Here is a 115343-nt window from a genome sequence, read left to right as displayed (position 1 = left end):
CATCGTTCTTCGTCAGCGAGGGTGCCGGATTCGTGTCGGGGCAGGTCGTCTACGTCGCCGGCGGACCGAAGGACTGATCGATGAAGGCGTGGCGCGTACACGAATTGGGTCAGCCGAGGGACGTCCTGACGTTCGAGGACGTCCCCGACCTCGAACCGAAGCCTGGGGAGTTGCTGGTCAAGGTGCTCTCCGCGGCCGCCAACTTCCCGGATGTGCTGCTCTGCCGCGGTGAGTACCAGATCAAGCCGCCGCTTCCGTTCACTCCCGGTGTTGAGCTGTGCGGAGAGGTGGTGGGGCTGGGCGAGGGCGTCACCGGGTTCTCCGTCGGCGACCGCGTGATCGGCATGCCGAGCCTCCCGCACGGCGGGTTCGCCGAGTTGGCGATCATGTCGTCGGCCACCGCGTTTCCCGCCCCGGAAGCCCTGGATGATGCGGAAGCGTCCGCGCTGTCGATCGGGTATCAGACGGGATGGTTTGCGCTGCATCGCAGGACGCAGCTCCAGCCCGGTGAGACCCTGCTCGTGCACGCGGCCGCCGGTGGTGTGGGCAGTGCGGCCGTCCAATTGGGCAAGGCGGCAGGCGCCAAGGTCGTCGGCGTCGTCGGCGGGCCCGAGAAGGCCGACTACACACGGGATCTCGGTGCCGATCTGGTGATCGACCGGCACAGTGAGGACTTCGTCCAGGCCGTCAAGGACTTCACCGGCGGCCGCGGCGCAGACGTCGTGTTCGATCCGGTGGGCGGCGATTCGTACACGAAGTCGACCAAGTGCATCGCGTTCGAGGGTCGCATCATCGTGATCGGATTCGCGAGTGGCACCATTCCGTCACCGGGGTTGAATCACGCTCTGATCAAGAACTACTCGATCATCGGGCTGCACTGGGGGCTGTACAACGCCTACAATCCCGCCGCGATACGGGAGTGTCACGACGAGCTGACGAGGATGACGGCGGCCGGGGAGATCAAGCCGATGATCAGCGAGCGGCTCGGGCTCACCGACGTGGCGGATGGCATCGCCCGCCTCGGTGAGGGGACGACGGTGGGACGGCTGGCCTTCCTGCCCGGACGCTAGCCGCGGCTGCGCTTCGCGTACAGCTCCTCGAGGTTGTGCCGCAGGGTCGCCTCGGTGTTCTTGACGGCGGTTTCGATGAACGGCTCGACGATGAGCCCGAGGGCCTTGCCGGTGAGACCGCTGGGGAGCTTGTACGCGAAGTCCACGCTGATCTCGGTCTTGTCGTCACCCTGCGCGGTGAATTCCCACGTGGAGGAGTTGGCGGCGCCGTCGAGCGAGGCCAGGGTGATGATGCGGTCCAACTCCCATTCGGTGACCTCGAGACGGGACCGCAGGGTGCTCGGTCCGATGTGGATGGCCGCGTCGAAGGTGGAATCGAGTCCCTGGTCGAATTCCCCGATCGGGCGGAACTCCGAGACGCCGAACATCCAGTCGGGGACTGTCCGGTAATCGTCGATGTAGGCGAATGCGACATGGAGGGGTACGGCGGCGATCGCGGAGTGACGGACGTGGATCATCGGGTGGTCCCTGGCTCTCTGTCGGAGAAGGCTGTCGATCTGGGCGACCTCGTTCGACTCTAGTCAACTCCCGCGACCGCAGCAGGGCGGCGGCGGGTACCTGTTCTACCGTAGGACTCATGACGGTTGAGGGCACCCAGCGCGGCAGTTCCTGGCGTGAGTACACCGACCAGGGGCTGCCGAAGGTTCTGGCCGCGGCGCTGGAGGCGTTCGTCGAGAAGGGGTACGACGGGGCGTCGATCCGGGAGATCGCGTCACGCGCGGGGCTCTCCGTCCCCGGTCTCTACCACCATTACCCCTCCAAGCAGGCGCTGCTGGTGGGGCTGACCAACGTGGTGATGCGTGATCTGCTCGATCGCAGCCGCGCGGCGGTGGCCGAGGCGGGGCCGACGCCCGGCGAGCGGTTCGACGCGGTCATCGAGTGTCTGCTGCGGTTCCACATGTACCGCCGCGAGCAGGCCTTCGTTGCGTCCCGCGAGACGCGGAGCATGGAGCCGGAAAGCCGGCAGGCGTACATCGCGCTGCGGGACGAGCAGCAGGAGATGCTGGACGATATCGTCCGCGACGGGGTAGCGGCCGGTCTGTTCCGGACACCGTTCCCGGAGGATGCGAGCCGCGCCGTGGTGACGATGTGCGTCGCGGTGTCCACCTGGTACCGGGAGGACGGGCCGCTGTCGCCCGACGAACTGGTGGAGCGGTACCTGGCGATCGCGAGGAGCACCGTCGGTTCGGCCGACTGAGGCTTGACCCGGTTCGGAACCTGTGGGATCGTCGGGGACGACTCCGACCGAGCGAGTGATCGGTCGGTGCCGGAGTCGACGTACTGACTGGAGGTAGTTGTGGCGATCGATCTGTCCTATGCACCCGAGGTGACCGCCCTCGTCGAGAAGACCGAGGCGTTCATCCGCGATGTCGTGTTGCCCGTCGAGGACGAGCACGGCGGCGACATCACGGCGGCCGGCGGCGACACCCTACGTGTGGAGTTGCAGAAGGCGGCGAAGGACGCGGGCGTCTTCGCGCCGCATGCGCCCGTCGAGTACGGCGGACACGGGCTGAACATGACCGACCGCGCCCCCGTCTTCGAGGCGGCGGGCTACTCGCTGTTCGGCCCGACCGCGCTGAACATCGGGGCACCCGACGAGGGCAACGTCCACATGCTCGCGCATATCGCGAGCGCCGAGCAGAAGGACCGGTTCCTGGCACCGCTGGCGCAGGGCGACGTGCGGTCGGCGTTCGCCATGACCGAACCCTCGCCCGGGGCGGGCTCCGACCCGTCGGCGCTGACCACCCGCGCCGAGAAGGTGCCCGGCGGCTGGAAGATCAACGGCCACAAATACTTCATCACCGGAGCCGATGGCGCCGGATTCTTCATCATCTTCGCCCGCACGTCCGGTGTGCCCGGCGACCGCGGTGGTGCCACCATGTTCCTCACACCGGCCGACGCCGAGGGGCTGACGGTGGGGCGCCACATCGACACCCTCGACCGCGCCATGATCGGCGGGCACTGCGAGGTGTTCTTCGAGGACCTGTTCGTTCCCGACAGCGGGGTTCTCGGTGAGGTCGACCAGGGATTCGCCTACGCCCAGGTCCGTCTCGGTCCCGCCCGGATGACCCACGTCATGCGCTGGCTCGGCGCCGCGCGCCGCGGTCACGACGTCGCCGTCGCGCACGTCGCGAAACGCGAGGGCTTCGGGAGCAAGCTGGGTGACCTCGGCATGATCCAGAAGATGATCGCGGACAACGAGATCGACATCGCCGCCACCCGGGCGCTGTTGACGCGGGCGTGCTGGGAACTCGACCAGGGCGGGCACGCGAGCAATTCGACGTCCATCGCGAAGACCTACGCCGCGGAGGCGATCTTCCGGATCGTCGACAACGCGGTGCAGATGTGCGGCGGTCTCGGGGTGTCCGGAGATCTGCCCCTCGCCCGGCTGTCCCGTGAGGTCCGGCCGTTCCGGGTGTACGACGGCCCCTCGGAGGTTCACCGCTGGGCGATCGCCAAGCGCGTCGTCGGTGCCGCGAAGAAGGCCGCCCGGGAGGCGGGCGCATGAGCGAACATCGCGGGCTCGATCTCGTTGCACTGCAGAAGTTCCTGTCGGACTCGAACGTCCCCGTCGAGGGTGAGTTACGGGCCGACCTGATCGCGGGAGGAAAGTCCAACCTCACCTACGCGATCTTCGATGACTCCTCGCGGTGGGTGCTGCGAAGGCCGCCCACCGCGGGGCTCACACCCTCGGCGCACGACGTGGCCCGCGAGTTCCGCATCACCTCCGCGCTGCAGGGGACCGACGTCCCGGTCGCCGCCACCGTCGCGCTGTGCGAGGACGACAGCGTGATGGGCGCGCCGTTCACCGTGGTGGAACACGTGACCGGTCAGGTGATCCGCACCAAATCGGACCTCGAGGCGCTGTCCGACGACGACGTCGAGTCGTGCACCGACGAGCTGGTGCGCGTGCTCGGTGCGTTGCACAACGTCGACTATGCGGCCGTCGGGCTGGGTGAACTCGGCCGCCCGGACGGGTACGTGTCCCGGCAGGTCAAGCTGTGGGCGAGTCAGTGGGGCCGGGTGAAGACGGAGGATTCCGCGGACGTCGACCGCCTGTACGCCGCCCTGGTCGAATCGATTCCGGCGCAGTCGGAGTCGTCGATCGTGCACGGCGACTACCGCATCGACAACACCATCCTCGCGTCCGGTGACGTGAGCACGGTTGCGGCGGTGGTGGACTGGGAACTGTCGACGCTGGGTGACCCGCTCACCGACGTCGCGCTGATGTGCGTCTACCGGCATCCCGCGCTCGACCTCGTGCTCGGTGAGCCTGCTGCCTGGACGAGCCCGCGGCTGCCGTCGGCCGACGACCTCGCGCAGCGGTACAGCGTGGCATCGGGCCGCGAACTCGTCGACTGGAACTTCTACCTGGCGCTCGCGAACTTCAAGCTCGCGGTCATCGCCGAGGGCATCAACCACCGCTACCGGGTCGGCGCCACCGTCGGAGACGGCTTCGACAAGGCAGGCGCCGCGGTGCCCGAATTCATCACGGCGGGCCTGCGCGCCCTGAAAGGACATTCCGAGTGAGCCGCACCGCACTGATCACCGGCGCCTCGCGTGGCATCGGGCTCGGCATCGCCACCCGTCTCGCCGAACAGGGGTACGGGCTGACGATCACCGCACGCGACCGTGAACGGCTCGACTCGGTGGCCGCCGACCTGCGGGCCGCCGGGGCGAAAGACGTGGTCGTGGCCGCGGGCGATCTCGCCGACGAGGAGTCCGCGGGACGGGTCGTCGAGGCGCACGCCGACGCGTTCGGCTCGCTGAACGCACTGGTGCTCAACGCCGGTGTCGGAACCGCCGGCGCCATCGGCGAATTTCCGTTGCGCCGATTCGACAAGAGCCTGGGAGTCAATCTGCGGGCGCCCTTCAGCCTCTTGCAGCAGTCGCTGCCGCTGCTCCGGGCCGGTGCCGCGGAGAACCCGGGACGCGGGGCCAAGGTCATCGCGCTGGCGTCGATCACCGGCGTCTATGCGGAAGCCGGACTCGCCGTCTACGGGGCGACCAAGGCCGCGCTGATCTCCCTCACCGAGACGCTGAACGTGGAGGAATCGGGCAACGGAGTCTCCGCGACCGCGCTCGCCCCCGCGTACGTCGACACCGACATGTCCGCGTGGATCCACGAGACCATCCCGCCCGAGGCGATGATCGAGGTGAACGACATCGTCGAACTCGTCGACGCGCTGCTGCGGCTGTCGTCGCGGGCGGTGGTCCCGAAGCTCGTGGTCGGGCGCGCCGGCACGGACGGGTACCGCGCCTAGTCCTCGTCTTCCTGGGCCTCGCCGCGTTTGCGGAAGAACTTGAAACCCGGGACGCCCTGGATCGCCTGGCGTACCCCCTGGACTTCCTCGAGGAGCTGGTGGATCTCGGGGGAGACGGTATCGAGGGTCGCCAGGATCGGCAGGAGCCCCTCCATGCGCATGGTCAGCTCGGGGAGATGATTCACCAACCCGATCGCCGCGCGGAGTTCCTCCTCGGTGAGGTCGTCGACGAACCGCTGCGCCAACGGGGCGGCCTTCTTCGCGAGCGGCTCGTAGAGGTCGAGCAGGGTCTGTGCGGACGCGGACGTGCCCGCGGCGGTCGCGACCACGGTGGCCGCGGAGTCCGACACGGCGGTGGCCCTCGCGACCGCGATCTCCGCGCCGTCGCTGATCACGTCGATGCGTGCGATCAGCACCTCGACCTGGTCCAGCAGGAGGCCGATTCGGCCGGGGAGTGAGACGAGTAGGTCAGCGGTGTCCACCGACCAGCGGGCGATCCCGGTGACGGTGCGAACCAGGTCGCGGGGGCCGAGGTGTACGAGAGCCATCGGCCCATCCTGCCCGATGCTCTCCCGCACCTCACGTTTCGGTCGTGGCAGACGTCTACCTTTCAGAGGCCCGCACACCTGGAAGGATTGGCACCGTGAACGCCGACCGCGCAGCACACACTGTCATCGATTCGCCGATCGGCCCCTTGACGCTGGTGAGCGTCGACGGGGTGCTGAGCGGCATCTACATGGCCGAACACCGGCATCAGCCCGATCCCGCGACGTTCGGCGTGCGCGACCCGGCGGGATTCGACGAGGCCACCACCCAGCTCGCCGAATACTTCGACGGTCGACGCACCGAGTTCACCGTTCCCCTGGCCGCACGGGGCACCCCGTTCCAGCAGCGGGTGTGGGGCGCCCTCCGCACCATCCCCTACGGCGAGACATGGACGTACGGTCAGCTGGCCGACTCCCTCGGCACCCCCACCGCGGTTCGTGCGGTGGCCGCCGCGAACGGCAGAAATCCGATCAGCATCATCGTGCCGTGCCACCGCGTCATCGGGAGCAACGGCAACCTGACCGGATACGCGGGTGGGCTCGACCGCAAACGATTCCTGCTCGAACGTGAGGCGGAACGGGCGGGACTCCGGCTGAGCTCATGACCCTGAAGCCGTTCGAAGACGTCGTGGCCGAGCACGGCTCGACGGTCCTGCGGGTCTGCCAGGCCGTGGTCGGTCCGGTGGACGCCGAGGACGCCTGGTCGGAGACGTTCATCGCCGCGATGCGTGCCTACCCCGATCTGAGTCCGGACAGCAACGTGGAGGCGTGGCTGGTGACGATCGCGCACCGCAAAGCGCTCGACCACATCCGTGCGCGCGACCGGCGGCCCGTCCCCACCGAGGAACTGCCGGAGCAGACCACCGACCGCGGACTTCCCGGCTCCGACGATCCGGAGTTGTGGAAGGCGGTCGGCGCCCTGCCGGTGAAGCAGCGGGCCGCGGTGGCGTACCACTATCTGGCCGGGCTGCCGTACAGCGAGATCGCGGTGATCCTGGGCAACTCCCCGGCCGCGTCGCGGCGGGCGGCCGCGGACGGCGTTGCGGCGCTACGCAAGACCCTCTCGATCTCTGTGAGTGGAGACTTCACATGAACATGCCCGACATCGTCTACTCCCTGTACCCGTTGGACTCAGCGGTCGAGCAGAAACTGCGTGAGCGGCTCGCCGTGGTCGCGGCGGAGGCAGGACTCCTCGACGTCGCGTACCGGACGCTCGACACCCCGGTCGGTTCGCTGCTGCTCGCCGCCACCGATCGCGGGCTGGTGCGGGTCGCGTTCCCCAGTCAGGATCACGACGCCGTGCTGCAGACTCTCGCCGAGCAGATCAGTCCTCGAATCCTGCGGGCACCGGCCCGGCTCGACCGGGTGGCCCGCGAGATCGACGAGTACTTCCTCGGTAAGCGCACCAGCTTCGACGTTCCGCTGGACTTCCGGCTGTCCAAGGGTTTTCGGCTCGACGTGCTGCATCATCTGCCCGACATCCGCTACGGGCACACCGCCAGTTACGCGGCGGTCGCGGCGGCGGCGGGCAGTCCGAAGGCGGTGCGCGCGGTCGGCACGGCGTGCGCGCTCAATCCGCTCCCGGTCGTGGTTCCCTGTCATCGGGTGGTCCGCAGCGACGGCAGCATGGGCCAGTACGCCGGCGGGCCGGAGGCCAAGTCGATTCTGCTGACATTGGAGGCAGCTGCATGACCACTCTGACGCAACGCGTGGACGATCTGGACTGGCAGGGTCTGCGCGCCGAGAGCGATGCCGCGGGATGCGCGCAATCGGAGCGGATCCTGACCGCCGAGGAGTGCCGGCAGATCGCGGACATGTACGAGGAGCCGGACCGGTTCCGGTCCACCGTCGACATGGCCCGGCACCGATTCGGCTCGGGGCAGTACCGGTACTTCGACTATCCGCTACCGGAGGTCGTGGCCGAACTCCGCGCGGCCTTCTACCCGAAACTGCTTCCCGTGGCCCGGGACTGGGCGGCCAAGCTGAGGCAGCCCTCGCCGTGGCCGGACACCCTCGACGAGTGGCTGGACCGGTGCCATGAGGCCGGTCAGAAGCGGGCGACACCGATCCTGCTCAGCTACGGCGCACACGACTGGAACGCCCTGCACCGCGATCTCTACGGCGAACTGGTGTTTCCGTTGCAGGTGGTGATCGGTCTCGACCGGCCGGGGGTGGACCACGAGGGCGGGGAGTTCATGCTCGTCGAGCAGCGGCCCCGGGCGCAGTCCCGGGGCACCGTGACGACGCTGCAACAGGGGCACGCGCTGATCTTCACCACCCGGGACCGACCCGTGCGCTCGACCCGCGGTTGGTCGACGGGACCGGTGCGGCACGGCGTCAGCACCATCCGGCGGGGCAGGCGCCGGACCCTCGGCCTGGTTCTGCACGACGCGGAGTGACCGTGAAAGTGCTGTTGCCCTACCGTGGTCCGTTCACCCACGCACCGCTGTGGGGTGCTCTGCGTGCGCACACCGTGGCCGGGCTCGAGCGGCACGATCCCGACGGAACCCACACCCGGGTGGTGAACGGCCCGCACGGTCCGGCGCTGGTGTCGGTGGTCGTGCGGCCCGCCGACGAGCACGTCGAGGCGCACCTGGCCCCGGCGCATCCCGACGACGTCGAACCGTTGGTCGCGGTGATCCGGCGATGGCTCGACCTCGACGCCGATCCGCTGCCGATCGACGCCGCATTGAGCCGCCACAGGAAGCTGGCGCCGCTGGTGGCGCTGCGCCCGGGTCTGCGGCGCCTCGGAAGCGTCGACGGCTTCGAGACGGCGGTGCTCACCGTTCTCGGACAACAGGTGTCGCTCGCGGCGGCCCGGACGTTCGGTGGCCGACTGGTGTCGGCATACGGCCTGCTCGTGCACGACGGATTCTTCGCGTTCCCCGCACCGGAGACGCTGGCGGCGCTCACGCCCGAGGAGTTGCGCGCGACCGTCGGTCTCACCGGCGCCCGGGCGAAGACGGTGCACGCGCTGGCCGCGGCGGCAGCCGACGGTCTACGGCTCGGCGGGGACACCGACCCGGCGGACTTCCGGTCCGGTCTGATGGCGCTACCGGGTATCGGCCCGTGGACGGCGGACTACCTGACGGTGCGGGTGCTGGGCGACCCCGATGCGTTCACCCCCGACGACCTCGTCCTCAAACGCGCGCTGGGTGTCACGACGGGCAGGCAGGCAGCCGTTCTCGCCGAGAAGTGGCGGCCGTGGCGGGCATACGCCCTGTTCCACCTGTGGACGGACGAGGCGTATTAGTCCCGCTCAGTCCTTCGCCTTCGCGAGGGACGACGGCCACCAGATCTTCTTACCGATGTCGTGGGAGAGCGCCGGGACGAGGATGCTGCGCACGATGATGGTGTCGAGCAGCACACCGAACGCGACGGCGAACCCGACCTCGGCGAGGAACACCAACGGCAGCACACCCAGCACCGCGAAGGTCGCCGCGAGCACCACCCCGGCCGAGGTGATGACACCACCGGTCACCGCCAGTCCGCGCAGCACACCGGATTTGGTGCCGTGTTCCTCGGTTTCCTCGCGGACCCGGGTCATCAGGAAGATGTTGTAGTCGATACCGAGCGCCACGAGGAACACGAATGCGAACAGGGGGAATGCCGGATCCGCGTTGGCGAAATGGAAGACGTGGGTGAAGAAGAGTCCACACACCCCGAGGGTGGCCGCGAACGACAGCACCACGGTGGCGATGAGGATGATGGGAGTCAGCAGGGCGCGGAGCAGGAGCGACAGCACGACGAAGATGACGACGAGAACGATCGGGATGATCAGGTTCCGGTCGTGCACCGACGCGGTCTGCACGTCGAGAGTCGTTGCGGTGCTGCCGCCGACGAGCGCATCGGCACCGGGCACCGCGTGCGCCGCGTCGCGCAGTCGTTTCACCGTCTCGAGGGCTTCCGGGGAATCGTACGAGTCGGCGAGGGTCACGTTGACGACCATCCGCCCGTCGATCGGTGCGGCCGTGAGGAAGTCGGGTGCACACCCCTGCCCGGCCGCCGAGGCCACCGCGGCCGGGTTCGACTTGATCAGTGCCGACAACTTCTCGACATCGACCTGCGGGCACACTGCGCCGGGATCCTTCGACACCCCGTCCACCCCGCTCACGGCCGCGATGACCGCGTCCGTCTGGTCTGCGTTGGTGACGATGACGGCGGGCGCACCGGCACCCGGGTCGAATTTCGAGTCGTACAACTCCTGACCGACGACGGCGTCGGGTTGGTTGGTGAAGTTCTCCGACGACGACAACCCGTCCGTCTTCAGGCTGCCGATGCCGACCAGGAACAGCACGGCCAGCAACACCGTCGTACCGATCCACAGGGGGCGGTCCTTGCTGCCGACCTGGGCGGCGATCCTGCCCCACAGACCGTGCGTGGTGAGGTCTGCGGCCTCGTCCACCTTCGGCTTCCGCGGCCAGAACACCCACCTGCCCGCGGCGGACAGTGCCACGGGCAGAAACGTCATCATCACCAGGTAGGTGCACGCGATGCCGATCGCGGCGACCGGCCCGAGACTCTTGTTGGAGTTCAATTCGGAGAACGTCAGGCACAGCAGACCGAGGATGACGGTGACCGCCGACGCCGTGATGGCGGGCGCGGATTCCTTCCACGCCTTCGTCATGGCGTCGAAGCGGCTGGGATAGAAGTGCAGTTCTTCCCGATACCGGGAGATCAGGAGAAGCGCGTAGTCGGTGCCCGCCCCGATCACGAGGACGAACAGGATGCCCTGACTCTGGCCGGTGAGGGTGAGCACGTCGGCCTTGGCGAGGAAATAGATCACCATCGACGCGAGGCCGAGCGCGAGCAGGGCGGAGAAGAGCGGGAAGAACCACAGCACCGGGGATCGATACACGACGAGCAGGATCAGGATCACCACGAGCAGTGCGGCGCCGAGCAGGGCGCCGTCGAGTCCGGCGAACGCGTCGATGAACGCCACCAGGAGGCCACCGGGGCCCGCCGGGAGGACCTCGAGTCCGGCGGCCGCATTCTTCGCGGCGGTGAGGACGTTCTCCTCGGTGGCGGCGAGCACGTCGCCCGCGACGGCCGTGCCGTCCTCCTTCGCGACGAGCGGAACGTAGATCGACGCCGTCGTGCCGTCCTCGGAGAACTGGGTCTGGGCAATCCCTTCGGCGTCGACTCCGTCGACCGTCGCGATGGCGCCACGGGCCTGGGCGATCGACGCCTTGTCCTGCTCGGTGAGCGGGGCGTCGCTGTGGAACAGCACGAAACCGGGGATCGTCTCGACGGTGAGGAACTTGGCCGATTCGTTGGTGACGATCGTCGATTCGGCGGAACTCGACAGGTAGGCGGCGTTGTCGTTCTTCTGGACCTCGGTGAGCTTGCCCTGGAAGGAGCCCCCGAACCCGCCGGCGAAGAAGGCGACGATCGCGATGGCCACGATGGTGAACGCGGGCCAGCGGAATCGGCGCGGCGTCTCGCCGCTGGTGCTCGAGTCCGTCGAATCCAACTTCGTCATGGGTTCTCCTTCGCCGCCCCCTCAGCAATGCGTCCCAGTACACCACGCCGGGCACACCGGCGACACCGGAAAATGGCGGGCGTCAGGTCACGTCGGACGTTTCGGCGTAGCAGTCCCGCACCGCGACATCCATCGGAAACCGCACCCGTGTCGCACCGAACAGGAGCCGGGTGGCCACGTCGACCGCACCGAGGACGTGCCGCGTCGCCGATTCGGGGTTCCGGGTGTGGACCATGACCTCGTCGTGCTGGAAGAAGACGAGTTCGCTGTCCGGATCGTCGGCGAGCCGTCGCCGCAGGTCGGCCAGCACACACAGAGCCCACTCCGATGCCGTGGCCTGCACCACGAAGTTTCGGGTGAACCGGCCGCGGGAACGCGCATCGCCGTGCGACCAGAAGTCGGGTGACGGCGGTGGGCACGCCCGCCCGAGCCACGAGTGCACCACCTCGCCGCGTTCGCCTGCGCGGGCCGCTCTCTCCACGAATTCGACGGCGACGGGAAAACGAGTGCGCAGCAGCGTGAGCAGGGACCGGGCCTCACCCGCCGTCGCCCCGTACAGCACCCCGAGGATCGCGACCTTGGCCTTGCCCCGGTCACCGTCGAACGTCTCCGCCGCGACCGGTGCGTACAGGTCGTCGGAGCCCGCGGCGGCCACCATGCGAGCATCACCCGACATCGCGGCCAGGATGCGGGGCTCGAGCTGGCCGGCGTCGGCGATGACGAGCGTGTGACCGGGGTCGGCGATCACACTCGACCGCAGCGGTTTCGGAATCTGCAGCGCGCCGCCGCCGCGGCTCGCCCAGCGACCCGAGACCACGCCACCGGGAACGTAGACGGGCCGGAACCGGTCGTCGCGGACCCAACTGTCGAGCCACTGCCAGCCGTTGGTGCTGAACAGCTTGGACAGATCCCGGTGGTGCAGGAGCAGCGGCACCGCAGGGTGGTCGACGTCGCGGAGCAGGTGCTTGCGGGTGGACGCGAGTTCGATGCCTTCGCGGCGGAAGGCGTCGACGACCTCGACGTGGGACGCCGGGTTGATGCGACGACCGAACGCCGTCCCGATCCCCGCGGCCACGTCCTGGATGCGCTGCGGCAGGTCGTACCCGGCAGGCCGCGGTCCGAGCGCCGCCTCGAGGAAGGCGCGGTGCGCGTCGGCGGAGAACGGCAGACCGTCGTAGCTCATCTCCGCGGCGGCGAGTGCCCCCGCGGACTCGGCGGCCACGAGCAGGTCGAGCCGTGCGTCGTCACCGATCGTCTTCCGCTGCTCCGCGAAGTCGGTCACTACCCGCGCCGGATCCGTGGTGGGTGCGGTGTCGAACAGGCCGGGGCGTTCGTCGACGGGTTCGTCCGGCGGCGGCGCCGGAACGCCGTCGCGCATGCTGAGGACGGCGTGGGTGAGCGCGAGATCGTGGCAGCGGCGCACCCGTACCCCGGCCCGCAGCAGTGCGGGGTAGACGGCGGCGGTACTCGTCCAGACCCAGCGGGGGTGTTCGGCGGCCTCGACGTCGCGGACCGCGACCACGACGTCGGGGTGACGGCGTGGCGACTCGACCGGAACTCCCGCGGGATCGGTGCGGATCGTCGTCGCGCCGCCGTCGGCGTCGGGAACCATCACCACTCTCACCGGCCCAGTCTGCTCCGCGCCACCGACAGTCGATAATCCGCCGTCGGACGAGGGCAAACCCGCAGGTCGGCACTACACTGAACGCAGACGCTTCCTCGCCGGAAGGAGGGGCATCCGATGGCAACCATCGAAGAGTTCGAGCAGACGGTGACCGACAAGGTGATCGCCGGACTGCACGACAAATTCGCAGACTACGAGCGCCGCGGCGTCGGACTCGCCGAACTCGGCGACCCCGATCGGTTCGTCGAACGGATGCTGGCGGCGATGCCCGCCCCGCATCCCTGGTACGAACAGTTCGGCGCGGCCTGGTCGACCGCGCCCGCGTGATTCACGCCCCGGCGGCGTCGACCGGTTCGGGTTCGCTCAGCGCCTTATGGCGGCGATGCAGACCCTTGCGGTCGTAGAACCGGGTGATCACCGCGCCGAAGACGAGGCCGATGAGGAGGCCGGCGAGGGTCATCCACACCGCGTGGATGAGCCCTGCGTCGCCGGAGGCGCCGAAGAACATGATGGCGCGCACCCCGATGTAGATCTGGTGCATCGGTTCGAACTCGCCGAGCCAGGTGTACAGCCGCGGCGCCGCCTCGAGCGGGATGGTCCCGCCCGACGAGGGCAGCGCCAGGACGACGAAGACCATCAGGTTGATGAGCAGGCCCAGGTTGCCGAACGCGGCCATCACGGACATCGCCGTGATCCCGACCGCGGCGATCGCGAAGGCGCCGTATTCCCACAGGGCGAGTGGGTCGGTGATCGGCAGCCCGAGGGCGGAACTGATCCACAGGTACAGACCCGACACGATCATCGCCAGCAGCACCATCACCGCCCATTTGATCAGCAGGGTGTGGAACCGGGAGATCGGGACCGCCTCGTTGTGGAGGTACAACGGCCCGACCTCGGTGGGGGTGAATCCGAGCATGCCGTCGATCAGGGTGCTCGCGATGGTCGCACCGGTGAAACCGGCCAGCACGATCAGCAGCGCGTAATAGAACGCCGCCAGACCGAAACCGGTGCCGTCGGGCAGCGGGTTGTGGGCCACGACCCGGACGTCGATGGGCTCGTCGAGCACGAGCCGGCTGGCCCCCGACAGCTGGAGGTCGGGTGCCGTCGCCTGGAGTTGCTGCGTGACCTGGGTGGTGAGTTGTTCGCCCATCGTCTGGTTGGCCTTGTCCATCGCCATCTCACCGATGTTCTGGACGAGGTTCGCGCTGATCGTGCCGGCCCGCGGGTTCGTGTAGATCGTGATCACGGGACGCTCGACGTCCCCGGGAATCACGCTCGCCTGGGCGAGGATGAAGGTGCGCTTCGTGAAGTCGCTCGGAATGACGATGGCGCCGTAGATCTCGCCGTTGTCCAGTGCGGACTGGGCCTGAGCGATCCCGATCTGCCGAAGTTCGACCTTGTTCGGATCGACGCCCTCGACGAGGCCGGCGGCGATCTGGTCGCCGAAGTTCTGCTGCTGCGGCGGGTTCGAATTGGGCATGGTGTCGCCCTCGTCCTGATTGACGAGGGCGATCGGGAAGTGGTTGAGGTGCTTGGGGGGATTGAGCATTCCCCCCATGTACAGCGCGGCGAGCAGGGACATGACGACGGAGACGAGGAGCAGGGGAGCTATCCAGAACCGTGGTGTCCGGAGCACGCTCATCTTGCCTGCATCGCCGGTTTCGTGAGCCATGTCCCCTCGCATCCTTTCCGGGCCGACCCTCGGATCGACCAGCCGGATCAAGCGTAGGCGGTGGGGCCGCTCATCGCGCCGCGGTGACCTCGAACCAGGCGTCGAGTGTCGGTTCACCGACGAGGTCCACGAGATCGACCTGCACGCCGTCCGCCCGCCACCGCTCGACCAGCGCCATGACCCGCACCGAGTCCATGCCCTCGTCGAGGAGGTTGGCGGTGTCGTCGATGTCGGCGACGGGGACGTCGAGCACGTCGGCGACGTCGGCGCGGATCCGGTCGCGGGTCGGAACGGTGCTGCGGTCGGAACTCACTGTCGTCCTCCTGTGTGCCGTCGAACCGCGGCCCGTTGAGCCGGTTCGGCGACATGGGGTAGGTTGCTGGGTTAGTGAAGCCTAAGCATAGTTGCTCTCCTCGCGAACGGCGAAACGGAGAGCTGTTGCAACCGAACGTGAATGGATGACGATGGCTGGATTATCGAGATACGCAATCGACTTGACGCCGCTGCGGACGAGTCGCGAGTTCCGATACATCTTCATAGCCCGCACGATCTCCATCTTCGGTCTGGGTCTGCTCCTGGTGGCCGTGCCGCTGCAGGTGTACGACATGACGAATTCCACACTGGCAGTGGGCGCGGCGAGCATCGTCGTCGGCTCCTCGGTGTTCATCGGCACCCTGTTCGGCGGCGTGATAGCCGACCGGTACGACCGCAGGCCGGTCATCTCGCTCGCCCGCGCGGCAGCGGGCGTGGCGTTCGCGATCCTCGCGGTCAACGCGTTTCTCCCCGCACCCCAGCTGTGGATCATCTACCTGTGCGGCGTGATCGAGGGCCTGGCCGGCGGGATCTCCGCGACCGCACTGATGGCGGTGATTCCGTCGCTGCTGCCCAAGGACAAGATGGCCGCCGCCGGTGCCCTGATGACGGTCATGGCCGATCTCGGCACGGTCGCGTCACCCGCCATCGGTGGTGTGATCATCGCGGCGACATCCGTGGGCACCAACTACGTTCTGGCCGCGGTGTCCTCGGGCATCACCGCGTACTGCATCGCCAGACTGCCGTCGCTGCCGCCGCCGGTCAAGAACACCGAGAGCCCGCTGCGGTCGATCGCCAGCGGTTTCACCTACGCCGCCAAGGACTCCGTGGTCGGCGGAACGCTGCTGGTCGGGTTCTGCGCCATGATGCTCACCGGCTGGAACGTCCTGCTGCCCGCGTACGCAAGTCAGGTGCTCCATGCCGGACCGGCGGCCACCGGGCTGCTCTACAGCGCGCCCGCCGTCGGCGCCCTCACCGGATCGCTCACCAGCGGCTGGACGGGGACCGCGCGGCGCGGGGGCCTGATCGTGTTCCTCGCGGCCATGATCGCGTCGGCCGGACTGATCGGCGTCGGCGCTGTCCCGATGATCGCGGTCACGTTCCTCGGTCTCGCTGCCCACGGGTTCGGGCGGGTGCTCGGCGACATCCTCCGGTATGCGGTCATCCAGACCGAGACCCCCGAGGAATACCGCGGACGCGTCGCCGGTGTGTGGGGCGCCCAGATCTCCACGGGTTCGGCCGCCGGCGCACTCGTCGCCGGCGCCGTCGGTGCCGCGGTGGGACCTCGGGAGGCGTTCCTGCTCTACGGGGCGGGCGGCATCGTGGTGCTGGCCGTCCTCGCGCTGACGTTGAAGGGCTTGCGCACCTACAGCAGTGCCGCTGCCGAGGAGGACGACCTCTCGGCAGCGGCACCGTGACGCTGTCAGCGGAAAACTAGCTGGCCTGAGCGTTGTTCGCGGCCTGCGACAGCTGCGGGAGCAGCTTGTCCAGCAGCCACGGCACGCTGAGCACGTTCGGCGAGCTCGACGCGAACACCAGCGGCGGATCGGTCAGACCCACGTAGGAGTTTTCGCGCACGGCCTTCATCCCGGCGAACAGCGGGTTCGACTGGACCTCGTTCTGCAGCTCGGGTGACAGGTACCAGGCGAGCAGGACGTCCGGGTTGTACGTCGGCAGCAGTTCGAGGCTGACCGGGGCCGCGAACTTGGTCTGGTCGCTGCTCTCGCGCAACTGCTGGGCGAGCGGATCGACGGTGAAACCGAGGCTCGCGAGCATCTTCAGGCGAGGATCGGTGTCGAAGTAGAAGTTGTACGATCCCGCTTCGGTGCCGCTACCGAAAGCCACCGTCTTCCCGGCGAACTCGGGGTGCTGCGACTTCGTCTGCCCGAGGGTGTCCTGCGTCTGCGTGACCAGGGCCTCGGCCTGAGCCGACCGGCCGAGGGCCTTGCCGACGGTGGTGATCTGGTCTTCCCAGCTGGTCGCCCAGCGACGCTCCGGGTACGCCACGGTGGGGGCGATGGCCGACAGCTTGTCGAACTGTTCCTGGTTGACGCCCGAGTGCACGGCCAGGATCACGTCGGGGTCGAGTGCCGCGATCTGCTCGTACGGCATCTCCTTGCTCGACGCCGTCAGCAGCGTGGGCTCCGCATTCGGGTCGAGTTCCTCGAGCTTCGCCCGCGACCACGGGAGCAGGCCGTCGTCGGTTCCGGTGTCCGACTTCATGTTCTGTACGGCGACGGGCACGACGCCGAGCGACAGTGCCGCGTCCTCGCTGCCCCAGCCGAGCGTGACGACCCGCTTCGGGGCCTCCGTGATCTCGGCGGTGCCGAGCGCCGACGGAATCGACACGGGGAAGGCCGACGCGTCGGCCTGTCCGGTCGCGGATCCCGCCGCGTCGGTCGAGTCGGACGTCGATTCGCTGCAGGCGCCGGCGAACAACGCGGTTGCCGCCATCATCACGATTCCGGCTCTACGCCAGTATCTTCCGGACGTTATCATCGATCTCCCTGTTCTCTTACTTGTTGGGGTCTGAGCGTGAGCCGAATGCGGCGAGGGCCGCGTTCACGACGGTGCCGACTTCCCCGATCCAGCGGGGCTGGGTCATGTCCTTGTGCTCACAGTCGAGGTCGTGGTTGACGATCGTGCCGGTCACGAACGGCTGCCACAGGTCGTAGGTCGCGGACGTCGCGGGGTTCCGGGCCGCGGTGAAGAACAGCATGTCGGCGTCCACCACGATCTGCGAGGGTTCGGATTCGAGGCGCACGGCGTTCGCGAAGTTGTCGATCATCGCGGCCGGGGTGTGCTCGTTGATCCCGGCGAGCGCGCTGCCCTCGCCGCGCAGGATGTCGATGACCTGCTGCCGGGTCAATCCCTCCCCGATGAGCGGTTCCGGATCGTAGCCGACCATGTAGAGCAACGCGGCGAGGGCGTCCTGCTCCGTCGGCATCGACGCCCACGCATCGGACGGGAAGGAGTCGAGCAGGACGAGCATGCCCAGCTCCTCGCCCTGATTCTGCAGGGCGCCGGCGATGGCGTGCGCGACGACGCCCCCCAGCGACCATCCGAGGAGGTGATAGGGGCCCGTCGGTTGCACGGTCCGCATGTGCTCGATGTATTCGGCGGCCATGTCCTGCAGCGTTTCCGGCGGCCGCGTCGACGTCGACAGGTTGGAGGCCTGCACGCCGTACAGCGGGTAGTCGTCGTCGATGTGCCGCAGCAGACCCGAATAGCCCCAGCTGATTCCACCGGCGGGGTGGAAGCAGAACACCGGCGGCCGGGACCCCTCGGTGCGGAACGGCAGCAGAACGGCCAGGGCGTCGGCGTCGGAGTCGTCGTCGAGGCGGTCGGCGAGTTGCGCCACCGTGGGTGCCGCGAACAGCGACGCGACCGTCGCGCTCACCGACAGCCGGCTCGAGATCGCGCTCATCAGGCCGGCCGCCATCAGCGAGTGGCCGCCGAGGTCGAAGAAGCTGTCGTCGATGCCGATCCGCTCGATCCCGAGGGCCTCCGCGAACAGCTGGCACAGCACCTCCTCGCGGGCCGTGCGCGGCCCCCGCTCGGACACCTGCAGCGACAGGTGCGGGACGGGGAGCGACGACTGGTCGAGCTTGCCGTTGGGGAGGGTGGGGAACTCGTCGACGGCGATGAACGCCGCCGGGATCATGTAGTCCGGCAACCGGCTCGCGGCGCGACGATGCAACTGGTCGGGGTCGATCCGGCCGCCCGGCACCGACGTGGCGTACGCGACGAGCCGCTGATCGCCGGGACGGTCCTCGCGGACCACGACGACGATGTGCTCGACGTCCGGGTCGCCGGACAGCACGGCCTCGATCTCGTTGAGCTCGATGCGGAATCCGCGCACCTTGACCTGGGAGTCGGCTCGGCCGGTGAAGTAGATCTGGCCGTCGCGGCCCCACCACACGACATCCGACGTCCGGTACATGCGACCACCCGGGCCCGTGAACGGGTCGGCGACGAAACGTTCCGCGGTCTTGGGGCTCTGGTTGCGATATCCGCGGGTGACGCTGTCGCCGGCGAGATACAGCTCGCCGGACACACCCGGCGGCACCGGCCGCAGCGCCTGGTCGAGGACGTAGGCGTGCTTGCCCGGATCGACGACGCCGATGGGCACGGGGCCTTCGTGTCCCGGTTCGACGAGGGCCAGGGTCGCGTTGACCGTGCACTCGGTGGGTCCGTACGCGTTGAACAGCCGGCGGCCGGGTGCGTACCGCTCGATCAGCTGGGGTGTGAGCTTCTCGGCGCCGAGCATCAGGTCGACGCCGTCCGGGATGGGGTGCTCGGGAGGGAACGCGGCGGCGAACGACGGTGGCACGCCGACGAAGTTCACGTCGTGTTCGGTGATGACGCGGGCGAGCGGTTCCCCGGGAACCCGGTCGGCATCCGTCGCGACCACCAGCGTTCCACCCGACAGCAACCCCCACATGATCTGCCAGAACGCGAGGTCGAAGCTGATCGACGAGAAGTGCAGCGCACGAGTGGTGTGGTCCATGCCGATCACGTCCGACTGCAGCGACAGCAGGTCCGCGATGCCCCGGTGCGGGACCACGACGCCCTTCGGCACGCCCGTCGAACCGGACGTGTAGATGAGGTACGCGGCGTCGTCGAGTCGCAGCGGCCGGCTCCGGTCGGCGTCCGTGGGGGCGGTGACCGGCTGGGAGTCGAGCCGGGCCTGCACGTCCGGATCGTCGAGGTCGAGCAGCGGCACACCGGTACCCAGCGGGGTTTGGTCTGGGACACCGACGGACGAGGTGACGATCGCGACCGGGGTCCCGTCGGCGAGCATGTGCGCGATCCGGTCGGCCGGGTACGTGGGGTCGACGGGGAGGTACGCGGCACCGCTCTTGAGCACCGCGAGAACACTGACGATCAGCTCGGCGGAACGGTCGAGAGCGAGCGCGACCACGTCACCCGGCCCGGCGCCACGCGAGATCAGCAGGTGGGCAATCCGGTTCGCCCGTTCGTCGAGCTGCCGGTAGGTGAGGGAGACCGCGGGCCGCACGCTCGCACCGACGGCGAGGGCCTCGGCGCCGGGTGTCTGCGCCACCTGCTCGGAGAAGTACTCGTCGAACGTGCGGAACGGGACGGAGTGCTCCGCGTGGGACCAGTCGCCGAGCACCCGGCCCCGCTCCTGCGGGGTCAGGATGTCGAGCCGGCCGATCCGCTGCTCGTGGTTCTCGACGAGTCGCTCGATCACCACGGCGAGGCGGTCGGCGAGCGATTCGACCGTCGCGGCGTCGAAGAGTTCGGTGGAGTACTCGAACGTGACGTCGACTCCGCCGCTGTCCGGACGTTCCTGGAAACGCAGCGCCAGATCGAATTTCGCTTTCGTCGCGTCGAGCATCCGCACGGCGGCGGTGGTCCCGTCGAATCGTTCCTGCGCGCCGTCCTGCTTCCAGTGCGAGAGCATCACCTGGAACAGCGGGTGGCGGGCCGAGGACCGCGGGGGATTGACGAGTTCGACGATGCGATTGAACGGCACGTCGGCGTGGTCGACGGCGTCGAGGTCGACGGCCCGGACCCGGTCCAGCAGTTCGTCGAACGTCGGGTCGCCCGACACGTCGGTGCGCAGGACGACCGTGTTGATGAAGCAGCCCACCATCGCGTCGAGGTCGGGGTGACTGCGACCGGCGACGGGCACGCCGAGGGCGATGTCCTCACCGGCCCCGAGCCTTTCGAGGAGCACGGCCACCGCGGCGTGGACGATCATGAAGAAGCTCGCGCGCCGCTCGCCGGCCAACCGGTCGACGGCGGCGTGCAATTCGGGTGAGAGGCTGCGGCGCACGGTGGCGCCGCGATTGGTGGGCAGCGCCGGTCGGGGGCGGTCGGTGCGCCAGCCCAGTTCGAGCGGCAGTTCGGCGAGTTGGGTCCGCCAGTAGTCGAGTTGGCCGCGCAGCAGGGCGGTGTCCTCGCCGATCCGGTCGCGTTGCCACACCGCGATATCCGGGTACTGCAGCGGCAGCGGCTCGAACGCGGGGGCGTGGCCCGCGCGGCGCGCGTTGTAGGCGAAGGCGAGGTCGTCGAGGAGCTTCGACTGCGACCATTCGTCGCCGATGATGTGGTGCATCAACAGCACCAGGGTGTGCTGCGGTGCGTACAGCACCGCGCGCAGCGGCGGCTGGTCGGTGAGACCGAGACCCACCGTCGTCATCGCACCGATGTGTGCCTCGATGTTGCCGACGTTGTCGACGCGTTCGAGCCGGACCTTCGCGTCTTCGGCGGGAAGCACGACCTGGTGCGGCACCGCGTCGACGAGGGGGAACACCGTACGCAACGACTGGTGCCGGGCCACGACGTCGCCGAGCGCCGCGGACAGGGCGTCGGGTTCGAGGCCGTCGCCGAAGTCGACGGCCAGGGCCAGCAGGTACGTTCCGCCGCCGGCCGCGCTGTCGAGGAACCACAGGCGTTCCTGCGCCGGCGACAACGGCACCGGCGTGCCCTCCGGAAGGTCGCGGGGCATCGGCCTGTCCGCCGACACCCGTTCGCCGGCGTCGTCCACGAGCGCGGCCACTGCGGCCACGGTGGGATTCTCGAACACCGCCGCAACCCGCAGCGGCACACCCAGTTCCGCCGTGATGGCGGAGACGAGGGCGGCGGCGAGGAGGGAGTTGCCGCCGAGCGCGAAGAAGTCGTCGTGGACGCCGACCTGCTCGGCGCCGAGCACCGACGTGAACAACGGCAGGATCCGGGCTTCGGTGTCGGTGCGCGCGACGTCGCCGGCCTGCCCGAGCCAGCGCGGCGCGGGCAACGCATCCTTGTCGACCTTCCCGTTGTGGGTCAACGGCAACCGGTCGAGCAGCACCAGTGCGGCCGGCGTCATGTATCCGGGAAGGGACCGGACGACGTGCGCCCGCACCTGTTCTTCGACCGTGTCGTGCGACGCGCCCGGCCGGGGCACGACGTACCCGACGATCCGCTGGTCGCCGCCGGCCTGCTCGTGCACCGTGGCCACCGCCGCCTGCACGTCGTCGACCGCGGTCATCGCGGCCGTGATTTCGCCGAGTTCGACTCGGTACCCGCGTAATTGGATCTGATCGTCGATCCGGCCGTGGTAGTGGAGAACGCCCGCCGCGTCATAGCGTGCGAGGTCGCCGGTGCGGTACATACGCGTCCCGCCCGGCGTGAACGGGTCGGCGACGAATCGCCCCGACGTCAGGCCGGGACGCCCGAGATAGCCGGGGGACAGGCCGGGGCCGGACACGTAGATCTCGCCGGTGACACCGGGCGGGACCGGGCGCAGCCCCGCGCCGAGAACGTAGGTGCGCAGGTCGCCGAGCGGAACTCCGATGCCCACGACGTCGGCCGCGGTGACCTTCGTCGCGGTGACGTGCACGGTGGTCTCGGTGATTCCGTACATGTTGACGAGTTCGGCTCCCGCAACCGTGTCGGCGGCGGCGAACCAGGCGCGCAGCACAGCGGGATCGAGGGCCTCACCGCCGAACACGACGTAGCGCAGTCGCAGCCGGTCGAAGGAGTCCGCGCGGACGAGCGCGTCGACGAGATGCCCGAACGCGGACGGCGTCTGGTTCAGCACGGTGACGCCCTCGTCGACGAGCAGCGCGGCGAGGTCGGCCGGCGACGTCAGGGTGGCCTCGTCGACCGTGACGAGACGGCCGCCGTGCAGCAGCGCGCCCCAGATCTCCCAGACGGAGAAGTCGAATGCATACGAGTGCAGCAGCGGCCAGCAGTCGTCCTCGGTGAACGTGAACCATTCGCGGGACACGTCGAACAGCCGCATCACGTTGCGGTGCGGAATCGGGACGCCCTTGGGCACACCGGTGGACCCAGAGGTGTAGATGATGTACGCGATGTCGCTCGCGCGCAACGCATTCGCGAGTTCGCCGACGTCGGACGGTTCGGCGTCCTCGTCGATCAGTGGAAGGTCGCCGAGCAGATCGGCGGATCCCATGCCCAGCGACGGCTGCGCATCCCGCAGGATGAACCGGGCACGTTCGGCGGGCGACGACGGATCGATCGGCAGATAGGTCGCGCCGCTGCGGAGGATCGCGAGGACGGCGACGATCAGGTCGGTGCCGCGGGGGAGGCTGACGGCCACCACCGTGCCGCGCCGGGCGCCGGCCGACCTCAGCCGAGACGCCAGTGCGGCGGTGCGGCGCGCCAGTTCGCGGTACGTCAGATCGTTCACCGCCACGCGGTCCGGGTGGGTGCGCGCCTGGGCGAGAAAGGCCGAGACGATGCTGTCGCCGTCCGGCAGTGCAGCACCGGTGGGCCGGTCGAGTCCGGCCGCCGACCGCCACAGCCGCTGTTCGTCGGGGGCGCAGACGTCGACAGCCGAGACGGGTTCCGCCGCCGTGGAGATGTTTCGGAGGTAGTGCGCGAAGCGGTGGGCGTGATCCCGGATCTCGGTCGCGCTGTACACCTCGGGGTTTCCGGCCCATTCGAGGGTGAGCTCGTCCCCGGCACCCGACACGGAGATCACCACGTCCTCGACCGGTCCGGTGGCGAGTTGGTGCACCACGCCGAAGGTGGGGCCGAACGCGATTCCGGCGGCGAACGGTTTGACGTTCACCACCGGTCCGCCGGTGACGCTGCCCCCGGCGTCCCGGACGCGCTGGAACGGGCGCGCGTCCGACAGCGCTGCGGCCACCCGGTCGATGACGTCGGCGAACGTCGGCTGCGATCCCAGCGTAATGCGGAGCGGCACAATGTTCGTGGCCGTCACGGGCGAGGTCAGCTCGATGCCCTGTCGTGCCAGCACCGGTACGCGCAGCCGGATCTCCTCGGTTCCCGTGTGGGCGCCCAGGTATGCGGCCGCGGTCGCATAGACCGCTTCGGCCCAGGTGGTCGCCTGCGCCGTCGCCGCGTCACGGAGGCTCTTCGCCGTCCCGGGGTCGATCGGGATCGTGCAGCGATGCGGGTCCGGCGCGGGCCTGCGCACGGTGTCGCTGAACCCGGCCGGCCGGCCGATGTCTCGGGGCGCGTCGATGTCGGGTGTCGCGGCATCGAAATCCCTGGCCGCCTCCACATGCGCCCGCAACGACGGAAACTTCGCGGGCCGTGGCTCCGTGCCCGCGATCCGCGCGGCGTACAGCGCCGCCACGCGCCGGGCGAGCAGTGAATACCCGTACGCGTCGAGCAGCGCGTGCGGAGCGCGAAGGTACCAGAGCGCACCGGATTCGGTCGTGATCACCGCCGTCCGCACGAGGGGAGCGGCGGAGTCGAAATCGAGCGGTGCCCGCACGTCCGCGTGCATCCACTCCAGGGCCGCAGCCATACCGAATTCGAGGCGTTCGACTTCGGGTGCGCGGAGCGGATCGTGCACCTGGGCGACGTCGGCCGAATCGGCACCCGGTTCGGCGACGAAGCGGACCGAGAGCACCTCGGCCTCCTCGATCACCGTGCGCACCGCCGCCGCGAGAGCCTCGACGTCGACCGGGGCCCCGATCTCGACGTACTCGGCCGTGGTGAAGGCCGCCCCTGTCGGGTCGAGGTGGTGCCCGGCCCACAGTTCGCGCTGGGCGGAGGTCAGGCCGACGGCGGCCGTGTCCGCCCCGGTCGGCAGGGCGGACGGCGACGAGATCGAAAGGGACATCTAACAGGCACTCCTGATGCTTTCGGCATTCGGGCTCGGGACTTTCGGCCTACTCAGCGTGTCAGGTTAGCCTAACCACATGATCCGTGGTGACCCTGCTCAGCCGACCTCGAGCGGGGCGAGCGCCGAGGCCAGCGCGTCCGTGGTGGTCACCGAACCGCAGCGCTTCGACGCGTAGGTGAGCGCCATGAGGTGCTCGTCGCGGCTGAAATCCGCGGTCGCGTCGGAGACCAGGAACGGCTGCACATCCGACATGAACGCCTCGGCGGCGCTCAGCATGCAGCCCATGTGCGTGTAGACGCCGGTGACGATCAGCTGGTCGCGGCCGTGGTGGCCGAGCAACTGCCGCAGGTCGGTGCGCTGGAAGGCCGAATACCGCCATTTGGTCACCTGGATGTCGCCCTCGCGCGGGGCGAGCGGCTCGACCACCTCCGTGTCGCGACCCGACGTCAGTCCCGGGCCCCAGAAGTCGGCGAGGATGCCGCGACGCGACGGGTGCTGGTCGCCCGGCTGCATCGTGTAGATCACGGGAATCCCGGCTTGCGAGCAGAGTTCGCGGATCCGGACCATGTTCGCCAACGCGGTCGTCATCGGTTCGGCCCGGACGTCGTACGCGTCGATGAAGTAGTTCTGCATGTCGTGGACCAGCAGTGCGGAACGCCGCGGGTCGAGGCGCCAGGACACCTTCGATTCGGGGACCTCGTGCATCTCCGGGATCGTGTAGGTCGAGATGGACGGGATGGCCATATGGTTCCTCACTGTCGGTCTGATCCGCGCTCCGCCCCACCGTGCGCGCGTTCGGTTAGGCTAGCCTTTGCTACCTGGCTCTGCAATCGCCAGGTGTGGGGGCGGGCGGCGCACAGTAAGGTGACTGACCGGTGGGGACCTGTCGCGGCCTCACGTGCCGAAGCCGTCGACCGGGAGAGACTGTTGACCACGCTGCTGTTACTGCTGCTGATCGTCGTCGTAATCGTGGGAATCGTGCTGATCCTGCGGAATCGGGCCGGGAAGAACGCACCTCCTGCCGGCCGGGTCGATCCGCTCGCCGACTACCCGGAGGTCTACGACCCGTACAAGATCGGCGTCGGCGACATCGTCACGTACGCGGGAATCGATCACGTAGTGCGCGGAACCATCACCCTCGACGAAGAGGGATACATCTGGCATGAGCACCTCCTCGACGGATCGACCGGTCAGCGGTGGCTCACCGTCGAAAACGACGAGGGAAACCTCGACATGACGCTGTGGATGCGGCGCGAGGGCACCGGACTCGAACCGGGCGGTGACGTGATCCTCGACGACCGGGTGCACCGCCAGATCGAACGGGGCACGGCCTCGTTCACCGCCGAAGGCACCACCGGCACCGCACCGCAGGGCATCGTCGACTACGCCGACTACGCGACGGCCGACAAGTCGGGTCTGCTGTCCTTCGAACGCTGGGCGCGGACGCAGTCGTGGGAGGTCTCCACCGGCCGCGCCGTCACGCGCGGCGAACTCACAGTCATCCATTCCGGCCCGGCGCAGTGACGCTGCACGTCCTCGGCGTCGAACCGCGCGATGTGACGGCGGAGGCGCTCGGTCTCGTCGTGAACGCCGAAACACCGCTCCCGCTGGCAGAACTCACCATCACGTCCGGCGACGACACGGTGACGTTGGGAGTTCTCGGTGCGTCGCACGCGGTGACGGCGCGTCTCGCCGGGCGGCGGATCACCGAGCAGGTGTCGTGCGACGCGGTCCGGGCGGGCGGACGACCGCTGCCCGCAACCGACGGCGCGCACGGGTACCGGTTCGATTCGACCACCGACGTCGTCGACCGTGCGCGTCTCGAGCAGACCGCCGACTGGCTGCGCCGTCAGGCCACCGAGGTGGACGGCTGGATCTGCGGGGTATTTCCCGGAGACCACACTGCACTGACCGCGCTCACGGCGCGAAGAGACGAGCCCGGCGGATGGTCCTGGCAGACCTGGCATCTGTACCCGGGAGACCATCCGTCCGCGGGAGATGCGGGCGGGGTGATCGTGAAGACGCGAAGCAGGTGGCAGCCGTGAACCGGTTCAGGAGACTCGTGCCGATGCTGCTCCTGGTGTCGGCCGTGACCGCGTGTGGCGGCGGCGTCCGCGACTACATCGCCGACACCTACGCCCTGCAGAACACCGCGGGCGATGCGAAGACCTACACGTCGAAAGACCCGGTGGGCACGACCGTCTCGAACATCGTCGCCGAAGAGCAGCCGGCGGCGCGGAAGGCCGACGGCGGCAGCGAATACCTGCGCTACGACGACGACATCGTTACGGTCAGCGCCGGTCCGGGTGGCGGCAGTCTCGTCCGAGTCGAAGACATCGACGGCCGCTACCGAAGCGGTGGATTCGCTTATCTGGGGCCCGGTTTCAACCCCGGTTCACCGGCGGGCGGCGCCAGCGGGAGCGGCGGATCCGGGAGCGCGAAATGACACAGAACCCTCGAGTCGGGAGAAGTACGTGAACACCACCTACACGGCGGCAGCAACGGAAATCGGTAGCGTCGACGTCGGACTGCTCGCCGTCGGCATGCTCGGCACCCTGGCGTATTTCGTCGTCGGTGCTGCCGTCCTCGGGGTCGGATTCGCCGTCCTCGACCTCGCCACCCCCGGCAATCTCCGGCACCAGGTGTACGTCGACAAGAACCCCAACGCGGCGATCCTGCTGGCATCGAACCACCTTGCCCTCGCCGTCGTCGTGGTCACGGCCATCCTCACCAGTTCCGACGGATTCGCCCAGGGACTCGCCGACTCCGCGGTCTACGGGCTCTTCGGTGTGCTGCTGCAGGTGATCGCGCTGCGCCTGATGAACCTGCTGCTGCCAGGGCAACTCGTCGGCCTGGTCGGGAACCCGCAGATGTGCGGTGCCGCGTGGGCCGTCGGCGCGAGCCTGTTCGCCATCGGCCTCGTGAACGCCGCCGCGCTCACCTGATCTCGTGAATGCTCCTGCCATAGCGTCCGATTCCCGTACCGTCCGCGCCCTGGGGCCCCGGGCCCGGGCGTTCCTGCTGGCCGCGGTGGCCGCGTGCGCCGCGTGCGGACTGATCTACGAACTGGCCCTGCTGACATTGTCGGTCAGCCTGACCGGCGGCGGGATCACCCAGACGTCCCTGATCGTCGCCGGTTTCGTGGCCGCACTCGGTGTGGGTGCCCTCGCCGCCAAACCGCTGCTCTCCACCGCCGCCGCGTCGTTCGTGGTCGTCGAGATCGTCCTCGGTCTCGTCGGCGGGTTCAGTGCGGTGACCCTGTACGTAACGTTCACGTTCTTCGGTTCCAGCGCACTCGTTCTGGTGCTCGGCACGGCCCTGATCGGTGTGCTGGTCGGCGCCGAGGTCCCGCTCCTGATGACGCTGCTGCAATCGGGCCGCAGCGACACCGACGCCGAGAGCACCGGCAAGGTGCTGGCCAACCTGAACGCCGCCGACTACGCGGGAGCCCTGGTCGGTGGCCTGCTCTGGCCGTTCGTCCTGCTGCCGATCGCCGGGATGATCCGCGGCGCCGCGATCACCGGAATCGTCAATCTCGTCGCCGCCGCGGTGGTGGCGCTGATCCTGCTGCGGTGGCAGCTGAGCCTGCGCACCCGCGTGCTCGCCGTCGTGGCACTGCTCGTCGCCGCCGCATGCATCGCCGTGCTGCTGGTGCGCGCCGACGGCATAGAGACCACGTCGCGGCAAAGGCTCTACACCGATCCCGTGGTCGCCGCGGAACGATCGCAGTACCAGGAGATCGTGGTCACCGAGCGCGGGGGAGACGTGCGGCTCTTCCTCGACGGCGACCTCCAGTTCTCCAGCGTCGACGAACACCGGTACACCGAATCGCTGGTGTACCCCGCGATGGCGGACGACCCGACGCGGGTGCTGATCCTCGGCGGGGGCGACGGCCTCGCCGCCCGAGAGGTCCTGCGACTGCCCGGGGTCGACGAGATCGTGCAGGTGGAACTCGATCCCGCGGTCGTCGAACTCGCGAACACGCGGCTGTCCGGGCTGAACAAGGGAGCATTGCAGGACCCGCGCGTGCACGTGGTCCTCGACGACGCCTTCCGATGGTTGCGCGATGCACCCGACCGGGGATTCGACGCCGTCATCGTCGACCTCCCCGACCCGGACACCCCGGCGCTCGGACGTCTGTACTCCACCGAGTTCTACGGCCTCGCCGCCGCCACCCTCGACCCCGGCGGACTGATGGTCGTGCAGTCCGGCAGCCCCTACTCGACGCCGGACGCGTTCTGGCGCACCACGTCGACCGTCGCGTCCGCGGGTCTGGCCGTCACCCCGTACCACGTGCTGGTGCCGAGCTTCGGGGACTGGGGTTACGTCCTTGCCCGGCGCGGTCCCGAACCGCCGGCCCTGCGCCTGCCCCTCGACGTCCCCGAACTCCGCTTCCTCGACGAACCCACCCTCGCCGCATCCGCGATCTTCCCGCGCGACCGGCCCCGCCGCGAACTCGAACCCTCGACGCTCGACCGGCCGCGCATCGTCGACGACATGCGGCAGGGCTACGAGCGCTGACGTGCGGCTCCGCCACCCGTGAGTACTTATTAACGTCGGGCGGTTAACAAGTACTCACGGGCGCGTCAGCGCAACTAGTTCATAGATATACTAAAATGACGGTGGCGGGCACCGGGCCCGCCACCTGCTCGCGATAGGGTTCCCTCATGACCGATGACGCAGCGCCGGCGCCCGTCCAGGTGCCCGACAGTCTCGACTTCTGGTCGTTCATCGAATTGGCGAACAGGCGCCTGAGCACGGAATACGGCTCGACGCACGAACTCGCCACCCAGGTCCTCCTGACGTTGAACCGCGCGTCCAACGTGGTCACGTACGACCTGGAGTCGTCGATCCACCGGCCGCGCGGACTGTCGTGGTCGGGGTTCCGGCTGATGTTCGTGACGTGGCTGGCCGGTCCCGTCGAGTCGAAGACGGCGGCCAAACTCACCGGTATGAGCAGGGCGGCCGTCTCGAATCTGACGAAGACACTGGTCAGCGGGGGGTTGATGGAACGGACCCCGGACGAGCGGGACGGCCGGTCCGTGCAGTTGTCACTCACGGAGAAGGGCCGGAGCGAGATCGGTGAGATCTACCGCGAGCAGAACGAGCGCGAGCACGCGTGGGCGAGTGTTCTCACCGAACCGGAGCAGCGCATTCTCGTCATGCTGCTGGACAAGTTGATCACCAATCGCAGCCAGTTCGACGTCCGCGGGCGTAACTGACCCTGCTCGAGCCTCTGTCGGAATCGGTGCTTGCCATTACGCCCGTAAATTAGTTAATGTGTTTACTACTACGGACACGCACTTCTAGGGAGGCCGGTCATGGCGTTCTATCGGCACGTGGGCACCATCCCGCCCAAGCGGCACACGCAGCATCGCGACGACAACGGTCAGCTCTACTTCGAGGAGCTGATGGGAGAAGAGGGGTTCTCGTCCGACTCCTCGCTGCTGTACCACCGCCACATCCCGTCGGCGATCGTCGACGCCACGGTGTGGGAGGTGCCCGACCAGAGCACGACTCCCAACCATCCGCTCAAGCCGCGCCACCTGAAGTTGCACGACCTCTTCCCGGAGACGGTCTGGGCCGACACCGACGTGGTCACCGGACGCCGGCTGATCCTCGGCAACGCGGACGTCCGCATCTCCTACGTGGTCGCCGCCAAGGAGTCGCCGCTGTACCGCAACGCGATCGGCGACGAGATGGTCTACGTCGAATCCGGTGCCGCCACCGTCGAAACCGTGTTCGGTGCGCTGGAGGCGAAGCAGGGTGACTACGTCCTGATTCCGATGTCGACCACCCACCGGTGGATCCCGCAGGGCCCGGAACCGTTGCGCGCCTACGCGATGGAGGCCAACAGTCACATCGTCCCGCCGAAACGCTACCTGTCGCGGTTCGGTCAGCTGCTCGAGAACGCGCCCTACTGCGAGCGGGATCTGCACGGCCCGTCCGACACGCTGCAGGCCGAGGGCACCGACGTCGAGGTGCTCGTCAAGCACCGGACGTCGCACGGGATCGTCGGCACACGAATGGTGTACCCGCAGCATCCCTTCGACGTCGTGGGCTGGGACGGGTGCCTGTACCCCTACACGTTCAACATCTCCGACTACGAGCCCATCACCGGCCGTGTGCACCAGCCGCCGCCGGCACATCAGGCGTTCGAGGGCAACAACTTCGTGATCTGCAACTTCGTGCCCCGCAAGGTGGATTACCATCCGCTGTCGATTCCGGTGCCGTACTACCACTCCAACGTCGACTCCGACGAGATCATGTTCTACGTCGGCGGAGACTACGAGGCGCGCAAGGGTTCCGGTATCGGGCAGGGGTCGATCTCGATCCATCCCGGCGGTCATGCGCACGGCCCGCAGCCCGGCGCGTACGAACGCAGCATCGGGGCCGAGTTCTTCGACGAACTGGCCGTCATGGTCGACACGTTCCGTCCGCTCGAACTCGGCGAGGGCGCACTGGCCTGCGAGGACTCGGGCTACGCGTGGACGTGGGCGGGACGGGGGCCGCAGTCGTGACCGTGATTCCCGCCCTGTTCGCCGGTCTCTGCGACGACGCCGCTCTCTTCCCGCCCGGTAACGCACCCCTGCCCGACGCCGTGCCCGCGCATGCCCGGCATCGGTCGGCGCGGTACGCAGACCTGGTCGGACCCTTCGTGTTTCCGGGCGCCCGGCTGAACGAACTGGCGTCCGGTCCGCTCGAACTCAGCCTCACGCTGCCCGGTGGCCCGGCCACGCTCGAACCCGCACTCGAACGCCTCGCGCAGATCGACGGTGCCAGGGCGGTGGCACTCGAGATCGCGGTGCCGGCCTATCGGTCCGCGGCGGAATTCTTCGCCGCGATGGATGCGGTCGCGGCGCTGACCGCCGGCCTCGACGTGTTCGTGGAGGTGCCGCGCGGCGAACGCCGGGCCGACTTCCTCGCCGCCCTCACCGGCGGACCCTTCGCGGCCAAGTTCCGGACGGGAGGCGTTGCCGCCGAAGCCTACCCGGACGAGACCGAACTCGGATCCGCTCTCCACAGCGTGATCGCGTCGGGTGTCCCGTTCAAGGCGACGGCGGGACTGCACCACGCCGTGCGCAACACCGATCCGCACACCGGGTTCGAGCAGCACGGTTTCCTCAACGTGCTCCTCGCCACCCGGTACGTCCTCGACGGCGCCGGTGCCGACCGGGTGGCCACCGTCCTCGCCGAGCGCGACGGCGCACGAATCGCCCGCGAACTCGGCGACCTTCCCGCCGACGTCGTCGGCGCCGTCCGCACCGCCTTCCGATCGTTCGGCACGTGCAGCATCCTCGAGCCCCTCGAGGATCTCGTCGCGCTGCACCTCGTACCGAATACCGTTCTCGCCTCCGCAGATCAAGGAGCCCACGCATGACCGTCCTCGACATCCCCGCCGATTCCCTCTTCGGGTTGGAGAACCTGCCGTACGGCGTGTTCTCGACCCCCGGTTCGGCCCCGCGGGTCGGGGTGCGGGTGGGAGATTCCGTCGTGGATCTCGCCGCCGCACTCGGTGACGCCGTGTTCGCGCAGCCCACCCTCAATGCCTTCATGGCGCAGGGGCGTGCGCGCTGGACCGAGGTCCGCAGGCAGATCACCGCACTCGTCCAGGGCGACATCGCCGATGCCGCGGTCTTCGCGGTGGCGGAGGTGACCATGCACCTGCCCGTGGCCGTCGCCGACTACGTCGACTTCTACGCCTCCGAGAATCACGCCACCAACCTCGGGCGACTCTTCCGTCCCGACTCCGAACCGCTGATGCCGAACTGGAAGCACCTGCCGGTCGGCTACCACGGGCGGTCGAGCACCGTCATCGTGTCGGGCACCGATGTGGTCCGGCCGTGCGGGCAGCGCAAGGCCCCCGGCCAGGATGCCCCCGACTTCGGGCCGTCCCGCCGCCTCGACATCGAGGCAGAGATGGGCTTCCTGGTCGGCGTCCCCACGAAACTGGGGGAGACCATCGCCCCGGACGAATTCGCCGACTACGTGTTCGGTGCGGTCGTCGTCAACGACTGGTCCGCCCGCGACATCCAGGCCTGGGAATACGTCCCGCTCGGCCCGTTCCTCGGCAAGAGTTTCGCGACATCGATCTCGCCGTGGGTGGTTCCCCTCGACGCCCTCGAGGCTGCCCGCATCGACACTCCGACGCAGGATCCGCAGCCGCTGCCGTACCTGCGCGGCGAGCAGAAGTGGGGCCTGGACATCGACCTGGCCGTCGAATGGAACGGGCACGTCGTGTCCCGGCCGCCGTACGCGCAGATGTACTGGTCGCCGGCGCAGATGCTCGCGCACACCACGGTCAACGGCGCCGCCGCGAGCACGGGCGACCTGTTCGCGTCGGGCACCATCTCCGGTCCGGAAAAGGACCAGCGCGGCGCGTTCATCGAGCTGACCTGGGGTGGGCAGGACCCTGTCGTCGTCGGGGACGAGAAGCGCACGTTCCTCGAGGACGGCGACGAGATCGCCATCTCCGCCACCGCACCGGGCGCGAACGGCACCCGCATCGGCTTCGGTGAGGTGCGAGCCCGCATTGCTCCCCCTGTGAGTACTTCTTAACCGCCCGCGGTTAACAAGTACTCACGGGTGGTAGGCAGTAGTCATGACCGAGAACTTCGTCGAGACCACTGTCGAGCCGGACACCGGCGTCGCGTTCCTCACCCTGAACCGCCCCGCACAGCGCAATCCGCTGTCGTCCGAGGCCATGCGGGACGTCACCGCGGCACTTCGGAAGCTGGGCGACGACGACACCACCCGCGTCGTCGTCATCAGGGCTGCAGGACCGGTCTTCTCCGCGGGCCACGACCTGAACGAGATGATCGGCCGCACGTTGGAAGACGAGCAGGCGATCTTCGACACGTGCGTCGAGATGATGCAGACCGTGCAGGACATTCCCCAACCGGTCATCGCGTCCGTCCAGGGCGCGGCCGTGGCGGCGGGCTGTCAGCTGGCGGCATCGTGCGACCTCGTCGTGGCGTCGTCGAACGCCGTGTTCGGGACGCCGGGGGTGAAGATCGGCCTGTTCTGCTCCACCCCGATGGTGGCTCTCAGTCGCGCGATCGGACGTAAGCGCGCCCTGCAGATGCTGCTGACGGGCGAGACGATCAATGCGGAGACCGCCGCGGACTGGGGGCTGGTGAATCTGGTCGTCGCCCCCGAGGAACTCGACGCGCAGACGCGGGCTCTTGCCGCGAAGATCACGAAGGCCAGCCCGCTCACCGTGAAGATCGGCAAGCAGGCCTTCTACCGCCAGATCGACCTTCCACAGGACGAGGCGTACGCGGCGATGGCGGAGACGATGGCCACCAACGCCGTCACCTGCGACGCCCAGGAAGGCATGCAGGCCTTCGTCGACAAGCGCACACCGCAGTGGCAGGGAAAATAGCTCGGTCTGCATTGCGCGGCCTCGCGGACCGGCGAAAAATCAAGTGTGCAGTGGCTGCGGCCGCGGGCCGTCGGTGCCCGCTGACGGTGGACCGCGACGGGTCGGTCACCGAGTTCGTTCTCACTGCGGGGCGACCGTCCCGCGGGAGGTGACATCGATGTTCATCCAGATCATTCAAGGAAAGGTGTCGGACGAGGCCGGCCTCGTCCGGTGTATGGACCGCTGGACCGAGGACCTGCGTCCGGGGGCGACGGGCTTCCTCGGATGCACCCAGGGACTGTGCGACGACGGAACGTTCATCGCGCTGGCACGATTCGAATCCGCCGAGGCGGCGCGGCGCAACAGCGAGCGCCCCGAGCAGGGCGCCTGGTGGGCGGAGACCGAGCGGTGCTTCGAGGGTCCAGTGTCCTTCATGGACTGCCCCGAGGTGAGCGAGTGGATGGGTGGCGGTTCGGACGACGCGACGTTCGTGCAGGTCATGGAGGGTCACACAACCGACGCCCACCGGATGCGGGAGCTACTGGACGAGTCCGCCGACCGGGTGCACGAGCTGCGACCGGAGATCCTCGGTGGAACGCTGTGCACCTACGGTGACGGCGGGTACGTCGAGGCGGTGTACTTCACGTCCGAGGCGGAGGCCCGTTCTCACGAGAAGTTGGAGATATCGGACGACTTGAGGTCGTTGTTCGAGGAGGAGGGCCGGCTGACCGACGAGGTGACGTACTACGACATGCATTCGCCGATGTTGGTGGCGGCCGGACGGTAACGAAAACTCTGGCGGAATAGTTGGACGTCCTATAACCTTCCCGCATGAGTTTGGATGCGCGTACCGACACCGTCGACGGAGTGCTGCGGCGCTCGGCTGCCAAGTTCCCCGACCGCAGGGCGCTGTCCTTCGAGGACCGCACGTGGACGTACCGCGAACTCGACGACGCGGTCAGCCGGGCCGCCGCGTACCTGCAGTCGCTCGGCCTGTCCGCCGGTGAGCGCGTCGCCGCGTACGGCACCAACTCGGACGCGTACACGATCGGGTTCCTGGCGTGCGCGCGTGCGGGTCTCGTACACGTCCCGGTCAACTATGCGCTGAAGGGCGAGGAGCTGACCTATCTGGTGTCGCAGTCCGGAAGCGCCGCCGTGCTGGTCGACCCGGCGCTGAGGGGCACCCTCGACTCGGTCCGGGACGCGCTGGACCTCCGTCACGTGGTGCCCCTGCGCGACGCCGAGGACTCACTGCTCGCCCACAGCGGCTCCGGCGCCGTGCCCGTGCTCGCCGTGCCGGTCGCGTCCACCGATCTGGCGCAGTTGCTGTACACGTCGGGGACGACGTCGAAGCCGAAGGGCGCCATGATGACCCACGGCGGACTCGTGCACGAGTACGTGTCTTCCGTGATCGCCCTCGCGCTGAACGCGGACGACAATCCGCTGATCTGCATGCCGCTCTACCACTCGGCGGGCATGCACGTCTTCATGATGCCGTATCTGTCGGTGGGCGCCACGGTGAATCTCATGCAGACACCGGACATCCCGGAGATCCTGCGGCGCATCGAGGCCGATCGCATCGGCTCGCTGTTCCTGGCGCCGACGGTGTGGGTGCCGCTCGCCGGACACCCGGATCTCGAGACCCGCGACCTGTCGTCGTTGAAGAAGGCACAGTACGGCGCGTCGATCATGCCGGTGACGGTGCTGAACCGGCTCCGCGATCGCTACCCGGACCTCGGCTTCTACAACTGTTTCGGACAATCCGAGATCGGTCCGCTCGCCACGGTGCTGCAGCCCGCGGAGCACGCGGAGCGGCCGTCGTCGTGTGGCAAGGCGGTATTCTTCGTCGAGACGCGGGTGGTGGATCCGGACGGCAACGACGTTCCGGACGGCAGCCCGGGTGAGGTGCTGTATCGGTCGCCGCAACTGTGCCAGGGGTACTGGGACAACCCCGACGCCACCGCGGAAGCGTTCCGCGACGGCTGGTTCCACTCGGGCGACCTGGTGACGCGGGACCCGGAGGGGTACATCACCGTCGTCGACCGCATCAAGGACGTCATCAACACCGGCGGCATCCTGGTGGCGTCGCGGGAGGTCGAGGACGCCGTCTACACGCATCCGGACGTCGCCGAGGTGGCCGTCGTCGGGACGCCGGACGAGAAGTGGATCGAGGCGATCACCGCGGTGGTGGTGTTGCGGGACAGCGCGTCCGGTGTGACCCCGGACGGGCTCATCGCCCACGTCAAGGAGCGCATCGCTCCGTTCAAGGTGCCCAAGCAGGTGGTGTTCGTCGACGAGTTGCCCCGCAACCAGAGCGGGAAGCTGCTCAAACGGGAACTGCGGGCGAAGCTCTGATCACTTCCGTGTCGATGCCCGCTCGACCAATTCGACGGGAAGCTTCACAGATTCGACGTCGTTGCCCGCGATGAGCGACAGGAGATGACGCACACCCGTCGCGCCGATCAGGCGCGCGGGTGACCGGACCGTGGTCAGCGGCACCGGCAGCTGGGCGACCACCGGGATGTCGTTGTACCCGATGAGCGCGAGGTCGTCGGGGATCCGCAGTCCGAGGTCGCGGGCGACGCCGAGTACCCCGATGGCGATGGTGTCGCTGACGGTGAAGATCGCCTCGGGGCGCGAATCCGGTTCCAGGAGAACGGTGGCCGCGGCGACACCGCCGGACACGTCGAAGTCGGAGCGGACGACGCGATCGGGCCGGAGTTCGATGCCGTTCTCGGCCAGTGCGTCGCGGAACCCGGCGAGGCGGTCGCGGGAGGTGCTCGCGTGCTCGGGGCCCGCGATGGCGGCGATCTCGGTGAAGCCGCGGTCGAGGAGGTGGCGGCCGGCGAGGTAGCCGCCCCGGTGGTCGTCGCCGGAGACGAACGGCAGGCCGACGTCGGCGTGTCGGTTGAGTTGCAGCATCGGCAGGGCGCCCACCGACAGCGAGTCGACGAACTCGCGTCCGGGGCTGTGCAGGCTGCTGAGCAGCAGTCCGTCCACCTGCCTGCTGACGAGGAATTCGATGGCGCGGCGCTGCGCGTCGAGGTCGTCGGGTGGGCTCGACAGCAGCACCGAGTAGCCGGCCTGCGTGGCCGTCTCCTCGATGCCCTGGAACATCGTCGCGACCACGCCGTCGGTGAGTCGCGGCATGACGACGCCGAGGGTGGTGGTCTTGCGGGTCCGCAGGCTCGCCGCCCACAGGTTGGGCTGGTAGCCGAGTTCCACCGCGACCTCGCGCACCCGCAGCGCGGCCTCGGACCAGCCGTCGGCGGGTTCGGGCTGGCGGAGAACCCGGGACGCCGTCGACACGTGGACGCCGGCACGCTCGGCGATTTCGCGGAGGGTCGGCGGACGCCCGGAGGTGCGTGTCGGGCGGTCCGGCAGGTTCACGGGCAATCCTCGCGCTCGGGGACGGGTAGCCGGCGGGCTGTGGTTGACGCCCGTCGGAATGCGCCTTAGTCTACGGGACGAAATCGTTCGTGCAATCGTTCTCGCGAACGTTTGCACACCAGCCCCACCGGCCCCGTGGAGGAACAATGTCCGACCCGCAGTCCCTGTCCCAGCTGTTCGCCCTCGACTCGCTGCTCGACACCGAGGAGATCGCGATCCGCGACACCGTGCGCCGATTCGCGGACGAGAAGATCCGGCCGCACATCGGCGAATGGTTCGAAGCGGCGGCGCTGCCCGTGCGTGAGCTGGCGGAAGGGCTCGGCGAACTCGGCGTGCTCGGCATGCACCTCGAGGGATACGGCTGCGCCGGCATGAGCGCCACCGCCTACGGCCTTGCCTGCCTGGAACTCGAGGCCGTCGACTCCGGTATCCGCAGCCTCGTGTCCGTCCAGGGCTCGCTGGCGATGTTCGCGATCCATCACTACGGCAGCGAGGACCAGAAGCAGGAATGGCTGCCCCGCATGGCCGCGGGCAAGGCGATCGGCTGCTTCGGCCTCACCGAACCCGACTTCGGCTCCAACCCCGCCGGCATGCGCACCAACGCCAAGCGGGACGGTGACGACTGGATCCTCAACGGCACGAAGATGTGGATCACCAACGGGTCCGTCGCCGACGTCGCCGTCGTGTGGGCGCGCACCGACGACGGGATCCGCGGTTTCGTCGTGCCCACCGACACTCCCGGATTCTCGGCACCCGAGATCAAGCACAAGATGTCGCTGCGGGCGTCCGTCACCTCGGAACTCGTGTTCGAGGACGTCCGGCTGCCCGCCTCGGCGATGCTGCCGGAGGCCAAGGGGCTGTCCGGTCCGCTGGGCTGCCTCAACGAGGCCCGGTTCGGCATCATCTTCGGCGCGATGGGCGCCGCTCGCGACTGCCTCGAGTCCGCCATCTCGTACGCGCAGGACCGGCAGGTGTTCGACAAGTCGCTCGCCGCCTACCAGATCACCCAGGTGAAGATCGCCGACATGGCGCTCGAGGTCGGCAAGGGCCACCTGCTCGCCTACCACCTCGGGCGTCTCAAGGATCGCGGCGAGGCGCGCTCCGAGCAGGTCAGCACGGGCAAGCTGAACAACGTCCGCGAGGCCATCGCCATCGCCCGGGAGTGCCGCACCATCCTCGGCGCCAACGGAATCACGTTGGAATACCCCGTGATCCGGCACGCCAACAACCTCGAGTCGGTGCTCACCTACGAGGGCACGTCCGAGGTGCACCAGCTCGTGATCGGCAAGGCGCTGACGGGCGAGGCGGCATTCCGGTGAGCCAGGGGAGCGCCCTGGGTGGTCTGCTGATCGCCGATTTCGGACGGGTGCTCGCCGGACCGTACGCCACGATGCTGCTCGCCGATCTCGGCGCGGAGGTCGTGAAGATCGAACGGGCCGGCGTCGGAGACGACACGAGGCAGTGGGGCCCGCCGTGGGTGGGCGACGAATCGACCTACTTCCAGTCCGTCAACCGCAACAAGCGGTCGTTCGCGTGGGACCTGCGCGACCCCGCCGACCTGGAACAGGCACGCGAACTCGTCGCCCGCGCGGACGTGGTGGTGGAGAACTTCCTGCCCGGCACGATGGACCGGCTCGGGCTCGGCTACGACACCGTTCGGGATATCAATCCCGACGTCGTCTACTGCTCCGTGACGGGGTTCGGCGGCGAGAACAACATGCCCGGATACGACCTGCTGATCCAGGCCGTCGGCGGGTTGATGAGCATCACCGGCCCCGAACCCGGTGTGCCCACGAAGGTCGGGGTCGCCGTCGTCGACATCATCACCGGACTGCACGCCGCGGTCGGGATCCTGGCGGCACTGCGGCACCGCGACCGCAGCGGGGAGGGGCAGCGCGTCGAGGTGAACCTGCTGTCGTCGCTGCTGTCCGCCCTCGCGAACCAGACGTCGGGGTACGTGGGCGCCGGCGTCGTCCCGCAGGCGATGGGCAACCGGCACCCGAGCATCGCACCGTACGAGGTGTTCCGGACCGGCGACCGCGCGCTGGTCCTGGCGGTCGGGAACAACCGTCAGTTCGCCTCTCTCGTCGAGGTTCTCGGTGTGCCGGAACTCGCCGGCGACGAGCGGTACGTGACCAACACCCAACGGGTGGCGCACCGCGAGCAACTGGTCCGGGACATCACCGACGCACTGTCCGCGGACTCCGCGGACGTGTGGTTCGAGAAGCTGACCGCGCAGGGCGTCCCGTGCGGTCCGCTCAACGACATCGCCGACGCGGTGGCGCTGGCGGAGCGGCTCGGGCTGACTCCGGTGGTCGAGATCGACGATCCCCGCCGCGACCGGCCGGTGCGGCAGGTGGCGAACCCGATCCGGCTCAGCGCGACCCCGGCGACCTATCGCAGCGCCCCGCCGCGGCTGGGCGAGGACACCCCAGCCGTGAGTACTTGTTAACCGCCCGCGGTTAACAAGTACTCACGGGGGCTCTTTCCTAAGGGAGTGTTAGGAAGCTGCCGGACCCCTTCCGAATCGATGTGACCTGACCCACTGTGGTGGAAACACAGAGATCCAGGGCATCGAGAGGAGTCCCGCGTGAGCACCACATCGACGGGTGAGCGCCGAGTCATCGGCAATGTTTTGAAGGGTTCGGTCGGCAACCTGATCGAATGGTACGACTGGTACGTCTACGCGGCGTTCAGCGTGTATTTCGCGAAGGAGTTCTTCCCCGAGGGTGACACCACCGCGCAGCTGCTTTCCACGGCGGCCGTGTTCGCGGTCGGTTTCCTCATGCGGCCGATCGGCGGCTGGATCATGGGCCGGTACGCCGACCGCCGCGGTCGCCGGTCGGCGCTCACCCTGTCGGTGACCGTGATGGCGGCGGGTTCGCTCGTCATCGCGGTCACTCCGTCCTACGCGAGTATCGGGATCGTGGCACCGGTGCTGCTGGTGATCGCCCGGATGCTGCAGGGACTGTCGGTCGGCGGCGAGTACGCCACCAGCGCCACCTACCTGGCGGAGGTCGCCTCGCCCGGACGGCGCGGGTTCTACTCGAGCTTCCAGTACGTCACGCTCGTCGCCGGGCAGCTGATCGCGCTGGGTGTGCAGATCGTCCTGCAGCTGACGCTGCCCGCGGAGGCCATGCAGTCGTGGGGCTGGCGGATCCCGTTCCTGATCGGCGCCGCCGGTGCCGTCGCGGTGATGTGGCTGCGCCGCACGATGGACGAGTCGGAGGCGTTCACCGACGAGGTCGAGGCGAAGCGTGACGCAGACACCGCGGGGCCGAAGGAAGGTTCGCTCCGGATGCTGCTGCAGTACCCGCGTGAGTGCCTGCTGGTCTGCGCCCTGACGCTGGGCGGGTGCGTGGCGTTCTACACGTACACCACGTACATGCAGAAGTACATGATCAACACCTCCGGCATCTCCAAGGACACGGTGGCGTGGATCAACTTCGCGGCGCTGCTGGTGTTCATCGTGTTGCAGCCGATCGGCGGCGCACTGTCCGACCGCATCGGCCGCCGCAAGTTGCTGATCTTCTTCGGTGTGGGCGGAACCGTCCTGACCGTGCCGTTGATGACGGTGCTCGGCAAGACGACGAACCCCCTGATCGCGTTCGCGCTGATGATGCTGGGTCTGGTCGTGGTCACCGGATACACGTCGGTGAACGCGATCGTGAAGACCGAATTGTTCCCGACGAAGGTCCGGGCGCTAGGGGTCGGTCTGCCGTACGCCCTCACGCTGGCGATCTTCGGCGGAACGGTCGAGACCGTCGCCCTGGCCCTGAAGCGGGCCGGCCACGAATCGCTATTCTTCTACTACGTGACCGGGTGCATCGCCCTCTCGCTCGTCGTCTACGTCTTCATGCGGGAGACGTCGGACGGTTCGCCGCTCGACCGGACCGCCGGCCGGGAGGGCACCCCGGACGACGACGTCGAGCTGGTCGACTCGCGGAGCTGATCGAAGGGACCGAAGTGCAGATCGCGGTGGTCGAGGACGACGACGGGGTCGGCGACGCACTCGTGGAGGCGCTTGGAACCCACGGCCACGAGGCGGTGCGCATGCGCCGCGGCTCCGATCTCCTTCTCGGCCATCGCGCTATGGACGCGGTGATCCTCGACCTGGGTCTCCCCGACGCGGACGGCCTGCAGGTGCTCCGGCAGCTGCGGGTCGTCAGCGACGTTCCGGTGGTGATCCTCACGGCCCGCGACGACGAGCGGTCGGTGGTGCGGGGGCTGCGCGGCGGGGCGGACGACTACCTCGTCAAACCGGCGCGGCTCGCGGAACTGCTGGCCCGGCTCGACGTGGTGACCCAGCGGCGCCGGGCGGCCGGACCGTCGGCTGCGGAGAAGAAGGTCACCGAGGGTGACGTGGTGGTGGATCTGGATGCGCGTGAGGTCGAGGTCGCGGGAGCGCCGGTTGCGTTGACGGCCAAGGAGTTCGAGCTTCTCGAGGTGCTCGTCACCCGTCCCGGCGCCGCCGTGAGCCGGCAGCAGTTGATGGACGCCGTGTGGGGGGATGCGTACGTGGCGATCTCGCGCACCCTCGACGTGCACATGACCGGTCTGCGGGCGAAACTGGGCCGACCCGGGCTCATCTCGACCATCCGCGGGTACGGCTACCGCTGGGGCACGTGACGTGCGCCGCCGGGTGCTCGCCGTTCTGCTGGTGTTCGCGGCCGTTGCGGTGGTGGCGTTCGCCGTTCCGCTGGCCCTGGCGACCGGTGCGGGGCGAACCCAGGCTCTGCGGCTGAGCCGGGAGGCCGACGCGACGCATTTCGCGAGCCTCGCCGGACAGTCGCAGGCCCCCGGGAGTGCCACGCTGCTGCGGGAGGAGGTGGCCCGCTACCACGAGTTGTACGGCGAGGGCGTGCTCATCGTCGACGCCAGGGGCAATCTCCGGGCGGGGGCGGGACTGTCGCCGGACGACCCCGGCGTGGCCTCGGCGATCACTGCCGGGCTGCGCAACCAGAAGCAGGGGATCAGCGGTTCGCTGACGCCGTGGTCGGCGGACCGCGTTCTGTCGGCGGTGCCCGTCGGCACCGGGGCGCAGGTGGACGGCGCCGTCGTCATGAACGTGTCCACCCGCGCCGCGCGCGAGTCGATCCGGACGTCGTGGCTGGTGATCGCCGCGGGCGCGCTCGGGGCGCTGGCAGCGGTGACCGCTGTCGCGATTGCCCTGTCCCGGTGGACGGTTCGCCCCCTCGGCGCGCTCACCGCCCGGGTCGGCGCGCTCACCGACGCCGTCCCGTCACCCCGACCGCGGGCGCGCCGCACCGCGGGGCGGCCGTCCGGCCGGTACAGCGGGCCGCCCGAGGTTCAGGAACTGGCGAAGGCGTTCGATGTGATGTCGAACGCCGTGCGGGCGTCCGGTCAGGCCCAGCGCCAGCTGATCGCCGATACCGCCCACCAGCTCCGGAACCCATTGGCCGCCCTGCACATTCGGCTGGATTCCCTCGGACCGCACGTCGACGAGTCCGGGGCCGAGACCTACCGGCGGACGGGGATGGAGGTCGATCGGCTCGGCGGGATCCTCGACGGACTGCTGGCGCTGGCCGTCGCCGAATCACCGGCCGAATCCGACGCCACCGAGGACGAGTCCGCGCACGGCGGGTGCGACGTCGGTGCCGTCGTAGCGGACCGGGCCGACGCCTGGACGGAGGCTCTCGGAGAGTCGGCGATGAACCTCGTGCTCGGGCAACCCGGCGAACCGCTGGTCGCCGACTTCCGGCCCAGTCACCTGTCGCAGGTCCTCGACGTACTGCTCAGCAACGCGCACGCCTATGCCGGCCGAGGGGCGACGGTCCGGATCGACACCGGAAAGTCCGCTTCGGGAATCGAGATCCGGGTCAGCGACGACGGGGCGGGGGTGCGCGAGGACGAGGTCGGCCGACTGTCTTCGCGGTTCTTCCGCGGGTCCGGGGCGGGGCAGCAGGGCACCGGGCTCGGACTGTCGATCGCGACCGCACTGGTCGAGGCCGGCGGTGGAACGCTGACGGTCGCGGCGGAGCAGCCACACGGGCTCCGGGTGACGCTGACACTTCCGGCGGTGACGTCGTGATCACGCGACGTGCACTGCTGCGCGGCACCCTGGCAGCGGGCGCGACCGCCGTCACGGGCGCGGTTCTCACCGCATGCTCGGACAGCGGCAGCGCTCCGCTCCGACTCGCCGCGGGGGAGGAGGGCGGGTTCTTCTGGGAGTTCGCGCAGTTGACGGCCGAGGCCGCGGACCGTGCCGCGGTGCCGGTGACCGTCGTTCCCCTGCGGACCGCGGGGTCGATGGACAATCTGGCGGCGCTGGCGTCCGGGGACGCCGAACTGGCCCTGAGCCTCGCGGATGCGGCCGTGTCGGCGCGGGAGGCCGGCGCCGGGTTCACCGCCATCGGCAAGGTGTACGAGAACTACATGCAGCTCGCGGTGCGCGCCGACTCCGGGATCGTGGACACCTCGCAGCTGCGCGGAACGCGAATCAGTCTGGGTGCCAACGGCTCCGGTGCGGAACTGACGGGCGAGCGGATCCTCGAGGTGCTGGGTCTGGCGGGCACCGGGGACGTGACGCGACTGCACCTGTCGATGATCGATGCGGGTGAGGCGCTGCGCGACGGCACCGTCGACGCGGTTCTGTGGGCAGGCGGGGTGCCTACGCCGTCGTTCGCGAATCTCGGGATCCCGCTGCGGCTACTCGACCTGTCCGCCGAACTGGAACTGCTGCGGGTGCGGTTCGGCCCGCGCTACGAGCCGGTGCGGATTCCGCCCGGCACGTACGGACAGCAGACGTCGATCGCGACGATCGGTCTCGCCAATCTGCTGCTCGCCGACCCGGGCGTCTCCGACAGCGCAGCCGGCGCCATCGTCGAGGTGCTCATCGACCGTGCGGCCGAACTGGTGCCGGCCCAGGCGACGGGCAGTCAGTTCCTGGACCGGCAGTCGCTGATCGTCACCGCCGGAGTGCCGCTGCATCCCGGGGCAGCCGCGGCGTACCGCAGGCATCACGGCTGAGCCGGTTGGATCACTGCACCTGGGCGACGACGAAGATGCGCCGGAACGGGAAGAACGTGGTCCCGTCCGATCGCCGGGGATACGCCTCGTCGAGGAGCGGGACGAGTTCCGTGCGGAACCGGTCCCAGTCCTGCGCCGAGAGTGCGTCCTTGACGGGGCGGAGCGCTGTTCCGGTGATCCATTCCAGCACCGGATTCTCGCCGGTCAGTTGCTGGACGTACGTGGTCTCCCACGCGTCGACTGCGCACCCGGCGTCGGCGAGCAGTCCCGCGTACGTGGCGGGATCGTCGACGACCGCGCCCTCACGGAACGGCAGGTCCGGCAGCGACCGGGACCAGCGTTCGCTGCCGGCGAGGTCCCGGACGACCGCGTGCGACGGCGCGTCGAAGTTGCCGGGAACCTGCACTGCGATCCATGCCCCGGACGTCAGTTGAGTCGGCCAGCGACGCAACAACTCCCGGTGCTCGGGTACCCATTGCAACGTGGCATTGGAGACGACGACGTCGGTGTCGGGCTTCGGCGTCCAGTCGCGCACGTCCTGCCGGTCGGCGTCGAGGCCGCGTTCACGTGCGGCCGCGACCATGTCCGGTGAGCTGTCGGAAGCCTCGAGGACGGCGTCCGGCCATCGTTCGGCGAGGCTGACGGTCAGGTTTCCCGGGCCGCAGCCGAGGTCGACGACGCGGCGCGGTGACCGCGCGTCGACCCGCGACAGCAACTCGTAGAACGGGCGCCCGCGATGGTCCGCGAAGGCGAGGTACTTGTCCGGATCCCACATATTTCTCCTCCTCGCCTTCAAACAGTACGCCCATACTGTTGGTTTGTCGGATCAGAGGCCGAGATCCTTCGCGATGATCGTCTTCATGACCTCGCTGGTGCCGCCGTAGATGCGGGAGACGCGCGTGTCCGCGTACAACCGGGCGATGGGGTATTCGAGGATGTAGCCGTACCCGCCGTGCAATTGCAGGCACTTGTCGATGACGCGGCCCGCGGCCTCGGTGCAGAACAGCTTGGCCTTCGCGGCGTCCGCGACCGTCAGTTCGCCGGCATCGTGCAATTCGAGTGCGCGGTCCGCCATCAGCTGGATCGCCTCCACCTCGGTGGCGCATTCGGCGAGCACGAACTTGGTGTTCTGGAACGCCGCGACCGGCTTGCCGAACACCTTGCGCTCCTTGACGTACGCGATCGCGTGCTGCAGCGCCGCGGCCGCGGTCGCCGACCCGCCGAGCGCGATGGAGAGGCGTTCCTGCGCGAGATTGTGCGTGAGGTAGCTGAACCCGGCCCCCTCGTCGCCGAGGCGGTCCGCGACCGGCACCTTCACGTCGGTGAAGGACAGTTCGGCGGTGTCCGACGCCTTCAGGCCGATCTTCTCGATCTTGCGACCCACCGCGAAACCCTCGGCGGTCGTGTCGACGACGAGGATGGTCAGACCGGCCCGGCGGTCCTCGTCGGTGCTGGGCGCGGTGCGGCACACCACCAGGATCCGGTCGGCGAGCGCCCCGCCGGTGATGAACGTCTTCGCGCCGTTGAGGACGTAATGCGACCCGTCCCCGGACAGCTTCGCCGACGTCGCGATGTTGGCGAGGTCCGAACCGGTGCCCGGCTCGGTCATCGCGATGGCGAACATGATGTCGCCGGACGCGAACCCCGGGAGCCACCGCTGCTTCTGCTCGTCGTTCGCGTACTCGAGCAGGTACGGCAGAATCAGGTTGGTGTGGACGGAATAACTGCCGAACGTGACTCCGGCGGCCGCCGTCTCCTCGCCGACCACCGCGGCGAACTTGAAACTCTTCTCGCCGCCGCCGCCGAACTCCTCCGGCACCTGGATGCCCAGCACTCCGAGCTCACCGAGGCGGCGGTAGAAGTCGCGCGGTGGGTGCCCGTCACCCTCCCACTCGTGGTGAACGGGGGCCACCTCCTTCGCGATGAAGTCGCGGATGGTCTTCCGGAACGCGTCGTGATCTTCGTTGAACACCGTACGCTGCACGATCTTTCTCCTTCGAATTACAGTGCGTCGCTAGGCAGTACGCCTTTGCTGATGAGGAACGGCGCCTCGCGCATCAGGTGGGTCCGGGCGACGCGGCTCATAGGTCGAGAATGCCCGATCCGCAGGGGGTCGGCTAGGGGTGTTCGGGCTATCGGTCGGATAGCGCAGTCCAATGCACCCGCACCTCGGCGACCCATAGGCAGACGTAGCCGGTGCCTTCGCCGAGTGCGTATTGATCGGGGGCACCCTCGTCCGTTGAATGAACCCAGATACTGTGACCCACGCCACCACATCTTCCGAAGGATCACCACGTGACCCGACCTTCTGCCCTCCTCGACCGGACCGTCGCCATCGGATCCGAGTCGCGCAGCCGTGCCTGGGGCCTGACCGGCCTCCTCGTGCTGCTCTACGTCGTCAACTACGCCGACAAGGCGGTTCTCGGCATCATCGCCCAACCGCTGGCCCACGAGCTGGGGCTGAACGCCTCCCAGATCGGGCTGGTCGGCAGCCTCTTCTTTCTGACTTTCACCGTCGGCGGGTTCTTCGCCGGCGCGCTCAACCGCTGGATGCCGCTGCGGTGGTCGCTGATGGTCCTGGCGCTCGCCTGGGCCGTCGCGATACTTCCGCTCGTGGTCGTCGCGAGCTTCGCGGTTCTGCTGGTCAGCAGATTGCTGCTGGGGCTCGCCGAGGGGCCGAGTTCCGCCCTGCTCCACACGGCGGCCTATTCGTGGCACGCACCCGCCAAGCGTGGACTGCCGAGCGCCCTGCTCGCGGGAGCCGCGTCGATCGCGAAGATCGCCGTCGCCCCGGTTCTCGCCTACATCACCGTCACCTACGGCTGGCGTTATGCGCTCGTCGCGCTGTCCGTGATCGGCGTGCTGTGGTGCGTCGTCTGGCTCACGGTCTGGAGCGAGGGCCCGTACATTCGCAGCGGCAAGGGCGGCGATACCGCGCCCGCCGCCGGTGAGATCGTCGAACCCGCGGTGCCGTGGGGACGCATCTTCCGGACCCGCACCTTCATCAGCGGCGCACTTCTCGTGATGAGCGTGTACGCGCTGGTCGCCGTCGTGCTGACCTGGCTGCCCTCGTATTTCGAGGTGGGCCTCGGGTACAGCAGGCTGCAGGCCGGTTCGATGTTCGCGTTCCCGAGCCTCGCCGGACTCGTCCTGATGCTCCTCTCGTCGGTGATCGGCGACCGCCTCCTCGCCCGCGGATCCACGTCCCGGCTCGTGCGCGTCATCGTGCCCGCCGTGGGGGTGCTGATCTGCGGAGCGATCCTGCTGGCACTTCCGTCCATCACCACGCCCGCGGTGGCCGTCCTCGTCGTCTCCGTCGGCTACGGCTTCGCCGCCTCGGTCTTCCCGTTGCTCAATGCGGCGATCTCGGAGATCTGCCCGCCGCGGCAGACCGCAGGCACCCTGGGCGTGTTCCTCGCCGTGATGGCGATCGGCGGCCTCGTCGCCCCCTACGCGACCGGTCTGATCGTCGACGCGGCCGCCTCGCCGGCCGAGGGTTACGCCACCGCGTTCCAGGCGCTCGGACTCGTCGCCGCCGTATGCGCCGTCGGAGCCCTGCTCCTCGCGAACCCCGAGCGCGACAAGAAACTGGTGCGGGGCGACGCTGCGGCCATAGGCACGAACTAACGCTGTGATCGGCCGAAAGTCGTTGTGCCGACGCCCTCGCCCGTGATTGATTCGAATCACACCCCCTCAGATCGAAGGAATCCACCATGCGCGATGCAGTGATCGTCGACGCCGTCCGCACGCCCATCGGGCGGCGAGGCGGTTCCCTCTCCGGAATCCACCCCGCCAACCTGTCGGCGCACGTCCTCGAGGCCCTCGTCGCGCGCACCGGACTGTCCCCGGACCAGATCGGCGACGTCGTGTGGGGTTGTGTCAGCCAGGTGGGGGAGCAGGCGGGCAACATCGCCCGCACCGCCGTACTCGCCGCAGGCTGGCCCGAGACGGTGCCGGGCACCACTCTCACCCGGGCGTGCGGATCGAGTCAGCAGGCGGTGAGCTTCGCCGCCGCCACCGTCATCGCCGGCCACGAGGACGTCGTCGTGGCCGGTGGTGTCGAGTCCATGAGCCGGGTACCGATGGGCAGTGCCAGTAAGAACGGCGAGCACTTTCCGGCGGCCGTCCTCGACCGCTACGGCATCGACGGATTCAGTCAGGGCACCGGCGCCGAGATGATGGCCGCGAAGTGGGGCCTGTCGCGTCAGGTGCTCGACGAGTACTCGCTGCGCTCGCACGAACGCGCGGCGCACGCCGTGGACCGCGGTGCGTTCGACGGGCAACTCGCCCCGCTCTCCGACGTCCTCGCCGGGGACGAGGGGATCCGCCGCGGCGGTTCGCTCGAGTCGCTCGGCAAGCTGAAGACCGTCTTCAAGGAGGACGGCGTGATCCACGCCGGGAACTCCTCGCAGATCTCCGACGGCGCAGGCGCGCTGCTCGTCACGACGAGCGAGAAGGCCGCGCAACTCGGACTGACTCCGATGGCCCGCATCCACACCTGCGCCGTCGCCGGCGACGACCCGGTCATGATGCTGACCGGACCGATCGCCGCGACGGAGAAGGCGCTGTCTCGGGCGGGGCTGAAGATCGACGACATCGGCGCGTTCGAGGTGAACGAGGCGTTCGCGCCCGTCCCCCTCGCCTGGCAGGCGGAGACCGGCGCCGCGACCGATCGGATGAACCCGCTCGGCGGTGCCATCGCGGTCGGTCATCCGCTCGGCGGTTCCGGCGCGATCCTCATGACCCGCCTCGTGCACCACATGCGGGACAACGGAATCCGGTACGGACTGCAGACCATGTGTGAGGCGGGCGGCCTCGCCAACGCCACCGTTCTCGAACTTCTCTGATCCGACAACAACTTTCGAAGGGAACACCCGCACGATGGAACTCAAGGGAATCTCGACGGCCGTCACCGGCGGCGCGTCCGGGCTCGGGCTCGCGACGGCACGCCGCCTCGTGGACGCGGGCGCTCAGGTCACGCTCATCGACCTGCCGAACTCCGACGGACAGGCGGCGGCGAAGGAACTGGGCAGCGCCGCCCAGTTCGCGCCCGCCGACGTGACCGATTCCGAGCAGTTCGCGGCCGCACTCGACGTCGCCGACGAGCGCGGCGGGCTGCGCGGGCTCGTGCACTGTGCCGGCGCCGGACGCCGGATGCGCATCCTCGACTCCGACGGCAAGGCGGGCTCGGTCGACGACTTCGAATTCGTGATCCGGCTCAACCTCGTCGGCTCGTTCAACGCCCTGCGCCTCGGCGCGGAACGGATGGCGCGGCTGGACGAGGTCGACGGCGAGCGTGGTGCGGTGGTGCTCACGGCGTCCGTCGCCGCGTTCGAGGGCCAGATCGGGCAGATCAATTACACGGCGTCCAAGGCGGGCATCGTCGGCATGACGGTCACCGCCGCCCGGGACCTCGCCAGCCGCAACATCCGGGTGTGCACCATCGCGCCCGGGATCATGGACACCCCGCTTCTCGCCCGGCTCCGCGACGACGTGCGTGCGTCGCTGGAGAAGTCGGTGCCCAATCCGTCGCGTCTGGGCAAGCCCAGCGAGTTCGGGCAGCTGGCCTGCCAGATCCTCGAGAACGGCTACCTCAACGGCGAGACCATCCGCCTCGACGGTGCCATCCGCATGGCACCTCGCTGACGAACAGAGGACCGAACGTGAACAACCCTGCACCGGCACTGCACTACCCGGATCTGACGTTGGCGGCGTTCCCGCCCGGCATGGCGCGCCTGTACGGAAACCGGGCCGCGGTGGTCGACGGCGACACGGTGTGCACCTATCGCGAGCTCGACGAGCGGTCGGGTGCCTTCGCCGCGGCGCTGCGGGACGCGGGCGTGACCGAGCGCGACGTGGTGCTCCTGCACCTGGGCAATTGCGTCGAATTCGTCGTGGCCTACTACGGCGCGCTGCGCGCCGGAGCGACCGTCACCCTGGTCAATCCGCTGCAACCCGCCTCCGGTCTGCGGTCGCAGATCGTGGACACGGCCGCGGTCGCGGCCGTCACGCAACCTGCGCAGCTGGAAACCCTCGTCGAGGCGGCGGAGGGCACTACCGTCCGTACGGTCGTGGTGGCCGGACTCGCGGCAGGCGCGGGACGCGGCCAGTTCGGGTTCGACGAGTTCGTCGCCGGATACGCCGCCGGGCCCTTCACCCCGGACGTGTCCGGCGACGACGTCGCCCACCTCGCCTATACGGGCGGGACCACCGGGGTGTCGAAGGGTGTGCGGGTGCTGCACCGCAACGTCGTCGCCAACGTGACCCAGATGATCGCCTGGCGGGCAGGCCACGAGGTGCGCGCCGACGCCGACGGCGGAATCGAGTTGCGGCCCATCGCCGGTCTCGAGGACCGCGGTGTCGTGCCCGGTACCGGAGCCACCGTCGTGGTCTCGCCCTTGTTCCACGCCCACGCCCTGATCAACCTGTCGTTCCTGCTGCTGTGCGGGGCGACCCAGGTGTTCGCCGGACGTTTCGAGCCCGGCCGCATGCTGGACCTGATCGAGACGCACCGTGCCACGTACATCACCGGGAGCCCGGCGATGTGGCACGCCGTCGCCACCCATCCCGACGCCGCGACCCGGAACACCGATTCGGTGCGGGTGGTGTCCTCGGGTGCGGCGCCGATCGACCACGTCACGCTGGAGGCGCTGGGCCGCGCTTTCCCGTCGGCCAGCGTCGTCGAGGGGTACGGGCTGACCGAGGGCACCTGCCTGGTGGCGTCCGCGCCGCTGACCGGTGCCGTCGCGTACAAGATCGGCAGCGTGGGCCTGCCGGTGTTCGACACCGAGGTGCAGATCCGCGCCCAGGACGATTCCGGTGCCGTGCTGGACGCCGGTGCCCGCGGCAAGCTGTGGGTCCGCGGACCGCAGGTGACGGACGGCTACCTGAACCATCCCGAGATCACGGCGCAGCAGTACGTCGACGGCTGGCTCGACACCGGCGACATCGCCTACGCCGACGAGGACGGGTACCTGTTCATCTGCGACCGCACCAAGGACATGCTGATCTACAAGGGCTACAACGTGTATCCGCGTGAGCTCGAGGAGATCCTGGTCTCGCACCCGGACGTGTCCTCCGCCGCCGTCGTCGGCCGGCAGGCCGGCAGCGTCGGTCAGGAACCGGTGGCGTTCGTCGTGCCGACGCCCGGCACGAAAATCGACGGGGATGAGGTGTCCGCGTTCGTCGCCGAGCGGGTGCTGCCGTACAAGAAGATCCGTGACGTCGTGGTCGTCGATCAGCTGCCGACGTCGGCGGCGGGGAAGATCCTCAAGACGAAGCTGCGGGAGCAGCTCGCGACCGCGGTGACCTAGCGCCTTCTCCCGCTGGGCGGACGCCACTCTGTGTCGTGCTCCCTTCTCTCCCTACCGTTCTGGGTGGGGGAGAAGGGAGCACGTATGACATCGGCAGATCCGCTCGTGTACATCGTCGACGACATGGTGGTGGCACCCGGCCGGGGCCGCGCATTTCTCGCCGCCTACCTGGAGTGTTATGCGCCGGGCGCGACCGCGCGTGGGCTGACGCTGGACAGGGTGCTCGTCTCCCCGCCGGTATGGCTGGAGGACCGATCGAACACGGTGACCGTCAGCTGGACCGTGCGGGGTGCTCGCGAGTGGTGGCGGCAGAGCCTCCTCGCGCGTCACGATGCCGACGTGCTTCGCTGGTGGGCCGACGCCGACGAGCTTCTCACCAGCCGGCGACGCACCGTCTCGTGCTCGTCCGTGGACGTGGAGGCCGTGACCGATGTATAAGGTGACCACGCTGATTCACCTCGCCCCCGGCGTGGAGGCCTCCGCCGCTACGGCATTGGCAGGCCGGCTACACGACGCCGCTGATCCCACGGCTCGGCGCGTTCTCGTGACACCGGCCCTGCCCGGGGGAATCAACGGCGGGGACGTGATCGCGCATCTCCACTTCGACGACGACTCCCAGTGGCGCGCCGCCGAACCCGAGATCACCGCACAGCTGCGCACGCCCGAGATCGGGCACATCGACAGCGTCGGCTACACGGGCGTGCCCGCACCCGCCCGGGATACTGTCGAGCCGACCATCTACCGGACACTGTTGGTCTCGGTCGACGATGCGGCCGACCCGGCGGTGGTGGAGCAATTCGAATCCGAGACACGGGCGATGCCGAACTACATCCACACCATCGGCACGTCGCAGCTGAGCCGGGTGCACGAATCGTCCGGTGCGGCGCGGTGGACCCACGTGTGGGAGCAGGAATACGCCGACCTGGACGGGCTGACGGGGCCGTACATGACACACCCCTATCACTGGGCGCACATCGATCGGTGGTTCGATCCCGAACGCGGGCCGCGGATCGTCACCCGGCTCTGCCACAGCTTCTGTGCAATCGACGGCGCGATCATCTAGCTCCTACGTCGGTTGCGGCACCTGCCACTGACCGCTGAAGGCGGGGGGACGCTTCTCCACGAAGGCGCGCACCGCGGCCGGTGCGTCGGTGGCGAAGTTGATCGCCTGCGCCCGCGCCTCGTTCTCGAGCGCCTCCCGCAACGACGACGCCGTGCCGTCCTCGATCAGCCGCGCCGACTGCATGACCGCGACGGTCGGTGATGCCGCGAGCCGGACGGCGAGCCGGGCGACCGTGCCGTCCAGTTCTTCGGGATCGACGAGTTCGCCGACCAGCCCCAGCGCGTCCGCCTGCTCGGCGTCGATCATCTCGGCCAGCATGACCAAGCGTTTCGCGCGGTGCAGTCCCACCATCCGGGGCAGCAGCCACGAGCCGCCGAAATCGACCGACAGCCCGCGCCTGGCGAAGATCTGGCTGAATTGTGCGTCACGCGAGGCGATGAGCAGATCACACAGCAGCGCCAGGTTCCAGCCGGCTCCCACAGCGTAGCCGCGGACCTTCGCGATCAGCGGCTTGGGGAACTCGGCGACGGCCACCGCCGTCGCGTTGATCTGACGCATCCGGTCCAGGGGGTGCATCGGTGCGCGCTTGTCGAGGTCCGCGCCGCTGCAGAAGTCGCCGCCCGCGCCGGTGAGGACTACGACGCGGGTGGCGTCGTCGAGGGCGAGTTCGCCCAGTGCCTCCCGTAACGCGATCCAGGCGTCGAGGGTCATGGCATTGCGGCGTGCGGGCCGGTTCAATGTGATCGTCGCGATCGCGCCGTCCCGGCTGATCAGGACGTCGGATTCGGTTGCTGTGGTCGGGGTGACGGATTCGATGCTCATACGCGGCTCCAGACGTGGGCGCGGTTCCCGGCGACGCCGGAGTGGTCGACGCCGTGCCGCACCACCAGTCGATCATCGGAGGCGTTCGGCCGCAATGTCGTGATGGGACATGCGGGATGAGGCGAAACCTATGACTCGACGCGGGCCGCGATGGTCCGCCGCACGAGTTCGATGAACGCGTGCCCGGCGGGCGAGAGCATGTCCGGGTCGAACGCGATCCCGAACGCGCGGGCCACCTTCGGCTCCACCGGGCGGACCACCGCGCGGTCCCGCACCGCCTCCGCGACCGACCTCTCCAGCAGGGTGCCGCCGATCCCGGCCAGTACCAGGGGAAGTCGCGCCTCACGGTGCTCGGACAGCGCCGCGAGGTGGGGGCGTGCTCCGGCTCGACGGATCGACTCCTCGATCTCGTCCGCCACGGAGTGACCGCGCGGGACGAAGACCATCGGGATGTCGGGCAACGCAGACAACGGAACCGGACCCTCCGGCATATCGGTGCCCGGCGGATACACGAGCCAGTACTCCTGCTCCCCGAGTTCGACGACGTCCAGGCCGGAGTCGTCGAGCGGGAAGTGCGCCACCACGAATTCGCAGTGACCGTCCTCGATCAGCGACCCGGCCTGGGCCTCGTCCTTCAGTTCCCCCAACCGCACCGACACGTTGGGGTGGGCCCGGCGGAATTCGGTGACGAGGTCCACGACGGGACCGAGCGCCAGCGCCGGGAACGTCATGATGTCCAGCCTGCCTGCGAGGGCACCGTCGGACGTGGCGAGGAGATCCTCGACGGCGGTGACGTCGCGCAGGATCTGTCTGCTGGGCCCGACCATGCTGCGTCCGGCCGCGCTGAGCACCATGCCCCTGCCGATGCGGTGGAACAACTGCACCCCGAGTTCGCGTTCGAGTCCGCGCAGCGCCTGAGAGATGGTGGGCTGCGCGACGCCGAGCGATGCGGCGGCCCCGTTGATGCCCTCGTGCTCGACGACGGCGAGGAAGTACTCGACCTGACGTAATTCCATCGCTCAGTTCCTCACTCGCGTGCCGGCGGTCCGGGCCTGCTGCGCGATCGACACGAACGCCGCCGCAGCCGGCGATCCCGGGCCGGACCGCTGGACGAGCCCGACCGGGCGGGTCAGCTTCGGGGACAGCGACCGGATCGAGACCCCGCGCAACTGTTGCTCGGCGACCAGTCGCGGCAGGACGGTGGCCCCGGCGCCCCGCATCACCAACTCCCATGCGGCACTCGGGTGTGCGCAATCGATGACCACGTTCGCGGTGGCGCCCACGAGATCCGTGATCAGGGCGGCATCGCTCTTGTCCCCGAGATCCTGGATCAGCGGAATGTCGCGGAGGGCCGACCGGGGCACCGGATCGGGGAGGGACTCGGCGAGGTCGCCGGGCAGGGCGAGCACCAGTTCCTGGTCGCCGATGGGAACGGACCGCAGGGCACTGTGGTCGACGGACAGGTCGATCACTCCGAGTTCGGCCTCGCCGCGGCGCAGCGCACCGAGAACGCCGGTGGGGCCGTCGCCGTCGATGACGCGCACGGTGACGTGCGGATATTCCCGGCGGAACCGTCGCACCAGGTCGACGATCGGATCGATCGAGAACGCCGAGTAGGTGACGACGTCGACACGGCCGGAGGTGAGTTCGCGTACCGCGGCGACCTTGGCCTTGGCGCGCTCGACGTCGGCGAGGATGCGCCGGGCCGCGACGTCGAGGGTGCGGCCGTCCTCGGTCAGTTCGAGACGCCGCCCGGTGCGGTCGAACAGGGTGACACCGAGGCGCCGTTCGAGGGTGCGGATGGCCTGCGACAGCGACGGTTGCGAGATGTAGAGGGACTGCGCGGCCCTGGTGATCCCGCCGTGATCGACTACCGCGACGAAGTAGGTGACGAGATGCAGGTCCACGCGGTCATCGTACGGAAGCGGCGGTGCGGGCTGTGCCGATCACGCCGCTAGCGGCCACGCCACACCGGCGGGCGCTTCTCCGCGAAGGCGCGGGCACCCTCCTGGGCGTCCTCGGAGGCGAACACCGGATCGAGGAAACGGCGCTGCGCGGCGAACGCGTCGGGATCGGTGTAGCCGGCGGACATCGCGACGACCTGCTTGGTGGCCCGCACCGCGAGGGGACCGTTGGCGGCGACCCGTGCCGCCAGTTCACGGGCGGTGGCCAGGGCCTGTCCGGGCTCGGTGACCCGGTTGACGAGTCCGTGTGCGTGCGCGACCTCGGCGGTGAGGGGATCGCCGGTGATCGCCATTTCCATCGCGATCGGATACGGCAGCACCTTCGGCAGTCGCAGCAGCCCGCCCGCGGCGGCGGCGAGACCCCGCTTGACCTCGGGGATCCCGAACTTGGCGTCGCGGGCGGCCACGATCAGGTCGGCCGACAGCGCCAACTCGCAGCCTCCGGCGAGCGCCCAGCCCTCGACTGCCGCGATGAGCGGCTTCGTCGGTGGCGCCTCGGTGAGTCCGCCGAACCCGCGACCGGGCAGCGACGGCCGTTCCCCGCGCGTGAACGCCTTGAGATCCATGCCCGCGCAGAAGGTTCCTCCGGCCCCGGTGAGGATCGCGATCGTCAGGTCGGGCCGCGCCTCGAATTCGTCGATCGCGGCGGCGAGCGCCTTCGCGACCTCGAGGTCGACGGCGTTCTTCGCCTCCGGCCGGTTCAGGGTGATGACGGCGACGCCGTCGGCGAATTCGGTGAGAACCACGCTCATGGATGTGTTCCTTACGGGGTGAGGGCAGGGGCCGCCGCCGGTGCGGTGGTCCAGCGTTCGGGAAGGCCGCCGAGCGAGCGGATGCCGCCGCGGTCGGCCAGGACGAGCAGGTGGGCGTGCGTTTCCCGGACCGCGAGCCGGAGCAGCCGGTCGGACATGGAGTCGAACGGGCGCGACCACGAGATCCGCGTCGAGATCTCCCACGCCGTCGATTCGGGATGGGCGCCCAGCGCCGCGACGATCTCCGCGAGGCGCTCCTCGTGGTGACCCATCAGCTGCCGCGCGCGGTCTGCGATTCCCCGGAACCGGTATTCGTGGGCGGGCAGCACCTCACCGTCGGGCATCGACGTGGTGGCGTGCAGCGACAGCAGATAGCGGTGCAGCGGGTTCTCCAACTCGCCGGGGACCGTGGAGATGTTGGGACTGATGCGGGGCAGCATGTGGTCGCCGCTGAACAGCAATCCGTTCGTGTCGTCGACGAACGTCAGATGGCCGGGGGTGTGTCCCGGTGTCCACACCGCCTTCAGGTCCCAGCCGGGCAGGTCCAGCGCCGTGCCGTCACCGAGCACGACATCGACGGCTTCGCCCGGACCCAGCCGGACGAGGTCGACGCGGGCGGCGGAGAGGATCCCGGGGGGCGCCCCGAGCTGGGCGAGCTGGATGTTCCACGTGCGTTCGTCGTCGGCGTCGTCCGCCGGTGAATGGTGGCCGAGCAGAGCGGCATCCGCGTCGTGCATGGCCAGCGCCGCGCCGCTGACCTGCCGCAGCCGGGGCGCGAGACCGAAATGATCGGGGTGCAGATGGGTGATCGCGGCGAACCGGACGTCGGTGACGTGGTGCCCGGTCTGCGCGATGCCGTCGACGAGCGCCCGCCACGATTCCTCGGAATCCCAGCCGACGTCGATCAGGGCCAGGCCGTCGGGCAGAGCGAGTGCGTAGATCAGGACGTAGCGCAACGGGTTTCGAGGCATCGGCACCGGAATGGACCACAGCCCGGGGCGGACCTGCTCGACCGGCGGCAGGACGCCGCGCGCCCACGCCTCGCGCTGGACGGTGCCGACGTCCTCGGTGACGATCACGAGCTCACCGCCGCATCGCGGAGTGTGTCGCGCAGTGTGCGTTTGAGGATCTTCCCGCTCGCTCCGCGCGGCAGTTCGGCGACGAAGACGATCTCCCGCGGCTTCTTGTACGACGCGAGGCGCCCCGCGGTGAAGGCGATCAGTTCCTGCTCGTCCGGCACGACCGCCGGATCCACGAGCCGGACGACCGCGGTCACGGACTCACCCCAGGTCCGGTGCGGCACACCGACCACCGCCACCTCGGCGACCGCCGGATGCTCGGCGAGCACCGACTCGACCTCCACTGGATACACGTTCTCGCCCCCGGTGATGATCATGTCCTTCACCCGGTCGGTGACGAACAGGTATCCCTCCTCGTCGACGTACCCGGCGTCGCCGGTCCGGAGGAACCCGTCGTGGGTGAGCAGTTGCGCGGTCTCGTCGGGCCGATGCCAGTAGCCCGCGACGTTGTTGCGGGAGCGGCACACGATCTCGCCGGACTCGCCGACCGCCAGCCGGGCCCCGGTCACCACGTCCCGGATCTCGACCTCGACCCCCGGCATGGGTCTGCCGGCGGAACGCAGCAGGTGCGCGCGGTGCCCGGACGGGTCGTGGTCCTCGGCGGCGAGGGCGGTGACCGACCCCGTCGTCTCCGTCATCCCGTACCGCTGCACGAATCCACAGCCGAGGCGATCGATCGCCCGCCGGAGCAGCGCGGGGGTGATCGGCGCCGAACCGTACGCGACCAGTTCGAGACTCGACACGTCGTAGCGTTCGAGGTCGGGCACGTCGAGGAGCATCTGAAGGGTCGACGGGACCAGGAAGGCGTGGGTGATCCGGTGCCGGTCGACGAGTGCGGCGACCTGCCGGGCGTCGAACGCGCCGAGCAGCACCACATGGACACCGGCGGACAGGCAGGTGCTGAGCCAGCCGGCGCCCGCGATGTGGAACAACGGCAGGGCGTCGAGCGCCACCGAGCCGGGCTTCCACCGGTAGATCAGCTGGCCCTCCGGCTCGTTGTGCAGGTTGCGATGCGTCGCGACCACACCCTTCGGGAAGCCGGTCGTGCCTGACGTGTAGAGCTGCAGCACCGCGGCATCGGGGTCGTCCCCGAACCCCGGGTCGGTGGCGGTGCCCGAGGCGAGCAAGCGCTCCCACGTCCACGTGCCCGGCGGCAGGCCGTCCGCTTCGGGCGCGTCGACGAGCACGACGGTCACGCCGGGGAGCGCCTCGCGGACGGCGTCGGCGGCCGCGGCGAATTCGGCTTCGACGATCAGCACCCGGAGTTCGGCGTCGACCGCGATCGCGGCGGCTTCGGCGGCGGGCAGCCGCCAGTTGAGCGGGACGAAGACGAGACCCGCCTTGGCGGCGGCCACGAACGTCTCGACCCCCTCGGTGCGCATCCGAAGCAGCGCCCCGACCCGGGCGCCGCCGGATGCCAACCCCGACAGCGCGACCGCGATCCGGTTGGTCCGCCAGTCGAGCTCGGCGTAGGTCAGGGTGGTGTCACCGCAGGTCACTGCCGGTGCTCCGGGCCGCTCGGCGGCATGGTCACGCACGCGCTGGGGAAGATGCAGACCGCTCACATCACGCTCCTCGAGGACTGGTCGACGCCGGCGGGAACCGGGTGACGCGTCCTGCCAGTCGACCACCCGGGTGAGCGCGGACACAAAGACACAGAGCCGAACGGACAGTGAGGAATCGCCTATGGATGCCCGGCCGGACGGCGTCTCGGCGTTTGTAGACTGACGTGGTGGCCGACACCCCCGCCCTGAACCCCGAGGATGTTCAGCGCGCTGCGGCGGCACTGCACACCCCCGACATCGACGGCTGGGCGGGCCGCTTCGAACTGCTGTCGGACGGCAACCGGTTGCGGCTGCTGCTGTGCCTGCACCACGCCCCCGACATCTGCGTCGGCGACCTGGCGGCGGCACTGGACATGACCGGGACCGCCGTCTCCCACGCGCTGCGGCTGCTCCGGAATCAGGGCTGGGTGTCGGCGACGCGGGACGGCCGTTCGATGCGGTACCGGCTGACCGACGACACCGTGCACGAACTGCTGCACACGATCGGCGCCACGCACTATCACAATCACGATCACACGGGAGCCGAACAGGAAAGGTGAATCCCGACATGGAGAACGACCCCGGACTGCTGCCGCTCGACGGCATCACCGTCGTGGCACTCGAGCAGGCCGTGGCCGCTCCACTCGCCACCCGCCATCTCGCGGACATGGGCGCGCGGGTCATCAAGATCGAGCGCGTCGGCGAGGGCGACTTCGCCCGCAACTACGACGACGCCGTCTTCGGGCAGGCGTCGCACTTCGTGTGGCTGAACCGGGCGAAGGAGTCGTTCGGCGTCGACCTGAAATCGGAGGTCGGGCGGGCCGCCGTCGCGGCACTGATCGCCGGCGCCGACGTCTTCGTCCAGAACCTCGCACCCGACGCCGCCGACCGGCTGGGATTCGGGGCGGAGGAATTGCGGGCCGGCCACGAAGACTTGATTGTCGTGAACATGTTGGGTTACGGGTCGGCGGGACCGCGGCGCGAACGCAAGGCGTACGACATGCTGGTGCAGGCCGAAACGGGAATGATCTCGGTGACCGGCACCCCCGACACCGCCACCAAAACGGGTGTCCCGGTGTCCGACATCGCGGCGGGAATGTACGCGCTGACGTCGATTCTCAGTGCCCTGTTCCGGCGGAGCCGGACCGGGGTCGGAGCGCGGATCGACGTGTCCATGTTCGATGCGACCGCCGAGTGGTTGGGCCACCCGATGTACATGAAGATGTACGCCGACAAGCAGATTCCGCGGGTCGGGCTCGGGCACGCCGCGATCGTCCCCTACGACGCGTACCCCACCCTCGACGGCCAGATCCTCATCGGTGTGCAGAACGACCGCGGCTGGCGGCAACTGGTGACCGACGTGTTCAAACGCCCCGACCTCGCCGACCATCCCCGGTTCGCGACGAACATGCTGCGCGTGCGGCACCGGGCCGAGGTGGACGCACTCGTGGCCGAGGAAACACAGCGCTTCACGAGCGCCGCCCTCGACGACGCCCTGTCGGACGCCGGCATCCCGGCCGCGGAACTCAACGACATGGGCGGACTGATCGAGCATCCGCAGTTGGAGCAGCGTGACCGGTGGCGCGACATCGGCACCGAGGCCGGCCCGATCAGGGCCATGCTGCCGCCGATGACGTACTCCGACGTGGAGATGCGGATGGGTGATGTACCCGCGCTCGGTGCGCACACCGATCGGATCCTCACCGAACTGGGCTGGTCGGCCGAGGACATCGCGCACCGGCGCGCGCAGGGCGTCGTCGGCTGAGTTCCGGTGTCAGGGCCTAGTGTGCGCCCTGTCGTATGCCGCCCGTTCGGCGTCGTGCCTGCGACGGATTTTCGGATTCTCGAGGTCCGCGGGCAGCCCGTGACGTTCGAGGCGCCGTGACCGGTTCTGCGCCATGTACGCGACGCTGTAGAACAGCGCCAGGAAGACGCCGAGCAGCACCATCGACCCGCGCAGCCACACCGGGCCGGGGAACAGGAAGAACGCCGCGAACACGGGCAGGAACGGAACCATGCTGCGGACGAGATGTCGCGGCACCGCCCAGTCGCCGATGAGGTCGTTGCGCACCCACCCCTGCATCGAGTCGGGGAGCTTGCGTCCGAACGAGTAGCCCACCCATTGGACGGGAGTGGGACGGGTACGGGGAGCGCGATCGGTCACTGTTCGAGCCTTCCTAGTGCTCCCGCCCGCACGGCGGCAGCGTTGATGCGGGTGAGCACGCTGTGCAGTTCCATGAGTTCGGACATCTCGACGCCGAGTGCGGCGACCACCGCGGGCGGCACCTTCTCGGCCTGTGCGCGCAGGGCCTTGCCCTTGTCGGTCAGTTCGACGACCAGGTGGCGTTCGTCGTCCCTGCTACGGGTGCGGGTGAGGAGCCCGGAGGCCTCGAGGCGTTTGAGGAGTGGAGACAGCGTGGGCGAATCGAGTTGGAGCGCGGCCCCGATCTCCTTGACCGACATGGGAGACGTGCCCCACAGGGCCAGCATCACCAGGTACTGCGGGTGGGTGAGGCCCATGGGTTCGAGGAGGGGGCGGTAGACGCCGAGCACCGCGCGGTTGGCGACGGCGAGGGCGAAACACACCTGCCGATCGAGTGCGAGGGGATCGTCGATGTCCGTGGTCACGGCATCAGGCTACCAGATTAGTTAGTGCACTAACTAGTCTTGCATGAAGTATTTGTGACCGAACACACCGCAGCCCCGGCCCGAGTGAGGCCGGGGCTGCGGCACGCTCTTCGCTCAGGGTGTGGCGAAGAACTGCTCTACGGCCGGCTGGGCATTGGGATTGCCCACGCCGATGCCGATGACGGCGCCGGCGATGGTGCCGACCACGGCACCGACGATGCAGCCGGCGATGAAGTTGGGGAAGATCGACACGCACCCGATGGCCATGCCCACGTTGGAACCGATCGCCATGCCCTGCAGGCCCGCGTTGTTCCAGCCGGTATTGATCTCGTTGGTCATCTTGTCGAAGGCGTCCTGCTTGGAGTCGTTCTCCGGGAAGAACTGCTCGGCCACCTGGCTGTTGCCGCCCTCGGCGGTCGGGGTCATCAGCGGCTGCGACCAGTCGATTCCCTGAGGTGCAGGATCGGCGTACGCCGTTCCCGCCCCGACGGCCATCGCGGAGACGACGAGTATGGACAATGCCAGAGTCTTGAAGATTTTCATGGAATTTCCCACCATGTCGTAGGACGAACACGGCCCCCACCTGAGTGCACCGAAATCGTTGTGCGTGGACCATATTCGCTGGAAAACCGGAACGGCTACATGCATATGTGGGTGCGCGGTGATGCTCCCCGTGTGCGAACTAACCCATAGCCCTCCCGAAAAATCGTCTCCGGAGTCGGACGGAACCCGTGCTACAGGGTTCCGAGGTATTCGTACACCGCCGGTGGCGCAGCGGGGTTCGCGTTGCTGATGCCCGTGACGGCGCCGATCGCTCCGCCCAATGCTGCACCGGGGAGGCACCCGCCGAGGATGAGGACGACGCACCCGACGACGAATCCGATGCCTGCGCCGATCGCGGTCGCAGTTCCGCCGCCGTTGTTCCAGCCGATCTGCAGTTGCTCGACCATGTTGGCGTACGCCGAATCCCTGTCGACCGGGGTGAGCGCGAGGGTGCCCGCGACAGGGGTCGTCGTGGGTGTGAGGCTCAGGAACCGGCCGGCGTCGGTGATGAGCGGATCGATCGCGAACTGCACGCCGGCGATCGAATAGCGCAGGGGGATCGAGCCCACCGGGGTTCCCGCATCGTTGACGATGTCCACGGCCGCGGCCGTCCTCGACAGGGTGAACGAACCCGTGTCGATCGCGGTGCCGACCGACCGGCCGTCGGGGCTCAGGCTGGTGTGCGAGACAACGGCCTGATCAAGTGGAGCGGGGGCGGCGTATGCGGTACCCACTCCGACACACAGGGTGGCGATCAGCAGCGCCGCAAGCGCTGTCACTCTATGCAGTTTCATGGTGTTTCCCATGCGTAGTAGCGGATGACAAACGACAAATCTGGTTCGACCTGGCGCTCCACAGTTGCCCCGACCGGCGAAAGCGTCCGTAACCTGCCTACTGCAGACATCTTCCCCCTTCGGATGCCCCAGTTTTCGGCCTTTCCGCAAAATACGTACGTATCGGACTATCGGCCCAGGGTTCACACCGTGAGGCGGTAGAACCGCCAGAACCCGAAATCCTGGATGGGCAGCACGTCCATCGATCCGAAACCGGCCGCCTCGGCGTAGCCGCGCAATGTGCTCGGGCGCATGACCGTTCCGGTGCCGGCACTGGGTGTGTGGTTCATGCCGTCCGGAAGGCACACGGTGAGACTGAATCCGTACATCAGCCGTTCGAGGTCGCTACCGGGGGCGGAGAACTCGTCGTCCACCGCCTCGTCCATCACGATCATCGCGCCGCCCGGCGCCAGCGCCCTGCGGACCGCGGACAGCACCTCGACCGGTGCGGGCATGTCGTGGATGCACTCGAACGCGAAGGCCGCGGTGCAACTGCCCTCGGGAATACCTGCCGCGTCCGACTCGGTGATCGTGATCCGATCGGCGACATCCGGCCTGCCGCCCACATTGGACCTCGCGAGTTCGACGGTCGCGGTGTCGATGTCGTAGCCGTGGAGCCGCGCATCCGGGTAGGCGCGGGCGAGCGCGATCGTCGACCAGGCACCGCCGCATCCGACGTCGGCGATGGTGGCCCCGGGTGTCCGGAGCAGCGCATCCACCTCGGGAACCGACGCCAGCGCGCCGGGAAGAACCTGCTCGTACCACGGCCGATTCATATCGGCCTGCGACTCACGGGCATCCGCGCCGAACTGCGCCCATCCCACGCCGCCGCCCGTCCGATACGCCTCGAGCAGCGCGGGCATCTGCGTGGTCGCCGCGACGAAGATCCGCGCGAGTGGCGCAAGATACAGCAGACTCTGCTCGTCCGTGAGCACTTCGGCGGCACCGGCCGGCAGCGTGAACCTCCGCGGCTCCGACGCGTCCACCGTGAGAAGTCCCGACACGGCCTGCTGTTCGAGCCACTCCCGCGCGTACCGCGGATGAGTGGACGTGCGTTCCGCCAGTTCGTCCGCCGTCGCAGGCCCCTCCGACTTCAGGCTGCGGTACCAGCCGAGACGGTCTCCCAGATGGACCGCGAGGAGGTCGATCGCGCCGAGCGACGCGTCGAAGAGGCGCTGGGAGACGGCTTCGGCTTCGGTGTCGGGTGTGGACATCGCTGACCTCCGGTGGGAGTGCGGGGCGAAGCTCTGTCTCCCCATCGTGGGCTACCGCGTCGGCGGTGTCACGGATCGTTCGCGCGGCGAATGAGGATCCGCCGTGGGAAGCCGGAAACCCCAGGGCAACTCGAGCCTGTGGGCGGCGAGCAGAGCGGGATCGCCCAGCAGTTCGAGCATCGGACCGTCGGCCACCAGGCGTCCCTCGTCGAGGATCACAGCGCGCGTGCACAACTGGGCCGCGTACGGAAGGTCGTGGGTGACCAGCAGATGCGTGGTGTCGATACCCAATAGGACCTCGGCCAGTTCGCGTCGTGCGACGGGATCGAGGTTGCTCGACGGTTCGTCCAGCACGAGAACGTCCGGGGCGCACGCCAGGACGGTCGCCAGCGCGACCCGGCGTCGCTGGCCCACCGAGAGGTGCGCCGGATTGCGATCGGCGTGCGCGGTCATGTCGACGGCGGCCAGCGCGTCGTGCACTCGGTCGTCGAGCGCGGTCCCGGTGACCCCGAAATTGATCGGACCGAACGCGACGTCCTGCGCGACGGTGGGCATGAACAACTGGTCGTCGGGGTCCTGGAAGACGATGCCGACCCGGCGCCGGACCTCACGCACCGCGTCCCGGCCGGTGTCCCGCGACAGTCCGACACCGCCCACGGTGACGCGTCCTTCCGTGGCCGTCAGGATGCCGTTGAGGTGCAGCATCAGCGTGGTCTTCCCGGCCCCGTTCGGACCGAGGACGGCCACCCGCTCACCGGGTTCGACGCTGAGGTCGATCCCCTCGAGCGCTGCCCGGCCGTCCGGATACGCGAACGAGACACCCTCGAGATGCACGGCCGCGGTCATCGGAGCACCCACGCGGTGAGACAGATCGCCACCGCACCGGCGGCCGGAGCGAGGCCGCGTCGCCACATCGAGGCGGTCGCCGGGGGCGCGCCGATCGTCGGGACCGAACCCGTGAAACCCCGCGACAGCATCGCCAGGTGCACGCGCTCGCCGCGTTCGTAGGACCGCACGAACAACCCGCCGACACCCCGGGCGGTCGCGCCGATCTGCCGGAACGTGCGGGGATCGTCGCCACGGGACAGCCGGGCGGTGCGCATCCGCTCGACCTCGGCAGTGAGCAGATCCAGGTAACGCAGCATCAGGACGACGATCGTGGTGAGCATCGCGGGCACCCGGAGCCGCGCCAGACCGAGCGGCAGGTCGCGGGCCGGTGTCGTCGCGGCGAGTGTCAGTGAGACAAGCACGCCGAGTGTGCCCTTGACCAGAATGCCCCATGCCGCGTACAGGCCGGGGACCGACAGCGACAGTCCGAGTGCGGTGACGCGCGCGCCGCCCTCGGCGAACGGCAACAGCACCGCGAGTGTCACGAACGGCAATTCGATCAGCATCCGCGGCGCGATCCACCCGGTGGAGATGCCGGCGATCCGCCACAGCACGATCAGAATCACCAGGTACGCGGCGAACGCCCAGAACACCTCGCGGGGCGTCGCGACCACCGCGAACACGAACGCGACCGCGCACACGATCTTGATCTCGGCGGGCAGCCGGTGCACCGGGGAGGCGCCGGCGAGGTACAGCGGATGGGCGTGACCTGCTCCCACGGTCAGGGGCTCGTTCGGTTCCGTCGTGCGCGGGCGAGGAGCCGGAACAGGCCACCCGCGACGACGAACGTCGCGGTCGCCCCGATCACGCCGGCGATCCCGGTGAGGTGCGACCGCCCGCCCACCGTGTAGTCGGCGAGCGGCGACCCGGACAGGTGGTGGGTGGACGCGTTCCGGGCGATGCAGTCGCCCACGAGCGCCTCACCGGTGTCGGTCTCCACGGTCTGGCACCCACGCGTCGTCGCCGCGTCCAGGCCGTCCGGACTCGTACTGGCGAGGTACGAGACGGCACCGGCGATGATCAGCGCCACCAGCGCGAAGCCGATCAGGAAGCGGCGCAGGGAGATCATGCCCGCACCTCCGCTCGCCGGGGTGCGGTCCGCAGCAGGTACACGAGGTCGGGTCGCGCCTTCGCGACGGCGGTCACGGTGAGGGCGGTGACGAGGCCCTCCCCGATGCCGATCAGCATGTGCGCCCCGAGCATGTAGGCCGCGACCGCGCCCAGCGACGTCGAGCCGGCGGACGCGGCGTGACCACCGATCGCGTACTCCAGCACGAAGCCGGTCGACGCGGCGACGGTTCCGCAGAGCGCGGCGGCGAACGCGAGGCCGCCGAGGATGCGGAAGTCGATCCGCCCCCGGCGGGTGACGAGCGGACGCAGCACCAGCGCGACGCCGTAGCCGGCCACCACTCCGATGATCGCCATGTTGGTGATGTTCGCTCCCAGGGCGGTCAGCCCGCCGTCGGCGAACAGCAGGGCCTGCACGATCAACACGATCGAGACGCACAGCGTGCCCGTGTACGGGCCGACGAGGATCGCGGCGAGCGCGCCGCCGAGGAGGTGCCCGCTCACACCGGGGAGGATCGGGAAGTTGACCATCTGGACCGCGAAGACGAACGCCGCGACGAGGCCCGCCATCGGTGCGGTGCGTTCGTCGAGTTCCGCCCGGGCCCGCCATGCGGCGACCGACAGTCCCAGTACCGCGACGACGACGAACAGTAGCGAGGTCGGCGCGTTGATCAGGCCGTCGCTCATGTGCATCGCCACGGGTTCCACGGCGCCTCCTCGGCCGGCAGCTGTCCTTCGGAGTCTAGTTTCTCGTATGAACACTTGAACAGGTGTTCATAGATGGCACTTTCAGTGCCGGCTGTGGTCGACGAGCGGCGTGCGCGGGCCGAACTTGGGTTTGACGGCCTGCCCGCTGACCTCGAGCAGTCGCACCGCCCGCTGCCGGTGGGGCCGGAGCGGAGCCAGATACTCCACCATCCCGGCATCGTCGAGGGGGGTGCCGAGCAACGACCATCCGACCATCGCCGCCAGATGATAGTCGCCGACGGACAGGGCGTCCGGGTCACCGAGCGCGCGCTGGGACACCTCCGCGGCGGTCCAGATCCCGACGCCCGGCACGGACATCAGCCGACGGTTCGCCTCCTCGCGGGGGAGGTCGACGATCTTCTCGAGCCGGTCGGCGACCTGCGCGCAGCGGACGATCGTGCGCGAGCGGGCAGGGTCGACGTTGGCGCGGTGGAACTCCCACGACGGAACCCGCCGCCACACGTCCGCGGTCGGGGGCAGCCGCATCCCGTCCGGGGCCGGACCGGGGGCGGGCTCGCCGAACTTCCACACGAGATGCCGCCACGACGCGAACGCGGCGATGCCGTGCACCCGCTGCTCGAGGATCGCGGGCACGAGCGCCTCCAGCACCCGGTCGGTGCGGCCCAGGCGCAGGTGCGGGAACCGGCGGTGCGCTTCGACGAGGATCGGATGGTCGGGGGCGAAGTCCTTGCACTCGTCGTGGTCGCCGACGAGACGGCCGAGCCCGTCGGCCAACTCGCGGGCGCCGGCACCCCACGCCTGGCATCGCACCGTGTGCCGATCGGCCTGGGTGAGGCGATACGTGACGGGGCCCGACCTCTGCACCGACGTCCGCCAGATCGAGCCGTCGGTGGCCCGGCGGTGGCAGGGATCGCCCTTGCCCCGCTGCAGGGGCTGCACCGACATCGCGACGTCCAGGGGACGCCGCGCGGTCAGGGTGGTCTCGACCACCTCGAGCGAAGCCGTCATCGAATGCAGCGTATTCGACCGTGAGGGCGACCGCTCCCGGCGGCTGTCGGAGCGCGCACGTAAAGTCCCAGCCATGATCATCGTGAGTACCGACGGATCCTGTCTCCGCAACCCCGGTGGGGCGATCGGCTGGGCATGGGTCAATCACGAGGGTCCCAGCCAGTCGGGTGGCGAGCCCTCCGGGACCAATCAGATCGCCGAGCTGCGCGCCCTGCTCGAAGCGATCACCGCGCATCCCGGGGCCGATCCGCTCCTCATCGAGTCCGATTCCCAGTACGCCATCAAGTGCGCGTCGGAGTGGCTGCCCGGATGGAAGCGCAAGGGCTGGAAGACGGCGGCCGGTGCTCCCGTCAAGAACCTCGCGCTGGTGCAGTCCATCGACCGCGCGATCAACGACCGCCCCGGGCCCGTGCGGTTCCGCTGGGTGCGCGGGCACGTCGGCAACCATTACAACGAGATGGCCGACGTCCTCGCCGGGGAGGCGGCCCGGGCCGTCGCATCCGGTGCGGCCGTGCCTGTGCCCGCGCCGGCTCCGGCAGCGGCTCCGGTCGCACCGTCCACACCCGAGACCGAGGACGCGTTCACGCTGTTCTGAGTCCGCCCCTGTCGTCATCGATGTCATCTGCCGGTGTTCCGGGTCCGGGACCGTGTCGAGGAGAAGCTGGTTGAGCGAGGATCTGCGGGTACGGGAATTCTGGCGTGCGCTGGGACTGCCCGGCATCATCGACGTCCACACCCATTTCATGCCCGCGAACGTGATGGAGAAGGTGTGGGGGTATTTCGACGCCGTCGGTCCCCTCACCGGGCGGGAATGGCCCATCCACTACCGGCACGAGGAGGACGTCCGCGTCGAACATCTCCGCGGGTTCGGCGTCCTCCGGTTCACGTCGATGATCTACCCGCACAAGCCGGACATGGCGGCGTGGCTCAATCAGTGGTCGGTGGAATTCGCGCAGCAGACCCCCGACTGTCTGCGGACGTCCACGTTCTTCCCGGAGAAGTCCGCGGCCGGATACGTCGCCGAGGCGATCGAGTCGGGCACCCGCGTCTTCAAGTCCCACATCCAGGTGGGGCAGTACTCGCCCAACGATCCGTTCCTCGACCCCGTGTGGGGTGTGCTGCAGGATTCGGGGGTCCCCATCGTGATCCACTGCGGGTCGGGGCCGGCACCCGGCACGTACACGGGCCCCGAACCCATCGCCGAGTTGCTGTCGCGATACCCGAGGCTGCATCTGATCATCGCCCACATGGGTCTGCCGGAGTACCGGGAGTTCCTGGACCTGGCCGCGAAGTTCCCCAACGTGTACCTCGACACCACGATGGCGTTCACGGACTACGCCGAAGCGGCCACGCCGTTTCCCCGCGACCAGATCCACCGGCTGTCGGATCTGCAGGACCGGATCGTGTTCGGCAGCGACTTCCCGAACATCCCGTATCCGTACCTGGACGCGCTCGAGGGGCTCACCCGCTTCGACCTCGGTGAGGCGTGGCTGCGGGCGGTCTGCCACGACAACGCGGCGCGGTTGTTCGCGATCGACTGACCCCCGGGTCAGGACAGGTCGCGGAACGTCATCACGAAGCCCGCCATCGCGGCGAGGACGGCCAGGATGTAGATCGGTACCTGCACCCAGACGGGTGCGGTGCGGTTCACGATCATCGCCGCCGCCATCGCGACGACGATGAGCACCACACCGTAGAACGGGGTGCGCTGCGGGTGGTCGCCTCGTGCCATGCGTACCAGTGTGCACCGCGTCCGGGTGCTACCCGACCGCCTCGGGGACCCGCGTCTGCGCGACCCACCGGCCGCGACTGCGGGCGATCTCGATGGGGTGGTCGAAGCATTCGCTGATATGTGCGGTGGTGAGGACGTCCGCGACCTCGCCCTGCGCGATCACCCGGCCGTCGCGGATGAGGACGGCGTGCGTCGTGGTCGTGGGGATTTCCTCGAGGTGGTGGGTGACGAGGATGCTGGCGAGGCCCGGGTACGTGGCGCGGAGTTCGTCGAGTGCGGTGAGGAGTTGTTCTCGCGCAGCCAGATCGAGGCCGGTGGCGGGTTCGTCGAGCAGGAGGAGTTGCGGCTCCGCCATCAGGGCGCGGGCGATCAGGGCACGGCCGCGTTCGCCCTGGGACAGGTTGGGCCACAGGGCGTCTGCGTGTTTCTGCATGCCGAGGGAGGCGATCAGCTCGTCGGCGCGGGCGATCTGCTCCGCGGACGGCGACCACCGCGGCACGAAATCGGGTGTGTTGGTGAGGCCGGTGAGCACGACGTCGCGCACCGTCAGCGGCGCGTCGATCCGGTATCGCGGATTCACGTGCCCTATGTGGGCGCGCAACTCGCGCATGTCGACCCGGCCCAGCTGGTGGCCGAGAACGTGGACGGTGCCGCGCGTCGGGTGCGCGACCGCGCCGAGCATGCTCAGCATCGTGCTCTTACCGGCACCGTTCGCGCCGAGCAGCACCCAGTGCTGTCCGCGTTCGATGCGGAGGCTGATGTCGCTGAGCAGATACCGTCCGCTCCGCACGAGGTCGACGTGCTCGATGCTGACGACCGAATCCGGGGTGGTCACTGATTTCCGCCTTTCCGCAGAATCGACATGGTCGGGTCGAGGTTGGCGGCGGTGGCGGCGACGGCCGCCTCGGCGTCGCCGGCTTCCAGTGCGCGCACCAGATCGTCATGCGCGCAGCTGGTGTCGGGCCGTCCCGGTTCGTGGTCGACGAGTTCGGCCAGTGCGTCGACGAGGAGCGGCCGGATCGATTCGAACAGCGCGGACAGGATAGAGTTGCCTGCGATCGCCAGGATCGCGGCGTGGAAGTCGAGGTCTGCCGCGACGAACACGGCCGTCGATCCCGCGGTGCTGTCGTGCCGCGCCGACAGCTGCTCCCGCAGCCGCCGGAGATCCTCGGGGCGTACGCGTTCCGCGGCCAGCCGGGCCGCCTCGATCTCGAGGGCGCGCCGCACCTCGTAGACCTCGAGCAGGCGGGCGCGGCGCAGCAGCTTCCCGAGGCCTGCACCGCTCGCGGGGGGCGCAGCGACGAATGTGCCGACGCCGTGCCGCACGTCGAGCAGGCCGTCGCGGGCGAGCAGGCGCACGGCCTCACGGACGGAGGACCGGCCGACGCCGAGTTCCGTGGCCAGTTCGGCCTCGCTGGGGATGCGACTGCCGAGCGCCCACTTGCCTTCGCCGATCCACGCGGTGAGGAGTTCCTCGAGCTGGGGGACCAGCGGTCCGTTGCGGAGGGTGTGGCGTGCGGGCATGCGGCGACGCTAACACAGTCCTCAGACGTCTGAGGACTGGCCCGGGGGATCCGGGGCATAGGGTGAATCGGCAAGGACCATCGCAGCAGAGGAGAGGTGCACCATGGCAGTCGCCACCGCAGACCGTGTCACGCGGGAACAGTTGCTCGACTTCGTCCGGCCCCGTCATCGCGTCGTCCTGATCACCCGGAAGCGCTCCGGAGGCCTGCAGATCTCCCCGGTCACGGCGGGACTCGACGAGGAGGGGCGGATCGTCGTCTCGACCTACCCGCAGCGCGCGAAGGCCGCGAACGTGCGACACGACCCCGCCGTGAGCGTGTGCGTGCTCTCCGACGAGTTCAACGGCGCCTACGTGCAGATCGACGGCACGGCCGAGGTGCTGGACATGCCCGATGCACTCGAACCGCTGGTGGAGTACTTCCGCGGCATCTCCGGGGAGCACCCCGACTGGGACGAGTACCGCGACGCCATGCGCAAGCAGAACAAGAGCCTCATCCGGATCACCATCGACGAGTGGGGACCCATCGCGACCGGTGGCTTCCCGCCGGACGCCGATCGCGGATAGGTCCCCGGCACCTACTCGACCGCCCCCGCGGACCGGAGTCGCGCGATGCTCGGCGCGTCGTAGCCACACCGGACGGCGCCATCAGCCCGGTGCCGCCGTCGCCGGCCCGTTCCACGCGGATCACGTCCGCGCCCAGATCGGCAAGCCTCGCACCCGAACGGGGCGGATGCGAGGCTTGCGATCTCGACGACGGTGAGCCCGCTCAGCGGTCCGCCGGTCACGACACTCCCTGCGCGTCGCGCGGCAGTCCGAGCATGCGTTCGCCGATCACGTTGAGCTGCACCTCGGTGGTGCCGCCGTAGATGGTGGTGGCGCGCCCGGCGATCAACTGTTCCATCGCCTTGTCGCTCGGCTCACCCGGAATGCTCACGGCACCCGCCGCTCCCAGTTCCGCGACGACGAACTCGGCGATCGACTGCCCGAGCCCCATGCCGAGCAGCTTCCCGACGCTCGACGTGGTGCTCACGTCGGCCCCCGACAGTTGCTTCAGCACGATCCGGGACCCGATCAGATCGATCGCCTGGCTCTCCGCGACCAGTTCGCCGACGCGGAAACGGGCCAGCGGTCGGAGTTCCCGGCCGCGCGCGAACTGCAGCAGATCCTTGTCGGTGGCGTAGGCCTCCATCTTCTGACTCAGCGCCACCCGCTCACCGGCGAGAGTCGTGCGGGCCACGTTCCAGCCGTCGTTCACGTTCCCGACCACGTGTGCGTCCGGGATGAACACGTCGTCGAGGAACACCTCGTTGAACAGGGCCGACCCGGTCATCTCGCGTAGCGGCCGCACCGTCACCCCCGGCGTCGACATGTCCAGCACGAAGTACGTGATGCCCTCGTGTTTCGGCTTGGCCGGGTCGGTGCGGGCGATCAGCATGGCCCAGTCGGAGAACTGCGCGACCGTGGTCCAGATCTTCTGCCCGGTCACCGTCCAGCCGCCGTCGACCTTCTCGGCCTTCGTCGTCAGCGACGCGAGATCGGAACCGGCTCCGGGCTCGCTGAACAACTGGCACCACACCAGATCGCCCCGCAGCGTGGGGACGGCGAGGTCCTCCTTCTGCGCGTCGGTGCCGTGGGCGACGACGGCCTGCACCGCCCAGCCGCCCATCAGCAGCTGCGGCATCGGGATGCCGGCGGCGGTGATCTCCTGGGCGATGACGATCTGCTCGAGCGGGGACGCGCTGCGCCCGTACGGCTTCGGCAGGTGCGGCTGCACCCAGCCGCCGTCGCCGAGTGCGATCAGCTGGTCGTCCTCGTCGAGTCCCACCAGCGGGGCGAGTGCGGCCCGCACCGCGGCGCGGATCGTCTCGGCCTCGTCCGGCAGTTCCAGCTCGGACGTGCGGGCGGTGCCGGCGAGCGACTGATCGGCCACGCGGGTGGCCCGCTCCTCCCGGGTGCCGAGGAGCCCCCGGAGAGACAGGGCCCGGCGGTAGTACAGGTGCGCGTCGTGCTCCCACGTGAATCCGATGCCGCCGTGGACCTGGATGCAGTCCTGCGCGCACTGCACCGCGGCGTCGGGAACGACGACGGCGGCGATGTCCGCGGCGAAATCGGCGGTGTCGTCGCCGTTGTCGAGGGCAGAGGCGGCGTCCCACAGCACCGCGCGCGCCTTCTCCAGGGCGATGCCCATGTGGGCGCACTTGTGTTTGACGCCCTGGAACTGGCCGATCGGACGCCCGAACTGCACCCGGGTCTTCGCGTATTCGGCTGCGGTGGAGACGCACCAGGACATCACGCCGAGCGCCTCCGCGCCGAGAACGACCGTGGCCACGGACCGGACGCGCCGCTCGCTGAGCCCGTCGAGGATCCGGTCGGCTCCCACCTCAACGTCGGTGGCGGTGATCCGTGCCGAACCGCGGAGCACGTCGATACTGTCCTGGACGGTGACCGTGACGTCCGCGGAATCGACGACGGCCCAGCGGATGTCGTCGCCGACGGTGATCGGGGCCAGCACGATGTCGGCGTGTTCGCCGCCGAGCACGGCGTCCGCGACACCGGTGACGCGGTATCCGCCGTCCCGCGGCGTCGCCGCGAGTGGGCGACCCAACGAGACTGCGGCGGTGCGTGATCCGTCGACGAGTCCTGGTATCAGCTCGATGCCGACCTTGGAATCGGCGGCCGCCACGAGGGCGGCGGACAGGACGGTCGGGACGAACGGTCCCGGGGCAACCGTCCGCCCCAGCGCTTCGAGTGCCACGGCCAGGGTGAGGAGCCCGGCGCCGTGGCCGCCCTTGTCCTCGGGGATGTGCAGTCCGAGCAGGTCCTGGCGCACGAGTGCGCCCCAGAACGGCGGGAACTTGTCCTCGCTCGGCGACTCGACCGCGGCCCGGACGTGTTCGGAGGTGATGGTGCGTTCGGCGAATGCGCGGACCGAGTCGGCGAGGGCCCGGTGTTCCTCGGTGAGCCCGAGCCCGAGTTCGTACGTGTTCTTGGCCATGTCGGAGCCCCTTCAGCCGAGGCGGTCGGCGAGGTCGGCGACGGTCCACGGGCCGTCGCTCTCGATGGTCGTGACGTCGTGCCAGCCGGCGAGTTCGGAGATGGCCCCGCCCTGCACGGCGAACACCTTGCCGGTGATCTTGCAGTTCGCGTCGGCGAGACGCGCGACGAGCGGGGAGATGTTGGCGGGGCTGAACGCGTCGAACTCGCCCTCCGGCACCTCCTCGGCGAACAGTGCGCCCATGCCCGGGGTGGCCAGCGTGAGCCGGGTGCGGGCGATCGGGGCGATCGCGTTGACCCGGACGCCGTAGCGTTCGAGTTCGTCCGCGGCGACCAGGGTGAGTGCGGCGATGCCCGCCTTCGCGGCGCCGTAGTTGCCCTGCCCCGCGTTGGGCATGAACGTGCCCGACGCGGACGCGGTGTTGATCACGGACGCGTTGACGGTCTCGCCTGCCTTGGTCTGTGCCTTCCAGTGCGCGGCCGCGTGGTGGAGGGTGGCGGCGTGGCCCTTGAGGTGCACGGCGATGACGGCGTCCCACTGGCTTTCGGCCATGCCCGCGATGAAGGCGTCCCGCAGGATGCCCGCGTTGTTGACGAGGACGTCGAGTCGGCCGAACTCGTTCACCGCCTGGGCGACGAGCCCTTCGGCGCCGTCCCAGGACGCGACGTTGTCGGTGTTCGCGATTGCCCTGCCGCCCGCGGCGACGATCTCGTCGACCACCTGCTGCGCCGGGCCCGCGTCCGCGCCGGTGCCGTCGTTCGCGCCGCCGAGGTCGTTGACCACCACGGCAGCGCCCTCCCGCGCGAAGAGCAGCGCATGCTCCCGGCCGATTCCGCGTCCGGCGCCGGTGACGACGGCCACCCGTCCGTCGAGTGTTCCCATGTGCGTGCTCCTAGGTTTCTGTGTCCGCGATGACGGCGAGGCCGTCCTTGATGACGAGTTCGTCGCCGACGGTGGTCTCATAGGCGTACGACTTCGCCCCGCCGGTGGACTCGCCGGCCTGCCGGAACTGCGTGGCGATGTCCTGGCCGGGCAGGACGGGTTTCGCGAACCGCACCGCGAGACGGCGGAGACGTTCGACCCGGCCGTCGGCGAGTTCGGTGAGCGCCGCCCACGACGTGAACGCCATGGTGCACAGGCCGTGGTTGATGATTCCGGGAAGTCCCGACATGCGGGCGATCTCGTCGTCCAGGTGGATCGGCATCGGATCACCGGAGGCGGGGGAGTACCGGAACGTCTGGTCGTCGTCGATGTGCTGGGTGATCGACGCGACCGCGGCCTGTCCGCGCAGGGACTCGTCGAACCGGTGGGCGGGTGCCTGCTCGCCGAGACCGGCTCCCGCGTCGACCTTCCGGAAGAACGCGGTCATCCACTGCTCGTTGACCAGTTCACCCTCGTCCGTGGTGGTTTCGACGTACACGACGACGGTCGATCCGTTCGCGCGACCCTCGAAGCCGATCGGCTTCGCGCGGACCACGAGGGTGTCGCCGGGCCGGATCGGACGGTGGAAGTGGAAATTCTGCTCGCCGTGCACGAGTTTCATGAGCAGTTCGACCGGGGCCACGGACAGTGCGGCCGGTGCCATCGACGTGAACGCGGGGACCACCGCGAACACCGGCGGTGCGACCTCGCCGGCGCGGTGGCGTTCGATGGGATCGTTGGTGGCCGCGGCGTACTCGGCGATCCGCTCGGCGGTGACGTCGAACCGTTGCGGATCGGTCCACTCACCGAGGCCGTTCGTGTCGAATTCGACGGTGGGGGTGGTCATGCGGATCAGCCCACCATGTCGGCGAATCCGGCGAGGGAGGCCTCCAGATCCGCTTTCGCGTTCTTGGCGACGGCCTTGCCGATGGGGCCGACGATCATCGTTCCGGTGAAGCCGGCGTCGATGATCGCCTTGGAACCGGAGCCGTCGGGTTCGACCTTCAGGGTGAACTCGACCGTCACCCCGGCCATGCCGGTGCCGGAGATCTTCACCCTCTCGGGCACCTCCACCTCGGTGACGGTCCACTCGATCTTGTTGGCCATGCCCATCACGGAGACGACCTCGGTGAACTTCGATCCGAGAGCGACCTGGGCGGGGATCTCGCTCTTCCAGGACTGGTGGATGGTGAGCCACTCCTCCCAGCGGGACAGGTTGGACAGGGCGTCCCACGCCTTGTCGGGGGACGCGGGCAGGGACGCTTCGACGGAAACGGAAGCCATGGTGTACTCCTGGTGCTCGAGGTGAAAGGGATAGGGGGAGAGGAGGATCAGAGTGCGCGGTAGGCGGTGACGACGACGGCGCCGCCGAGGCCGATGTTGTGCTGGAGGGCGACCGTGGCCCCGTCGACCTGACGCCGGTCGGCCGTGCCCCGGAGTTGCCAGGTGAGTTCGCTGCACTGGGCGAGCCCGGTGGCGCCGAGCGGGTGTCCCTTGGAGATGAGGCCGCCGGACGGGTTGACCACCCAGCGCCCGCCGTACGTGGTGTCGTCGTTGTCGACGAGTTTGCCGCCCTCGCCCTCGCCGCACAGGCCGAGAGCCTCGTAGGTCAGCAGTTCGTTGGTGGAGAAGCAGTCGTGGAGTTCGATGACGTCGACGTCGTCCGGTCCGATGCCCGCCTGTTCGTAGACGCGGGCCGCGGCGGTGCGGGTCATGTCGGCGCCGACGAGGCTGATCGCGCTCCGGTCGTCGAACGTGCTGGGGAGATCGGTGACCATGGACTGTCCGACGATCTCCACGGCCTGCCCGGCGAGGTCGTGCGTGTCGACGAACTTCTCGCTCACCACGACGACGGCACCGGAGCCGTCCGAGGTGGGGGAGCACTGCAGTTTGGTGAGCGGTCCGTAGATCGGCTTCGAGCCGAGGATCTCGTCGAGCGTGTACTCGTCCTGGAACTGGGCGTACGGGTTGTTCTGCGAGTGGCGATGATTCTTCACGCCGATCTTGGCGAACTGCTCCGCCGTCGTCCCGAAGCGCTCCATGTGTTCCTTGCCCGCGGCGCCGAACATGTACGGGGCGGGCGGCATCGCGAACTCCTGAAGTTCGGCGAGCGCGAGGAGGTGGCGCATCATCGGCTGTTCCCGGTCGTCGTACGTGGACCCGAGGGAACCGGCCTGCATCTTCTCGAATCCCAGCGCCAGTGCGCAGTCGGCCTGACCGCTGCGGACCGCCTGGGTGGCGAGGAACAGTGCGGTCGACCCCGTCGAACAGTTGTTGTTGACGTTCACGATCGGAATGCCGGTGAGGCCGAGTTCGTAGACGGCGCGCTGCCCCGACGTGGACTCGCCGTACACGTATCCGACGTACGCCTGCTCCACCAGTCCGTAGCCGATCCCGGCGTCCTCGAGTGCCCGGCCGCCCGCCTCACGCGCCATGTCGGGGTAGTCCCACTCCCGTGCGCCCGGCTTCTCGAATTTCGTCATCCCGACGCCGACGACGAACACCCTGTTACCCATTGCGGCTCCCTGAGTCGGAGAAATGTGTGTGTGACACCCTGTCTCATCAAAGTAAGTGAGACAGCCTGTCCAGTCAATAGTCCGATGGGTAACGTATGGCTGATGCCGGACAAAGTGGAAACCGCCGCGTCGCCGCTGGGCGACGGCCGCGCCACGCGCTGGGAGGACCACAAGGCGGAGCGCCGAAGCCGGATTCTCGAAGCCGCGATGGACGCCATCAACGAGGACGGCCCCGACGTAGGTGTCCAGCAGATCGCCAACCGCGCCGACGTGCCGCGGTCGGTGGTCTACCGGATCTTCGCCGACCGCGGCGACCTCGACGAGCAGTTGCGAGCCCGCATCATCGAGCGGTTGATGGCCGACCTGGCGCCCACGCTGACGCCGGAGGGAACCGTGCGGGAGGCGATCGCGCGCGCGGTCGAGACGTACCTGCGGTGGATCGTCGAATACCCACGCCTCCACCAATTCCTCGGCACCGGATCTCCCAGCAGGCGCACGACGGGGTCGCGGGTGGTGACGGGAACGAAGACCGCGATCGCCCTCCAGTTGTCCGGTCTGCTCGCGACGGTCCTCGACGCGGTGGCCGGCAATTCGGATCTGGCGGAATCGCTGGCCTTCGGGTTGGTCGGACTGGTGGACGCGAGCGTCAACCGGTGGCTGAGCAACCCGCAGTCGGCGCTCGGCAGCGACGAACTGGCCGAGTTCCTCGAGGTGTCGATCTGGCAAGTGCTGCACGGCAATCTGGCACGGATCGGCGTCGCGATCGACCCGTCGACCCCGGTGTCGGAACTGCAGTAGTCCGCGCGGCGTGGCCAGCTACCATGGCTTCCATGCCCTCCCGGCGAGGTTCACCGGCCGCTTTCGAGCAGGTCCGGGTGTCGGACACGGCGGTCGGCGACGCCGTCGCGCGCTTCGCCAGTGCCTGGGAGTCGTCGGCGTCCGCGCCCGACCTCGCCACGTATCTGCCGGTGTCTCCCGCGCTCCGCCGGGTCACGCTCATCGAACTGGTCAAGGTCGACCTCGAGCACCGCTGGCTCCGCGGCGACCACCCGAAGCGGCTCGCCCAATACTGTGCGGAGTTGCCCGAGCTGCGGCGGTGGCCGTTGCCCCCGGACCTCCTGTACGAGGAATTCCACATCCGGCGGCGCAGCGGCGAGTCGGTCGAGGCGAGCGAGTACACGCAGAATTTCCCCGGGCAGGCCGGCCAGCTCGACGAACTGCTCGGCGCCGGCGAGTACCAGAGCACCGCGCTCCACCGCGGGGAGCCGACATCGGTGGATCCGGCGGGCGGCGGGACGCTCGACGACCTGGAGGCAGGCCAGCGGATCGACGACTTCGACCTGATGACCGGTCTCGGCCGCGGCGCGTTCGCGCGAGTGTTCCTGGCCCGGCAGCGGTCGCTGCAACGGCTGGTCGCGGTGAAGATCTCGCTGGACCACGGCACCGAACCGCAGACCCTCGCCCAGTTCGATCACGACTACATCGTCCGCGTCTTCGATCAACGGCTTCTCGCGGGCCGCGACCTGAGATTGCTGTACATGCAATACGTCCCGGGCGGCACGCTGCTCGACGTGGTCGTCCGGGTTCGGGAGACGCCACCGGAGTCGCGCAGCGGCGCCGTGCTGCTCGATGCGATCGACCGGGCCCTGGTCGGGCGCGGCGAGATCCGGCCCAGCGAGTCCGAGGTGCGCCGGGAGATCGCGACGTTGACATGGCCCGAGACGGTGGCCTGGCTCGGCCGCCGGCTCGCGGAGGCGCTCGACTACGCCGGCCGCCACGGCGTCCTCCACCGCGACGTCAAACCGGCGAACGTGCTGCTGACGGCGGAAGGTGTTCCGAAGCTCGCCGACTTCAACATCAGTTTCAGCGGCAACATCGCCGGGTCGAGTCCTGTCGCGTACTTCGGCGGCTCGCTGGCGTACATGTCACCGGAACAGCTCGAGGCGATCCACCCGGACCGGCCGGGCGCACCCGCCGACCTGGACACCCGCAGCGACCTGTATTCGCTCGCCGTCGTCCTCTGGGAGTTGCTGACCGGCAGAAGGCCTTTCGACGACAGCGACGCCGAATTGCAGTCCCACCCGCCAGGTGACCGCACCACCCTCGACGCGATGCTCGCGCGGAGGCGGGGGCACGACGAACCGGCCGCCGACGCACTGCCCGCCGACTGTCCGAACGCGCTGCGGCGGGTGCTGCTGAAATCGCTGGCGCCGGAACCGGGCGATCGGTTCTCGTCCGGCGCCGAGCTCGCCCAGCAACTCGACGTGTGCCTCGACGAGCACGCCCGCGATCTGGTCGATCCGCCGCCGGGGAGCTGGCGGCTGCGGATGCGGCGGTGGACGCACCCGGTCATGTTCCTGGCCATCGCGGTCCCCAACTTCCTGGCCATCCTCTACAGCTACCAGCACAACAGCACGCTGATCATCAGCAAGCTGCCGCCCGCCGCGCAGGAGAACTTCGAGCGCATCACCCGGATCGACTACACGGTCGCGTTCCTCATCGGCGCCGTGGGCACGGTGTCGATGGTGATCTACCTGACGGTGGTGGCCGGCGGTCTGCGCCGGGGGCGGGTGTACACCGGTGCCCAGCTGGCCCGGGCGCGCCGGGACACCCTGCTGCTCGGGCAGCGGTGTGCACTGCTCTGTCTCGGACTGTGGATCGTCAGCGGCCTCGTCGTGCCGATCACGCTGGAGGTGAGCGGCAGCCGGGTTCCGTGGAACACGATCGTCCACTTCACGGCGTCACAGCTGGTGTGCGGGGCGATCGCGGTGGTCTATCCGTTCTTCTTCGTGAACTTCTACGCGGTGCGCTGCCTCTATCCGGTATTTCTGCGGCACGGCGAGATCAGTGCCTCGGACGCCCGGATGTTGAAGCGGCTGGGACGCCGCAGCACGCTCTTCCTCGCGGCGGCCGCCGCCGTGCCGCTGCTCGGGGTCGCGGGGGCCACGTTCATCCCGCCGGAGGATCTGCCCCGGGTGATCGTCGCGCTCCGCGTCCTGTGCGTCGGCAGCGTCATCGCGTTCGTCGGGGCCTATTGGATGTTCCGGATGCTGTCGGAGGACCTGCAGGCGCTGGAGCGCGTCGTGTCCGGCACCCCGCGGCACGAGTGATCAACCGAACAGGGTCAGCCACAGCAGCGAGACGTTGAGCACGACGATCAACGCCGCGGCCACCCAGGCGGCGACCGTGGTGGCGGTCGCGTTGCGGTGGACGCCCATCAGGTCGCGGTCCGACGTCATCCGCACGAGCGGGATCACGGCGAACGGGATGCACAGGCTCAGGACCACCTGGCTGAGGACAAGGGCGAACGTGGGGTCGACTCCGATCGCGAGCACGACGAGCGCGGGGATGAGGGTGACCACCCGGCGCAGCAGCAGCGGAATCCGCATCGAGAGCAGGCCGTACATGATCTCGGAGCCCGCCGCGCATCCGATCGACGTGGACGCCAGGCCGGACGCCAGCAGTCCCACGGCGAAGATGACGGCGACCGTCGGGCCGAGCGAACTCTGAATGGCGGCGTGCGCGCCGTCGATCGAATCGGTGCCGGGAATCCCGCGCAGGGCCGACGCGGCCAGCAGCAGCATGCCGATGTTCACCGCGCCCGCCACGATCAGCGCACCGACCACATCCCACTTCGTCACCTGCAACAGTCGGGCGAGACGGCGGCCTTCGAGGTCGTTTCCGTGCCGGTCGCGGGCGAGGGCGGAGTGGAGGTAGATGGCGTGCGGCATGACCGTGGCGCCGAGCATGCTCGCGGCCAGCAGTACCGTCTCGGTGCCCTCGAATCGCGGCACGAGGCCGGCGAGTGCGTCCGTGCCCGACACGTCGGTGAACGCGAGACCGGTGAGGAATCCGACGGTGATGATCGTCAGGAGTCCGATCACCACGAACTCGAACGTCCGCTGGCCGCGACGGCTCTGGATCGAGAGGATGCCCATCGACACGACGCCCGTGATGAGGCCGCCGACGAAGAGGGGAACGCCGAACAGGAGGTTGAGCGCGATCGCGCCGCCGATCACCTCGGCGAGGTCGGTGGCGATCGCCATCGCCTCCGCCTGCAGCCAGAACGCGCGACGGTTGCCGGTCCGTAGTCGGGTGCCCAGCATTTCGGGCAGTGACTTGCCGGTGACCAGCCCGAGTTTCGCGGACAGGTACTGCACCAGCACGGCCATGGCGTTGGCGAGTACGAGAACCCAGACGAGCAGGTATCCGTACTTCGCGCCCGCGGTGAGGTTGGCGGCCACGTTGCCGGGGTCGACGTAGGCGATGGCCGCGACGAAGGCGGGTCCGAGAAGCGCGATCGTCCGGAGACTGCCCTTGCGGGGGGCGCGGCGCGGGAGGAGAGGGCTGGGGGCCTCGATGCTCACTGGACTCCTGAGGGTGGTCGCGACGATCTACCTGCTAATTCGTATCTCCGGACTATAGAGTTAGGCGCGACGAACTTTCAAGTGCAGCGAGCAGTTCTGTTCGAAATCCCCGCCCGCGGGGCTATATTCACTAGAACGTGTTCTACCGCCGGTGGAAGGGAGTCCCGATGGGTCAGGTTCTCGACAGGATCGACGCCGTCGCCGAGCAGATCCGCGGACAGGCCGTTCAGTCGGAAGCGAACTGCCGGCTCACCGACACCGCCGCCGGCCTGCTGCGTGACTCCGGGGCGATCCGGCTGCTGCAGCCCAAGCTGTACGGCGGCTACGAAGTGCATCCCCGCGAGTTCGCCGAGACCGTCATGGGAATCGCGGCACTCGACGGCGCGAGCGGATGGGTCGCCGGGGTCGTCGGCGTGCATCCGTGGGAACTTGCCTTCGCCGACCCTCAGGTGCAAGAGGAGATCTGGGGCGAGGACAACGACACGTGGATGGCCTCGCCGTACGCGCCGATGGGCGTCGCGACACCCGTCGACGGCGGCTACATCGTGAGCGGCCGGTGGTCGTTCTCGTCGGGAACCGATCACTGTCAGTGGGCGTTCCTCGGGGCGATGGTCGGCGACGGTGAGGGCGGCATCGCGATGCCACCGTCGTCGCTGCACGTGATCCTGCCGCGCACCGACTATCGGATCGTCGAGGACACGTGGGACGTCATCGGCCTGCGCGGAACGGGAAGCAAGGACGTCGTCGTCGGCGGTGCGTTCGTCCCCGGTTATCGGACGTTGAACGCGTCGAAGGTGATGGACGGCCGTGCCCAGCGGGAGGCGGGCAGGCCCGAGCCGCTGTTCAGCATGCCGTACTCGTGCATGTTCCCCCTCGGCATCACCGCAGCCGTCATCGGCATCACCGAGGGCGCGCTGGCCTGTCACATCGCGGCGCAGAAGGACCGCGTGGCCATCACGGGCCAGAAGATCAAGGAGGACCCCTACGTCCTCAGTGCCATCGGGGAGTCCGCCGCCGAGATCAATGCGTCGCGGGTCTCCCTCATCGAGACCGCCGACCGGTTCTACGACAAGGTCGACGCAGGCGAGGAGATCACGTTCGAGGAGCGGGCGATCGGACGCCGCACCCAGATCGCCGCCGCGTGGCGTGCGGTGCGGGCGGTGGACGAGATCTTCGCGCGCGCCGGCGGCGGGGCGCTGCACTACAAGACTCCGATGCAGCGGTTCTGGCGAGACGCGCACGCCGGTCTCGCTCACGCGGTTCACGTGCCCGGGCCCACCAACCACGCGAGCGCGCTCACCCAGCTCGGCGGCGAACCGCAGGGAATGATGCGGGCCATGATCTAGACGCCGGAGGCCGAGGCTCGCGCCTCGGCCTCCGGCATCGGATCAGAGTGCGGCCGCGGCGAATCCTGTCTCGAGGTCGGCGAGGATGTCGTCGATACCCTCGATTCCGACGGCGAGCCGGACCAGTCCGGGCGTCACACCGGCGGCGAGCTGCTCCTCCGGGGTGAGCTGCGAATGCGTCGTCGACGCCGGGTGGATCACCAGCGAGCGCACGTCGCCGATGTTCGCGACGTGGCTGTGCAGGGTGAGCGCGTTGACGAACTTCTTCCCGGCATCGACTCCGCCCGCCAGCTCGAACGTCACGATCGCACCCGGCCCCTTCGGCGTGAGCTGCCGTGCACGCTCGTGCCACGGCGAGGACGACAGACCGGCGTAGGCCACGGACGTGACCTCCGGGCGTGCCTCGAGGAACTCCGCCACCTTCTGCGCGTTGGCGACGTGCCGCTCCACCCGCAGGCTGAGAGTCTCGATGCCCTGCGCAATGAGGAACGCGTTGAACGGGGCGACCGCCGAGCCGAGGTCGCGCAGCAACTGCACCCGCGCCTTCAGTGCGTAGGCCGGGGCGCCGAGGTCCGCGAAGACGACGCCGTGGTAGCTCGGGTCGGGGGTGGTGAAGTTGCTGTGGCGGCCCTGCGTCCAGTCGAACGTGCCACCGTCGACGATGACGCCGGCGATCGCGGTGCCGTGCCCGCCGAGGTACTTGGTGGCGGAGTGCACCACGATGTCCGCGCCGTGCTTCAGCGGCTGCAGCAGATACGGGGTGGCCACCGTGTTGTCGACGATCAGCGGGATCCCGTTGTCGTGGGCCACCTTCGAGATCCCTGGGATGTCCAGGACGTGGTTCTTCGGGTTGGCGATCGTCTCACCGTAGAACGCCTTCGTGTTCGGGCGGACGGCGCCGCGCCACTGCTCGACGTCGTCGGGGTCGTCGACGAACGAGACCTCGATGCCGAGCTTGGGCAGCGTGTAGTGGAAGAGGTTGTAGGTGCCGCCGTACAGGTACGGGCTGGAGACGATGTGGTCGCCGGCCTCTGCGAGGTTCAGTACCGCAAAGGTTTCCGCGGCCTGCCCGGAGGACAGCAGCAGGGCGGCGACGCCGCCTTCGAGGGCCGCGATGCGCTGCTCGACCGCGTCCTGGGTGGGGTTCATGATGCGGGTGTAGATGTTGCCCGGCTCGGCCAGACCGAACAGCGCGGCAGCGTGATCGGTGCTGTCGAACGTGTACGAGGTGGTCTGGTAGATCGGCAGCGCCCGCGCCTTGGTGGTCGCGTCGGACGTCTGCCCGGCGTGGATCTGCTTGGTCTCGAACGACCAGTTGACGGTGGGATCGATGCTCTCGGTCACGAGTGGTGTTCTCCTGGATCTGTGCGGTGGATGTGGTGAATCAGTTGTCACGGGTGGATGTTTCGACGACGGTGTGCACCGTGGTCTGGTTGCGGGTCAGGTCGAGGACGGGGCAGTGCGCATCCACCGCCTCCTGCAGGTCGAGGTAGCGTTCGTGCGATTCCGGACCGGTCAGCGTCACGACGACGCGCACTTCGCCGAACCCGGCACGGACGGCGTCGTCGAAGCCGAAGAAGCCGCGCACGTCGAGGTCTCCCTCCGCGCGCGCCGAGATGTCGTCGACGCGGACACCGAGCTTCTCGGCCCAGAAGCGGTACGTCACCACCTGGCACGAGAGCAGTGAAGCGAGGTAGTACTCCACGGGATTGGCGGCCGCGTTGTCGCCGCCGAGCGCCGGCGGTTCGTCCACCTCGACGCTGTACTTGCCGAGCGTCACGGTGCTCGCGACGGCGTCGTGTGCCCGTGCGGAGGCGCGGAAGACGACGTGGGCGTTCGCGGAATCGTGGGACACGGCGTCGCGGGTGGCGCCGATGACGGACGTGAGATGCGAAACGGAGGCGGTGGTCATGACAGATCGAATCCTTCGACGACGAGGGTGTGCAGGAAGAACCCGGCGTGGAGAGACGTCACGCCGGGACGGGTCCGATCAGGAGATCGGACACCTCGAGGTACACACCAGTGCGAAATCGACATGGCGACGCCGCGTCAGCAGCTCGCCTGAGTCGATCACGCCGGATCCGGTCACGGATCAGACTGTAACCGCACGACACGCATTCCGACCAGTCACACAGGAAATTTCGCTCACGAAGTGGGCAGCGCGCGGCACAGGGTGTCGAGGGTGGCCGCGAAGCGCGCCGACGACGGCGTGCTGTAGCCGACGACGAGCCCGTCGGGTCGGCTCGCGGGACCGTCGGGATGACGGAACGTGCGCAGACCCTCCACTGCGAGGCCGAGTGACGCGGCCCGGTCGACGGTGGCCGTCTCCGTCCCGGCGGGAAGTTCGAGGACGGCGTGCAACCCGGCCGCGATGCCGGTGACGTGCACGTGGGGCGCGCGGGCGGCGAGGGTCTCGACGAGAGTGTCGCGCCGGCGGCGGTACAGGGTGCGCATCCTGCGGACGTGCCGGTCGAACGCACCCCGCTCGATGAAGTCGGCCAGGGTGAGCTGGTCCGTGGCGCTGACCCACCGCTCGTACAACCCCTTGACCGCCAGGACGTCGTCGATCAGGCGTTCCGGCAGCACCATCCATCCCACCCTGATGGCGGGGGAGAGGGACTTGCTCACCGTGCCCAGATAGGCCACCTCGTCCGGGGCCAGACCCTGCAGGGCGCCGACGGGTTGGCGGTCGTACCGGAACTCCCCGTCGTAGTCGTCCTCGATCACGATCGCACCCGTCGTGCGCGCCCATTCCACGAAAGCCGTTCTCCTGCCGGGATGGAGCGGACCTCCGGTGGGGAATTGGTGAGCCGGGGTGAGCAGGCACGCCGACAGTCGCGGGCCGGTCGCATCCGGGGTCTGTGCGCCGTGGGTGTCGAGGTGCAGGGGGACGGTGCCGACGCCGGCGTCGCCGAGCAGTTCGCGGTGCAGATGCAGCCCGTATCCCTCGACGGCGATCGGCCCCGCCACGGCGCGGGCGAGCAACCACAGTCCGTGGCCCGAGCTGGCACTGACCACGATGCGGTCCGGGTCGGTGCGCACTCCCCGTGCGCGAGAGAGGTATTCGGCAAGAGCCTGACGGAGTTCGGGTCGGCCGCGCGGATCGCCCGGTCCGAACGCGTCGTTGGGCGCCGCGGTGAGCGCCCGGCGCGCCGACGACATCCAGGCGGCACGGGGGAACTCTGCGACATCGGGCGAGCCGGGCATCAGGCTCAGCGCCGGACGTGCGACGGCGGTGGCCGGGACGTGCGTGGGGCGCGGCGCCTCGCCCCCACGGGCGGCGACCCGCGTCCCCGACCCCTGCCGGGCGGTGAGCCAGCCCTCGGCCACGAGTTCGGCGTACGCCTCCGCGACGGTGTTGCGGGCGATGCCGAGATCGAGGGCCAGGGTGCGGGACGGCGGGAGGGTGGTGCCCGCGACGAGCCGTCCCGAGCGGATCGACTCGCGCAGCGCGGAGATCAGGTGTGCGCGCAACCCGGGAGAGCGTGCCCCGCCGGACGCCGTGAGGTCCAGGTGCAGGTCGCGGCCCAGACCCGAATTGGCCCAAGAATCCATGTTTGAATTGAACCACGAAGATGGGCTATTGCGCGCCTACTGTTGTTCGTATGACCACAACAGAGCGCAAGACCCGGGTCGATCTCGCACGCAAGGCCCCCGCCGTCTACAAGGCGATGATCGCCCTCGACGCCGCCGCCCGGCAGGGCCTCGACCCGGAGTTGGTCGAGCTGGTGCTCACCCGATGCTCCCAGATCAACCACTGCGCCTGGTGCATCGACATGCACACCGCGGACGCCCGCAAGATCGGCATCAGCGAACAGAAGCTGTACCTCCTCAACGCGTGGGAGGAGGCGCACGGCCTGTACACCGACCGGGAGCGCGCCGCATTCGCCCTCGCCGAGTCGATCACCGTGCTGACCGACGGCTTCGTTCCCGACGCGGTGTACGAGGAGGCGGAGGAGCACTTCGACGAGACGGAACTGGCTCAGCTCATCGCACTGGTGCTCACGATCAACGCGTGGAATCGCATCGCCGTGAGCACCCGCAAGACCCCGCGGGTGCGCTGATCGCAGGGTGGAAACCTGCCGGGTGTCCCTCGTCGGCGGGGACGGTCCTGCCCGGGGTGTCCTATACACTCTGAATACTTCAAGGGGGCAGGAGAAATGGACTGCGATGGTTGCGCGGAGTGAGATCAGCGTCGGAGTGCTCGCCCGCGCGGTCGCGATCCTCGATGTGGTCGAGTCGAGCCCGATGGGCGCGAGCGACCTCGCCCGCGAACTCGATCTGTCTCTCTCCACCACGTACCGGCTGGCAACCGACATGGTCAAGCACGGCCTGCTCCGTAAGGATCACGAAGGCCGCTTCTACCTCGGGCAGCGTTTCGTCACCACGGCGCTGAGTGATCTCTCGGTTCCGGCTCTGCGTGAATTGGCCCGGAAGACAGGAGAATCCGCTCAGCTGTGGGTGCGGCGGGGGGAGTCCCGGCTCTGTACGGCCAGCGTCGATTCGCAGCACGAACTGCGGGTCGCGCTGCCCGTCGGAACGCTGGTGCCGCTTCCGCAGGGGTCGAGCGGTCACGTACTCTCCGGCGACTGGGAGGCCGACCCCGAAGCGGTGAAATCGGGTTGGTGGGTGTCGGTTTCGGAACGCACACCGGGATCCGCCTCGATCAGCGCGCCGGTGCGCAGGCACGGCGACATCGTGGCAGCCGTGTGCGTGTCCGGTCCCGAGGGGCGTATGGGAGACGACCTGGGTGCCCGGATGGGCCACGCAGTCGTCGCTGCTGCGCGGCAGATCGAAGAATCCGTTCCGGGCGACTGAGTCGCTAGTCGGTGGCGAACGTGGTGACGTCCGCCGACCGATGTTGCTGTGCCAGTTGGCGGTAGACGGCCGCGTTGGCGGCGTTGTGGGCGACCTCGTCGTCGGTGAGTTCGCGGCGAACCTTCGCGGGCACGCCCGCGACGAGTGACCGCGGCGGAATCCGGGTTCCTTCGAGCACCAGTGCGCCGGCGGCGATCAGCGATCGTGTGCCGATCACCGCGCCGTTGAGGATCGTGGCACCCATGCCCACGAGGGCCCCGTCCTCCACCGTGCATCCGTGCAGGACGGCGTTGTGGCCCACGCTGACGTCCCGGCCCACGACGACGGGGAATCCCGGGTCGACGTGAACGGCCACTCCGTCCTGGATGTTGCTCCCGTCGCCCAGGCTGATCGAATCGCAATCGGCCCGCAGCACGGCGCCGTACCAGACGCTGGCCTCGGCGCCCAGGACCGCGGCGCCGATCACCGCGGCCGTCGGCGCGACCCAGGTGGTCTCTTCTGCGCGCGGCGTCTTTCCGTTGATCGAGACGACGTGTGGTTCTCTCACTGTTCTCCTCCTGTCGAGCAGCGGATTCCCGCTGCTTCGTGCCGATGCCCGTTGCCCATTGTCCTGTGGCGCGTATGCCGGGCATTGCCAATTGTGACTGCTACCACTACCGTCATTCCTATCAGACGGGAATGCAGCTTCCAAATAATGAGAATTACCAGTTGGGCGCCCGTCGATATCCGCGACAGATCGACGAGGGAGAACTCTCACATGCAGGTCCCAGAGAACGGCCCGTTGCACGGCATCCGTGTGCTCGAGCTCGGCAACTTCATCGCAGCGCCGATGGCGAGCCGCATCTTCGCCGATTTCGGTGCCGAGGTCGTCAAGATCGAGCGCCCCGGGGTCGGCGACGAACTACGAGGCTGGCGTCGCCGTCGGGGTGCGACGTCGATGATGTTCCGCACCATCGCCCGCAACAAGAGGTCTGTCACGCTCGACCTCCGGACCGACGAGGGCCGCGCGATCGCTCTCGACCTCGCCGCCGAGTCGGACGTCGTCATCGAGAACTTCCGGCCGGGAACGCTCGAACGGTGGGGAATCGGTCCCGACCAGCTCACGGCCGCCAACCCCGACATCGTGCTCGTCCGGATCTCCGGCTACGGACAGACGGGCCCGTACCGGGAGCGCACCGGATTCGGCGGCGTCGCCGAGGCCTTCGGCGGACTGCGGCACGTCACCGGCTATCCGGACCGTCAATCGGTCCGGGCAGCGGCCCCCGTCGCCGACGTGCTCGCGGGACTGCACGGCGCGATCGGCGCCCTGATGATGTTGCTGGCCAAGGCAAGACAGGGTGATCACTCGACCCCGCGGGTAGCGGACGTGGCACTGTACGAGTCGGTGTTCATGGCGATGGAATCCCTCGTTCCCGACTACGACGCGTACGGCATGGTCCGCGAACGGACCGCGGGCAACCTGCCAGGCGTGGTCCCCAGCGGCGTCTACCCGTGCGACGGCGGCTCGGTCATGATCGCCGGCAACTCCAGTGGCGTGTTCGGCCGCCTGATGCAGGCGGTGGGTCGTCCCGATCTCGCCGACGACCCCGAACTGGCCGACGGTGATCAGCGATTCCGACGGGAAGCGGAACTCGACGACGCGATCTCCTCGTGGACGTCGCCGCGGCGTCCCCGCGACGTGGTCGCCGAACTCGGCGCCGCCGGCGTGCCCGTGGGCGAGGTCTACGACGCGGTGCAGATCGCCGAGGACGAGCACTACAACGCCCGCGGGATGCTGCAGAGCCTGAAGGTCTCCGTCGACGGGGAACCCGAAGAGGTGCGTTTTCCCGGAGTCGTCCCGCAACTCGACGGCGAACCCACCCAGGTCCGCTGGGCCGGTCCCGAGCTGGGGGAGCACACCGACGAGATCCTCGGCGAACTGCTCGGACTGTCGGGCGACCGGCTCGACGACTACCGCGCCCGCAAGGTCATCTGAACCGTCAGGAGTATGAAATGCTCGTCACCATAACCGATGTCGTGCTGCGAGACGGACTGCAGGACGAGGACGTGATCGTCTCCACCGACCACAAGATCGCCGTCGCGGACGCACTCGTCGCGGCCGGCGTGAAGCACATCGAGGCGGCATCGTTCGTCTCGCCCACGCGGGTCCCGCAGATGGCGGACGCGAACGAGGTCATCACCCGGCTGCCCCGCACCGACCCACCGGTCACCTTCAGCGCCCTCGCGCTCAATCCGGGCGGAGTGCACCGCGCCGCCGCGACCGCCATCGACGAGATCCAGGTCGTGACGTCCGCCAGTGCCGGGCACAGCACGGCGAACACGGGCCGGAACCCGGACGAGGCGCTGCACGGACTCGCCGAGGCGTTGCAGAAGTACCCGGACCGGAGTTTCCTCGGAGGGGTGTCCACCGCGTTCGTCTGTCCCTTCGAGGGGATCATCGCCTCCGCCGCGCTGGTGCGGGTGTCGCGCGCGATGGCCGCGATGGGTGTGCGCCGACTCGGGCTGGCCGACACCCTGGGAACGGCCACCACCGAGCAGGTGCTCGCGTCGGCCGGGGCGGTACGCGACGCCCTCCCCGACATCGAACTGAGCCTGCACCTCCACAACGCGCACGGTCAGGCCCTCGCCACCGTGATCGCGGCGCACCGGCAACTCGGCATCACGCACTTCGACAGCGCCATCGGCGGGTACGGCGGATGCCCGTTCGCTCCCGGCGCCCACGGCAACCTCGCCACCGAAGAACTGGTAGCGCACCTGCACGCGCACGACATCGAGACCGGGATCGACGAGCAGGCCCTCGGTCTTGCCGTCGACGCCGTGAAACTCGCTCTGGCACAAGCTCGGCCCCTCACCGCAGTGTGACCTGCGAACTCACCCCCGAAAGGCCGATCATGGTCTACGCAATCTCCATCGTCGCACTGATCGCGATCTTCACAGTGGCGACACTCACCCCGATCAACATGGGTATCCTCGCGTTCGCCGGAGCGTTCGTCATCGGCGGCTGGGTGTCCGGGATCCCGGTCGAGGACATCATCGACGCCTTCCCCGGCAGCACGTTCATCATCGTCGGCGGCATCACGCTGCTGTTCGCCATAGCCAAGGCGAACGGGACCATCGACCTCGTCATCGAGGCGTCGCTCCGACTCGTGCGCGGCAGGCGGTGGGCGATCCTGTGGATGATGTTCATGCTGTCCGGGTTGCTGATGGCGCTCGGCTCCGTCCTCGCGGTGGGCATGCTCGCCCCCATCGCAATGCCCCTCGCGGCCAAGAACAGGATCAACCCGTTCCTGATGGGCATGGTGATCAGCCACGGCGCCCTGGCCTGTGCATTTTCGCCCATCAACCTGTACGGCGCGTTCATCAACGGTTTGATGGATTCCACTGGTGTCGGCGCGAATCCGCTCGTCTTGTTCGCGCTGCCGTTCGTCCTCAACCTGGTCATCGCGATCGTGCTGTTCCTGATCTACGGTCTCGACCTGATCGGGCACCGCACGCCTCGCACCGCCGGGACGGAAGACACCGACGAGGTGTCGGACGGGGGAGGGTTCGGACGTTCCTCGCGCCGGTCGTCCGGTGGCGGCGTCCCGGGCGGGAACACCGCGACGCTCACCGATCGTGAGGTCATCGAGGAAACTCTGATCCATAAAGGTATGAAGCCGGTGCGGATCGACCGCTACCGGTTGGCGACACTCGTGGGCATCGGGTTCCTCGTCGTCGGCTCGGTCGCATTCGGAATCGACGTCGGCGTCAGCTCGATCTGCGTCAGCGCGGTACTGCTGCTGATGGCGCCCAAGTCGCACCCCAAGGTTCTCGACAACGTGGCCTGGCCGGCCGTGGTGCTCGTGTGCGGGATGCTCACCTATATGGCCGTCATGACACAGAACGGCACGCTCGACTTCCTCGGGGATGCGGCGTCGGCGCTCGGATCGCCGTTGCTGACCGCGCTGATCCTCTGCTACGCCGTCGCGATCATCTCCGCCTTCGGTTCGTCGATCGGCACGCTCGGCATCGCGCTGCCTCTCGCCGCACCGATGCTCGCGATGGGGGAGGTGGGTGCGGTCGGATTCGTGGCGGCCCTCGCGTTCTCCGCGACCGTGGTCGACGTCAGTCCGTTCTCGACGAACGGCGTGATGGTGCTCGCCAACGCACAGGTCGAGGACAGGGCCCGCTTCCAGCGCAAGATGCTCGCCTACTGCGGCCTGATCGTGCTGTCGGCCCCCCTGTTCGTCTGGGCGCTGGTCGTCGTGCCGACGTCCGTGTAGATCATCCGGGCCGTGCCGGTCACCGAATTGTGGCGGTGACCGGCACATCTCACGGTGCGGGGTCGGCCGCGGTGAACTTTGTGTACTTTAATCTTCATCGAATGGACTGTTGTCCAATAGCTTTCGCCGCACTGGGATGAAAACTGCTGGCACAGTGACACATGCCACAGTATCCCGTCCGTTTCGGGCGTTTCGTCGCTCTTCGCCCGTAGGGTGTCGACATGTCGATCCTCGAGAACGAGACAGCACCCCCATCCGGTGCCCCCGCCCCCGGACCGACCCTCGGTGAAAGGTTTCGAAATAACGCGCGATACGACCTGCCCGCGTCACTCGTCGTCTTCCTCGTCGCACTACCACTGTCGCTCGGTATCGCGATCGCGTCCGACGCCCCCGTCATGGCGGGGCTCATCGCGGCGATCGTCGGCGGCGTGGTGGCGGGATCGATCGGTGGCTCACCACTCCAGGTGAGCGGGCCCGCCGCCGGATTGACCGTGGTGGTAGCGGAATTGGTCGCGACCTTCGGCTGGCAGGCCACGTGCGCGATCACCGTCGCCGCCGGGTTCCTCCAGATCATATTCGGGCTCAGCCGAATTGCGCGCGCCGCACTGGCCATCGCTCCCGTGGTGGTGCACGCCATGCTGGCCGGAATCGGAATCACGATCGCCCTCCAGCAGATTCACGTCCTCCTCGGTGGCAGCTCACACAGCTCGACCGTCGAGAACATCACCCAGCTCCCCGGGCAGCTGACGTCCGCCCGCTACGGCGACGTCCTCGTGGGATCGGTCGTCATCGTCGTCCTCCTGTCCTGGAAGAAGATCCCCGGGAAAATCCGGGTACTCCCCGGCGCACTGGTGGCCGTCGTCGCCGCCACCGTTCTGTCCCTGGCCCTCCCGCTCGATATCGATCGAATCACGTTGGACGGCTCCCTGTTCGACGCCGTCGCGCTGCCGTCGATGCCCGACGGGCCGTGGCTCGCCGTGGCCACCGGTGTGCTCACCGTCGCGCTGATCGCGAGCGTCGAGAGCCTGCTGTCCGCGGTCGCCGTCGACAAGATGCACGGCGGGACGCGGTCGGAATTCAACCGTGAACTCGTCGGCCAGGGTTCGGCCAACATGATCTCGGGTCTCATCGGTGGTCTGCCGGTCACCGGCGTGATCGTGCGCAGCTCCACCAACGTGGCCGCGGGGGCACGCACCCGGGCGTCCGCCGTGCTGCACGGCGTCTGGATCCTCGTCTTCGCCGCGCTGCTCACCGCGCTCGTCGAGCAGATCCCGATGGCCGCGCTCGCCGGCCTCCTCATCGTGATCGGCATCCAGCTCGTCAAACTCGCCCACCTGCGCACCGCACGGCGCACCGGCGACCTGTGGGTGTACGGCGTGACCGTGGCCGGCGTCGACTTCCTCAACCTGCTCGAGGGCGTGATCATCGGTCTCGCACTCGCGGTCATCCTGCTGCTCTGGCGGGTCATCCACCCCAAGATGCGGGCCGAACCGATCGGCGCCGAGGACTCCGGGCGGTGGCGCGTGAGTGTCGAGGGATCGTGCAGCTTTCTGTCCATGCCCGCCCTGACCGGACTTCTCGCGAAGGTGCCCGAGGGTGCGCACGTCACCGTGGAACTCGCGGTCGACTTCCTCGACCACGCCATGTTCGAAGCGATCGACGACTGGAAACGTCACCACGAGAACAAGGGCGGCATCGTCGTGATCGACACGCTCGGTCCGATCGACATGGACGAGGTCGGTGCGGCCCCGCCCCGGCGCGGCATCGGGGTGGTGAGCCCCCGTGCGGCTCACCTGCAGCCGCACCTCGACGATCTGCATCACGGGCAGCGCCCCGACTCGCTGTTCCTCACCTGCTCCGATTCACGCATCGTCCCGAACGTGATCACGAGCAGCGGCCCGGGCGACCTGTTCACGGTCCGCAACGTGGGCAACCTCGTCCCCACCGGCAGGCAGGACGTCTCCGTCGAGGCCGGCCTGGCGTTCGCGCTCGATGAACTCGAGGTCAGCTCGGTGATCGTGTGCGGTCACTCCGGCTGCGGCGCGATGAAGGCCGTTCTGTCGGAGGCGCCCGCAGGCAGCGACGGATCCGGGGACGCCGTCGAACAGTGGCTCACGTTCGCGCACCCGAGCCGGAACGCGTTCGACAGCGGTCACCCGGTCGCGCGGGCGGCGGCCGAACTCGGATTCGACGAGGTCGATCAGCTGGGCATGGTGAACGTCGCGGTCCAGGTGCAGACCCTCCAGCGCCATCCCCTCGTCGGCGCGGCGGCGGCCGAGGGCCGAATACGCGTCGCGGGAATGTTCTTCGACATTCCCTCCGCGCGCGTACTCGAGATCACCTCGACCGGTGTGTCCTACCTGGACCACGTCCCCGCATGATTCAGAGGAGATGGACCCTCTTGTAGAGGCGCTTCGACGGGCCGCCGACGAGGCCGACGCTATCGAGGAACTGCATCAACTTGGAACCGGACGTCCGGACGGTGTCCTTGTAGTGCTGGTTGTTCCTGGCCTCGGCGGCGGCCCGCTTCGGGTCGAGACCGGCGTTCTCGTAGACCTCCTTGCGGATCATGCTCTTCATCACGAAGTACACGACCGCGGCGGTGTTGAGGCGCTCGATCTGGAGGCGGGCCCAGCTTGCGCCCTCGATGCGTCGTCCGACCTCTTCGCGGGCGAAGCGGATGTGGCGGGCCTCTTCGAGGACGTGGATCTTGCTCACGGTCCGGGTGACGGGCTGCACGCGCTCGTCCTTCATGAAATCGCGCTGCATCATGTCGAGGATCTCCTCGGCGGCCATCACACTGGCGTACGCGTTGGCGCCGCGGAAGAACCCGCCCCAGATGCGGCCGAGTTTGTGAATCGCCGGGTGGGGGCCGTAACTCGGCATGTTCAGGCGTTCGCCGGCCCGGGCGAACATCACCGAGTGGCGGCACTCGTCGGCCACCTCGGTGAGGGCGAACTGGACGTGCCGCGAGTGCTTGTCGCGGCCGTACACGTCGCGCAGGAGCATCTGCATGAGGAGGATCTCGAACCACAGTCCGACGCTCGAGACGCTGGCGGCCTCGTGCTTGGTGAGTTCGATCTTCTGCTCGTCGGTCATCTCGTCCCAGAGGGCCGTGCCGTAGAGCGTGCTCCACTCGGGGGTGAGACCGAATTTGTCGTCGGGAATGGGGGCTTCCCAGTCGACCTCGACCATCGGGTCGTAGGACTTGCGTGCCGACGACGCCAGCAGTCGCTGGGCGGTCTCTTCGCGGTCGGAGACGACGATCGATGCGGTCATCACTACCCCTTGATCTGTGACTTGTTGATCTGTGATTTGGGCGATCAACTAACTGTGACATTCAGTAACTGATACTGAACGATACAGCGACGGTGGTCACAAGGGCAACGTCCGGTCAGTCGACGTCGGCCAATTCCCTGGTCGATTCGGTCGCCGGCGTGGACCCTTTCCGTCCGGGAGCCCACACCGCGAGCAGCAGCGACGCCGCGAACAACACGCAGGCCAGCACGAGGGACGCCTCGTCGAAACCCTTCAGGAACGACTCCCGCGCAAACGTCGCCAGCTGCTCACCCTGCGGTCCGGCGACGTCGGCGACCTGCAGTGCCGCCGCCAGGGAACTCGACACCGGTTCCTTCGCGGCCTGCGGAACGGCGTCGACCGCGGGCTGGATGTGGGTGCCGTACCCCGCGGCCAGGACGCTGCCCGCGAGGGCGACCCCGATCGCCGAACCGATCTCGCGTGCCGTGTCGTTGACTGCCGACGCCACACCCTGCTTCTCGTCGGGCGTGTTCTGCACGATCGCCGCCGTCGCGGGCGCCGTGCACAGTCCGATACCGAACGCGGCCACGATGAGTGGCAGGCACACCTCCGCGTAACTGGAATGCGCGTCGAGTCGCACCAGTAGGAGAATGCCCAGGCCGAGCAGCGCGGAGCCGGATGCGAGCAGCGGCCGAAGTCCGACGTGCGGGACGAGCATCGGCATGACCGCGGACATCGCCACCACCGGCGCGGCGAGGGGGGCGAGCGCGAGCGCCGACTGCAGCGGCGAGTAGTTCAGCACCAGTTGCAGGTACTGGACGAGCAGGAAGAACAAACCGAGTGAGGCCAGAAACTGCAGGAGGAGCGACATCGAACCCGAGCCGAACGCACGGTTGGCGAACAGCCGGACATCGAGCAGGGGGTGTTTTCTGCGCAACTCGACGAGGGCGAACGCGGCCGCGGCGGCGAGCCCGCCGACGAGCAGTCCGAGCACGACCGGATCCAGCCAGCCGCGTTGCGGGGCCTCGATGGTTCCCAGCACGAACAGGCCGACCGCGGCGGCGATCAGCCCGGTCCCAGGCAGGTCCAGGGGTGGGCGTTCGGTCTCCCGGGACGACGAGATGGTGAATCCGGTGACGAAGATCAGGGCGGACACCACGGTGAGGCCGATGAAGATGGCGTGCCACGACCACTTTTCGAGCAGGAACCCGGAGACGAGCAGGCCGGCGATCGCGCCGGAACCGGCGACACCCGACCAGATGCCCACCGCCCGGCCCCGGTGCGCGGGCGGAAAACCTGCGGTGAGCAGGGACAACGTCGCGGGCATCACGAGGGCGGCGCCGACCCCCGCCAGCGCCCGGGAGCCGATGATCCACTCGGGTGCGTCGTCGATCAGGGGGATCGCGGTCGCGGCACCGAAGATCAGCAGCCCCACCATGAGCAGCCCGCGCCGGCCGTACCGGTCGCCCAGCGCGCCCGCCGGAAGCAGCAGTGCGGCCAGCGTCAGCGTGTAGCCGTCGACTATCCAGGTCAGCTGGCTCTGGGTGGCGCCGGTGTCGCGGGCGAGGTCGGGGAGTGCGGTGTTGAGTGCCGCCATCGCCGCGACGACGAGGGCGACGGCGCAGCACGAGACCGTGAGCATCCAGATCTGCCGGAGGGTCCAGCCGGTGGCGGTGTCCTGCGGGTCCCGTGAGCGCACGATGTGTCCCTCCGTGGAAGTAACGAGACTGTCAGTATCGTTGGTAGACTGACGGTTCACAAGTGGTCGGGAAGTGTCAGGAACGGGCGGTGCAGATGAGCGAGCAGGATCCCCGCAGGCAGCGCTCCCGGGCGCGACTTCTCGACGCCGCGACAACTCTTCTCGCCAAGGGCGGCACGGACGCCGTCACGATCGACGCCGTCACCAAGCTGGCGAAAGTGGCCCGCGCCACGCTCTACCGGCATTTCGACAACGGCACCGAGCTGGTGGCCGCGGCGTTCGGGCGGCTGATTCCGCCCGCCCCCACGGTGCTCGCGGAAGGCGACCTCCGGGACCGGCTGGTCGAACTGATGGTCAGCCAGGCGTCACTCATCGAGAGCGCCCCGATGAACGTCACCGCGATGTGCTGGCTCGGCATGGGGCCCGCACTGGACGACTACTCGAGCGCGGACGCGATCGAAGCGGACAAACCGGAACTGCGGACGCTGCGGCAGACGATCGTCACGCAGTACCGGGCGGCATTCGACCAGGTCTTCGGGACGCCCGAAGCGGCGGAACGCCTCGGCCGATTCGACTACGACCTCGCACTCGCGCAGCTCATCGGACCCCTCGTCTTCACCCGCCTCGCCACCCTCACACCGCTGGGACGCACGGCGTGTGAGCAGATCGTCGACGACTTCCTCGCGGCACGCGCCGCCCAGGTCGAAGCGGGTGCCGGCGCGCCGGTACTGCGCGAGATACCGCCTGCTCAGGCGTTGTGACGTCGACAGCTCAGCGTGTCGTCATTACCGTGGCAGTGCGCGTGGCACCCGATGCCGCGCCTGTCGAATGAATGGTGTGGGAAGGTTTCTCGATGATCACTGATGCACTCAACTGGCTCCTCGGCGCGTGGGGCGGCGTTGCCGCCGGCAGCAGCGGATACTCCATCCCGCCCGGAACCCTTCCCTTCGGAAGCTGACGGTCGTCAGGCGTCCCGGTCTCGGCGCAGCACGAACTGCTCGAGTCTGCGTATCCCTCGAACGCGTCGTGGGCGTAGCTGTTTGAGGTAGTAACCGGGGGTGTCCTCGACCTCCTGGGCGAGCTCCTCGTCGATCAACACCGTGCCGGGACGCGCCGAACCGGTGAGTCGCGCCGCGGTGTTGACGACGGAGCCGTACAGGTCGCCGAACCGGACGAGCACCGGCCCCATCGCGAGACCGACCCGCAGTTCGGGGTCCGCCTCGTCCGGCAGCACCCGCTCCTGCAGCTGCAGGGCGATCTCCGCCGCATCGGCCGGCGATTCGACGGCGAACATCACCTCGTCGCCGACCGTCTTCACCACCCACCCCTGACGTCCACCGATCACCGTCGTCGACGCCGACTCGAATCGCTCCAGCAGATCGGCCAGCTCCCGGGCGCCGAGCTGACGCGTCAGGGACGTGTATCCCACGATGTCCGCGAAGCCGACCACGAGGGTCCGGCTCGCGACCTCCTCACCGGGATTCCCCACGTTGCGGCCGGTGGTCGAGGCGACGTGCCTGCGCCACACGTACGCCTGCAGCGACTCGACCGCCGGCAGGATCTCCGCGGTGAGCTCACGCACCTGCTCCCGGATCGCCTGCTCGTCGCTGCCCGCCGAACCCGCGAGCTGATCGACGATGTGCGTGCTGATCAGCGACACCTGCCATTCGGCGAGCCGCGACAGCGACTGACCGAGCGCCCGGGCCGCCGCCACTTCGCGTTCCGGTGAAATGATCCCCCGGTCGACGAGCGACGCGATGGTTCGCAGCGCGGCCGCGTCCCCCTCCGTGAACATGACACTGTCCGGGTCGATGTCGACCGCGAAACCCATCGACACCCACAGGCGGTCCGCCCGCTCGAGGGAGACCCCTGCGGCGTCGGCGATCGCGGTCCGGGTGAACCGTCGGGGCCCACCCAGCAGCGACTCCTCGAGATCGGACTGGACGTCGCGGAGCAGGGTCGGGGAGATCTCCGTAGTCGCTGCCGACTCGTCGTCGTTCTCCGGTGCTTCCGAGGTCACGTTTATCCTCTCGATGCGTTCGCCTGCATGCGGGGTGGCGTATGCGCCCGCCGCCCCTCAATCTGCCACTGGGCGAGCCCGTCCGATGGGAAACGTCGGTGGCGTGTGCGAGAGTTGCGGTGCTCACGAGCGTAACCAGGAGACAGACCAGAAAGGACAGCGCATGCCGCCCCGTAGACGTTCCGGCGCCGCCGCACCGGATCACCTGACCGCGGAGAATCTCGAGACCCTCGCTGCCGCGATCACGGAAGGCAAGCGGGCCACCGTGTATCTGCGCGAGGCGATGCCCAGCCTCGGGCTCGAGGCCGGCGCCTCGGCGAAAGTGATCGCGGTGCAAGGCAATACGGTCCAGATCCGCCCCAAGGGCGTCGACGACGAGCTTCCCTTCGAAGCGGAGGAGCTTCTGATGAGACGCATTCCGGCGCCCAAGCAGGCCGCCGCACCCGCCGCCCCCGCGGCGCCGGTCGTGCACCAGGAGATCGAACCGGGTCCGCCGCCCGCCCCCAAGACGCCTGCGACGAAGGCCGTCGCGGTGCCGCAACCGGCCGCCGCCGCGGTCCCGAAACCCGCCGCGGCACCAGCCAAGCGCACCAGCAAGAAGGTGCCCGCGGGAGTGAGCGTCACCATCCACGCCGGGGCCGACAACGACTGGAGCGTCACCGTCGCGCACGGCACGAAGCGTCCCGGCAAGGCGGTTCCCGTCTCGCCGGACGCCGTCGAGCGTGCCGTCCGGGAACTGGGGGAGGAGACCGCGATCGAGGCGGTCGAGTCGATCATCGTCGCCGCACGCAACCTCGCGGCGGCCCGGGTCGACGAGCTGAGCCGGCAACTCGAGGACGCCCGCAAAGCGCTCGAGGCGCTCGGCGCCGTCGACTAGCGCCCGGACGGGCAACGGCCGCGGTCCCTACATCTGCATTCCCGCACGCAGGGCGTGTGCGGGTGAGATTCTTATGGAGAGACACGCGGCCGTCGGGGCTCATCCGGGAAGGTTCGAAAAATGTTGAAAAGATTCGCGGCGGTTGTTGCGGCGACTGCGGGAATTCTGGGATTCGTTGCGGCAGGGTCCGCGACAGCAGCTCCGGCCGCCGTCTTGGGGGGCGGTTCGGGGATCGTGGTGAACGACGAACTCGTCTGTTCGCTCACCACCATCGGGCACGACAACGCGGGCCGGCTCGTCGGGCTGACGGCCGGCCACTGCGGTGAGGCGGGCTCGTACGTGGTGCCCGAGGCGAACCAGGACGCCGGCATCGTCGGAAAGTTCGTGGTCTCCAATCCGGCCCTCGACTACGCGGTGATCCAGTTCGACCCGAACAAGGTCGTCCCGGTCAACCGGGTCGGCGGCGTCACCATCACGCAGATCGGCGCACCCGCCGGATTCCCGCAGGTCGCGTGCAAGGAAGGCCGCACCACCGGAAACACGTGCGGCATCGTCTACGGCGACCTCATGCAGACCGGGGAGACGTGGACCCAGGCCTGCGTGATCGAAGGTGACTCCGGCGCACCGATGGTCGTCGGCACGACCCTGGTGGCCATGGTCAACGCCTACCTCGCGGCGCCGTGCATCGGCCCGGAGATCGGCACCAACCTCAACTCGATCGTCAACGACATGAACGCGAGCGGCGGTCCGGGGGCGGGCTTCCGGCCCATTTAGGCCCTCCGGGCTCGTGAGCGGTTAACGAGTCTCTGGACTCGCTGACCACTCACGGGCGCGAAGCGCCTACCCGCAGACTGCGCCGCCCGAGGCGGAACCGACGAGCTTCGTGTACTTGGCGAGGACCCCGCGGGTGTAGCGCGGGGGCAGCGGCTCCCACCCGTCCTTCCGAGAAGCCAGTTCCGCTTCGTCGACGAGCAATTCCAGCGTGCCGGTGCCGACATCCAATCGGATCTGGTCGCCGTCGCGGACGAACGCGATGGGTCCGCCGTCGACGGCCTCCGGTGCCACATGTCCCACGCACAATCCGGTGGTGCCACCGGAGAAACGACCGTCGGTGAGCAGCAGGACGTCCTTGCCCAGGCCGGCGCCCTTGATCGCCCCCGTGATCGCGAGCATCTCGCGCATCCCGGGACCGCCCTTCGGGCCCTCGTAGCGGATCACGACGACGTCGCCGTTCGTGATGGTGCCGTCCTCGAGGGCATCCATCGCGGCCCGTTCCCGTTCGAAGACGCGGGCGGTGCCGGTGAACACGTCGGAGTCGAAACCGGCGGACTTCACCACCGCACCACCCGGGGCGAGTGAACCCTTGAGGATCGTGATGCCGCCGGTCGGGTGGATGGGTGCGCTCATCGCGCGGAGCACCTTGCCGTCCGGGTCCGGAGGCGCGATGTCCGCCAGGTTCTCGGCCATGGTCCGGCCGGTGACGGTGAGGCAGTCGCCGTGCAGCATCCCGGCGTCGAGCAGGGCCTTCATGATGACGGGGACGCCGCCGATGTGGTCGACGTCCTTCATCACGTGCTTGCCGAACGGTTTGACGTCCGCCAGGTGCGGAACGCGGGCGCCGACGCGGGAGAAGTCGTCGAGCGTCAGTGCGACGTCGGCCTCGCTGGCGATCGCCAGCAGGTGCAGGACGGCGTTGGTGGAACCGCCGAACGCCATGACGACCGCGATGGCGTTCTCGAACGCCTCCTTGGTGAGGATGTCCCGGGCGGTGATGCCGCGGCGGAGCAGTTCGACGACCGCTTCTCCGCTGCGCCGCGCGAATCCGTCGCGACGGCGGTCGGTGGCGGGCGGGGACGCGCTCCCGGGCAGCGACATGCCGAGCGCCTCGGCGGCACTGGCCATGGTGTTCGCGGTGTACATGCCGCCGCAGGCGCCCTCGCCGGGACAGATGGCGCGCTCGATGGCGTCGACGTCCTCGCGGCTCATCAGACCGCGGGAGCAGGCGCCGACCGCCTCGAACGCGTCGATGATGGTGACGTCGCGTTCGGTGCCGTCGGACAGTTTCGCGATGCCCGGCAGGATCGACCCGGCGTAGAGGAAGACGCTCGCGAGATCCAGGCGGGCCGCGGCCATCAGCATGCCCGGCAGTGACTTGTCGCAACCGGCGAGCAGCACCGACCCGTCGAGTCGCTCGGCCTGCATCACCGTTTCCACGCTGTCGGCGATGACCTCCCGGGACACGAGCGAGAAGTGCATGCCCTCGTGGCCCATCGAGATGCCGTCGGACACGGAGATCGTGCCGAACTCCATGGGATATCCGCCGCCCGCGTGGACGCCGTCCTTGACGGCCTTCGCGAGCCGGTCGAGGGACAGGTTGCAGGGGGTGATCTCGTTCCAGGACGACGCCACACCGATCTGCGACTTGCCCCAGTCGTCGTCGCCCATGCCGACCGCACGGAGCATTCCGCGCGCTGCGGTCTTCTCCAGTCCGTCGGTGACGTCGCGGCTGCGGGGTTTCGGGTCCGAGGTACTCATGTTTCCCAGCGTAGGCGGGAGCCTCGGCGCCGGTTGGTTAAATGCGTTGCCGGGGATCGCGACCGGTGAGGGCGATCAGGCGATCCTGCAGCGGCGCGTCGGCGGGGACGTCGACGGGGTCGTCGAACAGACCGCTCTCGGACAGCATCTCGCGTTGCCCGTCGAGATCGGACCAAACGCCGGCGACGAGGTGCGGGTCGAGCGTGTCGTCGGATCCGGTGGCCTTGGCGAGGTCCCACGCGTGGATGGTGACGTCGGCGATCTGCTGCCGCAGGTACGGCTCGAGCGGGACCGTCCCGTAGGACAGGTGCACCTGCGTCTGCGGGTCCGTCGACGACCACGCCCGGATGGCCGCGTCCGAGTACCGCTCCCATTCCGACCGCATGTCGCCGTGCAGGGGCTCGATGTCCGGGGTCGCTTCGCCGACCGTCTTCCCGGCCAGCAGGGGAGGAACCCATTGCTGTTCCTCGATGACGTGCCGCACCAGATGCGTGATGTCCCATTCGCGGTCCGGGGTGGGCGCCGACCAATCGGTGATCGCGGCGACCCGTGCACCGAACTCGCGGTGGGCGATGCGGGCGAGTTCGAACCAGTCGAATGCCATGTCCTCAGGGTAGAGGCAGCCGGGTCACGATCAGCGCGATTCCAAACGATGCACCTGTCGGGGTGCTCGGGAAGGATGGGGCGCATGACCAACATCCCCACCGTGCAGTTGTCCGAAGGCTTCACCGTCAGCGCCCAGGGCTACGGCGCCATGTCCGTCGCCCCCGTGTACGGCCCCGTCGATGCCGCGGAGGCGCTCGCGACCCTCCACCACGCCATCGACATCGGCGTGACCTTCATCGACACGGCCAACGTGTACGGCGACGGCGCGAGTGAGATCGCGGTGGGCACGGTGCTGAAGGAACGCCGCGACGAGGTGCAGTTGGCCACCAAGTTCGGTCTCGTCGGCAACATCGCGAACGGCAGGCGGAGCATCAACGGCAAGCCCGAGTACGTGTCGCAGGCTCTCGACGAATCGCTGACCCGGCTCGGGGTCGACACCGTCGACCTCTACTACCTGCACCGCGTCGACCCCGAGGTGCCCGTCGAGGACACGGTCGGTGCGATCGCGGAACAGGTGAAGGCCGGGAAGGTCCGCAACATCGGACTGTCCGAGGCCACCGGCGACGAACTGCGTCGCGCGTCGCGGGTGCATCCCATCGCCGCCATTCAGAGCGAGTGGAGCATCTGGAGCCGCGACGTCGAGAAGCACGTGGTCCCGGCGGCGGCGGAACTGGGCATCGGATTCGTGCCGTACTCCCCGGTCGGCCGCGGCTTCCTCACCGGAACGTACGACCCGGCCGCGCTCGGCGACAAGGATCTGCGCCGCCGATTCCCGCGGTTCGGGGACGATGCGCTGCGCGCGAACCTGAAGGTACTGGACGTCGTCCGCGAGGTCGCCGCCGAGCTCGACGCGACACCCGCCCAGGTGTCGCTGGCGTGGCTGGACGCGAAGGGCCGCGAGTTCGGACTGCCGTCCGTGTCGATCCCCGGCACCCGGTTCGCAGCGCGTGTGACGGAAAACGCGGGCGCGCTCGCGCTGACGCTGACCGAGGGGCAAATCGCACGCTTGGACCTGCTCGCGGACCTCACCGTCGGCGACCGCACTGCCGATCCGACGTGGGTGTCGCTGGGCCGCGAGTGACTTCAGTCAGCGGGTAATACCTGCTGGCGGGTAGTTTGATCTGCGATGAGCAGAGTGTGGTTGGTGTGGGGCGTCGGGGTTGTCGCATATATCGTCGCCGTCCTGCATCGAACCTCGTTCGGTGTGTCGGGCCTCGCGGCGTCGGAACGATTTTCGATCAGTCCGAGTGTGCTGTCGAGTTTCGTCGTGCTCCAGATCGTGGTGTACGCGGGCATGCAGATCCCGGCCGGGGTACTCCTCGACCGGTACGGGTCGCGGGTCATGATCGCCGCCGGCGCCCTCATCATGGCGTCGGCGCAGACGGTGCTCGCGCTCACCGAATCGCTGCCGTTGGCCGTCGCCGCGCGCGTGTTCGTCGGCATCGGCGACGCGATGACGTTCATCTCCGTGCTGCGCCTGGTGCCGCAATGGTTCGCGCCGCGGCGGGTCCCGCTCGTGTCCCAGCTGACCGGCATCTTCGGACAGATCGGCCAGATCCTGTCGGCGTTGCCGCTGATGCTGCTGCTGAACGGGCCGGGCTGGAGTTTTGCGTACGGCACTGCGGCGTCGCTCGGGTTGCTGTCCTTCGTGCTGGCCGTGTCCGTCATCCGCAACGCCCCGCCCGGTCTGGAGGTGGTGGCCGCACCCGCCGGGCTGCGGGAGGTGGGAACGCAGATCCGCGCGGTGTGGCGGCGGCACGGCACCCGGCTGGGCTTCTTCACCCACATGGGCACGCAGTTCTCGATGACGACGTTCGCCCTGCTGTGGGGTGTGCCGTACCTGAGGTCGGCGCAGGGGTTGTCGGCGGCCGAGGCCGGTTCGCTGCTGACGCTGTCGGTGATCTCGGCGATCGTGGCCGGGCCGGTCATCGGCATCCTCAGCGGTCGGTTCCCGATGCGCCGCTCGTATCTGGTGCTGGCGATCATGATCAGCAACGCCGCCATGTGGACCGTCGTGCTGGCCTTGCCCGGGCCCGCGCCGATCTGGTTGCTGGCGCTCCTGGTGATGGTGATCTCGGTGGGTGGTCCCGGATCGATGATCGGATTCGACTACGCCCGGATGTTCAACCCGAGCACCAGCATGGGCACCGCGCAGGGCATGGTCAACATCGGCGGGTTCCTGGCGTCGTTGCTGGTCATCCAGGCGATGGGACTCATTCTCGACGCGATGGGCGGGTACTCGTTCGACAGTTTCCGGGTGGCGTGGCTGGTGCAGTACCCGGTGTGGATCGTCGCGATCACGGGCGTGCTGGTGACCCGGGGGAAGACGCGACGGCAGATGGGATTGGTTCTGCGGCCCATCCGGCAGGTGTGGCGCGAGCGCGGGGGCCGATCCGGGGGCTAGTTACACTCTTACATGATGTGTAACACTATAACGCATGAGCAATGAGCGATCGGAAGATCACGACGTCCTGACGGCACCCCCGATGCAGTGGGATGCCTGGGGTGCGCCGGAGAAGCACAGGGTGCTCTCCGACGGGGTCGCGGGGCTGTTGCAGCAGGCCCTCGGCGTCACGATCAGGGAACCCTCCAGTCGCGCGGCAGAGGACGTCGTCCTGGCTCCGAGCGCGTTGACCGAGACGCAACTCGCCGCGCTCGCGGGCCTCGTCGGAGCACGGTTCTGCAGCACCGCGCACGACGACCGGCTGCTGCGCTCTGGCGGCAAGAGCACCCTCGACCTGCTGCGCCGGCGCAGCACCGCACCGCAGAACGCCCCGGACGCGGTGCTCGCCCCCGGCACCGACGCCGAGGTCGCCGACGTGCTCCGATACTGCGCCGACAACGGCATCGCCGTGGTGCCGTTCGGCGGCGGCACGAGCGTCGTCGGTGGACTCGACCCGGTGCGCGATCGATTCGACGCCGTCGTCTCGCTGGACCTGCGCCGCTTCGACGCGCTGACCGACCTCGATGCCGACTCCGGCATCGCCACCCTGGGCGCGGGCGTCACGGGTCCCCGCGCCGAGGAACTGCTCGGCGACCACGGCTTCTCGCTCGGGCACTTCCCGCAGAGTTTCATGTTCGCGACCATCGGCGGGTTCGCGGCCACCCGGTCGTCGGGGCAGGCGTCCGCGGGTTACGGGCGATTCGAGGACATGGTGCAGGGTCTGCGCGTGGTGACCCCCACCGGGACTCTCGACACGGGGCGCGCCCCGGCATCCGCGGCGGGTCCGGATCTGGGCGAACTGTTCGTCGGGTCGGAGGGAACGCTCGGCGTCATCACCCGGGTCCGGGTGCGGGTGCACGCGATCCCCGAATCCACCGTCCGCGAGGGGTGGCGCTTCCCCGATTTCGAGACCGGTGCGGCCGCTCTGCGCGCGCTGCGTCAGCAGGGTGCGGTCCCGACCGTGCTGCGGCTGTCGGACGAGGCGGAGACGGCGGTGAACCTGGCCACCACCGACAAGATCGGGGAGGAGACCGTCACCGGCGGCTGCCTGGCGATCACGACGTTCGAGGGCACCGCCGCGCACACGGCGGAGCGGGCCGCGGAGGCCCGGGCCGTCCTGCTCGCGCACGGCGGCACGTCACTCGGTGAGGAACCCGGAAACGGCTGGGAACACGGCCGTTTCGACGCACCCTACCTGCGCGACTCGCTGCTCGACGCGGGAGCGCTGTGCGAGACGCTGGAAACCGCGACGACGTGGGGCAACCTCGCCGCACTCCGCACGGCGGTGACCACCGCGCTGACGGAGTCGCTCGCCGCGCAGGGCACCCCGCCGCTCGTCCTCTGCCACATCTCGCACACCTACCCGACGGGCGCGTCGCTGTACTTCACCGTCGTGTCCGCGCAGGCGGACGACCCGATCGAGCAGTGGCGGAAGGCCAAGACCGCCGCCGGGAACGCGATCGTCGCAGCCGGCGGAACCATCACGCACCACCACGCGGTCGGAGTCGACCACCGCCCCTGGATGCGCGACGAGATCGGCGACCTGGGCGTCGCGATTCTGCGGGCGGTCAAGGACGCGGTCGACCCCGCCGGAATCCTCAACCCCGGCAAGCTGATTCCGTGAGCACCCAGAAGGTGATCGAGAAGGTCACCGTCCTCGTCAATCCCCTCGCCGGGCACGGCCACGCGCCGGTTGCCGGGCGCAAAGGGGTTGCGCGTCTGCGGGAGCGCGGAGTCGCCGTCACCGAGATCATCGGAACCGACGCCGACCACGCGCGCATGCTGGCCCGCCGGGCGATCGACGACGGCACCGACGCGCTCGTCGTCGTCGGCGGAGACGGCGCGATCAGCATCGGGCTGCAGGTGGCCGCACTGTCCCGGACCCCCGTCGGACTGATCCCGGCGGGCACCGGCAACGACCACGCCCGCGAATTCGGTATCCCGGTCGGTGACCCCGTCGCGGCGGCCGACGTCATCGCGGACGGCGAGGTGCAGGAGTCGGACCTCGCCAGGATCACCCTCGAGGACGGCGCCGTCGTGTGGGCGGGCACCATCGTCGCCAGCGGTTTCGATTCGCTCGTCACGGACCGCGCGAACCGCATGTCGTGGCCGAAGGGGCGCATGCGGTACAACCTCGCGATGCTCGCCGAACTGACGCAGTTGAAGCCGCTGCACTACCGGATCGATCTCGACGACGAGACCGTCGAGGTCGATGCGACGCTGGTCGCGGTGGGCAACGGGCGGTCGTACGGCGGCGGGATGCAGATCTGCCCGAACGCGGACAAGACGGACGGCCTGCTCGACGTCACGGTCGTCGAGCACGGCCCCCGGGCGCGGCTGGTCCGGTTGTTCCCCCGGGTCTACAAGGGAACCCACGTGGACCTTCCGGACGTCCGGACCTACCGGTCACGAACGGTGCGACTGCACTGCGACGGCATCACGGCGTACGCGGACGGCGACCGCGTCGGCCCGCTGCCGGTCACCATCGAAGCCGTGCCGACGGCGCTGCACATTCTCAGCCACACCCCGGCCTGAGGTCACAGTCCGCGCAGCCGGTCCATGTCGCGGCGCTCCCGCTTGGTGGGCCTGCCCGCACCCCGGTCGCGTTGCGGAATCGACGCCAGGACCTCCCGCGGCGGAGGCGGCGGGGTGTTGTCGGTGAAGCACTCGACGGCGATCACCGCGCCCACCCGTTTCGTGATCGGCCGGACGACCTCCACGATGCGTTCGGTGCCCGACGCGCGGATGCGGACCTCGTCGCCGGCCTTGACCGGTTGCGCGGGTTTGGCGGTGGTGCCGTTGACCCGCACATGACCCGACCTGCAGGCGGACGCCGCCGCGGAGCGGGTCTTGAACAACCGGACCGCCCACGTCCAGCTGTCGACCCGGACGCTCGCGGGGTCGGTACCGGAAATTGCCACCCGACCAGGATACGAAACGGGTGCGTCAGTCGTTCGGCGGCGTCGGACCCGACCGGGCGGGGGCGGGCTGCACGGCCGGTCCGGTGACGTCGCAATGCGGTTTGCAGGCAACCGATTCCGGGACGGGAACACGTGGGGTGGGTGCCGGCGCGGCGGGCGCTCGGATCAGGGCGGCGGCGATGACCGCACCGACCAGGAGCAACGCGACGCAGATGTACATGGCGATCCGGAAGCCGTGCGAGAAACTGTCGGGGTCCACCAGGCTCCCGGCATCGATCCCGGCGATGCCGGGGAGCGCGGCCACCGCCAGCAGCTGGCTCGTGCGCGCGACCGCGTTGTTCACTCCGGACGCGATCCCGGACTGTTCGACGGGCACCGATCCGAGCACGGCGGCGGTCAGCGGGGCGACCATGGCGGACAGTCCGAGCCCGAAGACGAGGACGCCGGGCAGCACGACCGTCCAATAGGACGCATCCGGTCCGATCCGCGTCATCAGCAGCAGACCGATCGCGGCCAGTGCCGGCCCGACCGTCATGGGCAGTCGCGGACCGTGGGTCTGGGCGTAGCTGCCCGCGCGGGACGACAACGCCAGCATCGCCAGGGTGATCGGGATCGTGGCCACCCCGGCCGCGACGGGCGAGTATCCGGCCACCAACTGCAACTGCAGCACCAGGAGGAAGAAGACACCTCCGAGTGCCGCGTACACGGCGAGCGTGACCAGGTTCGCCGCCACGAACATGCGCGACGCGAACAGGCGCGGCGGCACCAGCGCGTTCGGGGACCGTCGCTCCACGACGACGAACGCGACCAGTGCCACGGCGCCCACCACCCCGGCGACCAGGTTCATCTCGATCAGACCGTAGGTGAGCGCGCCGAGACCGACCACCGCGCACCCCGACCCCACCACGTCGAGGTGATCGGGCGGATTCGGGTCGCGGCTCTCGGGGACGTGCCGCATCGACGCCCACACCACGAGCGCGGCGAGCGGAAGATTGAGCAGGAACACCGACCGCCAGCCCGCCACCTCCACCAGCCAGCCGCCCAGCAGCGGTCCGATCGCCCCGGCCACCCCGCCGAACCCCGACCACAGTCCGATGGCGGCGCCCCGGTCGTCCTCATGGATGGACGCCGAGATCAGCGCGAGGCTGCCGGGGGTCAGCATCGCCGCCCCGACGCCCTGCAGGATCCGGGCGATCACGAGCATGGTGATGTCGGGGGCGATGCCGCACAGCAGTGACGCGACCGCGAACCAGACGGTTCCGCAGACGAAGACGCGGCGCCGTCCCCAGCGATCTCCGAGCGCCCCGCCGAGCAGGATCAGCGACGCCAGGGCCAGGGTGTAGCCGCTCAGCGTCCACTGCAGTCCCGCGACCCCCGCCCCGAGGTCCTCGCCGATGTGCGGCAGGGCGATGTTCACCACCGTGCCGTCCAGGAGCGCGAGACTCGAGCCGAGGACGGTGGCCACCACCACCCACCGTCCCTGCCGGGTGCTCAGGCGCAGAACCGTATCGGTCATGTCCCCATGGTGCGCCGCGGTCCGCGGGGTGCGGCACTCGTTGCGATTTCCCGCGTCACGTTCGGCATACTCGGGGCCACGGCAACGATCCGAGCAGCATCTTCTTCACACTCGCCCTGCGGCAGCCGTGCACGTGCGACACTTTCGGCCACGCACCTCGATCTACGGAGAACTCATGGACATCATGCGCAAGGTCGCGGTAGGGGCCGTCGCGGTGGCCGGCCTGTCTTTCCTCGCGGCGGGAACAGCCGCTGCAGACCCGGTGCCGGCACCCATGCCGCCGCCGCTACCGGTGCCCATGCCGATCCCGCTGCCCGCAGGCACGTATGTCGGCACGACCAACGTTCTCGGCGGCGACCTGATCTGGAAGGGAAAGACGTTCGGGCCCGGGTGGGTGATGGACAACTTCGGTGTCTTCTTCCCGTACGTCTTCGGTATGACCACCCCCGAGGCGAGCGGCGGACTCGTCACCGACTACAGCCCGTCCGGGCTTCCCTTCCTGACCGACCGGATCACGCCGAGACCCGACGGGACCTACGAGGGCACCGTCTACGTCAACGGCAACCCCGTGGCGGGGTACGCCCTCCACAAATAGGCGGCTCGGTTCTCACGCCTTCGACGACGCGAGCGGTTCGGGACTCGGGCGCGTCGACGAAGGGACGGGACGGCGCGTCGGAATCGCCAGGGTGATGGCCGCGGCGACGAGTGCCACCCCGCATCCGATCAGCAGACCGGTCCGGAATCCGCCCTCGGTGGGCAGGGTGTGGCCGGCGACCTGGATGCTCATCTGCGCCAGGACCACTCCGACCACGGCCGCGGACACCGAGGTGCCGACCGAGCGCATCAGCGTGTTGACGCTGTTGGCGGAGGCCGTCGCGGACTGCGGCACGGCGCTCATCACCAGGGCGGGCATCGCACCGTAGGCCAGGCCGACACCGGAGCCGCAGATGCAGGTCACCACGACCAGCCCCCACGTCGATCCCATCAGGAGCATCGACGATCCGTAGCCGAGGGCGATGACCAGGCTTCCGACGAGCAGTGTGATCTTGGGTCCGCGGGTGGACGAGAGTTTGGCACCGAGCGGGGACACGGCCATCATCATGAGCCCCGAGGGAGCCATCCACAGGCCCATGGCCAGCATCGACTGCCCCAGTCCGTAGCCGGTGGACTCCGGTAGCTGCAGGAGCTGCGGAACGATCAGGGACTGCGCGTACATCGCGAAACCGACGACGACGGACGCCGCGTTGGTGAGCAGCACCTGTCGTCCGGCGATCACCCGCAGATCGACGAGGGGTTCGCGGGTGCGCAGCTCCCACCAGCCCCAGGCCGCCAGCACGATGGCGGTGGTGGCGAAGAGGCCGAGCGTGGTGCCGCTCGCCCATCCCCAGTCGGCGCCCTTCGACACGGCGAGGAGCAGGGCCACCAGTCCGATGCCGAGCCCGACGGCGCCGACGGGGTCGAATCGGCCGCGGGTCCCGTGGACGGGGGTGGCGGGCATGACCAGCCAGAGCAGCACGGCGATCAGCGCGCTCAGCCCCGCGGCGCCCCAGAACAGCACCCGCCAGTTGGAGTTCTCGGCCACCGTCGCGGCGAGGGGCAGGCCCAGGGCGCCGCCGATGCCCATGGACGAGCTCATCAGGGCGATGGAGGAGTGCAGTCGCTCGGGCGGCAGCAGGTCGCGCAGGGCGCTGATGCCCAGCGGGATCATTCCGACACCGATGCCCTGCAGTCCGCGGCCGATCACCATCGGCGCGAGGGACGTCGCCAGCGCGCAGACGACCGAGCCGAGCACGAGCGGCACCGTGCAGACCAGCATCATCTGCCGCTTGCCGTAGAGGTCGCCGAGGCGCCCGGTGACCGGGGTCGCCACCGCGCCCGCGAGCAGCGTCGCGGTGATCACCCAGGACGCGTTCGACGCGGTCGTGTCGAGCAGTCGCGGCAGGTCGCCGATCAGCGGGACCACGAGGGTCTGCATGAGTGCGGCGACGATACCGGTGAACGCCAGCACGGCGACGAGTCCGCCCGGGCGGACGGCGGGGGTCGGAGTGTCCACGCAAATCTCCTCAACTCTGCGAAATGCAACTTGTGCACCATACACACGATATGCATGGTGCACAACGTATGTATTCTGCATATTCGCTCAGCGGCGGGTGCGGAGATAGGCGACGGCGACTCCACACGCGATCACCGCGATCACCGACGCGCCCGTCGACGTCCAGGCCCACGAGTCCGGCCACGACGGGACCTCCGATTGGGTGAGCGGCGCGTACGCCGTCCATCCGAAATCCGCGACCAGTGGAACGGAGAAGGCGGCCGGCGCGGCCAGCGACGTCGCGGTCACCGGTTCGTCCGTCGGCAGGCTGGACGCGAAGGTGTACGACACCGCGAACGGAAGGAGGAGCCAGATTGCGCCGAGATGCAGGTTGTCCCACGGCGGATGCTCGAACAACGTGGACACCGCGACGAGCGCGAGCGCCCCGATCCCGAACAGCGGCTGCGGAAATCGCCGTCCGAGCGCCGCGCCGGCGAGCACGAGCGCCGCGGGAACCAGCAGCCACGGCCACGGATCCGGATACGACGACAGAATGCCGCCCCCCGCGGCGACGAACGCCATCGCGGCGAGCAACAGGACCCCCGTGCGGCCCTCGAGCCACAGCGCGGCGGCGATCACCACCACGACCAGGACGAGTCCGAACATCCACCGGCCCCGCACCGCACCGCCGACGCCCAGGCTCCACACCTGACGGACGAACCACCAGTACAGCGCCAGCCCGACCAGCGGCAGAACGATCCCGACGACGAGGGTACGTCCGCTCACGGCGATGTCCGCCGGGTCGCCGAAGTCGCCGGACGCCAGCGCGACGGCCAGGACCACCGCCGTCAGCGCGAGAACGGTCAAGGCCGCCAGGTCGGGTTCGTACGCGGATGCGGGAAGAAAGTCGGCATAACGCCGGGGCGCCGAGGACCACGTCCGGACGTGGTCGACGGGTACCGCGAGCAGGAGTCCGGCGAGGACGCCCGCCGCGAGCGCGGTCTGCAACCACGCGCGGTCGGCGGTGGCGCAGAGGCCGACGAGACCGCCGAGGAGCAGGCCCGCGCCGACCCCGCCGATATACATCTCGAACGGCCACCCCCCACCCGACAGCGTGATGCCCAGCAGTGCGAGGCCGGCATACGACACCACCGACAGACCTCGCCGGGACCGAACGCACGCGGCCACGAGGGCCGCGACGATCGCCGCGAGCGCTCCCCGCGCGGCGGGGCCCAGAGCGAACATGTCCAGATCGTCGTCCGTCATGAACACGACCTGCCCGGACAGGCTGGACGTCAAGGCAATTCCGGCGACGAAGCCGGCCGGCACCAGGCATGCGTGCGAGATCCTGAAAGTCACTCCCCGAGCATCACGTACCGACGCCGGCCTTGAAGTGACCGACGCGCAGGAGAAGGGTGGACGTGTCGCCGTGATCTCGGCAGAGAAGGGGTGGTTCGGTTGGTCATCGACAACGACGTCTACAACCGTGTGGGGGAGTCGTGGTGGGAGGAGGACAATCCGCTCAACCTGCTGCACGGAAGTCTCACGCCGGCACGATTCGCCTATTTTCGTTCGGTGCTCGGCGCGACGGTCGGTTGCGACGTGTCCGGACTCCGCGCCCTCGACGTCGGTTCCGGCGGCGGATTTCTCGCGGAAGAGTTCACCCGCATTGGTTTTCGGGTGACGGGCATCGATCCGTCCCCGGTGTCGGTCGAGACCGCGCGCCGTCACGCCGCAGCCTCGGCGCTAGAAATCGAGTACCGGATCGGGTCCGGTGAACGGCTTCCGGTGCCGGATGCCGCATTCGACGTCGTCTACTGCTGCGACGTCCTCGAGCACGTGTCGGATCTCGATGCGGTGATCGCCGAGACGTCCCGCGCACTGAAACCCGGCGGCCTGTACCTGTTCGACACCATCAACCGCACCGTCGCCAGCAAACTCGTCGCGATCAAGATCATGCAGGAGTGGCGGATGACCCGGATGTTCGACACCCCCATCCACGACTGGTCGATGTGTATCCGCCCGGCCGAGCTGACGTCGATCATGGACCGGCACGGTCTGCGGCGCGCCGAGATCGTCGGGCTCGGGCCGCGGTCGAAGAACCCCCTGCGGCTGCTCGACCTCGCCCGGGCCGGCGGAACGCGACTGAGCTACGGCGAGTTGAGCCGCCGGCTCGACTTCGGGCAGATTCGGAGCACCGCCGTCTCCTACATGGGGTATGCCGTCAAGAACGGCGAAAGCCCGCCGCGGCAACGCGACGGGCTCCCGGACGGGCGGAACTAGCTGTAGTCGTAGAAGCCCTTGCCGCTCTTCTTGCCGAGGTGCCCGGCATCCACCTTGCGCTTGAGCAGCGTCGGGGGAGCGTAGTGCGGCTCGGCGAACTCCGCGTACAGCGACTCCGCCGCCGCGAGGGTGATGTCGAGGCCGACGGTGTCGATGAGCGTCAGCGGGCCCATCGGGTAGCCGCAGCCGCCCTTCATGGCCTCGTCGATGTCCTCGGCGGTGGCGTACCCGGATTCGAGCATCCGGACCGCCGACGTGAGGTACGGGATGAGCAGTGCGTTCACGATGAAGCCCGCGCGGTCACCGGCCCGCACCGTCTTCTTACGCAGCGTGTTCTTCGCGTAGTCGGTGACCGCGGTGACGGTCTCCTCCGACGTGACCAGGCTGACCACGATCTCCACCAGCGGCATCACCGGCACCGGGTTGAAGAAGTGGACACCCACGACCTGCCCGGGGCGCTGCGTGGCGTTGGCCATCTTGATCAGCGGGATCGACGACGTGTTGGACGCCAGGATGCCCGCCGGCTTCACGATCTTGTCGAGCTTCTGGAAGATGTCGACCTTGAGCGATTCGATCTCCGGAGCCGCCTCGATCACCAGGTCGCGGTCGGCGAAGTCCTCGATGTCGAGGGTGACGCGCACGCGGGCGAGCGCGGCATCCGCGGCAGCCTGATCGAGCTTGCCCGCCTTGACGCCGCGGGCGAGGGACTTCTCGATCCGGGCCTGCGCGGCCTCGGCGAATTCGGGCTTGGTCTCGAGGATGAGAACCGAGCTGCCTGCCTTGATACATACCTCGGCGATGCCGGCACCCATGGTGCCGCCGCCGATGACGCCTACAAGTTCCACAAATTCTCCTCACGTAGCCGTGCGCGGAACTCTCCCGCACGGCGTCGACGCACCGCCAGTCTATGTCACCGCTGGCGATGGCGGCGCAGGCAGCGCCGCGCCCGGACGGAT

The 115343-nt window shown here is 68.9% G+C and carries 110 protein-coding genes and 1 pseudogene (1 of these 111 running past the window's edge); 60 read left to right on the top strand and 51 right to left on the bottom strand.

All coding sequences use genetic code 11. From position 1 onward, the window contains the following. Positions 1-77, top strand: the 3' end of a protein-coding gene (fabG, locus tag ACFTWF_RS12915) for a 3-oxoacyl-ACP reductase FabG (RefSeq protein ID WP_378461601.1). It extends 682 nt beyond the left edge of the window; 77 of the gene's 759 nt are visible here — the last part of the coding sequence; its start codon lies off the left edge, out of view; its stop codon occupies positions 75-77. A 3-nt stretch (positions 78-80) separates the two neighbouring features. Beyond that, on the top strand, positions 81-1070 hold the full coding sequence (locus ACFTWF_RS12910) for an NADPH:quinone oxidoreductase family protein (protein WP_378461600.1): 990 nt from the start codon (positions 81-83) through the stop codon (positions 1068-1070). Here ACFTWF_RS12910 and ACFTWF_RS12905 read toward each other — a convergent pair. Next, entirely contained in the window at positions 1067-1528 is a 462-nt protein-coding gene (locus tag ACFTWF_RS12905; protein ID WP_378461599.1) for an SRPBCC family protein, read from the bottom strand. The two genes, ACFTWF_RS12910 and ACFTWF_RS12905, sit on opposite strands and share 4 nt — an antisense overlap. A 119-nt stretch (positions 1529-1647) precedes the next feature. Between ACFTWF_RS12905 and ACFTWF_RS12900 the strand changes: the two genes are divergently transcribed. From ACFTWF_RS12900 to ACFTWF_RS12885, 4 genes are all read left to right on the top strand, one after another. Beyond that, a complete protein-coding gene (locus ACFTWF_RS12900) occupies positions 1648-2268 on the top strand; it encodes a TetR/AcrR family transcriptional regulator (protein ID WP_378461598.1) in 621 nt (206 codons plus the stop codon). Positions 2269-2367: 99 nt separating this feature from the next. Then, the gene (locus ACFTWF_RS12895; protein WP_378461597.1) at positions 2368-3579 is read left to right on the top strand and encodes an acyl-CoA dehydrogenase family protein; all 1212 of its coding nucleotides are present in this window, start codon (positions 2368-2370) and stop codon (positions 3577-3579) included. Next, positions 3576-4601, top strand: coding sequence for a phosphotransferase family protein (locus ACFTWF_RS12890; protein ID WP_378461596.1), 1026 nt, complete (start codon positions 3576-3578; stop codon positions 4599-4601). The genes ACFTWF_RS12895 and ACFTWF_RS12890 overlap by 4 nt, the downstream gene beginning before the upstream one ends. Beyond that, positions 4598-5335, top strand: coding sequence for an SDR family NAD(P)-dependent oxidoreductase (locus ACFTWF_RS12885; RefSeq protein ID WP_378461595.1), 738 nt, complete (start codon positions 4598-4600; stop codon positions 5333-5335). The genes ACFTWF_RS12890 and ACFTWF_RS12885 overlap by 4 nt, the downstream gene beginning before the upstream one ends. Here the strand turns inward: ACFTWF_RS12885 and ACFTWF_RS12880 are convergent. Next, positions 5332-5883: a ribulose 1,5-bisphosphate carboxylase large subunit gene (locus tag ACFTWF_RS12880; RefSeq protein WP_378461594.1), complete on the bottom strand. Its 552-nt coding sequence runs from the start codon at positions 5881-5883 to the stop codon at positions 5332-5334. The genes ACFTWF_RS12885 and ACFTWF_RS12880 overlap by 4 nt on opposite strands. A gap of 95 nt (positions 5884-5978) precedes the next feature. Between ACFTWF_RS12880 and ACFTWF_RS12875 the strand changes: the two genes are divergently transcribed. The 5 genes from ACFTWF_RS12875 to ACFTWF_RS12855 are packed head-to-tail and all read left to right on the top strand — an operon-like array spanning position 5979 to position 9133. Continuing rightward, positions 5979-6485, top strand: a complete 507-nt coding sequence (locus tag ACFTWF_RS12875) for a methylated-DNA--[protein]-cysteine S-methyltransferase (RefSeq protein ID WP_378461593.1) — start codon at positions 5979-5981, stop codon at positions 6483-6485. Continuing rightward, on the top strand, positions 6482-6973 hold the full coding sequence (locus ACFTWF_RS12870) for an RNA polymerase sigma factor (RefSeq protein WP_378461592.1): 492 nt from the start codon (positions 6482-6484) through the stop codon (positions 6971-6973). Before ACFTWF_RS12875 ends, ACFTWF_RS12870 begins: the two co-directional genes overlap by 4 nt. Continuing rightward, a complete protein-coding gene (locus tag ACFTWF_RS12865) occupies positions 6970-7572 on the top strand; it encodes a methylated-DNA--[protein]-cysteine S-methyltransferase (protein ID WP_378461591.1) in 603 nt (200 codons plus the stop codon). Before ACFTWF_RS12870 ends, ACFTWF_RS12865 begins: the two co-directional genes overlap by 4 nt. Continuing rightward, positions 7569-8279: a 2OG-Fe(II) oxygenase gene (locus ACFTWF_RS12860; RefSeq protein WP_378461590.1), complete on the top strand. Its 711-nt coding sequence runs from the start codon at positions 7569-7571 to the stop codon at positions 8277-8279. The genes ACFTWF_RS12865 and ACFTWF_RS12860 overlap by 4 nt, the downstream gene beginning before the upstream one ends. Positions 8280-8281: 2 nt before the next feature. Next, a complete protein-coding gene (locus ACFTWF_RS12855; RefSeq protein ID WP_378461589.1) occupies positions 8282-9133 on the top strand; it encodes a DNA-3-methyladenine glycosylase family protein in 852 nt (283 codons plus the stop codon). Positions 9134-9139: 6 nt separating this feature from the next. On the opposite strand, the gene ACFTWF_RS12850 is transcribed toward ACFTWF_RS12855, so the two are convergent. Together ACFTWF_RS12850 and ACFTWF_RS12845 are read right to left on the bottom strand one after the other, a co-directional pair. After that, positions 9140-11362, bottom strand: a complete 2223-nt coding sequence (locus ACFTWF_RS12850) for an MMPL family transporter (protein ID WP_378461588.1) — start codon at positions 11360-11362, stop codon at positions 9140-9142. 82 nt (positions 11363-11444) lie between these two features. After that, positions 11445-12986, bottom strand: coding sequence for a bifunctional 3'-5' exonuclease/DNA polymerase (locus tag ACFTWF_RS12845; protein ID WP_378461587.1), 1542 nt, complete (start codon positions 12984-12986; stop codon positions 11445-11447). A gap of 117 nt (positions 12987-13103) precedes the next feature. Between ACFTWF_RS12845 and ACFTWF_RS12840 the strand changes: the two genes are divergently transcribed. Then, a complete protein-coding gene (locus tag ACFTWF_RS12840; RefSeq protein WP_378461586.1) occupies positions 13104-13313 on the top strand; it encodes a hypothetical protein in 210 nt (69 codons plus the stop codon). A 1-nt stretch (position 13314) separates the two neighbouring features. Here the strand turns inward: ACFTWF_RS12840 and ACFTWF_RS12835 are convergent, their stop codons facing one another. Together ACFTWF_RS12835 and ACFTWF_RS12830 are read right to left on the bottom strand one after the other, a co-directional pair. Continuing rightward, a complete protein-coding gene (locus ACFTWF_RS12835) occupies positions 13315-14658 on the bottom strand; it encodes a YhgE/Pip domain-containing protein (RefSeq protein WP_378461585.1) in 1344 nt (447 codons plus the stop codon). Positions 14659-14728: 70 nt separating this feature from the next. Then, a complete protein-coding gene (locus ACFTWF_RS12830) occupies positions 14729-14971 on the bottom strand; it encodes a phosphopantetheine-binding protein (protein ID WP_378461584.1) in 243 nt (80 codons plus the stop codon). Positions 14972-15122: 151 nt separating this feature from the next. Between ACFTWF_RS12830 and entS the strand changes: the two genes are divergently transcribed. Further along, positions 15123-16388 (top strand): enterobactin transporter EntS, encoded by a 1266-nt coding sequence (gene entS / locus ACFTWF_RS12825; protein ID WP_378461583.1) that lies wholly within the window; start codon positions 15123-15125, stop codon positions 16386-16388. Positions 16389-16404: 16 nt separating this feature from the next. Here the strand turns inward: entS and ACFTWF_RS12820 are convergent, their stop codons facing one another. From ACFTWF_RS12820 to ACFTWF_RS12810, 3 genes and pseudogenes are all read right to left on the bottom strand, one after another. Next, positions 16405-17469 (bottom strand): iron-siderophore ABC transporter substrate-binding protein, encoded by a 1065-nt coding sequence (locus tag ACFTWF_RS12820; RefSeq protein WP_378461582.1) that lies wholly within the window; start codon positions 17467-17469, stop codon positions 16405-16407. Then, positions 17466-24541 (bottom strand): annotated as a pseudogene (locus ACFTWF_RS12815) (amino acid adenylation domain-containing protein). The gene ACFTWF_RS12820 and the pseudogene ACFTWF_RS12815 overlap by 4 nt, the downstream one beginning before the upstream one ends. 99 nt (positions 24542-24640) lie before the next feature. Continuing rightward, complete coding sequence (locus ACFTWF_RS12810; RefSeq protein WP_378461581.1) at positions 24641-25288, bottom strand: isochorismatase family protein; 648 nt, start codon at positions 25286-25288, stop codon at positions 24641-24643. A gap of 183 nt (positions 25289-25471) precedes the next feature. On the opposite strand from ACFTWF_RS12810, the gene ACFTWF_RS12805 reads away from it, so the two are divergent. The 12 genes from ACFTWF_RS12805 to ACFTWF_RS12750 all read left to right on the top strand — a co-directional run bounded on the left by ACFTWF_RS12805 (position 25472) and on the right by ACFTWF_RS12750 (position 36263). Beyond that, a complete protein-coding gene (locus ACFTWF_RS12805; RefSeq protein WP_378461580.1) occupies positions 25472-26068 on the top strand; it encodes a DUF4178 domain-containing protein in 597 nt (198 codons plus the stop codon). Next, entirely contained in the window at positions 26065-26589 is a 525-nt protein-coding gene (locus tag ACFTWF_RS12800; RefSeq protein ID WP_378461579.1) for a DUF2617 family protein, read from the top strand. The genes ACFTWF_RS12805 and ACFTWF_RS12800 overlap by 4 nt, the downstream gene beginning before the upstream one ends. Then, entirely contained in the window at positions 26577-26990 is a 414-nt protein-coding gene (locus ACFTWF_RS12795) for a DUF4247 domain-containing protein (RefSeq protein WP_378461578.1), read from the top strand. Before ACFTWF_RS12800 ends, ACFTWF_RS12795 begins: the two co-directional genes overlap by 13 nt. A 28-nt stretch (positions 26991-27018) precedes the next feature. Continuing rightward, on the top strand, positions 27019-27489 hold the full coding sequence (locus ACFTWF_RS12790; protein ID WP_378461577.1) for a DUF350 domain-containing protein: 471 nt from the start codon (positions 27019-27021) through the stop codon (positions 27487-27489). Between the two features lie 4 nt (positions 27490-27493). Then, positions 27494-29065 (top strand): polyamine aminopropyltransferase, encoded by a 1572-nt coding sequence (locus ACFTWF_RS12785; protein WP_378461576.1) that lies wholly within the window; start codon positions 27494-27496, stop codon positions 29063-29065. Positions 29066-29211: 146 nt separating this feature from the next. Beyond that, positions 29212-29766, top strand: a complete 555-nt coding sequence (locus ACFTWF_RS12780; protein WP_378461575.1) for a MarR family winged helix-turn-helix transcriptional regulator — start codon at positions 29212-29214, stop codon at positions 29764-29766. Positions 29767-29865: 99 nt separating this feature from the next. Next, on the top strand, positions 29866-31065 hold the full coding sequence (locus ACFTWF_RS12775; RefSeq protein WP_378461574.1) for a homogentisate 1,2-dioxygenase: 1200 nt from the start codon (positions 29866-29868) through the stop codon (positions 31063-31065). Positions 31066-31067: 2 nt separating this feature from the next. Then, positions 31068-31925, top strand: a complete 858-nt coding sequence (locus tag ACFTWF_RS12770; RefSeq protein ID WP_378461806.1) for a hypothetical protein — start codon at positions 31068-31070, stop codon at positions 31923-31925. Continuing rightward, a complete protein-coding gene (gene fahA, locus ACFTWF_RS12765; RefSeq protein WP_378461573.1) occupies positions 31922-33103 on the top strand; it encodes a fumarylacetoacetase in 1182 nt (393 codons plus the stop codon). Before ACFTWF_RS12770 ends, fahA begins: the two co-directional genes overlap by 4 nt. A 43-nt stretch (positions 33104-33146) precedes the next feature. After that, entirely contained in the window at positions 33147-33929 is a 783-nt protein-coding gene (locus tag ACFTWF_RS12760) for an enoyl-CoA hydratase (RefSeq protein WP_378461572.1), read from the top strand. 157 nt (positions 33930-34086) lie between these two features. Continuing rightward, positions 34087-34695: a hypothetical protein gene (locus ACFTWF_RS12755; protein ID WP_378461571.1), complete on the top strand. Its 609-nt coding sequence runs from the start codon at positions 34087-34089 to the stop codon at positions 34693-34695. Positions 34696-34739: 44 nt separating this feature from the next. Continuing rightward, positions 34740-36263, top strand: coding sequence for an acyl-CoA synthetase (locus ACFTWF_RS12750; protein ID WP_378461570.1), 1524 nt, complete (start codon positions 34740-34742; stop codon positions 36261-36263). On the opposite strand, the gene ACFTWF_RS12745 is transcribed toward ACFTWF_RS12750, so the two are convergent. After that, positions 36264-37298, bottom strand: a complete 1035-nt coding sequence (locus ACFTWF_RS12745) for a LacI family DNA-binding transcriptional regulator (protein WP_378461569.1) — start codon at positions 37296-37298, stop codon at positions 36264-36266. Between the two features lie 146 nt (positions 37299-37444). Between ACFTWF_RS12745 and ACFTWF_RS12740 the strand changes: the two genes are divergently transcribed. The 6 genes from ACFTWF_RS12740 (at position 37445) to ACFTWF_RS12715 (ending at position 44288) form a co-directional block, all read left to right on the top strand. Further along, positions 37445-38617 (top strand): acyl-CoA dehydrogenase family protein, encoded by a 1173-nt coding sequence (locus tag ACFTWF_RS12740; protein WP_378461568.1) that lies wholly within the window; start codon positions 37445-37447, stop codon positions 38615-38617. After that, the gene (locus ACFTWF_RS12735; RefSeq protein WP_378461567.1) at positions 38614-39750 is read left to right on the top strand and encodes a CaiB/BaiF CoA transferase family protein; all 1137 of its coding nucleotides are present in this window, start codon (positions 38614-38616) and stop codon (positions 39748-39750) included. The genes ACFTWF_RS12740 and ACFTWF_RS12735 overlap by 4 nt, the downstream gene beginning before the upstream one ends. 138 nt (positions 39751-39888) lie before the next feature. Further along, positions 39889-41250: an MFS transporter gene (locus ACFTWF_RS12730; RefSeq protein WP_378461566.1), complete on the top strand. Its 1362-nt coding sequence runs from the start codon at positions 39889-39891 to the stop codon at positions 41248-41250. A 14-nt stretch (positions 41251-41264) separates the two neighbouring features. Next, complete coding sequence (locus ACFTWF_RS12725; protein ID WP_378461565.1) at positions 41265-41927, top strand: response regulator transcription factor; 663 nt, start codon at positions 41265-41267, stop codon at positions 41925-41927. A gap of 1 nt (position 41928) precedes the next feature. Further along, a complete protein-coding gene (locus tag ACFTWF_RS12720; protein WP_378461564.1) occupies positions 41929-43350 on the top strand; it encodes a sensor histidine kinase in 1422 nt (473 codons plus the stop codon). Continuing rightward, complete coding sequence (locus ACFTWF_RS12715) at positions 43347-44288, top strand: TAXI family TRAP transporter solute-binding subunit (RefSeq protein ID WP_378461563.1); 942 nt, start codon at positions 43347-43349, stop codon at positions 44286-44288. The genes ACFTWF_RS12720 and ACFTWF_RS12715 overlap by 4 nt, the downstream gene beginning before the upstream one ends. Positions 44289-44298: 10 nt before the next feature. Here ACFTWF_RS12715 and ACFTWF_RS12710 read toward each other — a convergent pair whose 3' ends face one another. Beyond that, entirely contained in the window at positions 44299-45063 is a 765-nt protein-coding gene (locus ACFTWF_RS12710) for a trans-aconitate 2-methyltransferase (RefSeq protein ID WP_378461562.1), read from the bottom strand. A 51-nt stretch (positions 45064-45114) separates the two neighbouring features. Further along, on the bottom strand, positions 45115-46272 hold the full coding sequence (locus ACFTWF_RS12705) for an acyl-CoA dehydrogenase family protein (RefSeq protein ID WP_378461561.1): 1158 nt from the start codon (positions 46270-46272) through the stop codon (positions 45115-45117). 311 nt (positions 46273-46583) lie between these two features. Here ACFTWF_RS12705 and ACFTWF_RS12700 point away from each other — a divergent pair, with 311 nt between their 5' ends. From ACFTWF_RS12700 to ACFTWF_RS12675, 6 genes are all read left to right on the top strand, one after another. After that, positions 46584-47915: an MFS transporter gene (locus ACFTWF_RS12700; protein ID WP_378461560.1), complete on the top strand. Its 1332-nt coding sequence runs from the start codon at positions 46584-46586 to the stop codon at positions 47913-47915. 86 nt (positions 47916-48001) lie between these two features. Continuing rightward, positions 48002-49135 carry a thiolase family protein gene (locus ACFTWF_RS12695; protein WP_378461559.1) on the top strand — a complete coding sequence of 378 codons (1134 nt, stop codon included), beginning with the start codon at positions 48002-48004 and terminating at the stop codon, positions 49133-49135. 34 nt (positions 49136-49169) lie between these two features. Continuing rightward, positions 49170-49934, top strand: coding sequence for an SDR family NAD(P)-dependent oxidoreductase (locus ACFTWF_RS12690; RefSeq protein ID WP_378461558.1), 765 nt, complete (start codon positions 49170-49172; stop codon positions 49932-49934). Between the two features lie 17 nt (positions 49935-49951). Continuing rightward, the gene (locus ACFTWF_RS12685) at positions 49952-51601 is read left to right on the top strand and encodes a class I adenylate-forming enzyme family protein (RefSeq protein ID WP_378461557.1); all 1650 of its coding nucleotides are present in this window, start codon (positions 49952-49954) and stop codon (positions 51599-51601) included. Positions 51602-51685: 84 nt separating this feature from the next. Beyond that, entirely contained in the window at positions 51686-52039 is a 354-nt protein-coding gene (locus ACFTWF_RS12680; RefSeq protein ID WP_378461556.1) for a hypothetical protein, read from the top strand. Further along, the gene (locus ACFTWF_RS12675; RefSeq protein ID WP_378461555.1) at positions 52032-52664 is read left to right on the top strand and encodes a Dabb family protein; all 633 of its coding nucleotides are present in this window, start codon (positions 52032-52034) and stop codon (positions 52662-52664) included. The genes ACFTWF_RS12680 and ACFTWF_RS12675 overlap by 8 nt, the downstream gene beginning before the upstream one ends. Positions 52665-52667: 3 nt before the next feature. Here ACFTWF_RS12675 and ACFTWF_RS12670 read toward each other — a convergent pair whose 3' ends face one another. The 6 genes from ACFTWF_RS12670 to ACFTWF_RS12645 all read right to left on the bottom strand — a co-directional run bounded on the left by ACFTWF_RS12670 (position 52668) and on the right by ACFTWF_RS12645 (position 58846). Then, on the bottom strand, positions 52668-53486 hold the full coding sequence (locus ACFTWF_RS12670; protein WP_378461554.1) for an enoyl-CoA hydratase/isomerase family protein: 819 nt from the start codon (positions 53484-53486) through the stop codon (positions 52668-52670). A gap of 128 nt (positions 53487-53614) precedes the next feature. After that, positions 53615-54502: a LysR family transcriptional regulator gene (locus ACFTWF_RS12665; RefSeq protein WP_378461553.1), complete on the bottom strand. Its 888-nt coding sequence runs from the start codon at positions 54500-54502 to the stop codon at positions 53615-53617. 3 nt (positions 54503-54505) lie between these two features. Then, a complete protein-coding gene (locus ACFTWF_RS12660) occupies positions 54506-55393 on the bottom strand; it encodes a LysR family transcriptional regulator (protein WP_378461552.1) in 888 nt (295 codons plus the stop codon). Between the two features lie 47 nt (positions 55394-55440). Further along, positions 55441-56202, bottom strand: coding sequence for a crotonase/enoyl-CoA hydratase family protein (locus ACFTWF_RS12655; RefSeq protein WP_378461551.1), 762 nt, complete (start codon positions 56200-56202; stop codon positions 55441-55443). 11 nt (positions 56203-56213) lie between these two features. Continuing rightward, on the bottom strand, positions 56214-57281 hold the full coding sequence (locus ACFTWF_RS12650; RefSeq protein WP_378461550.1) for an MBL fold metallo-hydrolase: 1068 nt from the start codon (positions 57279-57281) through the stop codon (positions 56214-56216). Beyond that, positions 57278-58846, bottom strand: a complete 1569-nt coding sequence (locus tag ACFTWF_RS12645; protein WP_378461549.1) for a long-chain-fatty-acid--CoA ligase — start codon at positions 58844-58846, stop codon at positions 57278-57280. Before ACFTWF_RS12645 ends, ACFTWF_RS12650 begins: the two co-directional genes overlap by 4 nt. Positions 58847-59013: 167 nt before the next feature. Between ACFTWF_RS12645 and ACFTWF_RS12640 the strand changes: the two genes are divergently transcribed. Both ACFTWF_RS12640 and ACFTWF_RS12635 read left to right on the top strand, forming a co-directional pair. Further along, the gene (locus ACFTWF_RS12640; RefSeq protein WP_378461548.1) at positions 59014-59385 is read left to right on the top strand and encodes an ArsR/SmtB family transcription factor; all 372 of its coding nucleotides are present in this window, start codon (positions 59014-59016) and stop codon (positions 59383-59385) included. A gap of 8 nt (positions 59386-59393) precedes the next feature. Beyond that, positions 59394-60590 carry a CaiB/BaiF CoA transferase family protein gene (locus ACFTWF_RS12635; RefSeq protein WP_378461547.1) on the top strand — a complete coding sequence of 399 codons (1197 nt, stop codon included), beginning with the start codon at positions 59394-59396 and terminating at the stop codon, positions 60588-60590. 9 nt (positions 60591-60599) lie between these two features. Here the strand turns inward: ACFTWF_RS12635 and ACFTWF_RS12630 are convergent, their stop codons facing one another. From ACFTWF_RS12630 to ACFTWF_RS12585, 10 genes are all read right to left on the bottom strand, one after another. Then, complete coding sequence (locus ACFTWF_RS12630; RefSeq protein WP_378461546.1) at positions 60600-60989, bottom strand: DUF5313 family protein; 390 nt, start codon at positions 60987-60989, stop codon at positions 60600-60602. Further along, positions 60986-61453 carry a MarR family winged helix-turn-helix transcriptional regulator gene (locus ACFTWF_RS12625; protein ID WP_378461545.1) on the bottom strand — a complete coding sequence of 156 codons (468 nt, stop codon included), beginning with the start codon at positions 61451-61453 and terminating at the stop codon, positions 60986-60988. Before ACFTWF_RS12625 ends, ACFTWF_RS12630 begins: the two co-directional genes overlap by 4 nt. Before the next feature lie 114 nt (positions 61454-61567). Beyond that, complete coding sequence (locus tag ACFTWF_RS12620; RefSeq protein WP_378461544.1) at positions 61568-61996, bottom strand: hypothetical protein; 429 nt, start codon at positions 61994-61996, stop codon at positions 61568-61570. A 191-nt stretch (positions 61997-62187) separates the two neighbouring features. Then, a complete protein-coding gene (locus ACFTWF_RS12615; RefSeq protein ID WP_378461543.1) occupies positions 62188-62790 on the bottom strand; it encodes a hypothetical protein in 603 nt (200 codons plus the stop codon). Positions 62791-62972: 182 nt separating this feature from the next. Next, positions 62973-64043: a class I SAM-dependent methyltransferase gene (locus ACFTWF_RS12610; RefSeq protein WP_378461542.1), complete on the bottom strand. Its 1071-nt coding sequence runs from the start codon at positions 64041-64043 to the stop codon at positions 62973-62975. Positions 64044-64094: 51 nt separating this feature from the next. Then, positions 64095-64889, bottom strand: coding sequence for an energy-coupling factor ABC transporter ATP-binding protein (locus tag ACFTWF_RS12605; RefSeq protein WP_378461541.1), 795 nt, complete (start codon positions 64887-64889; stop codon positions 64095-64097). Further along, entirely contained in the window at positions 64886-65650 is a 765-nt protein-coding gene (gene cbiQ / locus ACFTWF_RS12600; protein ID WP_378461540.1) for a cobalt ECF transporter T component CbiQ, read from the bottom strand. The genes ACFTWF_RS12605 and cbiQ overlap by 4 nt, the downstream gene beginning before the upstream one ends. A 2-nt stretch (positions 65651-65652) precedes the next feature. Next, a complete protein-coding gene (locus ACFTWF_RS12595; protein ID WP_378461539.1) occupies positions 65653-66000 on the bottom strand; it encodes a PDGLE domain-containing protein in 348 nt (115 codons plus the stop codon). Next, complete coding sequence (locus ACFTWF_RS12590; RefSeq protein WP_378461805.1) at positions 65997-66692, bottom strand: energy-coupling factor ABC transporter permease; 696 nt, start codon at positions 66690-66692, stop codon at positions 65997-65999. Before ACFTWF_RS12590 ends, ACFTWF_RS12595 begins: the two co-directional genes overlap by 4 nt. A gap of 96 nt (positions 66693-66788) precedes the next feature. After that, on the bottom strand, positions 66789-67715 hold the full coding sequence (locus tag ACFTWF_RS12585; RefSeq protein WP_378461538.1) for a DNA-3-methyladenine glycosylase family protein: 927 nt from the start codon (positions 67713-67715) through the stop codon (positions 66789-66791). Between the two features lie 73 nt (positions 67716-67788). Between ACFTWF_RS12585 and ACFTWF_RS12580 the strand changes: the two genes are divergently transcribed. Next, complete coding sequence (locus ACFTWF_RS12580; RefSeq protein WP_378461537.1) at positions 67789-68310, top strand: ribonuclease H; 522 nt, start codon at positions 67789-67791, stop codon at positions 68308-68310. A 70-nt stretch (positions 68311-68380) separates the two neighbouring features. After that, positions 68381-69256 (top strand): amidohydrolase family protein, encoded by an 876-nt coding sequence (locus ACFTWF_RS12575; RefSeq protein ID WP_378461536.1) that lies wholly within the window; start codon positions 68381-68383, stop codon positions 69254-69256. An 8-nt stretch (positions 69257-69264) separates the two neighbouring features. Here ACFTWF_RS12575 and ACFTWF_RS12570 read toward each other — a convergent pair whose 3' ends face one another. The 3 genes from ACFTWF_RS12570 to ACFTWF_RS12560 are packed head-to-tail and all read right to left on the bottom strand — an operon-like array spanning position 69265 to position 70971. Then, positions 69265-69447, bottom strand: a complete 183-nt coding sequence (locus tag ACFTWF_RS12570; RefSeq protein ID WP_378461535.1) for a hypothetical protein — start codon at positions 69445-69447, stop codon at positions 69265-69267. A 28-nt stretch (positions 69448-69475) separates the two neighbouring features. Beyond that, the gene (locus ACFTWF_RS12565) at positions 69476-70282 is read right to left on the bottom strand and encodes an ABC transporter ATP-binding protein (RefSeq protein WP_378461534.1); all 807 of its coding nucleotides are present in this window, start codon (positions 70280-70282) and stop codon (positions 69476-69478) included. After that, positions 70279-70971 (bottom strand): FadR/GntR family transcriptional regulator, encoded by a 693-nt coding sequence (locus tag ACFTWF_RS12560; protein ID WP_378461533.1) that lies wholly within the window; start codon positions 70969-70971, stop codon positions 70279-70281. The genes ACFTWF_RS12565 and ACFTWF_RS12560 overlap by 4 nt, the downstream gene beginning before the upstream one ends. A gap of 103 nt (positions 70972-71074) precedes the next feature. Between ACFTWF_RS12560 and ACFTWF_RS12555 the strand changes: the two genes are divergently transcribed. Beyond that, complete coding sequence (locus tag ACFTWF_RS12555) at positions 71075-71536, top strand: PPOX class F420-dependent oxidoreductase (protein WP_378461532.1); 462 nt, start codon at positions 71075-71077, stop codon at positions 71534-71536. Between the two features lie 217 nt (positions 71537-71753). Here ACFTWF_RS12555 and ACFTWF_RS12550 read toward each other — a convergent pair whose 3' ends face one another. Genes ACFTWF_RS12550 through ACFTWF_RS12530 form a run of 5 tightly spaced genes read right to left on the bottom strand, consistent with a single transcriptional unit; the run spans position 71754 to position 77404 of the window. Continuing rightward, positions 71754-73967, bottom strand: a complete 2214-nt coding sequence (locus tag ACFTWF_RS12550) for an acyl-CoA dehydrogenase (RefSeq protein WP_378461531.1) — start codon at positions 73965-73967, stop codon at positions 71754-71756. A gap of 12 nt (positions 73968-73979) precedes the next feature. Further along, positions 73980-74849 carry an SDR family oxidoreductase gene (locus tag ACFTWF_RS12545; protein WP_378461530.1) on the bottom strand — a complete coding sequence of 290 codons (870 nt, stop codon included), beginning with the start codon at positions 74847-74849 and terminating at the stop codon, positions 73980-73982. A 10-nt stretch (positions 74850-74859) separates the two neighbouring features. After that, positions 74860-75735 carry a MaoC/PaaZ C-terminal domain-containing protein gene (locus ACFTWF_RS12540; RefSeq protein WP_378461529.1) on the bottom strand — a complete coding sequence of 292 codons (876 nt, stop codon included), beginning with the start codon at positions 75733-75735 and terminating at the stop codon, positions 74860-74862. 5 nt (positions 75736-75740) lie between these two features. After that, on the bottom strand, positions 75741-76172 hold the full coding sequence (locus ACFTWF_RS12535) for an SRPBCC family protein (protein WP_378461528.1): 432 nt from the start codon (positions 76170-76172) through the stop codon (positions 75741-75743). A gap of 47 nt (positions 76173-76219) precedes the next feature. Next, on the bottom strand, positions 76220-77404 hold the full coding sequence (locus tag ACFTWF_RS12530) for a lipid-transfer protein (RefSeq protein ID WP_378461527.1): 1185 nt from the start codon (positions 77402-77404) through the stop codon (positions 76220-76222). Positions 77405-77506: 102 nt separating this feature from the next. Between ACFTWF_RS12530 and ACFTWF_RS12525 the strand changes: the two genes are divergently transcribed. Next, the gene (locus ACFTWF_RS12525) at positions 77507-78202 is read left to right on the top strand and encodes a TetR/AcrR family transcriptional regulator (protein ID WP_378461526.1); all 696 of its coding nucleotides are present in this window, start codon (positions 77507-77509) and stop codon (positions 78200-78202) included. A 77-nt stretch (positions 78203-78279) separates the two neighbouring features. Then, positions 78280-80514: a serine/threonine-protein kinase gene (locus ACFTWF_RS12520; RefSeq protein ID WP_378461525.1), complete on the top strand. Its 2235-nt coding sequence runs from the start codon at positions 78280-78282 to the stop codon at positions 80512-80514. Here ACFTWF_RS12520 and ACFTWF_RS12515 read toward each other — a convergent pair whose 3' ends face one another. Further along, positions 80515-81771: an Nramp family divalent metal transporter gene (locus ACFTWF_RS12515; RefSeq protein ID WP_378461524.1), complete on the bottom strand. Its 1257-nt coding sequence runs from the start codon at positions 81769-81771 to the stop codon at positions 80515-80517. A gap of 167 nt (positions 81772-81938) precedes the next feature. Here ACFTWF_RS12515 and ACFTWF_RS12510 point away from each other — a divergent pair, with 167 nt between their 5' ends. Continuing rightward, positions 81939-83117: a hydroxylase gene (locus tag ACFTWF_RS12510; protein ID WP_378461523.1), complete on the top strand. Its 1179-nt coding sequence runs from the start codon at positions 81939-81941 to the stop codon at positions 83115-83117. 42 nt (positions 83118-83159) lie between these two features. Here ACFTWF_RS12510 and ACFTWF_RS12505 read toward each other — a convergent pair whose 3' ends face one another. From ACFTWF_RS12505 to ACFTWF_RS12495, 3 genes are all read right to left on the bottom strand, one after another. After that, positions 83160-84461 (bottom strand): bifunctional o-acetylhomoserine/o-acetylserine sulfhydrylase, encoded by a 1302-nt coding sequence (locus tag ACFTWF_RS12505; RefSeq protein WP_378461522.1) that lies wholly within the window; start codon positions 84459-84461, stop codon positions 83160-83162. 40 nt (positions 84462-84501) lie between these two features. Further along, entirely contained in the window at positions 84502-85029 is a 528-nt protein-coding gene (locus ACFTWF_RS12500) for an OsmC family protein (protein WP_378461521.1), read from the bottom strand. Between the two features lie 233 nt (positions 85030-85262). Continuing rightward, a complete protein-coding gene (locus ACFTWF_RS12495; protein ID WP_378461520.1) occupies positions 85263-86672 on the bottom strand; it encodes a PLP-dependent aminotransferase family protein in 1410 nt (469 codons plus the stop codon). Between the two features lie 50 nt (positions 86673-86722). Here ACFTWF_RS12495 and ACFTWF_RS12490 point away from each other — a divergent pair, with 50 nt between their 5' ends. Both ACFTWF_RS12490 and ACFTWF_RS12485 read left to right on the top strand, forming a co-directional pair. Next, positions 86723-87181, top strand: a complete 459-nt coding sequence (locus tag ACFTWF_RS12490) for a carboxymuconolactone decarboxylase family protein (protein WP_378461519.1) — start codon at positions 86723-86725, stop codon at positions 87179-87181. Positions 87182-87287: 106 nt separating this feature from the next. Further along, the gene (locus ACFTWF_RS12485; protein ID WP_378461518.1) at positions 87288-87935 is read left to right on the top strand and encodes an IclR family transcriptional regulator; all 648 of its coding nucleotides are present in this window, start codon (positions 87288-87290) and stop codon (positions 87933-87935) included. 4 nt (positions 87936-87939) lie between these two features. On the opposite strand, the gene ACFTWF_RS12480 is transcribed toward ACFTWF_RS12485, so the two are convergent. After that, positions 87940-88482, bottom strand: a complete 543-nt coding sequence (locus tag ACFTWF_RS12480; RefSeq protein ID WP_378461517.1) for a gamma carbonic anhydrase family protein — start codon at positions 88480-88482, stop codon at positions 87940-87942. A 210-nt stretch (positions 88483-88692) separates the two neighbouring features. On the opposite strand from ACFTWF_RS12480, the gene ACFTWF_RS12475 reads away from it, so the two are divergent. The 4 genes from ACFTWF_RS12475 to ACFTWF_RS12460 all read left to right on the top strand — a co-directional run bounded on the left by ACFTWF_RS12475 (position 88693) and on the right by ACFTWF_RS12460 (position 94578). Further along, positions 88693-89910: a CaiB/BaiF CoA transferase family protein gene (locus ACFTWF_RS12475; RefSeq protein WP_378461516.1), complete on the top strand. Its 1218-nt coding sequence runs from the start codon at positions 88693-88695 to the stop codon at positions 89908-89910. 17 nt (positions 89911-89927) lie between these two features. Next, complete coding sequence (locus ACFTWF_RS12470; RefSeq protein WP_378461515.1) at positions 89928-90797, top strand: hydroxymethylglutaryl-CoA lyase; 870 nt, start codon at positions 89928-89930, stop codon at positions 90795-90797. Positions 90798-90826: 29 nt separating this feature from the next. Next, positions 90827-92197: an SLC13 family permease gene (locus ACFTWF_RS12465; protein WP_378461514.1), complete on the top strand. Its 1371-nt coding sequence runs from the start codon at positions 90827-90829 to the stop codon at positions 92195-92197. Between the two features lie 221 nt (positions 92198-92418). Continuing rightward, a complete protein-coding gene (locus ACFTWF_RS12460) occupies positions 92419-94578 on the top strand; it encodes a SulP family inorganic anion transporter (protein ID WP_378461513.1) in 2160 nt (719 codons plus the stop codon). A 1-nt stretch (position 94579) separates the two neighbouring features. On the opposite strand, the gene ACFTWF_RS12455 is transcribed toward ACFTWF_RS12460, so the two are convergent. Both ACFTWF_RS12455 and ACFTWF_RS12450 read right to left on the bottom strand, forming a co-directional pair. Further along, positions 94580-95476: a diiron oxygenase gene (locus ACFTWF_RS12455; protein ID WP_378461512.1), complete on the bottom strand. Its 897-nt coding sequence runs from the start codon at positions 95474-95476 to the stop codon at positions 94580-94582. 115 nt (positions 95477-95591) lie between these two features. Then, entirely contained in the window at positions 95592-97154 is a 1563-nt protein-coding gene (locus ACFTWF_RS12450) for an MFS transporter (protein ID WP_378461511.1), read from the bottom strand. An 89-nt stretch (positions 97155-97243) separates the two neighbouring features. On the opposite strand from ACFTWF_RS12450, the gene ACFTWF_RS12445 reads away from it, so the two are divergent. Continuing rightward, complete coding sequence (locus ACFTWF_RS12445; protein ID WP_378461510.1) at positions 97244-97915, top strand: TetR/AcrR family transcriptional regulator; 672 nt, start codon at positions 97244-97246, stop codon at positions 97913-97915. A 203-nt stretch (positions 97916-98118) separates the two neighbouring features. Here ACFTWF_RS12445 and ACFTWF_RS12440 read toward each other — a convergent pair whose 3' ends face one another. Then, positions 98119-99174, bottom strand: a complete 1056-nt coding sequence (locus tag ACFTWF_RS12440; RefSeq protein ID WP_378461509.1) for an adenylate/guanylate cyclase domain-containing protein — start codon at positions 99172-99174, stop codon at positions 98119-98121. A gap of 163 nt (positions 99175-99337) precedes the next feature. Between ACFTWF_RS12440 and ACFTWF_RS12435 the strand changes: the two genes are divergently transcribed. Continuing rightward, complete coding sequence (locus ACFTWF_RS12435) at positions 99338-100051, top strand: DUF6319 family protein (protein WP_378461508.1); 714 nt, start codon at positions 99338-99340, stop codon at positions 100049-100051. Between the two features lie 120 nt (positions 100052-100171). Further along, positions 100172-100825 (top strand): S1 family peptidase, encoded by a 654-nt coding sequence (locus ACFTWF_RS12430; protein ID WP_378461507.1) that lies wholly within the window; start codon positions 100172-100174, stop codon positions 100823-100825. A 66-nt stretch (positions 100826-100891) separates the two neighbouring features. Here the strand turns inward: ACFTWF_RS12430 and ilvD are convergent, their stop codons facing one another. Beyond that, entirely contained in the window at positions 100892-102586 is a 1695-nt protein-coding gene (gene ilvD / locus ACFTWF_RS12425) for a dihydroxy-acid dehydratase (protein ID WP_378461506.1), read from the bottom strand. A 37-nt stretch (positions 102587-102623) separates the two neighbouring features. After that, entirely contained in the window at positions 102624-103190 is a 567-nt protein-coding gene (locus ACFTWF_RS12420) for a TIGR03086 family metal-binding protein (RefSeq protein WP_378461505.1), read from the bottom strand. A gap of 84 nt (positions 103191-103274) precedes the next feature. On the opposite strand from ACFTWF_RS12420, the gene ACFTWF_RS12415 reads away from it, so the two are divergent. The 4 genes from ACFTWF_RS12415 (at position 103275) to ACFTWF_RS12400 (ending at position 108170) form a co-directional block, all read left to right on the top strand. After that, positions 103275-104273 carry an aldo/keto reductase gene (locus tag ACFTWF_RS12415; protein ID WP_378461504.1) on the top strand — a complete coding sequence of 333 codons (999 nt, stop codon included), beginning with the start codon at positions 103275-103277 and terminating at the stop codon, positions 104271-104273. Positions 104274-104318: 45 nt separating this feature from the next. Continuing rightward, on the top strand, positions 104319-105596 hold the full coding sequence (locus ACFTWF_RS12410; protein ID WP_378461503.1) for a nitrate/nitrite transporter: 1278 nt from the start codon (positions 104319-104321) through the stop codon (positions 105594-105596). Between the two features lie 82 nt (positions 105597-105678). After that, entirely contained in the window at positions 105679-107259 is a 1581-nt protein-coding gene (locus tag ACFTWF_RS12405; protein WP_378461804.1) for an FAD-binding oxidoreductase, read from the top strand. Further along, positions 107256-108170: a diacylglycerol kinase gene (locus tag ACFTWF_RS12400; protein WP_378461502.1), complete on the top strand. Its 915-nt coding sequence runs from the start codon at positions 107256-107258 to the stop codon at positions 108168-108170. Before ACFTWF_RS12405 ends, ACFTWF_RS12400 begins: the two co-directional genes overlap by 4 nt. 2 nt (positions 108171-108172) lie before the next feature. Here ACFTWF_RS12400 and ACFTWF_RS12395 read toward each other — a convergent pair whose 3' ends face one another. Continuing rightward, entirely contained in the window at positions 108173-108556 is a 384-nt protein-coding gene (locus tag ACFTWF_RS12395) for an RNA-binding S4 domain-containing protein (RefSeq protein ID WP_378461501.1), read from the bottom strand. Positions 108557-108581: 25 nt separating this feature from the next. After that, positions 108582-110072 carry an MFS transporter gene (locus ACFTWF_RS12390; protein WP_378461500.1) on the bottom strand — a complete coding sequence of 497 codons (1491 nt, stop codon included), beginning with the start codon at positions 110070-110072 and terminating at the stop codon, positions 108582-108584. A 175-nt stretch (positions 110073-110247) separates the two neighbouring features. Here ACFTWF_RS12390 and ACFTWF_RS12385 point away from each other — a divergent pair, with 175 nt between their 5' ends. Continuing rightward, entirely contained in the window at positions 110248-110667 is a 420-nt protein-coding gene (locus ACFTWF_RS12385) for a hypothetical protein (protein ID WP_378461499.1), read from the top strand. 12 nt (positions 110668-110679) lie between these two features. Here the strand turns inward: ACFTWF_RS12385 and ACFTWF_RS12380 are convergent, their stop codons facing one another. Next, positions 110680-112125 carry an MFS transporter gene (locus ACFTWF_RS12380; RefSeq protein WP_378461498.1) on the bottom strand — a complete coding sequence of 482 codons (1446 nt, stop codon included), beginning with the start codon at positions 112123-112125 and terminating at the stop codon, positions 110680-110682. An 87-nt stretch (positions 112126-112212) separates the two neighbouring features. After that, a complete protein-coding gene (locus tag ACFTWF_RS12375) occupies positions 112213-113463 on the bottom strand; it encodes a hypothetical protein (RefSeq protein WP_378461497.1) in 1251 nt (416 codons plus the stop codon). 90 nt (positions 113464-113553) lie between these two features. Here ACFTWF_RS12375 and ubiG point away from each other — a divergent pair, with 90 nt between their 5' ends. Beyond that, positions 113554-114387, top strand: a complete 834-nt coding sequence (gene ubiG, locus ACFTWF_RS12370; RefSeq protein ID WP_378461496.1) for a bifunctional 2-polyprenyl-6-hydroxyphenol methylase/3-demethylubiquinol 3-O-methyltransferase UbiG — start codon at positions 113554-113556, stop codon at positions 114385-114387. Here the strand turns inward: ubiG and ACFTWF_RS12365 are convergent. Next, a complete protein-coding gene (locus ACFTWF_RS12365) occupies positions 114384-115232 on the bottom strand; it encodes a 3-hydroxybutyryl-CoA dehydrogenase (protein ID WP_185727921.1) in 849 nt (282 codons plus the stop codon). The two genes, ubiG and ACFTWF_RS12365, sit on opposite strands and share 4 nt — an antisense overlap. Between the last annotated feature and the right edge of the window lie 111 nt (positions 115233-115343).

This window comes from Rhodococcus sp. NPDC056960 (genome assembly GCF_042674125.1).
Classification (GTDB): Bacteria; Actinomycetota; Actinomycetes; order Mycobacteriales; family Mycobacteriaceae; genus Rhodococcus_F.
This window is presented reverse-complemented; position numbering and strand designations above follow the sequence as displayed.

Excerpts from the sequence above, each read along its gene's own strand:
- ACFTWF_RS12690 (WP_378461558.1), top strand. The coding sequence starts at position 49,170 with ATGGAACTCAAGGGAATCTCGACGGCCGTCACCGGCGGCGCGTCCGGG.
- ACFTWF_RS12620 (WP_378461544.1), bottom strand. The coding sequence starts at position 61,996 with ATGAAAATCTTCAAGACTCTGGCATTGTCCATACTCGTCGTCTCCGCG.
- ACFTWF_RS12610 (WP_378461542.1), bottom strand. The coding sequence starts at position 64,043 with ATGTCCACACCCGACACCGAAGCCGAAGCCGTCTCCCAGCGCCTCTTC.
- ACFTWF_RS12675 (WP_378461555.1), top strand. The coding sequence starts at position 52,032 with ATGTATAAGGTGACCACGCTGATTCACCTCGCCCCCGGCGTGGAGGCC.
- ACFTWF_RS12490 (WP_378461519.1), top strand. The coding sequence starts at position 86,723 with ATGACCACAACAGAGCGCAAGACCCGGGTCGATCTCGCACGCAAGGCC.
- ACFTWF_RS12810 (WP_378461581.1), bottom strand. The coding sequence starts at position 25,288 with ATGGCCATCCCGTCCATCTCGACCTACACGATCCCGGAGATGCACGAG.
- ACFTWF_RS12695 (WP_378461559.1), top strand. The coding sequence starts at position 48,002 with ATGCGCGATGCAGTGATCGTCGACGCCGTCCGCACGCCCATCGGGCGG.
- ACFTWF_RS12710 (WP_378461562.1), bottom strand. The coding sequence starts at position 45,063 with ATGTGGGATCCGGACAAGTACCTCGCCTTCGCGGACCATCGCGGGCGC.
- ACFTWF_RS12910 (WP_378461600.1), top strand. The coding sequence starts at position 81 with ATGAAGGCGTGGCGCGTACACGAATTGGGTCAGCCGAGGGACGTCCTG.
- ACFTWF_RS12590 (WP_378461805.1), bottom strand. The coding sequence starts at position 66,692 with ATGCACATGAGCGACGGCCTGATCAACGCGCCGACCTCGCTACTGTTC.
- ACFTWF_RS12780 (WP_378461575.1), top strand. The coding sequence starts at position 29,212 with ATGACCGATGACGCAGCGCCGGCGCCCGTCCAGGTGCCCGACAGTCTC.
- ACFTWF_RS12570 (WP_378461535.1), bottom strand. The coding sequence starts at position 69,447 with ATGGCACGAGGCGACCACCCGCAGCGCACCCCGTTCTACGGTGTGGTG.
- ACFTWF_RS12890 (WP_378461596.1), top strand. The coding sequence starts at position 3,576 with ATGAGCGAACATCGCGGGCTCGATCTCGTTGCACTGCAGAAGTTCCTG.
- ACFTWF_RS12385 (WP_378461499.1), top strand. The coding sequence starts at position 110,248 with ATGGACATCATGCGCAAGGTCGCGGTAGGGGCCGTCGCGGTGGCCGGC.
- ACFTWF_RS12495 (WP_378461520.1), bottom strand. The coding sequence starts at position 86,672 with ATGGATTCTTGGGCCAATTCGGGTCTGGGCCGCGACCTGCACCTGGAC.
- ACFTWF_RS12415 (WP_378461504.1), top strand. The coding sequence starts at position 103,275 with ATGACCAACATCCCCACCGTGCAGTTGTCCGAAGGCTTCACCGTCAGC.
- ACFTWF_RS12470 (WP_378461515.1), top strand. The coding sequence starts at position 89,928 with ATGCTCGTCACCATAACCGATGTCGTGCTGCGAGACGGACTGCAGGAC.
- ACFTWF_RS12535 (WP_378461528.1), bottom strand. The coding sequence starts at position 76,172 with ATGGCTTCCGTTTCCGTCGAAGCGTCCCTGCCCGCGTCCCCCGACAAG.
- ACFTWF_RS12750 (WP_378461570.1), top strand. The coding sequence starts at position 34,740 with ATGAGTTTGGATGCGCGTACCGACACCGTCGACGGAGTGCTGCGGCGC.
- ACFTWF_RS12595 (WP_378461539.1), bottom strand. The coding sequence starts at position 66,000 with ATGATCTCCCTGCGCCGCTTCCTGATCGGCTTCGCGCTGGTGGCGCTG.
- ACFTWF_RS12550 (WP_378461531.1), bottom strand. The coding sequence starts at position 73,967 with ATGGCCAAGAACACGTACGAACTCGGGCTCGGGCTCACCGAGGAACAC.
- ACFTWF_RS12585 (WP_378461538.1), bottom strand. The coding sequence starts at position 67,715 with ATGACGGCTTCGCTCGAGGTGGTCGAGACCACCCTGACCGCGCGGCGT.
- ACFTWF_RS12760 (WP_378461572.1), top strand. The coding sequence starts at position 33,147 with ATGACCGAGAACTTCGTCGAGACCACTGTCGAGCCGGACACCGGCGTC.
- ACFTWF_RS12405 (WP_378461804.1), top strand. The coding sequence starts at position 105,679 with ATGCAGTGGGATGCCTGGGGTGCGCCGGAGAAGCACAGGGTGCTCTCC.
- ACFTWF_RS12840 (WP_378461586.1), top strand. The coding sequence starts at position 13,104 with ATGGCAACCATCGAAGAGTTCGAGCAGACGGTGACCGACAAGGTGATC.
- ACFTWF_RS12900 (WP_378461598.1), top strand. The coding sequence starts at position 1,648 with ATGACGGTTGAGGGCACCCAGCGCGGCAGTTCCTGGCGTGAGTACACC.
- ACFTWF_RS12615 (WP_378461543.1), bottom strand. The coding sequence starts at position 62,790 with ATGAAACTGCATAGAGTGACAGCGCTTGCGGCGCTGCTGATCGCCACC.
- ACFTWF_RS12850 (WP_378461588.1), bottom strand. The coding sequence starts at position 11,362 with ATGACGAAGTTGGATTCGACGGACTCGAGCACCAGCGGCGAGACGCCG.
- ACFTWF_RS12460 (WP_378461513.1), top strand. The coding sequence starts at position 92,419 with ATGTCGATCCTCGAGAACGAGACAGCACCCCCATCCGGTGCCCCCGCC.
- ACFTWF_RS12465 (WP_378461514.1), top strand. The coding sequence starts at position 90,827 with ATGGTCTACGCAATCTCCATCGTCGCACTGATCGCGATCTTCACAGTG.
- ACFTWF_RS12510 (WP_378461523.1), top strand. The coding sequence starts at position 81,939 with ATGGGTCAGGTTCTCGACAGGATCGACGCCGTCGCCGAGCAGATCCGC.
- ACFTWF_RS12485 (WP_378461518.1), top strand. The coding sequence starts at position 87,288 with ATGGTTGCGCGGAGTGAGATCAGCGTCGGAGTGCTCGCCCGCGCGGTC.
- ACFTWF_RS12545 (WP_378461530.1), bottom strand. The coding sequence starts at position 74,849 with ATGGGAACACTCGACGGACGGGTGGCCGTCGTCACCGGCGCCGGACGC.
- ACFTWF_RS12870 (WP_378461592.1), top strand. The coding sequence starts at position 6,482 with ATGACCCTGAAGCCGTTCGAAGACGTCGTGGCCGAGCACGGCTCGACG.
- ACFTWF_RS12605 (WP_378461541.1), bottom strand. The coding sequence starts at position 64,889 with ATGACCGCGGCCGTGCATCTCGAGGGTGTCTCGTTCGCGTATCCGGAC.
- ACFTWF_RS12390 (WP_378461500.1), bottom strand. The coding sequence starts at position 110,072 with ATGACCGATACGGTTCTGCGCCTGAGCACCCGGCAGGGACGGTGGGTG.
- ACFTWF_RS12665 (WP_378461553.1), bottom strand. The coding sequence starts at position 54,502 with ATGGAATTACGTCAGGTCGAGTACTTCCTCGCCGTCGTCGAGCACGAG.
- ACFTWF_RS12580 (WP_378461537.1), top strand. The coding sequence starts at position 67,789 with ATGATCATCGTGAGTACCGACGGATCCTGTCTCCGCAACCCCGGTGGG.
- ACFTWF_RS12475 (WP_378461516.1), top strand. The coding sequence starts at position 88,693 with ATGCAGGTCCCAGAGAACGGCCCGTTGCACGGCATCCGTGTGCTCGAG.
- ACFTWF_RS12435 (WP_378461508.1), top strand. The coding sequence starts at position 99,338 with ATGCCGCCCCGTAGACGTTCCGGCGCCGCCGCACCGGATCACCTGACC.
- ACFTWF_RS12820 (WP_378461582.1), bottom strand. The coding sequence starts at position 17,469 with ATGATAACGTCCGGAAGATACTGGCGTAGAGCCGGAATCGTGATGATG.
- ACFTWF_RS12865 (WP_378461591.1), top strand. The coding sequence starts at position 6,970 with ATGAACATGCCCGACATCGTCTACTCCCTGTACCCGTTGGACTCAGCG.
- ACFTWF_RS12635 (WP_378461547.1), top strand. The coding sequence starts at position 59,394 with ATGGAGAACGACCCCGGACTGCTGCCGCTCGACGGCATCACCGTCGTG.
- ACFTWF_RS12560 (WP_378461533.1), bottom strand. The coding sequence starts at position 70,971 with ATGCCCGCACGCCACACCCTCCGCAACGGACCGCTGGTCCCCCAGCTC.
- entS (WP_378461583.1), top strand. The coding sequence starts at position 15,123 with ATGGCTGGATTATCGAGATACGCAATCGACTTGACGCCGCTGCGGACG.
- ACFTWF_RS12540 (WP_378461529.1), bottom strand. The coding sequence starts at position 75,735 with ATGACCACCCCCACCGTCGAATTCGACACGAACGGCCTCGGTGAGTGG.
- ACFTWF_RS12420 (WP_378461505.1), bottom strand. The coding sequence starts at position 103,190 with ATGGCATTCGACTGGTTCGAACTCGCCCGCATCGCCCACCGCGAGTTC.
- ACFTWF_RS12430 (WP_378461507.1), top strand. The coding sequence starts at position 100,172 with ATGTTGAAAAGATTCGCGGCGGTTGTTGCGGCGACTGCGGGAATTCTG.
- ACFTWF_RS12530 (WP_378461527.1), bottom strand. The coding sequence starts at position 77,404 with ATGGGTAACAGGGTGTTCGTCGTCGGCGTCGGGATGACGAAATTCGAG.
- ACFTWF_RS12455 (WP_378461512.1), bottom strand. The coding sequence starts at position 95,476 with ATGACCGCATCGATCGTCGTCTCCGACCGCGAAGAGACCGCCCAGCGA.
- ACFTWF_RS12880 (WP_378461594.1), bottom strand. The coding sequence starts at position 5,883 with ATGGCTCTCGTACACCTCGGCCCCCGCGACCTGGTTCGCACCGTCACC.
- ACFTWF_RS12500 (WP_378461521.1), bottom strand. The coding sequence starts at position 85,029 with ATGACCACCGCCTCCGTTTCGCATCTCACGTCCGTCATCGGCGCCACC.
- fahA (WP_378461573.1), top strand. The coding sequence starts at position 31,922 with ATGACCGTCCTCGACATCCCCGCCGATTCCCTCTTCGGGTTGGAGAAC.
- ACFTWF_RS12740 (WP_378461568.1), top strand. The coding sequence starts at position 37,445 with ATGTCCGACCCGCAGTCCCTGTCCCAGCTGTTCGCCCTCGACTCGCTG.
- ACFTWF_RS12860 (WP_378461590.1), top strand. The coding sequence starts at position 7,569 with ATGACCACTCTGACGCAACGCGTGGACGATCTGGACTGGCAGGGTCTG.
- ACFTWF_RS12655 (WP_378461551.1), bottom strand. The coding sequence starts at position 56,202 with ATGAGCGTGGTTCTCACCGAATTCGCCGACGGCGTCGCCGTCATCACC.
- ACFTWF_RS12835 (WP_378461585.1), bottom strand. The coding sequence starts at position 14,658 with ATGGCTCACGAAACCGGCGATGCAGGCAAGATGAGCGTGCTCCGGACA.
- ACFTWF_RS12555 (WP_378461532.1), top strand. The coding sequence starts at position 71,075 with ATGGCAGTCGCCACCGCAGACCGTGTCACGCGGGAACAGTTGCTCGAC.
- ACFTWF_RS12905 (WP_378461599.1), bottom strand. The coding sequence starts at position 1,528 with ATGATCCACGTCCGTCACTCCGCGATCGCCGCCGTACCCCTCCATGTC.
- ACFTWF_RS12755 (WP_378461571.1), top strand. The coding sequence starts at position 34,087 with ATGTTCATCCAGATCATTCAAGGAAAGGTGTCGGACGAGGCCGGCCTC.
- ACFTWF_RS12670 (WP_378461554.1), bottom strand. The coding sequence starts at position 53,486 with ATGAGCATCGAATCCGTCACCCCGACCACAGCAACCGAATCCGACGTC.
- ACFTWF_RS12680 (WP_378461556.1), top strand. The coding sequence starts at position 51,686 with ATGACATCGGCAGATCCGCTCGTGTACATCGTCGACGACATGGTGGTG.
- ilvD (WP_378461506.1), bottom strand. The coding sequence starts at position 102,586 with ATGAGTACCTCGGACCCGAAACCCCGCAGCCGCGACGTCACCGACGGA.
- ACFTWF_RS12775 (WP_378461574.1), top strand. The coding sequence starts at position 29,866 with ATGGCGTTCTATCGGCACGTGGGCACCATCCCGCCCAAGCGGCACACG.
- ACFTWF_RS12525 (WP_378461526.1), top strand. The coding sequence starts at position 77,507 with ATGCCGGACAAAGTGGAAACCGCCGCGTCGCCGCTGGGCGACGGCCGC.
- ACFTWF_RS12410 (WP_378461503.1), top strand. The coding sequence starts at position 104,319 with ATGAGCAGAGTGTGGTTGGTGTGGGGCGTCGGGGTTGTCGCATATATC.